Genomic DNA, 111,003 nt, shown 5'->3' on the forward strand with positions numbered 1-111,003 from the left:
GTTGATCCATCGCCGGGCGCCCTGGAAGACCAGAGAGGCGGTGGAGTTAGCGACCTTGGAGTGGGTGTCATGGTTCAACAACCATCGGCTGATGGCCCCGCTGGGCTACGTGCCGCCCGCCGAGTTCGAGACCACCTACTATCGCAATCTTGAGCAGCAGGCCACTCCGGCCTGACTCAAGCCAATCGGCCTCCGCGAAAGCCGGGGCGGTTCAGCCTGCTCACTCAAGAGAAGTTAAGACGCCGTCAAGCACGCCGACGGCCATATCAATGTGCTTAGCCTCTGAAACCAAGGCTGGTGCCAGGGCGATAGTGTCCCCGGTGGCCCTAACAAGCACCCCCTTGTTGAAGCATGCTTGCAAGACCTCCAAGCCCCTGCGTCCAGCTACCGCATCGGGAGTGAGTTCGACCGCACCCATAAGACCGAAATTGCGGATATCGTGGACCAAAGGATGCCCTCGCAACTTGTGAATCGATTGCTCTAGACAGTCCTCAAGTTTTTTTGCTCTCTCAAGAAGTTCCTCGTCCTCTATGGCATCGAGAACCACTGATGCTGCCGCACAAGCAACGGGATGGGCCGAAGCCGTATACCCGTGATAGAAGTCGATCTGGTCGGCCGGCGTGTTCTTGAATGTCTCTAGCATTTCTGAGTTGATGAGCACACCGCCCATCGGAATGGTCCCGTTTGTGATCGCTTTAGCAGTAACGATCATGTCTGGGACAACTCCCATACGGTCTGCGGCAAAGGAGCTTCCAAGCCGTCCAAATCCGGTGATGACTTCATCAAAGATCAGCAGAATGCCGTGCTTCTTTGTTATTTCTCTCAGGCGCTCAAGGTAGCCGACCGGAGGAACCAGGACCCCAGCGGATCCAGCCACCGGCTCCACAATCACTGCGGCTATGGTGGAAGCATCGTGCAGCTGAACGATCCTCTCGAGTGCGTCTGCAAGATATGCCCCGCCAGGCGGCTGGCCACGACTGAAAAGATTCTCCGATAGGCCGTGAGTGTGTGGAAGATGGTCAATGCCCGGCAGAAGGGGGCCGAAGTCTTTTCGATTTGCAGCCATGCCTCCTACTGAAATTCCACCAAAACCGACCCCGTGGTAGGAACGCTCGCGCCCAACGAGTCGCGACCTCTGTCCCTCGCCACGCATCTTGTGGAACTTCAAAGCCAGCTTCAACGCGGTATCCACCGCTTCAGAGCCGGAGTTCACCAGGAAGACGCGACCGAAGCCTTTCGGGGCGAACTCCAGCAGCCGGTCAGCATAGGCGAATCCAGTCGAGTGCCCCATTTGGAACATGGGTGCATAGTCAAGCGTTGAAACTTGGCGGGCGATCGCTTCAGCCATCATTGTTCGGCCGTGCCCGATATTCACGCACCACAATCCAGAAACTGCATCAAGAATGGATCGGCCATCCTGTGCCTGGTAGAACACGCCGGCCGCTCTTTCGAGCATCCGGGGAGAAGCCTTGAACTTGCCGTGCGCTGTGAACGGCATGAAGAGCGACGCGGTGCTCATCGGCCCCCCTGCGGCTCAATGGGCAGGGGCGATTGAAATGCTCGCTCAATTGCCTCGCCAGCTGCGAGACACAGATCTTCGCGAAACCGTCCCGCCACTACTTGGACGCCTGACGGGCGACCGCCCCGAATCCCAGTCGGGACAGATACAACAGGCAACCCCAGCGTGACGAGGCCGAGCAGGGGGCTTTGCGCCTCAAGAATCTCGCCCATCGTCTCGACGGTTCCCAAGTCCAGGTCCTGATCAAAGGGCTTCCACAAGGAAGCGGGCATCAACACGATCGGGTACTTTTCCATGAATCCGATCCAGTCGCGAAGGATCGCGCTTCTGCGGACAAGTGCCTTGGAAAAGGTTTGAAGATCGACGGGAGGCGTGAGCTGGTCAATCAGCTCTGCTGATCGTTGAATCCCTTTGTCCCCAAGCTTTCGGATGTCAGGGAACATGCTTAGTCGTACTTCGCCCACAACAATCGTCTGCCACAAGCGAGCCGCTTCCTCAAAGCTTGGTGGCGCGACTTCTTCAACGTCATAGCCTGCCGCAGTTAAAGCCGCGCCTGCGTCTTGAAGACTGGCCGCCACTTCCGGGTCACATTTGGCGTTGGTCGGGCAGTACAAGGCTACCCGCTTATCCCGTGGTGCAGCATCAAACGTCCATGGAGCAGGTGTCCAGAGCGGATCTCGGGGATCGCGCACGGCCATTGGGGCAAGGCCAAGCCGAACGTCCGCAATTGTTCTGGCGACAAGTCCCTGAACACCCATTAGCTGGGCAGTAAACGGGCGGTCGGCTGTAGCCGCAGGGTTATAGGCAGGCACTCTTCCAATCGTTGGCCGAATACCAGCAACGCCACAACAGTACGCCGGGTATCGGATCGAACCGCCAAGATCGTTGGCATGGCCGAGGAAGCCAAGGCCAGTGGCCACTGCGGCCGCGGCTCCACCGCTTGATCCGCCAGGAGTGATCGCGGGATCCCAAGGATTAAGGGTCCGACCGTGCAGGTCATTGTCCGTAAACCAGCGCCACGAGAAAGACGGGGTGTTCGTGCGACCAACGACTACAGCGCCAGCTTGCATCCAGTTCGCAACGACGGGACTGCTCTCATTTGCGATGTGATTCTTGTTCGCTACGATTCCGTTCGTCGTCGCGCATCCCTTTTGATCCACGTTGATCTTGGTGGTAACCGGGACGCCATGCAGAGGCCCAAGCTGTATGCCGCTCGATAGAAGAGAGTCCGCGCGATCCGCCGCCTCAAGCGCAGTTTCGCGAAGGACTTCGACAACTGCGTTCACTTTTCCGTTTACCGCAGCGATCCTGTCCAGGACAGAGATCGTGGCCTCTCTCGAACTCAGTTCACCGCCAGCAATTGCTTCGGCAACTTTGACTGCCGACCATCTCCAAACGTCTGACATATCCACCTTTCAATGAGTCGTACTTGCGCCGAGGAAGCGGTCCTTGATCTCCTGCTGCCCGGCAAACTCCTGACGGGATGCGGAGTGGACGATGCGGCCCTGCTCGATGATGTAAAAACGGTTTGCTAGCCGCTCGCAAACGCGAAGGTTCTGCTCGACAAGAAGAATTGGGATGCCGCTATCGCGGATTGCGCCCAACATCGAAACAATCTCCGCGACGATTACTGGGGCTAAGCCCTCAGTTGGTTCGTCAAGAAGCAAAATGGATGGCGCATTGACCAGTGCTCTGGCAATGGAGAGCATTTGCTGCTCTCCTCCGGAAAGCATTCCACCACCATTTTTTCGACGTTCTTTCAGCCGAGGGAAGATGCCGTAAACGTCGTCAATTGACCAGCGCGAATTTGCTCGCGATGCAATCTTCAAATTTTCGTCGACCGTCAGTCCAACGAAAATTCCTCGGTTCTCCGGGACCAGCGCAACGCCGCTGCGCGCAATTTCATGGGTGTGCCGTCCAACAAGGTTTTTGCCAAAGCACTCGATTTCACCCGAGGATGCTTGGACCAAGCCTGCAATCGTCTTTAAAGTAGTTGTCTTTCCCGCGCCGTTTCGCCCCAATAGCGCAACGAGCTCTCCCGGACCCACACTAAGTGAAACAGAGCTCAGCGCCTGGCTCTTGCCGTAGTAGGCATCAACTCTGTTCAGCTTCAGCATCAACTTCTCCCAAATAGACAGTCCGCACTCGTGGGTCTGCCTCGACCACCGACGGAGTGCCCGTGCACACGACTTTGCCCTGGGCCAGCACCGTAACCGCATCGCTCAGTCGCATTACGATTCCCATGTTGTGCTCGATAAGAATCACTGTGTGCGTTCCTCTCAAGGAGGCAATCAAGCCAGTCATCTCTGGGACGTCGTCAACACCCATTCCAGAAGTTGGCTCGTCCAACAGCAGCACCGAAGGCTTCGATGCCAAGGCCATGCCAACCTCAAGTCGTCTTTGCTGCGCGTGGGAAAGCTCGCAAGCCTTCGTCTCACGTTCGGCCTTCATCCCGACCTTCTGCAGTACTTCTTCAATGACTTGGATCGCCGCTTGGTCGACATTCGATCCACGCCAGAGAGCCAGAGCTCGGTTGCCAGACTTCCCTTGCGCCGCGATCAGAAGGTTTTCTTCCACAGTGAGGTCAGGAAAAAGCGACGTAATCTGGAATGAACGTCCGACGCCCACAGCGACTCGCTTATGCGAAGGCAACCTCGATATGTCATCGCGCCCGACAAAAACACTCCCCTTATCTGGGCGAAGCTCGCCTGACAAGCAATTGAAGAGCGTTGTCTTACCGGCACCGTTTGGGCCAATGATTGAGTGGATAGAACCTGCAGCAATATCAATGGAGACGTCACTAACAGCAGCAAAGTTGCCGAATGACTTCGATATCTTCTGCACTCGGACCGATGGACTCACTGGGCAACCTCCTTCGCGCCGAGGCTGCGTTCGGCGCGCCATTCTCGACCCCGCTTGAACAGGGTCCTTGCTGCTCCAGCAAGGCCACCCGGGAGGTACAGCACGAGCGCAATGAGCAACACCCCGAGAATCAGCAGCCACCGAGGCCACCAGGCCGAGAGCACGTTGCTCACGATGGTGAAGAATGCCGCTCCGACGAAAGCACCGTAGAGCGAGTGGGCGCCGCCAATGATGCTCATCATCAAGATTTCTTGGCTCATTAGGATTTCCACGTTGCTTATCGACGCGAGACCGAGAAAAAGTGCTTGGAGTGCACCAGCCAAGCCTGCCAATGCGCCAGAGATGCCGAACGCTGCAATCTTGAATAGTCTTGCGTCATAGCCACTCGCCACCGCGCGCTTTTCGTTTTCTCGGATTGCAACCAGCACTTTGCCAAACGGTGAGCGAGTAATATGAGTCAGGATGCACATCACCACGACGAAAAGCGTGGCGACCAAGATATAGAGAGATAGATTTGATGAAATGCTAAACCCGACCACACTCGGTCGAGCCACGCCTTGCAGGCCGTTCTCACCGCCTGTCAAGCCTGGGAAAGCAAAGACCAGAAAGTAGATGAGCTGTGCGAACGCCAGGGTAAGCATCACGAAGTAGATGCCATGTCGCCGAATGGCCACAAGCCCAACCAATATGGCAGCCAGAGCGCCAGCTATGGTCGGCAGCAACAGGGTGAGCGCTATGCCCGCATCGAGGTGGACTCTCAAAAGGCCGGCCACATACGCGCCGATGCCGAAGAACCCGCCTTGGGCAAAGGACATAAGCCCTGTGTATCCCAAGAGCAGGTTTGACCCGAGCACTGCGAGCGCGAGGACCAGGATCTCGATGGAGACTGACTGAGAGCCGACCAGAAACGGCAGCAAGACGACGAGCCCGCCGCTGATAGCGAATGTTCGGGTGATTGGGCCGATATGCATGGTTATGCCCGTCCAAGAAGCCCGTTCGGCCTCATAACGATGATCGCCGCCGCGGCCGCGAAGATCATGAGATTGGCACCGGGTGGCCACAAGCCGCTCATGACGCTTTGCGTCAGTCCAATGAGGAGAGCCGCCAGCAGTGCGCCGGAATAGCTTCCCATTCCACCAATGATCACGATGACAAAAGCGATTCCGAGCGCTTCTTGAGCGAGAAATGGCTCCACACCTCTCAACGGAGCGGCTAAGACGCCAGCAATCGCCGCCAAGCCAGCGCCGAGCGCAAATGCTGCAGCGAATAATCGCTTAACGTTGACACCAAGAAGAGCCACCATGTCTATGCTCTCGCTTCCGGCTCGAAGGAGCGCACCGAGTCGCGTGCGCTCAAGAGCCAGCCAGAGCGCCGCTGTGAGGACCCCAGTGAAGGCAATAACAAAGAGCCGATACGTGGGGTAAGCGAAGTCGCCGGCCCGAACGACACCGCTAAAGGCGCTGGGCGTTGCAACGTTCAGCCCTTCGGTGCCCCACACGACGATGCACAACTCTTGGATCACCAATGCCAGCCCCAATGTCAGCAAGATTTGGTACATATGCGGTAGTCGGTAGGCCCGCCGAATCAGGGTGTACTCGAGCACGAGGGCTGCGAGTCCGGCCATGACAGGGACCAGGAACAGGCATATCCAGAAGCTGATCTTTGCGTTTATGAGCGCAAAGCACGCGTAGGCAGCAGCCATGTAGAAGGCGCCGTGAGCGAAGTTCACGAAGTGCAGTAAGCCAAAGACAATGCTTAGGCCGGCTGCGATCAGGAAATAGATCATCCCCAAGCCCAATCCGTTCAGGGCTTGGAACAGGTAGAGCGTCATTTCGCGGCTTTACGTGCGCATCTTGCACGCTGAGCGCGCTTGGTCGGGAAACGACTTGCCGCCACTGAGAACTTCGACGAAGTCGTCTTTGTCCTTCATTTGGCTCTTCGGCTTCCCCTTGAGCAGGTAGTAGTTCTTGATGACCTGGTGGTCGAAGTCTCGCACCTGCTCTTCACCAGTCAGTCCTGCGTACTTGTAGCCCTCAAGCTTCTTTGCAATGGCAGTGGGGGAAGTCGACCCGGCAAGCGCGATGCCGTCAAGCATCAGCTTTGCGCACGAGTATCCGAGTGCCATCGAGTGGTCGGGCGTCTCGTTATAGAGCTCTTTGCACTGGCGCACGAACTTCTGGTTGGCCGGCGTATCCAGGGTGTGCCAGTACTGCGCGCCAGCGTAGACGCCCTCCATAAGATCAGCACCGAGCGCGTGATATTCGTGCAGTCCGGTGGTCCACGTGGCCAGAATCGTGGTCTTTCCAGTGAGGCCAAAGTTTGCTGCCTGGCGGATACTGGCCTGCAGTTGGCCAGCGTAGTTGAGCAGCAGCAGGACGTCTGGCTTGGCTGCAGCAGCTGCTGTCAGGTATCCGGAGAATTCTCGGTCTTGAAGTGAGTGGTAGGTGTTGCCCACGTGTTCAATGTTCAGTTCGCTGAACACGCGCTTGGCGTTGGCGAGCATCCCTTCACCGAACACCACTTGCGGAGTGATGGTGTACCAGCGCTTGGCGGCGGGAAGGAGTTTGGCTAGGGGCCTGACCGACTGTTCAACGGCGCCGAACGTGGGGACGGAATAGCGGAAGGTGGACGCGTTGCAGTCGGCTCCCGTGACTTCATCAGCCCCGACGGCAGTGATGTAGACGCCGCCGGCCTTAGCAACTTCTTTACTGATCGAAAGCGCAGCAGCAGATATCACTTCGCCTGTGAAGATCAAAGCCTTTCGCTGCTCCATCGCGTCGATGACCTTCCGAACGGCCTTTGCGGGGTTTGCCTCAGAGTCCAACACCATTCGCTCGACGGTGAGTCCGTTTACCTTTCCGCCGCGCTCGGCCAAGGCGGCTTTCGCGCCCAGGTCTGACAGGCGTCCGATGCCTGCTAGAGGGCCCGATAGCGGCAGGATGTCTACAAGCAACACCCCTTGACTTTGCGCCAGAGCATTGCCGGGCAGGCATGCGACAGCAGCAGATGATCCAGCGATTGCGATGAAGTCGCGCCTATTCATATCGGCTCCTTAGAACGTGTGGTTGGGTTGCAGAGTGAGGTTTCGCTTTACGGGGGTTTCCAGGGCGTGCCCGTGATGTTGGACATCACTCATGTGCTCCGCCATGATCTTTCGCGCTTTCTTCGCGTCAGCGCGTTGAATTGCGCGCACGAGAGCCACGTGGCTGTCGGTGATCGTTTCTTCCAGATCTACGTTGTGGCTTCTGGCGTACTTCGGGAGCACCATACTTCGCAGGACGTCATTTAGAAGTCTGCACATCATTCCAAGCAGAGGACTCGGACAAAGCTCCGCAAGACGATCGTGGAACGCGAGCTCGATGTTGCGCCGCGCTTCCCAATCCCCTCCCTCGTCCGGATGGCTGCGCTTGGCCAGCACGAGGAGTTCCTCGATCTCGTCTTCGCTTACTCGATTCACCAGTGAGGCGGCCAATTCAGGCTCGAGCACCTTGCGAAGCGCATAGACCTGCCCCGTGGAGATTTCACGGAAGTAAAGGTAGCTGTAGACGGACTCCAGGCACTGCTCGTAAGGGACCGCCATCAGCACGGCCCCACCGGCGGGTCCCGTTGTGATGCGGATCAGTCCATGAACCTCAAGAACCTTGAGCGCTTCGCGAATCGTCCCTTTCGATGCCGCGAATAGGGCCATAAGCTCATGCTCGCGCGGGAGTCGGTCGCCGGGCTTTTTGTCGTTCTTGACTATCCAATCCTTGATCTGGTCAGCAATAAGGTCCGACCGCTTGACCTTGCGTCTCACGGCGTCTGTCATGTTTATCATGATGAATAGGATAAATGTGCGTGAAGCCCCGCGGCTACTGGTGCTTACCCTTGATCAAGCGGTGGAGAGACGGAAACGAGCCTGGCGCGCGCAAAGCAACGGTCAAACTCCAGCGGCATAAGCGGAGCTAATTCAGCGGACGCCGCTTTCAGCCGACCAGTGCCGAGGGTCGTCAGGGCGCCGGACGAGCCCGGTGGGCTAGCTTCTGTCGAAGACTTCAAGGGGAACAGAGCGACTGACCACCTCGCGTAATGCGAAGCTCGACTCGATTCGAGCGACATTCGGCAGGCGGGACAACTGTGTTTTGTGGACTCGCCCGAAGTCCTGAAGGTCGCGAACCAGAAGGATCAGCAGATAGTCGTTCGATCCCGACATCAACATGCATCTCAGCACATTTCCGCATGCCTGAACCGCACGCTCGAACTCCTCCAGACCCGCCTCCTTCTGAGTACTCAGAGCGATCTGCACAACGACGGTAGTACAGAACCCAAACTGGGTAAGGTCCAATGACGCTCGGTACCCCTTGATGAGCCCCGCATCTTCGAGAGCTTTTTGCCGGCGTGCGACCGCACTTGTAGACAGGTGCACGGCATCAGCGAGCTCAACGCTGGTGGTCCGTCCTCGCAACGACAGCTCTCTCAAGAGTTGGAGGTCGATCTTGTCCACCGCAGTGGCGCACGGAAGGCAACGGCCCAACACCATGCCCAGGATTCGTGGTGCCGCCCGTGAAGAGCGTTGGGACATGGGACAAGTAAGCTCGCTTTTCGAAAATCCACCGTCGAGCATCGAGCCAAAGATCACACCCGCTAGGCGTAGGAATGCTTCGACAGCGAGACCCGCATAGCCTCGTCCGGCACCAGAGTAAGGGCGCCGGCAGTCGCAGTTTCCAGATCCAGCCTACGCACTGCCCGAACAGAAACGTGACGGTGCCGACCGGAACGACCATCGCCAGTTGACCATCCCTGCCGATCTTGAGGGAGGCAACACTCTAAACGTGGCGACGGTTTCACCGCGACGTCGCGAGGCTTCGGCGGCGGGCGACAACCAGACCCGCCATTCAACACGGCGGCGCAGACACCCGCGCGGCGTGTGTCCGGCGGCACCAACACGGCAAGGTTGTTCTACGGTGCCTGGCGGAGCAACGCTTCTAAATGGACCAGTGGCACCAAAACATGGCGGCGTCGCTTGATCACGACCGAAACCGCTGCGCGCTCGGGCTGCGTCGGGTGAAAAGCCGCCGCAATCGGTTCCGGTCGCTCCCTCGCTTTGCGCAGATGGGCGGACACCCGGCTCTTGTTCAACACTCTATGCACGTCGCCGTTGACTTGCAAGTAGCCCCCGGTTTCGTCCCTGGCCAGCGCGCCGATCTCCATCCCACGCCGAATCGTGCCCAGAAAGGCCAAGTCGCGGGTCGCAAATGCGAATCGTCGCCAGCCGTCGCCCAATGTGATCTGAAAGTCGTCGCCAGAGCGCGTTGTCTTCGAGGATGGCTTCATGCAATTTGCCGCGAGGTCAATGGAAAGGGCGCGGATTCCGGTCACGCTGTCACACGGCGTCGAGGCGCTGGCTCAGATCTTAGAAGCGATTGCGCATACTTCTCGACGCCGAAACTGAAAGTGCCGCGGAAGTTGATGTGACTGGAGTGAGCGGGTCCCATGCGCCGCAACCACGCATCGTCGATCTCCATGCCTCCCTTGCGCAGGCGCTCCACCACGTCATTCATACGGGTGGTGTTCCAGCCGATCACGATGTTGGTCAACAGGGCGTGAGACCCCGAGATCGCCTTCATCTCATCGCGCCGGCGTCCGCGCTCGGTAGGCAGCTTGCCGGTATAGACCACCCGCTGCAGCTGGTGAACAGATTCGCCTCGGTTGAGCAGCGTATGGACCTCGCGCCGAAAGTCATCGATGGTGATGTAGTCACACAAGAAGATGCTGCGAAGCAAGCGGCCCAGATGCTCAGCGGCCTGATAGGCAGGATCGCCTTGCGCGGCGCTGCTCAGAAAGCGCAGCGCCAGGTCGGCGCCGATTTTGCCCATACGGATCGAGGCGATTAGTCGGAGCAGTTCATCCCAGCCGTCGCGTATGGCCTTGCGTGAAAGTCGCTTGACCGTCACCCGCTCGATGTTCTCCGGCACAGCGAATCCGGCCGGCAGGTAGAGTTTCCTCTCGGCCAGGTCGCGCAGGCGGGGGCAAAGGTCGAATCCGAGCAACTTGGCTACGGCCATGGCCCCGTTGGTATAACCGTGCGTGTCGACGGCCAGTAGAGACAGGCGAATCCGGTCCTGGCTGCGGTTGTGCTGCTCCACGCCTTCGATCGCGACGCCTGCCTGGCGCTCATTGAGCACGATCGGCTGGTCGTAGACGATGCCCCATCGATCCAGCAGGTGCGTGTAGATGCCCGCGGCGTAGTTGCGCCGGCGCGGGTCAACGCGTGCGCTCCACAGATGCCGCGAAGCGTCCAGCGACATCATGTCGGCCGATGCCTTTTCGCCGCTGCCCCAATGCGCCGCCATTGGAACGCGACCCTGGAATGCAACAACCCGTTCGTTGGCGCGCCGCAACCGGCCATGAGTCTCCAATGCTCGCATGGCCACCGACACCTGCGCAGTGTCGACGCCCGGAATCATCGATGCTGCCGTCTTGGCGTCAATGTCGGTTCCGTGCGCGAGCAACGCCGCGTACAAAGCAAGCAGCTGTGCGGCGGTGTCAGCACGATGCCCGAGCAGCACCTCGCTGACGCCGCAAAGCGAGTCCATCTCCAGCAGAATGTCAGGGAATTGCACGTCGCCGATCAATTGATAGATCAGGTCGCGCATGCGGCGCGGCTCGCCGTCATCAGGCAAGGCGGTCACCGCCGGCAAATGCAGCATTCCGTCTGCGCCGATCTCGATCCTGCCCTTCTTGCAGGCCTCGGACACGGCGGCAACGCCAACATGCAGATTGTCCAGAGCGGGGCCGATGAATTCGTCGGCCGTGCGCGGCAAACCCAGCAGAGCGATGTACTTGTCACGTTCGAGCGCCCATTCGCGCGGAGAGATCAGCATCTGATCACGCTGGCGAAAACTCAGCGAATGATCGATCCAAACTTTGCCGCTGCGCAGACTCTTGCGCAGGGACATCATGGTGCACGCGGCAAAGGCCTGCAGGCCACTCTTGGGATCCGCGTCATGGACAAGGTCGTGCCAAGCAACGCCCACCTCGGGAAGTGTGAAGTCGGAGGGCAATTCTGTCGCCTTCATGCCCTGGAGATCGCGCCACGCAGTCCACTGCGCGAAACCCGCGTCGTCGGATTGCCCGGCGAATTCGAGGCCCTCCAAGCCACCAAGAAACGCCTTGACCCGCTGCTGGTCCGCCGCAAGCGCCCGGCGGACCTGGGACAGAAAGCTGCCCAGGGGCACATCCAACAGTTCCGACAAGAGTTGATCCGCCTCCAGACAACGCACGCGCCAGGGCTTGCTTTCGTCACGCAGAACCTCCCTGGCCTTCATCGCTTGCTGGCGGGCCGCGCCTTCTAACCGACCCTGGCTGGTCTGGGCTTTCTCCGCGGCGTCACGAAACAGTTTCTGGCTGCGCCGGCTGCCTTGCTGGATCGCCAGGTCTGTGAGTTCAAGCAGGGTCATGCGCAGGAAGCACACCAGCTCGATGGTCTGTGTCGCATCCTTGATTTCCTTGGACTTCGCGGGCCGGCGCGCTTGCATCTGCTGGGCGTAGGCGCGCTGTTTGGAAATGGCGATGCTGTCGAGCGGCCACTCGTGTGCCGTCAGGCCCTTGAGATACCGGATTTTCTCCAAGACTTCGGCCAGGCTGGACGGACCGTGGCGCCTTGACGGCGTCTTCAACCATTCGAGATGGGTGCCGGTGCCGTCTGGGCGCAGCCGGTATGCTGACTCGCGGCAATTCTTGAGGGTGGCCGCCGGAACGGCCTTGGTGATGGTCCGCAGGATCTCATCTTCGATCGCAGCAAACGCGGCGCGCGCCCAGTCCTGCACACGTCGCTGGCCGGGAATCAGGATGCGATGCTCGTAGAGCCAATGGCATGCCGCCGTCGCGAGATCGTCGGCGTGAGAGGCTTCGACGGCTTGCAGCTTGAGCAGGGCAACCAGCTTCGCCTCAGCTTGGTCATCGACGTCCTTGAGGCCCAGGTGGGTTTTGGCCCAGAGCTGGTGTTTGTACAGCGTCTGACTGCGCTTGTAGATCGAGCGCAGGCTGGCAATCGTGGGTGCTGCCGTTCTGAATGTCTCGCCGACGTAGCGCAGCAGGTTTCGGGGCAGTACCGTGGTGCTGTCCAACGGACGGCCCACGGCCCGCAAGTACAGCACCATCAACGCTGCCGACGCGCGGTGATCAGAGCGAAACTGCGCGCCTACGGCCTTGATGTCAGCTTCGGTGAGCTGGAAGAACTGATTCAGGTCGAAGTCCGACAGCCGGCTCGATAGGCCCTCCTGGCCAACGAAGCGAAGGGCGTAGGTTGACATAGCCGACGTCGAGCGGGGTGTGGTTGGCCAAGTGTACGACGCCTGTTGACGTGCCCAACCAAGCGCGTTTTCGAGTGATCAATCTGGCGGCAGGCCGCACCCGCAAAGGGATTGCGGGGTAAACGCACCAATTTGCACGAAAAGTACGATCACCCCGACACGGCCTGCAGCTGGCTGATCATGACGCCCACGCCTTTCTGGCCGCCCATGAACTCGGCGACCAGCGTGCCGAGCAGCGCATAGACGATGCCCAGGTTCAGGCCGGCGAAGATGAAGGGCAGGGCGCTGGGCAGCTTGATGCGCCAGAAGGTCTGGAACCGGCCCGCGCGCAGCGAGGCCATCAGGTCCAGCCGGTCGCGCTCGACCGAGGTGAATCCCTGGAACGAGTTCATGAGGATCGGGAAGACCGAGATCGTCGCGGCGATCGCGATCTTCGACTCGATCTGATAGCCGAACCAGATGATGAAGAGCGGCGCCACCGCCACCTTGGGCAGGCTTTGCAGGCCCACGATGTAGGGGAAGAGCCAGTACTCCACTGCCTTGAACTCGGCCATGGCGGCGGCGATCGCAACGCCCGCGATCGCGCTGATGGCGAAGCCGGCGAAGGCCGCCTGCAGCGTCGGGCTGAAGTGGAACCAGTAGCTGCCGCGGTTCGCGGGGTTCGCCCACAAGCCTTCCCACAAGGCGGCGCCCACGTCGCGGGGATGCGGAAGGATGTAGCTGGGGATGTCTGCGACGGCGAGGACGATGATCCACAGCGCGAAGCCGACGGCCACGCTGGCCACGCCCAGCGCGATGCGGCTGCGCAGGAGGAAGGAGAGGGAATCAGGCATGGGCGGTTGCTCCCAGCAGGCCGCGGATTTCCTGCACGATTTCGCCGAACTCTGGCGTGGTCGTGAGGTCGAAGCTGCGCGGGCGCGCGAACGGGATCGCGAGGTCGCGCACGATGCGCCCGGGTCGCTCCGACATCACGAGGACGCGATCCGACAGGAACACCGCCTCGAAGATGCTGTGCGTGATGAAGAGGACGGTCTTCTTGTGGGCGAGCCAGATCCGCTGCAGGTCCAGGCTCATGTTCTCGCGCGTCAGCGCGTCGAGGGCGCCGAACGGCTCATCCATCAGCAGCAGGCCCGGTTCGTGCACGAGGCTGCGGATGATGCTGACCCGCTGCTGCATGCCGCCGGACAGCTCGCCCGGGTACTTGTGCTCGAAGCCTTCCAGGCCCACGCTGCGCAGCAGTTCCAGCGCTCGGGTCCGGGCCTGCTGGCGGTCGAGCTTGAGGACCTTTGCCGGAAGCAGCGTGTTGTCGAGCACGGTGAGCCAAGGCAGCAGCACCGGGGACTGGAACACCACGCCCATGCCGGCCTGGCCGCCGCTCACCCGTTTTCCGTTGAGCCTCAACTCGCCGGCGCTCGGCGGCACGATGCCAGCGACCATCTTGAGCAGGGTGGACTTGCCGCAGCCCGAAGGACCGACCAGGCTCACGAACGCGCCGTCGTCCAGTGCGAGCGAGACTTCGCCCAGTGCGGCCACCTTCTCGCGGCTGCGGGTGGTGTAGGTCTTCGACACGCCCTGCGCTTCGAGCAGGGGAGCCTTGCGCGCTACGACGTTGATGCCCTGGTGGTTCGCCGCAGCGGCAGCGCGCGTGATCGGCTCCGGGTCGCGCAGGGTGGCTGCGAGCATGGGATGCCCCTTCAAGGAAGTTCGACGACGCCGGGCGACTTCGGGTCGAAGGAGGCCTGACGCGCCAGGAAGCGCCATGGCGCCGATGCGTTCTCGCGCAGCCAGACATTCATCGCCAGCACATGGAACTGGCGCTTGATGCCGTCGCGCCGGACCACGACGCGCTCGGCAACGCTGACGATGGCGGTGTTCCCCGCCAGTTGCACCGACAGGTCCGATGCTTCGACGCTCTGGTAGGCGATGTGGTCGAAATTGGCCATGAAGCTGGCCTTGTCGTCCACCCGCGAGTTGGCGTGCCGGTAGTAGAGCCGGTCGTCGTAGATGGCGTCGATTTCGCGCAGGTCGCCCGAGAGGAGCGCCTCGCGCCGCGCGCGCTCGCGGTCGACGAGCTCGTGTTCTCCCTGTAGCGGCTCGACTGTTGCTTCGGCTGCGGTCGGCATGGCTGAGCGCTCTCTCTCTGTTGAGTGGACGCCTCGACTATTCCAATGTCTGACAACCAAGTCAATCAAGCTCTGATGCGTACATACACTTAAGTTCCTGGCTTGTGTCTGACTGTTGAGTCAATGTATGGTTGGACTGATGGCGCGGATTGCGCAGCAGCGCGCCCCACTTCCACTTTCATGGGAACTTCGACGATGCTGACCCTCGACCAATACGCCGGGAAGTACGAATTCATCCGCTTCGAGCGCCGCGACGGCATCCTGCAGGTGACCTTCCACACCGAAGGCAACTCCATGCGCTGGAACCTGAAGACGCATGCGGAACTGCCCTCCGCGTTCGCCGACATTGCGCAGGACCGTGACAACCGCATCGTCATCCTGACCGGGACGGGCAGCGAATTCTCGGGTCCGCCCGCGGGAAGCCAGAGCCAGTTCTGGGAAACGTGCCCCACCATCAAGCACCTGGACAAGGTGCACTGGGAAGGCCGGGCGTTGCTCATGAACCTGCTGAGCATCGAGGTGCCGATGATCACCGCGCTCAACGGCCCGGCGTGGCGGCATGCGGAGTTCCCCCTGCTGTCCGACATCGTTCTTGCTTCGGACACGACGAAGATCCAGGACTCCGGCCATTTCATCAACAACATGGCGCCCGGCGACGGCATGCACGTCGTGTTTCCGATGCTCCTGGGCATGAATCGCGGGCGGTACTTCCTGCTCACCGGACAGGTTCTGGACGCCAGGCAGTCGCTCGAGCTGGGGCTGGTCAGCGAGGTACTCCCACAGGACAAGGTGCTGGACCGCGCCTGGGAGCTTGCCAGGGACATGGCCAAGCGGCCCACGCTGCTGCTTCGCTATTCCCGGCTGCTGCTGGTCGAGCACATGCGCAAGCGCATGCAGGAACTGCTCGGGTACGGCCTCGGCATGGAAAGCCTGGCTATCCTCGGCGCCTACGAAGAGCGCACGGGCAAGCCTGCCGTGCAGTAGGCCGACGCCCGCAGGGCGAACCCAAACCGAGTGACACCGATGAACGCCGGGTCTCCAGCTCGCCCCGCTAGACTTGCGTCGACGGGAACCGACCGATGGAATTGCGCCACCTGCGTTATTTCGTCGCCGCGGCGCAGGCCGGCAACCTGCACCACGCGGCGCTCAAGCTGCACATCGTGCAGCCGGCGCTGTCGCGCCAGATCCAGGCGCTCGAAGAGCAACTGGCCACGTCGCTGTTCGAGCGGCTTCCGCACGGTGTGCAGCTGACGGCCGCGGGCCAGGTGTTCTTCGAAGGCGCGGTGCGCATCCTCGACGAGGTGGAGCGCCTCGGCACGCGGACGCGGCGGGCGGCGCGCGGCCAGGTCGGCTCGCTCTCCATCGGCTTCAACGACGTCGGCATCCGCTGCCCCACGATCCCCGAATCGTTCCGACTCTTCCGGCTGGAATACCCCGAGGCCGAACTCAAGCTGACCCTGTCCAAGTCGCAGGCGCAGCTCGCGGGCCTGGAGGACGGCAGCCTCCATGCGGGGTTCGTGTTCGACCGGCCGCCGCACCTGCCGCAGTTCGACGCCTTCCCCGTGTTCCACGACAACCGCGCTCTGGTGCTGCCGGCCGGCCATCCGCTCGCGTCGCGCGACGACCTGCGGCTGCAGGACCTGCGCGGCGAAGACTTCATGCTGACCCGGCGCGACCAATTGGGCGCCGGCTGGGACCGCATGATGGCAGCCTGCCGCGAAGGCGGGTTGGAGCCGCGCGTGGTGCAGGAGATGGACAACGAGCAAGCCATCATCAGCCTGCTGATCGCCGGCATGGGCGTGGGCTTCCTTACGGAATCGGCGCGGCCGCTGCTGCCGCCCGGGCTGGTGATGAAACGGGTGCTCGACTTCTCGGTGCCGATGACGCTGGAATTGGTGTGGCTGCGCACCCAGCGCTCGCCGCTGCTGGCGAGCTTTATCGAGGTGGTACGCAGGGTGCATCTGCGGTCAGGCCGCGAAGTCAGTTCTGCAGCCGCAGCCCCCGCCGCGTCTAGCGCTGCCTGACTGGAGCCAGGCAGGACCTGGCTTTCAGCCGGCGCGAAACAGCTTTGCGCCGGCCGTGGCTGCGCTGCGGCGCCAGCGGACTTAGGATGGCGCCACTTTTTCTACCGGGGTTCTTCTATGTCCGCCCTTGCGCAGGTGGGTTTCATCGGGTTGGGCAACATGGGCGGCGCGATCGCCGAACGCCTCGCCCGCAGCGGCGCCGTCGCGCTGCACGTGTTCGACCGCGATCCGGCGGCGAGCGAACGCCTGGCCGCCCTCGGTGCAACGGCGCAGGCCAGCGCGCGCGCGGTGGCGGACACCGCCGCGCAGGTGTTCACCTGCCTGCCTTCGGTCGACGCCAGCCGTGCGGCACTGTTCGGGCCTGACGGTATCGCCGGCGGCAAGGCAGTGCGTCACTGCGTCGAGATGTCCACCATCGGCCCTGGCGCCATGCGCGAACTCGCCACGCGCCTGGAGGCCGCCGGCCTCGGAGCCCTGGATGCGCCGGTTTCCGGCGGCGCCGCCGGCGCGCTGAAGGGCACGCTGGCGATCATGGTCTCCGGCGCTCCGGCAGTGCGCGAAGCGGCGGCACCGGTGCTGGCCGCCATCAGCCCGAAGGTCTTCACCATCAGCGACCGTGCCGGCGACGCGCAGGTCATGAAGCTGGTCAACAACCTGCTGGCAGCGGCCAACATGGCGACATCCTTCGAAGCGCTGGTGCTGGGCGTCAAGCTGGGGCTGCAACCGGAAACCATCATCGAGGTCGTCAATGCCGGCAGCGGCCGCAACACCGGCATGGACGACCGCAAGACCGGCGCCATCCTGTCGCGCCGCTTCGAGGGCCTGGGCAAGATCGCGCTGCTCGAAAAGGACATCGCGCTGGCTTTCGAGGTCGCGCGCGAGGCCGGCTTCCCGCTCGAGGCCACGCCGACCATCGGCGGCATGGCGCAGCTCTGGGAGCGCGCCGTGCAGCAAGGCATGGCCGGCGAGGACGTGTCGGCGCTGGTCAAGGTGGTGGAGCGCCGGGCCGGCGTCGAGGTGCACGGCCGCGCCGGGTGATCAGGTGTGCGTCATGACGCGCATCGGGGTACCCGCGGCAAAGGCGAGGATGTTCTCCACGGCCTGCCCGAAGCACAGCGCATATTGCTCGTCGGTCACGTAGCCGGTGTGCGGGGTGAGGATCACGTTGTCCACCGCGCGCAGCGGATGCGGATCGGGCAGCGGCTCCTCTGCGAAGACGTCCAGTCCCGCGCCCGCGATGCGGCGTTCGCGCAATGCCTCCACCAGGGCCGCCTCGTCGACCAGTGCGCCGCGCGAGGTGTTGACCAGGTAAGCGGTGGGCTTCATCAGCGCCAGCTCACGCCTGCCGATCAGGCCGCGGGTGCTGTCGGCCAGCACCATGTGCAGGCTCACCACATCGGAGCCGGACAGCAGTTCTTCCTGCGAGGCGAGCCGGGTGCCCGCGGCCGCTGCGCGCGCCTGCGTCATGTGGGGGCTCCAGGCCACGGTCTTCATGCCGAAGGCATGCGCGAGCGTGACGACCTGCGAGCCGGTGACGCCCAGGCCGACGACGCCGAGCGTCTTGCCGCGCAGGCTGCGTCCCAGGCCGGTCTGCCAGCCGCCTGCGTGCATGGCGGTGTTGTCGACGGCGATGCGCCGCATCAGCGCGAGCATCAGGCCCATGGCGAGTTCCGGCGCGGCATGCAGGATCGCCTCGGTCTTGCACACCGTGATGCCCAGGCGGCCGGCGGCAGCGAAGTCGATGTAGCGGTTGTGCGTGCCGGTGGTCACCAGCAGCCGCAGCCGCGGCAGCCGCTCCAGCAGGGCGGCGGTGAAGTGCGTGCGCTCGCGCTCCGTCACCACCACGTCGTAGGAAACCAGCCGCTGGGCGGCCTTGTCCTCGGTGTCCAGGTGGTCGTGGAAGAATTCCACGGTGGCCGTGCCATCCAGGCGCGACCAGTCGGTGGCCGACTGGAAGACGTGCAGGAAGTCGTTGATGACCGCGGTGCGCAGCATGCGGGCCATGCCGGTCAGGGAGTCGCCGCGCGCCGGTCGATTTCCTCGTCGAGGATCGGCATGCCCAGCTCGAAGCTCTGCATGCCCAGCGTGGACGCGAGCTGCAGCACCTGGATGATCTCCGCCGGCGTCGCCCCGTGCCGCATTGCATTGCGCAGGTGCACCCGCAGCCCCTGCTCGTACAGATGCGTGGTATTGGAATCGATCGCGATGTAGATCAGCTCCTTGAGCTTGGGCGCCAGATGGCCCGCTTCCCAGGGTACGGCGGAGAAGCGCAGGTAGGCGCGGAAGAACTTCGGCGACAGCGCGAGCACCTGGTCCCAGAACTCGCCCCAATAGCCGCGGATGCGGATGAACTCCTCCTTCATCGCCGCACGCTCGCTGTCGCTGACCAGCGGGATGGGTGCACCGGCCGCCGCCGCTTCCTCGAACAGCACCGGCACGCCGAAGGTGCAGCTGTGCAGGCCGAGTGCGGAGACCAGCTGGAACACTTCGACGATCTCCTGCCGCGTCGCTCCTTGCGCGAGTGCGTCGCGGATGTTCGCCCGCAGCGCCGGGGCGAACAGGTTCGTCGGCGTGGCGGTGAGCGACACCGCGATCAGTGCCCGATCCTTCGGCGCCAGCGTTCCGTGCACCGTGCTGGCGGCGAGCAGGTCGTCGAAGGCGCCCAGGAATTCCGGTGCCACTTCCAGGATGGCTTGCAGCGCATCGTTCCAGCGGCCGTGGCGCGCAATGAATTCTTCGCGTTGGCGCAGGTGGGTCTCGGTGCCTGTCATGGCTCAGCTTCCCTTCACGCCCGCTGCCTTGATCAGGCGCGCCCAGCGTTCGCTGTCCTTCTCCAGGAACTGGCGGAACTCCGCCGGTGAGTTGGTTACCGTGATGGCGCCCAGTTCGCGCAGGCGGTCGCGCGTTTCCGGCTTGCTCAGCGACTGGTGGACGGCCGCGGCCAGCTTCTCCACGATCGGCGCGGGCGTGCCCGCCGGCGCCATCACGCCGAGCCACGGCACGGTGTCGACAAAGTTGGGGTAGCCTGATTCGGCCATGGTGGGCACGTCGGGGAAATCGGGAAGGCGGCGCGGTGTGCCGGCAGCCAGCACCTTCACCTGCTTCTGCTTCACCATGTCGGCGACGCCGATCATCGGATAGAACACCGAGCTGACCCGGCCCGCCATCACTTCGAGGATGGCGTTCGCATTGCCGCGGAAGGGCACGTGGGTCATCCTGGTCCCGGAGAGCATCTCGAACAGGGCGCCACCCAGATGCCCCGACGAGCCGACGCCGGCCGAGGCATACGACACATCACCGGGCGCCGCCTTGGCAGTGCGCACCAGGTCCTGCACGGAATTCACCGGCGAGGTGGGTGGCACCAGCAGCATCAGCGGCAGGATGCAGACCTCGGTGATCGGCGCGAAGTCCTTGATCGGGTCGAAGCGCAGCTTGTCCATCAACAACTGGTTGGTCAGGTGCGTATGGGCGGTGAACAGCAAGGTGTAGCCGTCCGGCGGCGCCTGGCCGACGAAATCGGTGGCGATGTTGCCGCTGGCGCCCGTCTTGTTCTCGATGACGACCGACTGCTTGAGGATCTCGCCCAGGTCCTTGGCCAGATGCCGCGCGATCACGTCGGTAGGTCCGCCGGCGGCGAAGCCGAGCACCATCTTGATCGGCCTGCCCGGATAGGCCTGGGCCATGGCCGTGGATGTCATCGCCAGTGCCAGGCCGGCGGCGAGCATGAGCGTGCGAAGGATAGGCATGGTGTCTCCTGCTTTTTGAAGGTCGCGAGCTCAGTACTGCGAAACGGGGATGCGGACCGTCAGCCCTTCGAGGCCGGGATGGATGCGGATCTGGCAGGTGAGCCGGCTGCAGGGCTCGACGTCGAGCGCGCCTTCGAGCAGGTGGCGTTCGTCGGCTTCGGGCGGCGAAACGCGCGCCAGGTGATCCGGGTCGATATAGGCGTGGCAGGTGGCGCAGCTGCAGCTGCCACCGCAGTCGCCGACGATGCCCGGAACCATGTTGTCCAGGGCCGTCTGCATGACGGAGGTGCCGTCCTCGGCGTTCACTTCGTGACGGGTGCCGTCGTGTTCGATGTAGGTGATGCGGGTCATTGCGGCAGCAGGGCTTTCAGCGGAATGGAAGGGTCGGCCAGGGTGGCGGCGGGCGCGCGCACGCGGGCCGCCACCAGGCGCCTGGCGAACATGAAATCGGGCGCGCGGTTGACGGCGTCGGCCGCGATCAGCACGCCGTCGCGCAGGTAGAAGGCGCAGAAGTGCCGGTCGGCCGGATTGCCGCGCAGCACCACGTTGTCGAAGCCGTCGCTGATGCCGGCCATCTGCAGCTTCAGCTCGTACTGGTCCGACCAGAACCAGGGCACCGGGTGGTAAGGCTGGGGCTTGCCGCAGATGCTCGCGGCCACCGTGCGCGCCTGCTCGGTCGCGTTCGGTACCGATTCCAGCCGCAGGCGGCGCCCCAGCAGATCGTTTGGATGATTGGCGCAGTCGCCCACCGCGTAGATGTCCGGGTCGGACGTAGCGGCGTGTTCGTCGACAAGGATGCCGTCGCCGACATCCAGCCCCGCGTCCTTGGCGATTTGCACGTTCGGAACGAGCCCGATGCCGACCAGCACGACGTCGGCCTCGATGCGCTCGCCGCCCGCGACGCGGATGGCGACCACCCGGCCGTCGCGCTGCTCCAGGGCCTCGACCGTGCAACCGGTGCGGACCGTCACGCCCGCCTCCCGGTGGACCTCTTCGTAGAACGCGGACATCTGCGGTGCGGCGACGCGCCCCAGCACCCGCTGCGCCGCTTCCACCACCGTCACGTCCAGCCCCTGGCCACGCGCCACGGCAGCGACTTCCAGGCCGATGTAGCCGCCGCCGATAACGATCAGCGTGCGGGCACGGCCGAACTCGGCGCGGATCGCGGCCACGTCGTCCAGCGTGCGCAGGTACAGCACGTTGGGCGCCGACGCGCCGGGCAGCGGCAGGCGCCGCGCCTCGCCGCCGGTGGCCAGCACCAGCTTGTCGTACCCGAGAAACTGGCCGTCAGCCAGTGCCAGCCGGCGCGCGGCGCGGTCGATGGCCGTGACCTGGCAGCCCAGCTTCAGTTCGATTGCTGCCTTTTCGTAGGTGGCGCGCGGCTTGATGTGCAAGCTGTCGGTGGTCGCCTGGCCGGCCAGGTAGGCCTTGGACAGCGGCGGGCGGCGGTAAGGCAGGTGCGCCTCGGTGCCGACCAGCACGATCCGTCCTTCGTAGCCCTGCTGGCGCAGTGCGCTAGCGACCTCGCTGCCGGCCTGGCCGGCGCCGACAATGACCGCGCCTTGCGTCGTATTCATGACCGTGGATGCTATGCAGGCGCATCCCCGGGTGCCACCCGTGCAGCCGGATAGAAGCTTTGCAAGTTGCGCAAGACGCGCCCTGCACCTGCTTGCGGCGCGTGCAAGGGTTCTTTGCATGAGCGCCGGTTGTGCGGGCACCGCCGCCCGTTTAGCCTCTCCAGCTTCGACCCCGTACCCCATGACCTACGCTGGAGACACCCGATGATGGAATCACGCACCGCCCCGTCGGCGGCCGAGGCACCCGCCTGGCTGCCGATCCGCCGCTACGACCTCGCGCTGCAGCGCGACGCGCGCTGGCAGGATGCCGGCGGCGGGGTCGAGCAGCGCGACCTCGGGCTCGGCGGCGCCAGCGAGGGCGCGATGCAGGGCCGGCAGCTACGGGCGGCCCGCCAGGCGGATCTGCCCGAAGCGCTGCGCCAGGCCGGGACCCATTTCCACCTGTTCTATGTTGTGCAGGGCCAGCTCACGCTGGAAGGCCCGGACGACGTCCGCACCGTGCTGCAAGCCGGCGACTGCATCCACCAACCCGCGTTGGGGCGGCAGCACCGCATCACCTTGTCCGAGGGCGCCGAGGTGCTGGAACTGGCGGTCCCGGCCAAGCCCACGCTGGCCGGCAAGGAGCTCGAACTCGAGAGCAGCCAGCAGGCCGCGCAGCCGGTCATCAACCGCGACCGGCCCGAAGCCTACATCCAGGGCGATGGTCCGCGGTCCTACTTCCTGTACCGGGACCTCGGCGTCGCCGCGGCCACCGGCCGGCGCGTTCACATCCACATCCTGAAGGCAACGGCGCCTTCCGCGCCCGGCGGGACCGGCGCGCACAAGCATTCGATGTGCCAGCTCTTCTATGTGTTCCGGGGCTGGGCCGACCTGGAAGTGGAAGGCCACGAAAGCGTGCGCATGCACGGCGGCGACGCCATGTGCATCTCCGCCGGGACCAGGCACAACGTCCCGGCGTTCTCGCCGGACTACGCGATCCTCGAACTCTGCATCCCGGCCGACTACGACACCGTGGGGACCTGAAGCATGAAGCTCGCAACCCTCAGGCGCCCGGGGCGGCGCGATGGTGAACTCGTGGTGGTCAGCCGCGACCTGAAGCGCTGCGCCAGCGCCGCCGCCGTGGCGCCCCACCTGCAGCGCGCGCTGGACGATTGGGACGTCATCGCACCGTCCTTGCAGCAGTTGTACGAACGCCTGAACGACGGCGCCATCGCCGATGCGATGGACCTTGATCCCGCCGCCTGCGAGTCGCCGCTGCCTCGCGCCTACCAGTGGCTGGACGGCTCGGCCTACCTGAATCACGTGGAGCTGGTGCGCAAAGCGCGCGGCGCACAGGTCCCCGCCTCGTTCTACGAAGACCCGTTGATGTACCAGGGCGGATCCGACAGCTTCATCGGCCCGCGCGGGAACATCGTCGCGGACGAGCCGTGGGGCATCGACTTCGAGGCCGAGGTGACGGTCGTCACCGGCGACGTGCCGCTCGGCGCCACGCCGGAGCAGGCGCACGCCGCGGTCCGGCTGGTGATGCTCGCGAACGACGTCTCGCTGCGGCACGTGCTGCGCACCGAGATCGCCAAGGAGCTGGGCTTCGTTCAATCCAAGCCGGCCACCGCGTTCACGCCGGTGGCGGTGACGCCCGACGAACTCGGCCCGGCCTGGGAAGGCGCCCGCGTCCACCTGCCGATGATGGTCCACCTCAACGGCAAGCTGTTCGGCAAGCCGCATGCCGGTGAAGGCATGACCTTCGACTTTTCGCGCCTGATCGCGCATGCAGCACGCACGCGCGACATCGAGGCGGGGTCGATCTTCGGCTCCGGAACGGTGTCGAACAAGCAGGGCAGCCTGTGGGGCTCGAGTGTCGAGAACGGCGGCGTCGGCTATTGCTGCATTGCCGAGGTGCGCATGTACGAGACGATCGAACGCGGGCAAGCGCAGACCGAATTCATGCGCCATGGCGATACCGTCCGCATCGAGATGTTCGATGCCGGCGGCCGTTCCGTGTTCGGTGCCATCGAGAACCGGGTAGTGCCGCTGCCCTGACGCAACGCCCCATGAAAAAGCGCCCGCTGCGTGCGGGCGTCCTGCCTTGGATTCACGCCCTCACTGCGTGTTGCCCAGCGACTTCAGCAACTTGTCCCACTTCTCGATCTCCGAGCGGAACACGCCGGCGAACTGCTCGGAACTGATTGTCGAGCGCTCCATGCCGAAGTCGGCCAGTTTCTCGGCCACCTCCGGCCGCCCGCTCCCTTCGCGAATGGCGCCCGCCAGCCTGGCCACCACGTCGCGCGGCGTGTTCACCGGCGCGAAGTAGCCGAGCCAGAAGCTCACGTCGTAGTCAGGCACGCCGCTCTCGTGCACCGTCGGCACGTCCGGCAACACCTTGCTGCGCTGCAGGGTGCTGACTGCCAGCGCGCGCAGCCGGCCGGCCTTCACCAGTTGCCCCGATCCCGGAATGGTGTCGAAACCCACCTGGATCTGGCCTCCGACCAGCGCGTTGACGGCCGGGCCTCCGCCCTGGAACGGCACGTGCACGATGTCGACGCCCGCCATGCGCTTGAACAGTTCGGCCGCGAGATGGTTCGACGAGCCGCGGCCCGACGATCCATAGTTCAGCTTGCCCGGGTTGGCCTTGGCGTAGGCGAGCAATTCACGGATGTTCTTTACCGGAACATCCGGGTTCACGACGATCAGGAAGGGCGCGGCGCCGAGCATCGCCACCGGCCTCAGCACCGATTGGATGTCGATCTTGGCGTTCTCGTTCTGCACCGTGGCCGAGGTCGTGATGGTGGAGGAGTGGAACAGCAGCGTGTGGCCGTCCGCCTTGGCCTGGGCCACGGTCGCGATGCCGATGGCGCCGGCGGCGCCCGGGCGGTTGTCGATCACCATGGGCTGGCCCAACGCGGCCGCCAGCGGCGCTGCCATCAGGCGGGCGGCGGGGTCCACCACGCCGCCGGGCGGGTAGGGCACCACGACGCGAATCGGCTGCGACGGAAAGTCCTGGGCGCGGGCGGCGCCCGCACTCGCCAGCATGGCTGCGGCGGCGGCGCGCAGGACGCTTCTTCGGTCTAGGGTTTGCAATGGGGTCTCCTGTTGTTGCTTCGTGGGATCAGTAAGCAATGCCGCGCGCCCGAAAGGTCTCTTCGGCGATGCGCGCGGCCTCGTTGGCCGCCGGGAAGCCGCAGTAGATGACCGCGTGCAGGATCACCTCCTTCAGCTGGGCCGGCGTGCAGCCGTTGTTGAGGGCGGCGTTCATGTGGATCGTGAGTTCGTGTTGGCGGCCCAGCGCGGTCAGCATGGCGACGGTCACCAGGCTGCGGGTGGCGCGGTCCATGTCGGGGCGCGCCCAGACGGAACCCATCGCCAGTTCCGACAGCGCGCGCAGTTCGCGGTTGAAATCGTTGGCGCTGGCTTCTCGCCTCGCCGCGTAGTCCTCGCCGGCGAATGAGCGCATCACCTCCAGGCCGCGGGCACGCAGTTGGTCGACGGTGGTGGTCATTCAGTCCCCGGCCTGCACGTGCAGCGGCCCGTAGGAACGCATCATGAAGCCATGGAATGCCGGCCGTTCGCCGGGCGCCAGGCGCAGCAGGGGAAAGCGTTCCAGCAGTTCCTGGATGCCCTCGACCAGTTCGGTGCGGGCCAGCGTCGCGCCCGGGCAGGTGCGCGGTCCGGTGAGAAACGCCAGGTGGTTGCGCGGCTGCTTGCGTTCCATGTCCACCGCGTGCGGGCAGCCGAAGGCCTGGGGATCGCGGTTGGCCGCCATCAGGATCACCACGACCATGTCGCCCTTGGCGATCTTCACACCCGCCAGCTCGGTGTCGGCAGTGACGCGGCGCGAGCGGAACTGCACGGTGCCATTCAGCCGCAGTGCCTCCTCGACGAAGCGCTCCACCGCCGGGCGGCCGCCGTCGCGCACCTTCTGCATGAGCGCGTCATCGGTCAGCAGCATGTGCAGCGCGTTGGCCAGGGCGTGGGTGGTGGTGTCGATGCCGGCGAACAGCAGGCGGCGGCAGGCGTCCAGCGTGTCAACCTCGTTCCAGTCCGGGAAGATGGCGGGTCCGCCCGCCCAGAGGCGGCTGATCATGTCCTCGCCGGCGCTGCCGCGGCGCTCGCGCACGATCGGACGCAGGATTTCGTCGAGTTCCTGGGCGGCCTGGACCGCGCGGTCGGTCAAGGCCTTCGTCTCCTCGGAGACTTCGCCTTCCAGCTTGAGCGCGCTGGCCAGGCTGGCGAAGGCGGCGATATCGTCGTTCAGCCGCTTCAGCTGCGTCAGGAAGGCCTCGTCCTTCCGTGGCAGGTCCAGAAGCCTCGCGAACACGCGCACCGGCAGGTGGACGATGTAGTCCTGCACCAGGTCGAATTCTGCGCGCCCTTCCAGCTGTGCCAGCAGTGCCTGGATCGCAGGCTCGACCGCCGTAGGCCGGTAGCGGCTGACCCATTGCGGCGACAGCAGGTCGCGAACCCACCAGCGGTGCATCTCGCGGTGCTTTTCGCCGTGCAGGAAGAAGAAGGAGCGCGGGTTCTCGCCACGGATCCTGGCGTAGGCGCTGCCCGCCTGCATGGTGGAGAAAGGATGCATGAACAGCGCATCGTCCTGCAGCACCTGGCGTGCGGCGTCGTTGCCGACGACGAGGTAGGCCTTCATGCGCGGGTCCCACACGACGTTGCCCTGCTCGCGCACCCGCTCGTAGAAGGAGTAGGGCTCCGTGTTTTCGGTGTCGAGGAAGGACTCGACGATGGTGGCGGTCATGGTGCTCTCCGCGCCGGGGCGGCGCCTTGCTGTCAAAGCGAGGCAGCTTAGGCCAGGCGAGCGCAAAGAACCATGGCAGGGGCCGATGAACATCGTTGCAGGCCGTGCAAAATGAGCCCCCCTCTCGCGAAACACCCATCCATGGACACTTTGCAGCAAATGCGCATCTTCGTTCTCTCGGTGCGCTCCGGCAGCTTCTCGGAAGCCGGAAGGCAGATGGACCTGTCGCCGGCCTCGGTGTCCCGCTACGTGCAGGCGCTGGAAGAGCGCTTCGGTGCACGCCTGCTCAATCGCTCCAGCCGCCGGCTGTCGCTGACGCATGCCGGAGAAGTGCTGCTGGAACGCGCCAGCCGCGTGCTGCAGGAGTACGACGAGATCGAGCCGGCCGTCGGCGACGTCGGCAAGGGCCTGCAGGGGCGGCTGCACGTGCACTCGCGCGAGTTCGTCGGCCACCACCTGATCGTGCCGCTGGTCAGCAAGTTCCTCGAGCAGCATCCGGACGTCGACCTGGTGCTCACGCTCGCCGACCGTCCGCTGGACCTGATCGAGAACAACATCGACGTTTCCATCCGCACGGAGCGCAGCGGCGAGATGGAGCACCTGTCGCTGGTGATGCGCAAGCTGGCGTCGTGGCGCCGCGTGCTGTGCGCCAGCCCCACGTACCTGGAGCGCAAGGGGGTGCCGGCGGCGCCGCAGGACCTGGAACACCACGACTGCCTCACCTACCAGTTCCACCAGGCGGCGCCGGTCTGGCATTTCCGGCGGGGCCGGGACGAGGAGCAGGTGAAGGTGCGCAGCCGCGTGCAGTCGTCCAGCGGCGAGGCGCTGCGGCAGCTGGCCCTGCAGGGCCACGGGGTGGTGCTGATGCCTCAGTGGTCGGTGGCCGCGGACATCGCGGCAGGCCGGCTGGCGGCGCTGATGGACGACTACGACACCACCCCCACCAACGCGCCTTTCCAGCACAACGTGTTCGCGGTCTACCAGCGGGCGCGGCATCAGTCGCCCAAGCTCAAGGCCTTCCTGCAGATCCTGGTGGCGGCGATGGCCGAGGCGGGCGGTCCACTCGCCTGAGGCAGCCGCCGAGCCGGCATCTTTGCTGGTTGCGCAAACCACCTGCTCGGGCCATGTTCTGGTCGCGCCCGGACGGCGCCACTACGATGCCACGGCAGGAGACAAGAAAACCATGAGACTGAAGTGCGTCGCTGCAGCGCTCGCGCTGCTGGCTTTGTGCTGTGGCGCATTCGCGCAGGGCGCCGCCGACAAGACCATCCGCATCATCGTCGGCTATCCGGCCGGCGGACCGGGCGACATCATGGCCCGGCAGGTTGCCGTGGACATGACGCAGATCCTCAAGCAGCCGGTGATCGTGGACAACAAGAGCGGCGCCAGCGGCAACATCGCCGCGGACTACGTTGCGCAGAGCGCGCCGGACGGCAACACGCTGCTGTTCGCGGCCCACACGCACCTGGTGAACCCGATCCTGATGGACAAGGTGCGCTACGACCCGATCAAGGACTTCACGCCCGTGAGCCTGGTCTCGAACTTCCCGGCTGTGCTGTTGACCGGTCCGCAATCCCCATACAGCTCGGTGGCGGACGTGGTGAAGGCGGCCAGGGAGTCGCCCGGCAAGCTGAGCTACGCGTCGGCCGGCATCGGCTCGTCGGGGCATCTGGGCGGCGCGCTCTTCGAGACGCTGTCGGGCACCCGCATGCAGCACGTGCCCTTCCGGGGCAACTCGCTGGCAATCGTCGACGTGATCGGCGGCCGGGTCGATTTCATGTTCATCCCCATGGCGGGCGTGGCGCAGATGGCGGCGCAGAAGCAGGTGAAGGTGCTGGCGGTGGGAATGGCCAGCCGCCATCCGGATTTCGTGGGCGTGCCGACCATGGTCGAGGCCGGCTATCCGGCTTTCGTCGACACCGTGGCGTGGATGGGCATCCTGGCGCCGGCGCACACGCCGCCGGCCATCGTGGAGCGGCTGCAGAATGCGATTCACCAGTCGCTCAACACGCCGCAGACGCGCGACCGCGTCCGCGAGCTCGGCGCGGTGGCCGTGCCGGACTCCTCGGCCGAGTTCCGCGAGTTCCTGGAAAAAGACACCCTCCGCTGGTCCCGCCTGATCGAGGTCGCCGGCGTCAAGAACAAGCAGTAGGAAAGGCGAAAGATGCACATCGGCGAAGCGATCGCGGACGCGCTGGCCACGGAGGCCGACGGGCCGATCTTCGGGCTCATGGGAGATGCCAACATGCCCGTGTGGGGCGCGCTGGTCAAGGCGGGGCGTTCGCGGCTGGTGCCGGCGCGACATGACGGCGCGGCCGTGCTGATGGCCGATGGCTATGCGAAGGCGTCCGGGAAGCTGGCCGTGGCCACCGTCACCTGCGGACCTGGACTCGCGAACTGCGCCAATGCGCTGCTCACCGCCGCGCGCGCGGAGACGCCCCTGGTGGTGTTCACCGGCGAAACCGAGCCGCACGGCAAGGGCGCCACGCAATACCTCGACCAGCGCCGCTTCGCGCAAGCCTGCGACGCGCACTACCATCCGCTCGACCGGCTCGACAGCCTGGCCGAGGACGTCGCCGAAGGCTTCTATCTGGCGCGCACCCGCTCGCAGCCGGTGATCCTCAACCTGCCGGCGCAGCACTGGGAGGCGACGCTGCAATTCCCCTGGGACTACCGGCCTTCGGGTGAATTCCTGCCTCCGCACGCGCCCGCGCCACGGCGGGAACTGCTGGAAGACCTGGCGCGGCAACTCGCCGCGGCGAAGCGTCCGGTGCTCGTTGCCGGCCGGGGCGCGCTGCAGGCCGGTGTGCGCGAACAGCTCGAGCGACTCGGCGACCAGGTCGGCGCGCTGCTCGCCACTTCGCTGCTGGCCAAGGGTTTCTTCGACGGTCATCCCTACGACGTGGGCATCGCCGGTTCCTTCAGCGGCGCACCGACGGAGCGCCTGCTGGCCGAGGCCGACTTCGTGCTCGGCGTCGGCGCCTCGCTCAACTTCTTCACCACCGAAGGAGGCCTGCTGTTCCCGCAGGCGCGCATCGCGCGCATCGACAGCAAGCCGCATCCCGCGGCGATCGGCGTTGCGCCGGGCTTTTACTTGCAGGGCGACGCGGCGCAGACCGTCGGTGAACTCGCAGGGGCGTTGGAGCGGCTGAAGGCCGGCAACACCGGGTTCCGCACGCCGGCGACGCAGGAGGTGCTGAAGTCCCCGCCGGCGCGCTTCGAGCGTCCGGACGATGGCCTCGATCCGCGCGCCTTGATGGATGCGCTGGGGCGGGGCCTGCCTGCGCAGGCGCAGGTGGTGATCGGCGCCGGGCACTTCTGGGCCTGGCCTTCTTCCTATCTCGCGCTGCCTCCCGGCGGGCGCTTCCATCACACGGCTGCCTTCGGCAGCATCGGTCTGGGCCTGGCGCAAGGCATCGGCGCCGCGATCGCCTGCCCCGAGCGCATGACGGTGGTCGTCGAAGGTGACGGCGGCCTGCTGCAGGCAATCCAGGAACTGCATGCGGCCGCGGAGCTCCAGCTGCCGATCGTCATCCTGGTGATGAACGACTCGGCCTTCGGCGCGGACGTGCTGAAGATGCGCTGGAAGGGCCGCGACCCGCAAGGGGCCAGCTGGCAATCGCCCGACTTCGTCGCGCTGGCGCGCGGCTTCGGCGGCGAGGGCGTGAGGCTGGACAAGGAAGAAGACCTGGTCGGCGCCCTGGCCCAGGCCAGCGCCCACCGGGGTCCTTTCGTCATCGACGCCCGCGTGTCGCCGACCACCGTCAACGACTCCTACGCTAAGCTCTACCAAGGCCGGGAGAACCGCGCGCCGCTGCTGCGCCCGCCGGCCGGCTCGGCCTGGAAACGCTAGTGCGCTTCGAGAACCATTTCGAGGTCGCCGGGCCACCGGCCGAAGTCATCGCGGTGTTCGCCGACGTTCCATTGGTCGCGAGCTTCCTGCCCGGCGCCGCGGTCGGCGAGCGCGCGGCCGATGGGAGCTATCCAGGAACGCTGACGGTCGCCTTCGGCCCCAAGCGGCTGGTGTTCAGGGGCACGCTGACCAACGAGGTCGATGCAGCCGCCTTTTCCGGCCAGCTGGGAGGGACCGCGGCTGCCGACGTTCGCGGCGCCCGTATGGCGGTCAAGATGGAATACCGCCTGAGTCCCCTCGAACGCGCCGGCGCTCCCGGCACCCGGGTGGATTTCATCTCGGAGGCGCAATTGACGGGAGTGCTGGCGGAATTCGCCAACACAGGAGGCGTCGCGGTCACGGACGCCATCCTGCAGGAATTCGCCCATCGCTTCAGCGCGCACGTCGCGGCGGACCAGCCGCAGGCCGTGGACGCGCAGCCGGCGGCGCTCTCGGTGGCGAAGCTCGGCTCGCACATCGCGTTGGCGAAGCTGCGCGGCATGGCCGCCCGGCTCGCGTGTGCGTGGCGCAAGCTGATGGCGCGGCGGTAGGCAGGAAGCCCCGCGCGCCCGGCCCTCCTGAACCGGGCGTCATGCCTTGTCGGAGAAGATCACCGTCGCGTGCCGCTTCCGGATGTACCAGCGGCCCTGCAGCCGCAGGTATTCGTCGCGGTAGTCCACCACCATCTCCGGCTGTGCCAGCGGCACCGGCAGCTTTCCCTGGAAGTTCCGCTCACGGTAGACCGTGGTGTAGCTCAGGCCGTGCGCGTGGTCGGCGTCGATCGGCTCGATGTAGATGGAGCCGACCACGTGGCGCGTGAACGCCTGCGCCGGCCGCGCGTCCATGAAGCTGAAGATCTCGTCGCGGCCCCGCATGTGCATGCCGGGACGGATCCATTCCCCGTCGGGCGCGAACAGTTCCGCGAACGCGCGGTGCTCCCGCTGGTCGGCCAGGTGCCCGTAGTGGGCCACCAGCATGGCGCAGGCGGTCTGGATGCGCACCTTCGCGTCTTCGTCGAGTACTGTCGTCATCACTGGATCTCCGTCTGAATGGCCTTGTTTGATTTCTCGCCGGCCCACCGGGATTCGTGCAGTTGCAGGCCGGGACGGGCCCATCGGCGCTTGACCAGCTTGCCGGTGTGGGAGCAGGTGATCCAGGCCGTCTGCAGGTCCGCGTCGCCGAAGCACAGGTTCGTGCAGTGGGTGTCGCCCACGTTCATTCGCGGCTGCTCCACCAGCTCTCCCTGCGGCGAGACCACGCTGATCGCGCCGATGTCCAGCGTGCCGATGCAGATGTTTCCGCCGGCCTCGATCTTCAGCGAGTCGAAGCGGGTGAACGAGGGCGCGGTGTAGACCAGCCGGCCGCCGTGCGGCGCCACGTGCCAGGGCAGCATCTCGAGATCGCCCGGCGCTTTCACCGGCCAGGCCCACAGGCGCGCGGTCTCCGTCTCCACCCCGTACAAGGTCTTGCCGTCGGGCGACAGGCCGATGCCGTTGGGGATCGACATCGGGTGGATGATCTCGCGGATCATGCTGCCGTCGGCCTTGGCGTAGAACACGCTGCCGCGGTCCATGGCGCGGCCGCGCAGCTTGCCCGGATCGGTGAAGTAGAAGCCGCCATGGGCGTCGAACACCAGGTCGTTGGGTCCGCGCAGGCCCTGGCCGTCGCAGCGGTCGTAGAGGGTTTCGAAGCGGCCCGTCGCCAAGTCCACGCGCTGGATCGAGCCGGTCACGTAGTCCTCGGCGGTGCCGGCGGTGATGAGCCGGCCGTCCCGCACCGCCCAGCCGAAGCCGCCGTTGTTGCAGACGTAGACGGCGCCGCCGGGGCCCAGCGCGGCGCCATTCGGGCCGCCGCCCAGCTGCGCCACGACACGCCGCTTGCCATCGCGCTCGATGGCGGTGAGCGTGCGCGCCTTGATCTCCACGCACAGCACCGTGCCATCCGGCAACCATACGGGGCCCTCGGGAAACTCGAGGCCCTCGGCGACGATTTCCGCCGGTTCCGTGGTCGGCGCGCTCATTCCGATTTCACCCCGCTGGCGGTGACCATCTCACCCCAGCGCTGAAGGTCGGCGGCGAGCTTCTCGCGCAGTTCGTCGGGCGTGCTCGTCACGACTTCCAGCGCCGCGCCCGAGAGGCTCTCGCGGATGGCGGGCTCTGCCGCGCTGTCGCGGCAGGCCTTGCCGATCTGCGCGACCACCGCCGGGTCCAACCCGGCAGGCCCGAACATCGCGAACCAGGAGCCCAGGTCGAAGCCGCGCGCGCCCTGTTCGATGAGCGTAGGCACTTGAGGGAACAGCGACAGGCGCTGCGCACCGGCCACGCCGATCAGCTTCAGCTTGCCCGCGCGCACGTGGGGGATCGCGTTGGCGACGCCCGTCAGCGCGAGCTGCGTGTCGCCCGCGAGCGCCGCCTGCGTCGCCGAAGCCGAGCCTTTGTAGGGGACGTGGGTCATGTTCACGCCGATCAGCTGCTTGAGGTACTCGCCGCCGATGTGCGGGATCGTCGCCTGGCCGTCGGTGGCGAAATTGAGCTTGCCCGGGTTCGCCTTGGACCAGTCGACCAGCTCGCTCAGGTTGTTGGCGGGCAGGTTGGCGTTGGCGAACAGCGCGACCGGCGCGAGCGCCATCATGCACACGGGCGCGAAACTCTTCTGCACGTCGTAGCGCACGTTCTTCATCAGGTGCGGATTGACGGCAAAGTTGCCGGCGGTGCCGACCACGAAGGTATAGCCGTCGGCGGGCGCGCTGGCCGCGGCCTCGAGGCCGATCGCGCCGCCGGCGCCGCCGCGGTTCTCCACCACGATCGCCTGGTTCAGGCGCTTGCCCATCGACTGCGCGAAGGCGCGGCTCGCCAGGTCGGTGGCGCCGCCTGCGGGGTAGGGCACGACGATCCGGATCGGCTTCGATGGCCACGCTTGCGCGCTCGCGCCTGCCGGCGCCAGCGCCGCAGCCAGCAGCAGCGCCGCGGACAGAAAAGTGTTCTTCATGCTTGTCTCCATGTGCTGTCTTTTCACCGCGGCAGGCGCGCGATGGCTTCGATCTCGATGCGGGCACCGGGCACCAGCAGGGCGGCGACCACCACCGCGGTCCCCGCGGGTGCCGGCTGCGCCACCCACGCGGCCTTCGCGGCCTGGTACTGCGGGAAGTCTCCAGCATGCACGAGGTAGGCCGTCAGCTTGACCACGTCGGCGCGCGTCGAACCGGCCGCCTCCAGCAGGCGGTCGATCTTCTCCAGGCAACGCGAGGCCTGCGTGCCGCAGTCGCCGTCGACACGCCCTTCGGCATCGCTCGCGATCTGGCCGGACACGTGCAACCAGCCGTCGGCTGCTACCGCCGCCGAGAAGGTCCGCGTGCGCGGCTCCAGGGCTCGTGGGGTGCTCATCGTGAGCAGGCCGCGAATGCCTCGACGAGCAGCGCCACGCCGCGCTCGATCTCTTCCTCCTCGACCTGCAGGAAGGACATCCGCAGGTAGCCGTTCTCCGCGGCGGCACCGGCGAAGCGCTCGCCGGGCCGGCAAGCCACGCCTTCGCGCAGCAGCGTCTCGCGCACCTTCTGCCCGTCGATGCCGGGCGCCAGCTCCAGCCAGAAGAAGATGCCGCCCTGGGGCACCGCGAACTTGACGAACCCGCCGCAATGGCGGCGCAGCGCATCGGCGGCGACATCGCGCTTGCGCCGATAGCGCGGGCGCACCTGCTGCAGGTGGGCGTCGAGCCGGCCTTCCGCCATCCAGGCGTTGATGACGTGGCTGGTGAACTGGCTCACGCCCAGGTCGGGGCGCATGCGGCCGATCATGCCCGCCACCTCCGGCGTGGCGACGACCCAGCCCGTGCGCAGCCCCGGCGCGAGCATCTTGCTGAAACTGTCGGACTGGATCACGCGGCCGCCCGGCTCCAGCGACAGCAGGGTCGGGGGCGTGGGCTGGTCGTACCAGAGCTCGTTGTAGCAGTTGTCCTCCACCACATACACATTCCAGCGCCGCGCCAGATCCAGCAACTGCTGCCGGCGCGCCAGCGGCATCAAAACGCCGGTGGGAACGTGGAAGGTCGGGATGGTGTAGATCAGCTTCGGCGTCAGGCCGCGCTCCTTCATCTCCTGCAGGCGGCGCTCGGCGTCGGCGATCACCATGCCTTCACCGTCGACCGCCGCGCGCAGCACGGTGGCGCCGGTGTTCTCGAGGAAGCTGGCCATGTAGGGGAAGGTGGTGGACTCGACGATGGCCCCGTCGCCAGGCCCGACCAGCGCGTTGGCGATCATGCTGAGCCCGGCTGCCGAGCCGTTCATCAGCATGATGTTGTTGCGGTCGAGGCTGATCTTGTCGCGCTTGCCGACCCACGCCGCGATGCTGTCGCGCAGGCCTGCATAGCCGTAGATCATTTCGGAGCGGCCGGCCGCTCCGAAGTAGCCGCAAGCGGCGATGCCTTGCTCCGCCAGCACCTTGTGCGCGCAGGCATCGAGGTCCTTCAGCGGATAGGTCGCCGGGTCCGGCATGCCCTGGTCGAAGTCGTAGCGTGGCGGCGCATCGTATTGGGGGAAGAAGACGGCGGGCGCGGCGAGTGCCTTGGCGGAGAAGGAGGGGAGCTGCGAAGTGGTCATGGAGGCTCTCTCGGAGAAGCCGCGAATATGCGGGAGAGGCGGCAATGCGTCCAATGCCGAATTCTGGTCTCGTCGATCACTTTCGGTGATCGCATCACGCTTCTGTGGATTTGCCATGGATGCGCGTTAACCCTGAGCAATGCTCAATCTTCGAGCTTGATGTTCGCCGCCTTGATGACATCCTGCCACTGCGCGATGTAGCGGCGCACGATCCGGTCCAGCTCCGCCTGCGTGGTGGGCGCGGCCTCCATGCCCGAGCCGCGCAGCTTGGTGATCACCTCCGGGTCCTTCAGCACCAGGTTGATGTGCTCATTGAGCTTCGCGGCGATCGGCGCGGGCACGCCGGCCGGGGCGAAGAACGAGAACCAGGTGGTGACATCGAAATCCTTCATCCCCAGTTCGATCATCGTCGGCACGTCCGGCAGGGCGGCGGCGCGCTTGACGCTGGTCACCGCGAGCGGGTTGAGCTTGCCGCTCTTCACGTGCGGCAACGGACCCGCGATGCCGCTCATCGACAGCTGGATGGTGTTGGCCAGCAGGTCGTTGGTGAGCTGCGCCGTGCCCCGGTACGGAATGTGCACCACGTGGATTCCCTGCTGGTGCTTGAACATCTCCATGGTGAGGTGCGTGAGCGAGGCTTGCCCGTCGGAGCCGTAGCTCATGCGGCCGGGATTGGCCTTTGCGTACTGGATGAATTCCTTCATGTTTTTCACCGGGACGGCCGGGTTCGCGACCAGCAGCAGCGGGATGTCGACGGCTTTCGACAGCGGGACCAGGTCCTTCAGCGGGTCGAACGGCACGTCCTTGCGAACGTACGGCGTGAGCGTCACCAGCCCGTTGCCGATCAGGCCGATGGTGTAGCCGTCCCCCTTCGACTGGGCCAGGGCGGTGGTGCCCAGCATGCCGGCGGCGCCACCGCGGTTGTCGACGACGACCGGTTGGCCCAGGCTCTTCGTCAGCTTTTCGGCGATCAGGCGCGCCGCGAAGTCCGTGGGGCCGCCTGCCGGGAAGGGCACGATCATCTTCACCGGTTGGGTGGGCCAGTTGGCCTGGGCGAACGCGAACGGGGCGGCAGCGACGCCGAGCGCGCCCGCGAGCAGCAGGCGGCGGGCGCGGGAAAGGTATGCGATTGCCATGAGTATGCGTGTCTCCTTTGGCGCGGATCCTAAGAGCCTGCGCGGTCCCTGGCACAGCCGCCGCCAAAGCATCACGGATGTGGAATTGCACGGCTGCACGCAAGCGGGAGGCCGTCCGGACTTACCCTTGGCGCCATGAGACCTCCCGGCATCTCAGATTCCGAGTGGCACCGATGAATGACCCGCAATCCGCCCGCACCGCAGACCTCCTGGCGATCCACGACACGCTCGCGCGCTACTCGCGCGCCATCGACCGGCAGGAACTCGCGCTGTTCCAAGAGAGCGCTGTTCAGCTCGCCGGGAAATGGGCGAGCAGCCGGTCTACCGTGAGCTTCGCGACGTCCCGGAACGCGTCGCGCGTCACGCCACCCCGGTGCGGCAGAAGCAGCACGCGGTCCGTTTCGCGCAGCGCGGCCGGCACCTGCGGCTCGTGCTCGAAGACGTCCAGCGCGGCGCCGGCGATCCGGCCCTGCTGCAACGCGGCGATCAGCGCCTTTTCATCTACGACACTGCCGCGTGCCACGTTGACGAGGTAGCCCTCGGGTCCGAGCGCATCGAGGATCGCGGCATCGACCAGGTGGCGGGTCGCGGGTCCGCCCGGCAAGGCGAGCACCAGGAAGTCCGCTTCGCGAGCGAGCTGCAGCAAATCGCCCACGAATCGCCAGTCGCCCGCGACCGGTCGACGCGCGTAGTAGGCAACATGCATGTCGAAGGCCTGCGCGCGCCGCGCGATCTCCTTGCCGATGGCGCCCATGCCGACGATGCCGAGCCGCCGGCCGGCGACGCGGCCGACCACCGGCGTGAGTCCGGGCCATTGCTCCTGCCGCACCTGACGGTCGCCGCGCAGCAGGTCGCGGCTGATCGCCAGCAGCATGCCGAAAGCCAGTTCGGCGACGTCGACGGCATTGGCGCCCGAGCCTGTCAGAAAAGGGATGCCGCGCGCGGCGAGCGCTTCGGCGTCGACGGCCTCGGCGCCGGCGCTGAGGTTCAGCACGAGTTCCAGCCGGGGCAACACCGGAAGCAGTCGATCGTCGACGGGCAGGCAGCGGGAGTGGGTGAGGATGGCGCGTACGTCGGCGCCATGCGCGGCGGCATACGCGAAAGGGTCGGGCTGCTGCCAGGCGGGCAGGAGGCGGAAGCGCGGCGGCAGGGCCTCGGCGAGTTCCGAGGCCAGCCAGCCGCCGAGTTGCAGGACGTCCACGGCCGCTCGATCGGCGAGTTGGGTGTTCATTTGCATGCCCCGAGGGTAGGCTCAAGGGCCACTCCGAGGCAAGCCGCCGCGCGTACCATCAAAGGCGTGTTGATCGTGCCGGGGCCGCAGTTCCTGCCATCGCGTGCTCAGCGGCGCGGGGCAAAGCATCACGGATGTGAAATTGCCGCGCAGTACGCGCGCGCGAGGTCGTCTCGGACTTAACCTCGCGGCCATGAAACCTTCCGGCATCTCCGACGCTGAGTGGCAGGCTCGCCAGGACCTGGCGGCCTGCTATCGCCTCATTGCGCACTACCGCATGACCGACATCATCTACACGCACGTGTCGGCGCGGATCCCGGGCGAGCACGAAGCGATCCTGATCAACCCCTACGGGATGATGTTCCACGAGATCCGCGCCAGCGACCTGGTGCGGGTGGACCTCTTCGGCAACCCGGTGCAGGAGAGCGATGCGCCGATCAACCGCGCGGGCTTCTTCATCCACAGCGCGGTGCACGAGGCGCGGCCCGATCTCGCCTGCGTGATCCACACCCACACCACGGCAGGCATCGCCGTTGCGGCGCAGCAGGCGGGCCTGCTGATGATCAGCCAGCATGCCGCGCGCTTCCACCGGCGCGTCTCGTACCACGACTATCTCGGCATCGCCGATGACGACGCGGAGCGCAAGCGGTTGGCGCGCGACCTCGGCGACAACGTCGTGATGCTGCTGCGCAATCATGGCATCCTGGCCTGCGGCCGCAGCATCCCCGAGGCATTCATCGACATGCACTACCTGGAGCGCGCCTGCCAAGCCCAGGTCGCCGCGATGGCGGGCGGCGCGCCGCTGCACATCCTGTCCGACGAAGTGGCAGCGCAGACCGCGCGCGGCTTCGACCGCGCGCGCGAGCGCCGCAAGACGGCGGACGGCCGCACCTACACGCTCGAATGGGCCGCGCTCACGCGCATGCTGGACCAGGCCGACACCTCCTGGCGCGACTGAGTTCTTCCGAATGACCCTTTCCTCCCTTCACCTGGAATTGCCCGCGCTCCCCGGCGAACTGGCCGGGCTGCGCCGGGAAGTGCGGCGATTCGTCGCCGCCGAACGCGCCGCCGGCACGCTCCCGTATCCCGACAAGGTCGGCCTCGGCTTCTCGCCCGACGTCAGCAAGCGCATCGCCGCGCAGGGCTGGATCGGCATGACGTGGCCGAAGAAGTACGGCGGCCACGAGCGCAGCGCGCTGGAGCGCTACGTCGTCACCGAGGAACTGCTCGCCGCCGGCGTGCCGGTCGGCGCCCACTGGATCACCGACCGCCAGAGCGGGCCCGTGCTGCTGAAGTTCGGCACGGAGGAGCAGCGGCAGGAATGGCTGCCGAAGATCGTGCGCGCCGAGGTCGCCTTCTGCATCGGCATGAGCGAGCCCGACTCGGGCTCGGACCTCGCCTCGCTGCGCACCAGCGGCACGAAGGTCGAAGGCGGCTGGCGCGTCAACGGCAGCAAGCTGTGGACCACCAACGCGCACCGCGTGCACTGCATGATCGCGCTGATCCGCACCGCGCCCGCCGAGGAAAAGAGCCGCCAGGCCGGCCTGACCCAGATCCTGATCCCGCTCGACGCGCCCGGCGTCGGCATCCGGCCGATCAAGAGCATGGTGGGCCTGGAGGACTTCAACGAGGTCCATTTCGAGAACGTCTTCATCCCGGACGGCAACGTCGTCGGCGCGCCCGGCAACGGCTGGAACCAGGTGAGCGCGGAGCTCGCCTACGAACGCAGCGGCCCTGAGCGCTGGCTCAGTTCATTCCGCCTGCTGGCCGAACTGGTCGAGGCGCTCGGTCCCGCCCCGTCGGATGCGGCGCAGGTCGAGATCGGCCGCCTCTTCGCCCAACTGATGGCGGTGCGGCAGATCTCGCTGTCGATCGCCAGCATGCTGGAAGCCGGCAAGACGCCCAACCTCGAGGCCTCCATCGCCAAGGACATCGGCACCCGGCTGGAGCAGGAGATCGTGCGCACGGTGCGCAACGTGGTGCAGCAGGAAGGCCTGCTCGCCAGCGCCGACCTGCCGGCCCTGCGTGCCTTGCTGGCGAGCGCCCAGCGCTATTCGCCGGCCTTCACCATCCGCGGCGGCACCGGCGAGATCCTGCGCGGCGTGATCGCGCGCGGGCTGGGCCTGAGGTAAGCAGCATGAACGACATGATCCAGGAATTCCGCGACACCGCCGCCCGCCTGTTCGGCGACTTCGCCACCCCCGCGGCGCTGGAAGCCGCAGAGGCCGGAACCTTCCCGCAGGCCGCCTGGGACGCCATCAACGAGTCCGGCTTCGGGCTGGTACTGGTACCGGAGACAAGCGGCGGCATCGGCGCCGGCCTGCCGGAAGCCGCGGCGATCCTGCTGGCCGCCGGCGAACACGCTGTCCCGGGCCCCTTGCTGGAACTGGTGCTCGGCAACCACCTGCTCGCCCTCGCCGGGCGCGAACCCTCGACGGCGCCGCTCGCGCTGGCCTTCGCCGAAGGGACGGTCGCCGCGGCCCAGCCACTCTCGCTGCGGAACGTGCCCTGGGCGCGGGCGGCGCAGCAGGTGCTGGTGGTGGCGCGCACCGCGGCCGGTGCCGGCCTGGCGGTCGTGCCCGCGCGCGAGCTGGAGCTGCACGCCGAGATCGGCGATGCCTCCGGCGAGCCGCTGGCGCGCTTCGAGCTGCCCACAAGCACCCCCTGGCAGCCGCTCGCCGGCCTGGACTTCGATGCCTGCCTGCGCCGTGCGGCGCTGCTGCGCGGTGCGCAGATGATGGGCGCGATGCGCTGGTGCCTCGAGCGCACCACCGCCTACACCCAGGAGCGCAAGCAGTTCGGCCGCGAGATCGGCAAGTTCCAGGTGGTGCAGCAGATGATGGCGGAGATGGCCTCGGCCGTCGTCGCTTCGCACGCGATCCTCGATGCCGCGATCGCCGATCCCGACAACCCTTCCATGGTCGCCGCCGCGCGCTCGCGGCTGGGCGACGCCGCCGACATCGTGTTCGCGCACGGCCACCAGGTGCACGGCGCCATCGGCTTCAGCTACGAGTACGTGCTGCACTTCCGCACCCGCCGCCTGATGGCCTGGCGCGACCAGTTCGGCACCGTCGCGTACTGGCGGCGCGTGCTGGCGGGCAGCTTCACCGGCCGCAAGGCCGACGAGGTGTGGCCGGTGATCGCGGGCTGATTCAGTTGCGCGCGCGTTTCGCCACGGCGCGCGCATAGGGCACGGGCCAGGCGGCGGGCTCCCCCAGTTCCTCGGCCGCGTGCAGCGCCCATTGCGGATCGCGCAGCATCGCGCGGGCGAGGAACACCAGGTCCGCGCCGCCGCCGGCCACGATCTCCTCGGCCTGCGACGCTTGCGTGATCTGGCCGACGGCGCCGGAAGCGAGCCGCGCCTCATCGCGCACGCGCCGCGCGAACGGGATCTGCATCGCCGGTCCTTGCGGCGGCTGCGATCCGGGCGCAATCGCGCCGCTGGAACACACCACCAGGTCGACCCCCAGGCCCTTCAGTTCGCCCGCGAGCCGCACCGCATCGTCGAGCGTCCAGCCGCCCTCCAGCCAGTCCGTCATCGACAGCCGCACCGCCAGCGGCAGCTCGTCGGGCCAGGCCGCGCGCACCGCGGCCGCGGTCTCGCGAACGAAGCGCGTGCGTCCTTCGAAGTCTCCGCCCCAGCCGTCGTCGCGCTGGTTGGTGAGCGGCGACAGGAACTGGTGGGCGAGATAGCCGTGGCCGAAGTGAAGCTCCACGTAGCGAAAGCCCGCCATCTGCGCGAGGCGCGCGGCAGCGGCGAACTCCGAGGTGGCCTGCGCGATTTCGGCCGCGCCCATCTGCCGCGGCAGCGCGCTGTGCTCGGAAAACAGCAGCGGGGAGGGCGCCTGCACTTCCCAGCCGCCTTCGTCCGGCGCCATCGCCTTGCGCCCGACCCAGGGCGCCCGCGTGCTGCCCTTGCGGCCAGCGTGGGCGAGCTGGATGCCGGGCACGCTGCCCTGGGCGGCGATGAATTCCGCCACCGGCCGCAGCGCCTGCGCATGCGCCGGAGACCAGAGGCCGAGGTCGGCGTCCGAGATGCGCGCGTGCGGCGCCACGGCGGTCGCCTCCGCCACCACGAGCCCGGCGCCGCCGGCCGCACGTGCGCCCAGGTGCACCAGGTGCCAGGCTGTCGCCAGGCCGTCGCTGCCGCAGGCGTACTGGCACATGGGCGACACGCCGATGCGGTTGCGAAGGCGCGTACCGCGCAGCGCCAGCGGCGAGAACAGGGCAGGGGACATGGGGTCCGCACGTTACCGCGCCCCGGCAGCGCTCGCAACGCTCGCAATCGCCGCGCGGCTAAGCATCACATCCATGCGGAAGTGCGACAGCCGCTCGACCCGCAAGGCACTGCTACCTAGACTTCGTCCAGGAGACAACACCCATGCTCAGGACTCGCATCACCGACCTGTTCGGAATCGAGGCGCCGATCTTTGCGTTCACTCACTGCCGTGAAACCGTGGCGGCGGTCAGCCGGGCGGGCGGCATGGGCATCTATGGCGCTTCGACCTTCGCCCCGGAGCGCGTCGACGCCGACCTGGCGTGGATCACGGCCAACGTTGAGGGCAAGCCTTTCGGTGTCGATCTCATGATGCCGCAGAAGTCCGAAGGCAAGGGCACGACGACGGACGCCCGCGAGTTGGAGGCCGCCCTGCAGATGGCCATTCCGCAGGCCCATCGCGAGTTCACCCGTACGTTGCTGGAGCAGTTCCAGGTTCCCGGCCTCGACACCGCGCCGCCCGTGGAGGACGACGGCCGCCCCGGCGGTCGCGGCTGGCGCCACTCCTGGTACGAGTTCAAGCTCGGCGCGGTCGAGACCGGCGCCCGGCTGCAGCTCGAGGCCGCCTTGCGGCACCCGATCGCCTTCCTGGTCACGGCGCTCGGCACGCCGCCGCCCGACGTCCGCGAGCTTGCACGATCCCGCGGCATGAAGCTCGGTGCGCTGGTCGGCAGCGCCAAGCATGCCCGTCAGCACATCGACGCCGGGGTCGACGTCATCATCGCGCAAGGCACCGAAGCGGCCGCGCATACCGGCGAGATCTCCACCCTGGTGCTGGTTCCGGAGATCGCGAAGGCGGTGGCACCCGTTCCCGTGCTCGCCGCGGGCGGCATCGGCACCGGCGAGCAGCTGGCGGCGGCGCTGGCGCTCGGCGCCGAAGGTGCGTGGACCGGCTCGATCTGGCTGGCATGCGCCGAAAGCGACGAGCCGCCGGAGGTCGTCGAGCGGATGCTCGCTGCACGCTCGTCGGACACGCTGCGCTCGCGCTGCCGCACCGGCAAGCCCCTGCGCCAGCTGAAGTCGCCGTGGAGCGCCGCCTGGGAGGAGCCCTCGTCGCCCGGCATGCTGGCGATGCCCACCCAGCACATCCTGACCGCGGAAGCGGAGGAGCGCATCCAGCGGCACCGGCGCGCCGACCTCACCACCATCCCGGTGGGGCAGATCGTGGGTGCCATGAACAGCGTGCGCCCCGCCGCCGAGATCGTGCGCGAGCTGGTGGCGGACTGCGAAGCAACGATAGCGGGCATGGGGCGATTCATGCCCCTCTCAACGAAGGAGCAAGGATGACATTGGAAAACAGGCGCCTGGTGGTGACGGGCGGCGCGCGTGGCATCGGCCGCGCCACGGTCGAGGCATTCCTGCGCCAGGGCGCGAAGGTTGCCGTTTTCGACATCGACGCCGAGGGCATGCGGGACCTCGCGAAACCGCAGCAGTGCTGGACGATGGAATGCGACGTGCGCGACGAGCAGCAGGTGCTGCAGCGCATGCGCGATGCGGCGGAGGCCATGGGCGGCGTCGACGGCGTCGTCAACTCCGCCGGCGTGGCGAACGGACTGCCCTTCGAGGACACGGACTATGCCTCGTGGAAGGCGCAGATCGAGACCAACCTGAACGGCACCTTCCTCGTCTGCAAGGCCGCGACGCCCTGGATGCGCCAGGCCGGCGGTGGATCCATCGTGAACATCGCCTCGGCGCAGGCCCTGCTGCCGACCGGCAGCAGTTGCAGCTACACCGCCTCCAAGGGCGGCGTGGTCGCCTTCACCAAGACGATCGCCTTCGAACTCGCCGCCAAGGGCATCCGCGCCAACGTGGTTTGCCCCGGGACCACCGACACGCCGATGGTGCGGGCCTTGCTGGAAAAGAGCCCGGACGCGGTGAACCGCAACCTCGCCGCCGTTCCCATGGGCCGGCTCGCGAAGGCGGAGGAGATCGCCGACATGATCGTGTTCCTCTCCGGGCCGGCTTCCGCGTTCGTCACCGGCACTTCCATTCCCGTCGATGGCGGCCGTACCCGGCACTGAGCCGCAGGGCGCGACGCGCGCGCCCCTGCGCTGGAAGGAAGGCGAAGCCATGACCGGCGGCGCCACGGGGCACGCCGTCAGCATTGGCGACCTGCGCGAGCTGGCGCGGCGTCGCCTGCCGCGCGTCATCTACGGCGTGCTGGAAGGCGCGAGCGAGGACGAGCGGCTGCTGGCGCTCACCTATGAGCGGCTGCGCGCGTGGTCGCTGGTGCCCCGGCGGCTGCGCGACGTCTCCGTGCGGACGCAAGCCACGGAGCTGTTCGGCCGCACCTGGTCGAGCTGCTTCGGCATCGCGCCCACCGGCACCATCGGCGTGCTGCGGCGCGACATCGAGTTTCACCTCGCCGATGCGGCGCGGCAGGCGAACATTCCCATCGGCGTCTCGGGCGCGAGCGCGCGCACCCACGAGGCGATCGCCGAACACGCGCCGGGGCAGGTCTGGTCGCAGCTCTATGCGGCGACGGACCCCGCCATCACCCGCAACCTGGTGGAGCGCGCCGAGGCCTTCGGTGCCGGCGCGCTGCTGTGGACGGTCGACCTCAATATCGCCGCCAAGAACGATCGCCTGATCCGCGCCGGCTTCGGTGTGCCGCCGCGGCTGAGCCTCGGCGCGAAAGTCGAGGCGCTGCGGCATCCGGGCTGGCTGCTGGAATACCTGCGCGGGGGGATGGCGCGGCTGGATCAGTGGGCGCAGTACGCGCCCGCGGATGCCGACCCGATGGCGGTGCACCGCTTCTACCTGTCGCAGCGCAACGCCTGCCAGTCCTGGCGCGAACTGGAGCTGCTGCGCAAGCTGTGGAAGGGGCCGCTGATCGTCAAGGGCATCCTGCATGCGGACGATGCGGTGCGCGCCGCCGAGCTCGGGGCAGACGGCGTGGTGGTGTCGAACCACGGCGGCTTCGGCCTCGACCACGGCCCCGCGCCGATCGACATGCTGCCCGGCGTGGTCTCCGCCGCGGGGGAGAAGACCGTCGTGATGTACGAGGGCGGCATCCTGCGTGGCTCCGACATCGTGCTGGCGCGCTGCCTCGGCGCGCGCTTCTGCTTCGTGGGCCGCGCGACGCTGTACGGCGCCAGCGCGGGCGGCGCGACGGGAGCGCTGCGCGCGATCGACATCCTGAAGGACGAGATCGATCGCACCATCGGCCACCTCGGCTGCCCCGATGCGCGCGACCTCGGCCCCGGCTACGTGCGGGCTCCGGCCTGAGATTTTCTTTTCGCAAATTGAAGGAGACAGCCATGCGTCCCCCTCCCGACGGCATCCGCCGCAAGCTGCTCGCCGCCGGCGCGGCCGTGCTGGCGCTTGCCGCAACCGCCGGCGGCCCGGCCCTGGCCCAGTCCGACTGGCCCAAGGCGAAGCACATCACCATGGTGATGCCGTATCCGCCCGGAGGCCCCTCGGACGGACTGGTGCGTGTCTACATCGAGAAGCTCAGTGCGCGCCTGGGCACGCCCGTCGTGGTCGACTACCGCTCCGGCGCCAACACGCTGGTGGCCAGCAAGTACGTGATGGGGCTGCCAGCCGACGGCTATACCTTCTACGTCACGTCCAATGCGATGCACCAGGGCCCGCTGTTCTTCCCGAAGCAGTTCAACTACGAGCCTTTCGACACGTTCACGCCCATCGGCATGATGAGCATGAATCCGCTGGTGCTGGTGGTGAACGCGAACGTGCCGGCGAAGAGCGTGGCCGAACTGGTCGCGTTCGCGAAGTCTCAACCCCAGCCGCTGAGTTTCGCCACCTCCGGCGTCGGATCGCCGGACCACCTGTCCGGGGAACTGCTCGCCTACCGGGCCGGGATCACGTTCAACTTCATCCCCTACAAGGGCGGCGCACCGGCCACGCAGGACGTGGTCGCGGGCCAGGTGCAGGTGCGCATCGACACGATCACCAACTCCAAGCCGTTCTTCGAGAGCGGCAAGCTGCGCCCCCTCGGTGTCATGAACGGTCCCACCCCGCTGCTGCCCGGCGTGCCGGGGGTGCCGGACACCGTTGCGGGGGTCCGCGGCGAAGGCTTCTTCTATCTCGTCGCGCCCAAGGGCCTGCCGGCGCCCATCGCGCAACGGATGGCGAACGAAACCCGCGAGATCCTTGCCATGCCCGACGTGCAGGCACGGGTCCGCGCCCTCGGTCTCGACCCCATGACGTCCAGTTCGCCGAAGGAACTCGTCGACTTCCTGCGCAAGGACTATGAAACCTGGAAGGAAGTCCTGCGGGTGACGGGCCTGAAGCTCGAGGAGTAGCGGGGGTGTCGCACGACGACGGCCATCCGGACATGCTGCCTGCTCACAGGAGGCTTCCGTGACGATCAAGACCCGCCGGCTCGCCAACGCACTGGGCGCGGCAGTCCTCGACGTGGATTTGTCGCAACCGATGGAGCCCGCCACCTTCCGCGCGATCCGGAAGGCGTGGGTCGAGCACCTGGTGCTCGTGTTCCCCGGCCAGCAGGACCTGACCCCCGAGCAGCACGTGGCCTTCTCGCGCCTGTTCGGGGAGCTCGATCGCAACGAGGCCACCCCGAGCTACCGCCTCTCCGGCTACGAGGAGGTCATCGCGATCACCAACCGGCCGGCCAGCGACGGCAAGCCATCGCCGTCGAAGGATGTCGGCCGCAAGTGGCACTCGGACCTCGACTTCACCCTCCGCCCGACGATGGGCTCGCTGCTGTGGTGCGGCCAATTGCCGGAAGTCGGCGGCGACACCATGTTCGCCAACATGTACCAGGCGCTGGAGACACTGTCACCGGGACTGCGGCGCACGCTCGAAGGCCTCGAGGCCGTGTATGACGTGATGGCCGGCGTGCGCGCCGAGGATGGCCGGGACGCGGCCGCGCTCGACGAGATGCGCGCCAACTCGCGGTCGGTGGCGCAGCCGGTGGTGCGCGTGCATCCCGAAAGCGGCCGGGCCTCGCTGTTCCTCAGCGAGCGCGCGGTGCGCTTCGAGGGCTGGACCGAGGAGGAGAGCCGGCCCCTGATCGAGCACTTGTGCCGGCACGCGACGCAGCCGGAACGGGTGTTTCGCAAGCAGTGGCAGCCCGGCGACCTCGTGATCTGGGACAACCGCTGCACCGTGCACCAGGCGCTGGCGGACTACGACCGGTCGCAGATCCGCTACATGCGCCGCACGGCGGTGCTCGGGGAACCGTCCGGCCGCCTCGTGCAAGAGTGAAACCACCAGCGAACCCCACAGGAGAATCGCCATGCTGCGCGTAGGTACGATCGAAGACGCCCTGGCCGGCAATCGCCGGCGCCATTTCGACGTGGAGGGCGGCAAGTTCCGTGGCTACACGGACTTCATGTTCGAGTCGGAGCCGGGCCAGCCGCTCGGGCCCCAGGCCTTCCTGGTGCACCAGGCGCCCGACTGGGAGCTGCCGGTGCACTTCCACATGCAGTACCAGATGCAGGTCATCGTCGGCGGCGGCGGCATGCTCGGCAGGCACGCCGTCGGCCCCGGCAGCGTCCACTACGCGACACCGCAGTCGGCCTACGGGCCGCTGAAGGCGGGGCCGGAAGGGGTGGAGTACTTCACCCTCCGCGTGCTGACCGACAAGGGCGCCTGGTACATGCCCGAGTCCCGCCCGATGATGGAAATGGGCAAGCCGAAGAGCCAGGCGACGGGCGACCTGTCCTTCGGTGCAACGCCGGTTGCCGCCGCCACGCTCATCGCCCTGCGCCCGGACGGCGCGGGAGCCTGGGCCTACCGCGCCGGAGCCGGCGAGACGGTGCGCTGCAGCGAGCCGACCAGTCCCGCGGGCCGCTTCCACGTCGTCCTGCGCGGGTCCTTCCGGCTCGGGGGCGATACGGTCCCTCGGCACGGCTGCGTGTACTGGAGCTTGCCGGACGAGCCGCCGGAGTTCGAGGCGGTGGAGGCCGGGAGCGAACTCGTCGTGGTCCAGTTCCCCGAGGTGGCGTTGCACAACGTGGTGGACCCGGAAGTGCTGGCGAAGGCGCCGCAGCAGGTGTCCGCAACCGCGTCCGCTGCCGGTAGATAGCCTGAGCGAGAAATCGATGATCACCGTGCAGTCCCTTGGCCGCACCTTCGTGGGGAGCGTCACCGGCGTGGCGCTGGAGACCATCACTCCCGAACAGTTCGCTCAGGTGGAAGCCGCGTTCCACCAGCATGCCGTGCTGGTGTTCCGGGGCCAGCGGCTGAGCGACGAGGGGCAGCTGCGATTCAGCCGCATGTTCGGTCCCCTGCAGAAGCGCTCGAACTACGCCCGCGACCGCGAGCGGTTGACGTCCGACGAGATGATGGACATTTCCAACATCGACGCCGACGGCAAGCTGTTCCCGCCCGACGCACGCCAAAGGGCGATGAACATGGGCGACCGGCTGTGGCATACCGACGGCACCTTCCAGCAGATCCCCTCGCTGATCTCGCTGCTCTACGCGCACGAAGTGGCGCCCGAGGGCGGCAACACCGAGTTCGCCGACATGCGCGCCGCCTACGATGCGCTCAGTCCCGAACGCAAGGCGGAGTACGAGCCGCTGGTGCTCGAGCACGACCTGTTCCGCTCGCGCGAGCAGGTGGGCTTCCAGGAATTCAATCCCGACGTTCGCGCCCTGAGGCCGCCCGCAAAGCAGGTCCTGGTGCGCAGGCACGAGCGCACCGGCCGCCGCTCGCTCTATCTCGCCTCCCATGCGACGCGCGTCGTCGGCCGCGGGCTCGAAGAAGGGCGCGCCCTGCTGCAGCAGCTGATCGAAGAGGCGACCCGCCCGGAGTTCGTGCATGCCCACCCGTGGCAGCCCGGCGACCTCGTCATGTGGGACAACCGCTGCACCATGCACCGCGCTCGCCCGTTCGACGACCTGCGGCACCGGCGGGTCATGCAGCGCACCACCGTGATCGACACCGAGAACTCGGTCGACCGCGCGCTGCGCGAGGGCCGTTCGCTGCTGCTCGAAGAGGAGCTCAGTCGAGTCTGACCTTCGAGGCGGCGAGGACCTCCGACCACTTGCGGAAGCTGGCGTCGGCCCGCGCCGCCGCCTGTGCCGGCGTGCCGGTGGCGACGACGAGCCCGCTCGCCGCCATCTTCTGCACCAGCTCGGGCGCGGCGGCCACCTTCCGGATCTGGCGGTTCAGGGCCGTCACGATGGCGGGGTCGGTGCCGGTGCGGACCGCGAACCCGTGCCAGGAGGTCAGGGTCAGGTCGGGGAATCCCTGCTGCGGCGCCGTTGCCACGTCGGGCAGCTGCCGCACGCGCTCGCTGCCGGCCACGGCGATCACTTTCATCTTGCCCTGGCGCGCGTAGTTCACACCGGCCTGCACGGCCAGGAACGCGAAGTGGATCTGGCCGGCGAGGATGCCCTGCGTCTGGTCGCCGGTGCCCTTGTACGGCACGTGCACCGCATCGAACCGGCCCGCCATCTTCAGCATCTCGCCGGCCAGGTGGGTGCTGCTGCCGACGCCGTCGGATGCGAAGTTCAGCGTCCCGGCGGGCTGGCTGCGCGCGTAGGCGATGAACGCCTGCAGGTTGGAAGCGGGAACGTCGCTGCGGACGATCAGCACGATCGGGATGTCGACGATCGTGGTGATCGGCGCGAACTCCTTGCGCATGTCCACGGTGACGGGCCGGTTGGCGTGCTGGTTGACGAGCTGGGTCAGCACATACATGGACTCGGTCACGTAGTAGATCGTGTGGCCGTCGGCCGGCTGCGACAGCACCGCCGTGGCGGCGATGACGCCGCCGGCGCCCGGCTTGTTGTCGACAACGACGGGCTGACCCATCTCGCGCGCCAGGCCGTCGGAGATCGAGCGGGCAAGCAGGTCGCTCGCACCGCCGGGGCCGTAGGGCACCACCATGCGCACGGGGCGTGCCGGATAGTCGGCGGCGATCGCCGGCCAGGAGGCGAGGGCGGGCATCGCCATGGCCAGCGCCGCGCGGGCAAGCGCGTGTCTGCGGGTGAGGGGGTCCACGACGTGTCTCCTTCAGTCGAGCGAGATGTTGGCGTTGCGGGAGACGGCCACCCAGCGCGTGGTCTCGCGCCGGACCAGGTCGTCCATCTCGCGTGGTGAAGAGCCGGACGGCAGCAGCACCATGTCGTTGAGCCGCTGCTGCACGTCCGGCAGGCGCAAGGCGCGCAACGTGTGATCGGCGAGCACGTCCACCATTGCCTGTGGCGTGCCGGCCGGGGCGAAGAAGCCCGACCAGCCGGCAACGACGAAGTCCTTGTAGCCCTCTTCCACCATCGTCGGCACATCGGGCAGCCAGTTGCCGCGCGTGCCCTGCGTGAAGGCCAGCGCGCGGAGCTTGCCGTCCTTGACGAACGGGATGACAGCGGTGGCGCCGATGATGGACATGTGGACTTGGCCACTCATGAGGTGTGGCACTGCGGGCTGCGTGGCGTAGGGGATGTGCACGACGTCCAGTCCGTGCTCCTGCTTGAACATCTCGAAGGCCACGTGCGTGAGCGTGGCGACGCCGTCCGACGAGTAGCTGTACTTGCCGGGATTCGCCTTCACCAGCGCCACCAGTTCGCGCACGTTGCTGACCGGCAGGGTGGGGCTCACCACCAGCAGCAGCGGGATGTCGATGATCTTGGCGATCGGGACGAAGTTCTTCTGCGGGTCCCAGCCGGGCTGGTGCTGCACGTTCTTGCGCATGTAGGGCGTGAGCGCCAGGGCGCCGACCCCGATCATGCCGATGGTGTAGCCGTCGGGCGCCGCGCGCGCCAGCTCCGCCGAGCCGATCATCCCGCCGGCGCCCGGCTTGTTGTCCACCACCACCGGCTGGCGCAGCGTCGCGCCCATTTTCTCGGCCAGCAGCCGGCAGGTGGGGTCGGCACTGCCCGCACCCGGCGGGAAGGGGCAGATCAGGCGGATCGGGCGCGTCGGGAACTCGGCGGCATGTGACGGCCATTCGGCCAGGGAGGATGCTGCGGCCGCAGCGGTGCGGGCAAGGATCTGGCGCCGGGTGAAGGCCATGGCATTCTCCTGTCGGCAAGGTTCAGGGTGCGGCTTCGCGGTGCTGCTCGCGCAGCGCCACCTTGCTCACCTTGCCGGTGGCAAGCCGCGGCAGCTCGGCCACGAAAGCGATCGCCTTGGGGCATTTGTATTTCGCGATCTGGGTGCGCGCGAATTCGACGAGTTCGTCGGCACTGGCGCCTGCACCCGTCTTGAGAACCACGAAAGCCTTGACGCTCTCGCCCCAGCGCTCGTCGGGGATGCCGATCACGGCGGACTCGGCGACGGCGGGATGGCGATGCAGCGCCTCCTCCACCTCGCGGCTGTAGATGTTTTCGCCGCCGGAGATGATCACGTCCTTCTTGCGATCCACGAGGTAAAGATAGCCGGCCGCATCGAGCACGCCGATGTCGCCGGTGCGCATCCAGCCGCCGGCCAGTGTCTCCAGCGTGGCCGCGGAGTTGTTCCAATAGCCCGCCATCACCGAATCGTTGCGGAACCAGACCTCGCCCGGTGCCTCGGGAGGGCAGTCCCTGCCGTCGTCGTCGACCACGCGCAGCTCGCCGCCCGGCAATGAATGGCCGACGGAGCCGATGCGGCGGATCTCCTCCGCAGTGCCGTCGGGCCGCAGCTCGTGCCGGTAGAGGCTCGCGATCTGTCCTTCGGTCATCCCGTACTGCACCATGATCGCGCGGCCGATGCGGCGGATCGCGCGCTCCAGCAGCGGCACCGGAATCGGCGCGCCGGCCATGCCCACCGTCACCAGGCTGGAGAGGTCGTAGTCATCGATGCCGGGCAGGTCCAGCACCATCTGCAACTGCGCGGCCACCAGGAACACCGTGTTGATCCGCTCGCGCTGCACCAGGCCTGGGAACGCGGCGGCGTCGAAGCCGCGGGCGATCACGCAGGCGCCGGCGCGCAGCATGTGCGCGAGCCGCACGTTGCGCGCGCCGACGTGGAACAGCGGCGTGGCCAGCAGCGCGCGGCCGTGCGCCGCGACGTCCATTTCCAGCGCCAGCATCTCGGCCGTGCGCACCTCGATGCGATGCGTCTTCAGCACGCCCTTGGGCCGGCCGGTGGTGCCGCTCGTGTAGATCAGCGAAATGCCGTCGCCCGCCTCCGGCACGCTGCTCGCCGCAGCGTCGCCGCAGGCGAGCAGGTCCTCGTAGGCCTCGGCCCAGGGCACCGCCGCGCCGATGCAAACCAGCTTCAACTGCGGGTGGCGCTCGCGCAGGCCGTCGACGAGGCCGGCGTACGGGTCTTCGAAGAACAGCACGCGCGCGCCGCTGTCGGCGAGTATCCAGTCCACCTCGGGTGGTGCGAGGCGGAAGTTGATGGTGGCCGCGATCGCACCCGACCACTCGCAGGCGCCGTACACCTCGCAATAGGCGATGCTGTTCATCGCGAGGATGGCCACCCGGTCTTGCCGGCGCACGCCTCGTGCCGCCAGGGCGCCGGCCAGCCGGCCGACACGGTCCGCATATCGGGCGTGCGTGAGGCTGTGGCCGCCCTCCACGTAGGCAGGGTGGTCCGGATACCACGCGGCATTGCGGGCAATGATGGAACGGAAGGTGAGCATGGGCGCCGCTACGCTATCCACACGTGCGCTCGCGCGCAAGGGCGGCCGCTGAATCAGCACATGCTTGCGGAACTGCGCCGTCGCCGCTGGTGGCGGCGGTGGCGCGCCTAGACTGCGCCACTCATGCCCGAAGAAGCCGTCCCGGACGCGTTGCCGCTGCGCCTGATCGCGGTGATGGTGCTTACCCACACCGCGTTCACCAGCATGCGGCTGGCGCTCACCCTGGCCGTGCTGCAGCAGGGCGGCTCGGCTCTGGCGGTCGGCGTGATCGTCAGCCTGCTGATGGTGGTGCCGGTGTTCAGCTCGATCGCGATCGGTCGCTGGACCGACCGCGCCGGTCACGTGCCGGCGGCGCTGGCAGGTCTGGCGCTGATCGTCGTTGGCGGGCTGGTCGCCACTCGGCAGGTGCTGCCCGCGCTGGCCTGCGGCGCCGTGCTGATCGGCTCCGGCCAGGCGATGGTGCAGGTGGCCATCATGGATGCCATCGGGCAGGGCGGCGGCGAGGGCGCCGCGCGGCGCTTCTCCGCGCTCTCGCTTGGCTTCTCGGTGTCCGGCTTTTTCGGCCCGATCCTCACCGGCCTCGCGATCGACCATGCAGGCCACGCGCTCGCCTTCTTCACCCTGTGCCTGCCGGCCTCGGCAGCATGGCTGCTGGCGCTGCGCTCCGCACCGGCCGCGGCACGGGCGCCGGCAACTGCGCCGCGCGGCACGGCGGGGGCCCTGTGGGCCGATCCGCGCCTGCGCGCCGTGCTGCTGGTGACCGCGCTGCTGGCGATGGCGTGGGACCTCTTCACCTTCGTGATGCCGGTGCATGGCACCCGCCTCGGCTTGTCCGCCACCGCGATCGGCACCGTCGCGGGCAGCTTCGCCGCCGGCTGCTTCTCCATTCGACTGGTGCTCGGTCGCCTTGCAGCGCGGCTTGGCGAGCGGCGCATCCTCTGGGGCGCGCTCACCGGCACAGCCATGTGCTACGCCCTGTTCCCGCTGGCGGGCGGCCTGCCGGCGATGGCCGTGCTGGCCTACGTGATCGGGCTGTTCCTCGGCAGCGGCCAGCCGATGGCCATGAGCCTCCTGCACCGCAGCGCGCCGGCAGGCCGCAGCGGCGAGGTCATGGGCGTGCGCACCGTGATCGTCAGCATCAGCCAGACGGCCCTGCCGCTGGTGTTCGGTGCGCTGGGTGCGGCGCTCGGCACCGGCCCGGTGTTCCTCGCGGTGGCGGCCGCGATGGGTAGCGGCATGGCGTGGGTGCGCCGCAGCAGCCCCCGGTAGACGCAGCCGCCTGCTGCAGCTGCATCCCCACGGCCTCGGCCGCGCTCTCTGTAGATCGACAGGCTGTCGCGTTGCCGGCTTGCGCTTCAGTGACCCCGGCAGAGGTGGCTCTGGCGTCGGTTCACCAACGCGACCTCCGTCACGTCCGGCACCCTATGCAGCGCGGCTGCGAATTTCGCGTCCGCGTCTCCGACGTACCCGATGGTCCTGTTGACGAGGGAAAGGATGTCGTCGCAGTCTTCCTTCAGGGCGATGCCGCGTCGGGTCAGCAGCACCTTGCGCGTGGTGCGCTGAAGCAAGGGCGTCTCGAGCATCGTCTCGAGCCTTGCAATGCTCCTGCTGACGCTGGACTTGTGAATCTGCAATGCATCGGCTGCCAAGGAGAAGCTCGCCAGGGAAGCGACATACGCAAAGACACGGAGATCGTTGAGGTCGATCAGCTTTTCCGCGGCAGGTCTGGATGAGATGCTGTTCTGCATGTGAGGCTCGTCCGGAAATCCTGGCTTCGCTCAGGCAGTCCCCTGGTCGCCGGTTGAGCGGAGATTGGCGTAGGGGGTCACAGATGTCGGCCGATTTCGCAACCGAAAGTGCGACTCTCTCGGCTCCTCGGCAGGCGAAAGACCACCCAGCCCGCGGCTGGGTGGCTTCCAAGGCCTCTCGGAGGCCTGGATCGCCGCGTCGGATCAGAAGGCGTGGCGAAGGCCGAAGTCGTAACCGGTCGAGGTCTTCGGCGTAAAGCTCTGGCCGCTGAAGCTGGTCACGAAAGCCGGGCCGCCCACGGTCTGTGCAGCGCCGTTCTTGTTGCGCACGCGAGCCACCGTGGCGTACAGGGCGGTACGCTTCGACAGGTTGTACACGTAGCCGATCGCGAACTTGTTGGCCTTCGGATCGTCGCCCGTGCCGAACAGGGTGGCCGGCGTGTTCAGGTCGTACTTGACGGCCGCGTAGGACGCGCGGATCAGGCCAGGGCCGACGGGCACGGTCACGCCCAGCAGGTAACCCTTCAGCGTGGTGTCGGGAATCGGGCCGAGCACGAAGCTGTCCTGATCGACCTCGTTCTTGAGCTTCGAGTATTCGCCGAAGAGCTTCACGACGCCGAAGTCGTAGGAAGCGCCGAGGTTGAAGCTCTTGACGTTGGTCGTCGTGCCATCGAAGAAGTCGTCGCCGGTGGTGCTCTGGCCGTAGGAGGCAGCCACATCCAGCGGGCCGTTGGCGTAGCCGAAGCGGCCGCCGACATAACGACCGGTGCGCTGGCTGTTCGCCACGTCCGGCGTCGCAACGCCCGGATCGTACTTGTTGCGCTCGTGGAAGCCGTACATCACCTGGCCATAGAAGCCGCCGAGGTTCGGGGGCAGGAAGTAGCCGATGGTGTTGCTGGCGCGAACATAGTTGCTGCCAGTCACGTTGGCGAAGACGGAGGGGATGCCCGTCGTCGCACCGCCGAGCCAGGTGTTGACGCCGCCGTTGGCCGTAAAGATCAGGCTCGCGCCTACGCCGAGGGTGCCGAACGGATCGAACACGGTGTCGTTCCAGAACGTCGGGGTGTAGTCACGGCCCAGACGAATTTCACCGAAGCCGCCCGACAGGCTCACGGTCGAGCGACGAGCAAAGGTCGCGATGCCTTGCTGGCCGTCGTCGTTGGAGATCGGGGCTTCGAGCCAGAAACTGGCAGCCATGCCACCGCCGAGATCTTCCGTGCCACGGAAGCCCAGACGGCTGGTGGTGTAGCCCGAGTGCGTCAGCACATTGCGCTTCACCGTGATGCTGTCGAGGTAGCCCAGCGGAGGGACCAGGAAGCCGTTCGAGTTGTCCGATTTGTTCGAGTAGCTGCTGATCGTAGCGTCGATCACGCCGAACAGCGTGATCGACGACTGATATGGCCCCTCTTTGTCAAGAGGCACAGAGTTGCCTGCCTCGTGAGAAGCACGAGATGAGGCCCACGACAGATCGGCACTCGATGGGCAGCGCGACGCACGAGCTTGAAGCGACGGTGGATCAGCCTGATATCCGCGGACTGGCTACCGCATGTCAACGATTCGTCGCGGGGCTGCCTCGATCTGATAGTCGGAGGCCGTCGCAAGGACGCTCACGTAGTCGAGACGAGGATTCCCCTGGCCGTGCTCGCCTGTCGCGCTGCCCATCGAGTGCGAACTCAGGTTGGGTGCTGCACCAGTCGTCCAGCCTCCCACAGGAAGGCAGCCAGTTCACGGGCCACCGCCACGCAAATCTTGTTGGAGTGCATGCCGCGTGCGCTCAGGCGCCGATATCGAGAACACAGCCGCAATTGAGCACGCCAGGCGATCTCGCACACGCTGCGAGGCTGGTCCTGCTGGCGCTCGGTGACGGGACGGCTCATACGCGCCGAATAGCGGTAGCACCAGGCGGCCTCGACCAGCACACGACGCACATGGGCATTGCCGGTCTTGGTGATGCTGCCCTGCGAGCGGGACTGGCCGCTGCTGAACTCGCTGGGCACCAGTCCCAGATAGGCCATCAATTGCTTGGGATGCTCGAAGCGGTGCAGATCGCCCAACTCGGACACCAGCGAAACGGCAGCGACGAAGTCGATGCCCTTGAAGCACATCAGGGCCCGCACGGCAGCGCCGAAGCGCCAGTGGGCGATCTGCTCGCGCAGCGCCGCCGTGATGCGCTCGACCCGCTGCCCGGCCTCCACAACAGCGCTGCGGTACTCGGCCCAGGCGATCTGCTGGGCCGGATGCTCGAAGGCGATGCGCGCCAGGAAGCGCTCATGGGTCGCTCCCCACGAGGTCTTGCCCGTGTAGGGCTTGCCATGTCGCAGCAGCATCGCCTTGAGCTGCTGGCGTGCCTTCAGCCGCGCCCGCACCGCGTCCTCGCGGGCACGCGAGAGGTCGCGGATCGCCTCGTCGCGCGCATCGGGCAGCGTCACCGGCGTGAGTTCGCCCGAGCGCAGATAGCTCGCCAGCGTCAGCGCATCGCGCCGATCAGTCTTGATGCGCTCGCCCGGCCGGCGTGGCATCTTGCTCACCGCGATCACTTGGCAGCGCCAGCCTTGGCGATGGAGTTCGCGCGCCAGCGCAAAGCCGCAGGGGCCGGCCTCGTAGGCCAGCAGCGTGTGTGCCGCCTCGCCCAGACGCGACAGCGTCTTGAGCAACTCGCCCACCTTCGCCCCGCAGGTGCCCACGAACCGGGGTGCAGCGCGGCCGGCATCGGCCACCGCCACCGCAATGGAGTCCTTGTGAACATCCAAGCCGACAAATACAGTGATATCGTCTTCCATGGTCTGCCTCCTGAATCGACGTACGCAGATCACGCCTTGCGGCGTTCTGCCTGTGGCTCTACGCACTGCCGTGCGCAGCCCACGATAAGCCCGGAGGCAGACCACCTCCAACTCCCCAACTTCAACCTATGTGGCCCCTCGCGACTCAACGCGGGCTGGGGCCATGTTGTCTGAGCCGAGGCAGCGCCGGCAACAGCCAGGGCAGCCAGGGCAACCAGATTCTTTTTCATGCAAGTGTCTCCAAGGTTGAACATAGGGCCCCGGCGCGAAGGGCTCACCCCGGGCCAACCTCCCTTTGGGAAGTTGTCGAGATTCCATCAGGACTGCGCCTCGAGAGCGGAGTCATTCATGCAAAGTCAGCCGATAACCATGCAAAGTCGACCTGGGAGATTGGCATTCGTGTTGCCGAATCACGACAACGCTCATGGCGATGCAACCCGCATGGCCTGCCGCATCTTGCTCGGGGCGACCAGGTACCAGTCCTTGAACTTGCGGGTGAAGTTCGTGGGATCGGCATAGCCCAGCTGCGCTGCGATGCCTTCGATCGACAGCTCGGTATGGCGCAGGTGCCAGGCGGCATGCGTCCTGCGCAGTTCGTCCTTGATCTCGGTGTAGGTCAAGCCGACCTCCGCGAGTCTTCGCACCAGCGCTCGCGCGGAGATGCCCAGCTCCCGGGCCAACTCGCCGGCATCCGGGTTGGCTGCGAGCCGCTCGAGGAGCGCACGCCGCACACGCTGCACGAACGCACCGTGCACCAGTTCCGATTCCATCTTCTGGCAGAGCTGCTCAGCTTCGGAAAACGCCTTTGCATCCGCCGCGATGCTGGGCGACCGAAGCAGCTCCACCGGCAGTTCGAGCGACAGGCAGTCCTGATCAAAGCTGACCTTGCGAACGTAACGCAGGCACGGAAGGTCGTTGCCCGCAGGGCGGGGGTAGGGCAGCCCCAAGGCAAGCTCGTCCGCGGGTCGCCCCAGGATCGCCTCCAGCAGCCGGCAATGCGCGCCGACGATCGTCTGCATGACGAAGACATGCGTCTCGCACAGCGGCACGATCGGCTTCACCGTGAGGGTGCTCCATCGCGGCCCGTTGTGCAGACTGAACTCCAGACGCCCGAAGATCAGCCGGGCATGCCGGCACAGGAAGCGCAGGCCATGCCCCAGGTTGTCGCTCGTCACTGCCCCGATCCCCACCGGCGTGTGATAGGGCTGGAGCATGGATCCGGCGATCAGGCCCAGGTCGGGCTCGCCGCTGCACCGGATGGCATAGGCGACGAATCGACGGAAGACCTCGAAGTCCACCATGTGCTGGCCGTCGCAGAGGTCCTGCCAGGCCAGGCCTGCATTGGACAGCACGGTCGACGGACGGATGCCGAGGCTGCTCAGGCAGTCCATCGTGCTTCGGATGTAGACCGGCGGCGCAAACGGGATGCGGGGCTGCTCTTCGGTCTTCATGGCTCGGTGCTGGCGGTGAACGCAGCCGCCTACTGCGGCTGCATCCCCACGGCCTCGGCCGCGCTCTTGTAGATCGACAGGCTGTCGCGCATCGTGGCGAGCAGTTCCTCGGGCCCGCCGGCCAGCGGCTCGACGCCCCATTCGTCGAGCCGCTTGCGCAGGTCCGGGTGGACCACGGCGGCGCGGCTGGCTTCGCTGAGGCGCTGCACGATGGTGGCCGGCATCCCTTTGGGACCGATCAGCCCGAACCATGTCGGCACCGTCCGGAAGCCCGGCACCGCCGACTTGCCGATCACCTCCAGGTGCGGCAGGGCGGCATAGGGCCGGCTGCTGGCGATGCCGATCGGGCGGATGCGGCCCGCATCGATGAAGGACTTGGTGGAGATCGTGGAGTCGAACAGCAGCTGGATCTCGTTGGTCATCAGCGCCTGCAGCGCGGGGCTGCTGCCCTTGTAGGGCACCTTCGCCACGTCGATGCCCGACAGCTTCGTCAGCAGGCCGATCGTCAGGTCGCCGGCCGCCTGCGACCCGTAGTTCGTCTTGCCGGGATTGGCGCGCGCGAATTCGACCAGTTCGCGAAAGCTGCGGATGCCCGACTGCGGGCTGGTGAAGGCGAGCGTCGGGCCCTCCACGAGGTAGCTCACGGGGCTGAAGTCCGACAGCATGTCGAAGGTGAAGGCCTTCGTGGTGTAGGGCTGGGCGAACATGCTGGTGGCCGCGATCGCGATCGTGTAGCCGTCGGCCGGCGCGCGCTGCAAAGCCTGCAGAGCGATGACGGTGTTGCCACCGGGACGGTTCTCCACCACCACCGGCTGACCGAGTTCTTCCTTCATCCGTTCGGCCAGCAGGCGCGCAAAGATGTCGGTCGGCCCGCCGGCCGCGTAAGCCACGATCAGGTGGATCGGCCGGCCAGGGAAGGGCGCCTGCGCCAGAGCGGCGGGGACCACAGCAAGCAGGAGCACAGCCGCGGTGAGGAAGCGGAACAAGGCAGTCATCGACAAACTCCAGGAAGGCAAGGAAAGGGATCAGGCCGCGGCCGTCAGAGCGGTGCGCCGCGCGCGGGCCCCGCTTTCGGAAACGGTGGTGCGACGCAGCTGGCGCCGGTGATGCTGGTCGTCGAAGGGCGTGCCGCGATGCATCGTGCAGAAGTTGTCCCACATCACCAGGTCGCCTTCGCGCCAGCGATGCTCCAGCACGAGCTCGGGCCGGGTTGCTGCCGCCATGAGGCGATCGATCTCGCGCCGCGCGTCGTCGTCGTTCCAGCCCTCGATGGCGCAGGCGTAGGAGGCGAGGTAGAGCGCGAGGCGGCCGTCGGCCGCGGCGTGGACCAGCGGGTGCCACACCGCCGGGAAGCGGTCTTCCTCCAGCGCGGCCAGCGCCGGCGTGCCCGCCAGCCGGCGCGATTGGGCCAGCGAGTGGCGCACGCGCAGCAGCAGGAGCCGGTTCTGTTCGCGCACCGGGAGCGCCGAGAAGGCCGCGCGCATGTCGACGAACTGGGTCGCCCCGCCCTCCGGCGGCACCACGTGCGCCGACAGGAAGGTGTAGCGGCCCCGGTCCACGGAGAACGCCTCGTCGGTGTGCCACAGCAGGTTGGACAGCTGCAGGATCCGCTGGCGCTCGCCCGCACCGACCGTGCGGCCGAGCGCGTCGACGTTGCCGATGCTGCCCACCTCGCGTGGACCCGCGGCGGCGGCGCCGTCGCGGCGGGCGGCCAGCGTCGGCTGCAGCTCGCCGAAGATCCGGCTGAAGCGCAGCTGGCCTTCGGTGTCCAGCCGCTGGCCGGGGAACACCAGCACCGCGTGGCGGTCGATCGCGTCCTGCAGGGCGGCCCGCAGGGATGCATCGGCCTCACGTGCGGGATCGATGCCCTGGATGGTGGCGCCGAAGCCGGCGCGCAGCGGTTCGATTCGCATGCCGACCTCTCAGCGCGGATTGAGGTGGTGCAGCGGCAGGCCCGCGCGCGGCCAGTCCAGCGCGGCCAGCCGGCCGGTGCTGGAGAGGGTGATGTAGGCGGTCCGCAGGCCCGGGCCGCCGAAGCAGATGTTCGTGGTGAACATGTCGGGCAGCGGCACGTTCTCCACCAACTGGCCGTCCGGCGCGATCACGTTGATGCCGGCCTTCTCCATCACGGTGGCCACGCAGATGTTGCCGTCCGCCTCGATCGCCATCGAGTCGAGGCGCTGGTAGCCCGGAAGGCCCGTCACCAGCTCGCCCCCGTAGGGAGATGGCCAGGGCTTGCGCGCGATCCGGCCCGGCTCCGCGAGGTCGAAGGCCCAGACCCGGCCCGCGTCGGTCTCCGCCACGTACAGGCGGCGGTCGTCGGGCGACAGGCCGATGCCGTTGGGGAAGGACATCGGGTGGATCACCTCGTCGATGCGGCTGCCGTCGCAGCGCGCGTAGTAGACGCCGCCACGGTCGACGTCCCGCGCGCGGGCCTTGCCGAGATCGGTGAACCAGAACCCGCCGTGGCGATCGAACACGATGTCGTTGGGCCCGCGCAGCGGACCCTTCGGCCCGTGCGTGTACAGCACTTCGACGCGGCCGGTGGCGAGGTCGACACGCTCGATGCGGCCGCCGCTGTAGTGGTCCGCCTGCCCGGTGGGCCGCAGGCCCTGCGCATCCTCGTGCCAGTTGAAGCCGCCGTTGTTGCACAGGTAGCAGTGGCCGTCCGGCCCGATTGCAGCGCCGTTGGGCCCGCCGCCCGGTGTGGCGACGGTCTCCTTGCCGCCGTCGGGGCGCACGCGGGTCAGGCGCCCCGCTTCGATCTCGACGACCAGCACGGAGCCGTCGTCCATCGCGATGGGCCCTTCGGGGAAGCGCAGGCCCTCGGTGACGATGCGCATCGGTCTGTCCATGGAATCACCTCTCTTTCGGAAGAACGGTCAGAAGTAGTCGAGCAGCACGCGCCGGTCGGCAAACGCGGCGGGGGCGCCGTCGTAGACCTTGCGGCCCTGCTTGAGGATGGCGACGCGATCGGCGAGCGGCAGCGACTGCTTCACGTTCTGCTCGACCAGCAGCACCGCGGTGCCGAGCGTGGCGCGGATCGCGGCGATGCTTTCCATCACCTTGTCGACCAGGATCGGCGCGAGGCCGATGGACGGTTCGTCGAGCAGCAGGATCCGCGGCGCATGCATCAGGGCCATGCCGATCGCCAGCATCTGCTGCTGCCCGCCGGAGAGCGTGCCTGCGACCTGCCCGGCGCGCTCGGCCAGGATCGGGAACATGGCGTGCACCCGTTCGAGGTGCTCGTCGCGCGCGCGCACGCCGCCGGGCAGCGAGATCGCGGCGAGTTCGAGATTGCGCCGCACGGTGAGGGTGCGGAACACGCCGTGGCCCTGCGGCACGAAGGCGAGGCCGCAGGCCACGTTCTGCGCCGGGGTCCGGCGGGTGGCGTCGGCCCGCTCCTGCCAGACCGCACCGGCCAGCGCCGGCAGCAGCCCGAACAGCGTGCGCAGCAGGGTGGTCTTGCCGGCGCCGTTGTGCCCCAGCAGCAGCAGGATCTCGCGCTCTCCGAGCGCGAGGTCCACCTCGTGCACCACCGGCTTGGCGCCGAAGCCGGCGCGCAGGCCGCGCGCCTCCAGCACGGGCGCGTTCACCGGAAGTACCTCTCGGCCAGCACCGGATTGCGCAGCAGTTCGCCCGGTTCGCCTTGCGCCATCGCCCGCCCTTCGTCGAAGAAGTAGGCGTGGCTGCACAGTCCCTTGATCACGTCCAGGTTGTGCTCGATGATGCAGACGGTGCGGCCCTCGTCGGCGAGGCGCCGCAGCAGCGGCATCACCTCGTCCATCGCGCGCCCGTCCAGGCCCGACAGCGGCTCGTCGAACAGCAGCACGCCGGCGCCCGTGGCGAGCAGGCGCGCCACGCTCAGCAGCTTTTCCTCGGCGTACGAAAGGTTGATCGCCAGTTCGTCCGCCATGCCGCGCAGGCCGACGTAGTCGAGGATGGCGAGCGCCCGCGCATGGTTGGCGCGTTCCTCCCGGGCCACCGCCGCCGGCCGGAAGAACACCGCGCGCAAGCGGTCGCCCGCCTGCCGCGGCAGCGCGACGACCACGTGCTCCAGCACCGTCATGCGCGGGAACAGCTTGAGGTCCTGGAACGACCGCGCGATGCCCTGCTGCACGATCTGGTGCGGCTTCATGCCGGCGAGCGGCCGGCCGTCGATCGTGACGACCCCCGCGGTGGGCTGGAGGAAGCCCGTCAGCAGGTTGAACGCCGTGGTCTTGCCGGCGCCGTTCGGACCGATGATGCCGGTGATGCGCCCGGGCGGCAGCACGATGTCGATGCCATCGACCGCGGTGATGCCGCCGAAGCGCTTGACCAGTCCGCGCCCCTGCAGGGTGGCTGCCGGCGCGGCGGGAACGCTGCCCTGTGCCGCGGGGGCGTCGCGGTGGCGCCCGGAGTGCGCAGAGGTGCGCTCGGGCAGCAGGCCTTCCGGGCGGTAGCGCATGACCAGGATCAGCAGCAGCCCGTAGATCACCTGCCGGCTCTTGTCGGGATCCACCGGCAGCTCCACGAATTTGAGCAGCTCGGGCAGCACCACCAGCACCGCCGCGCCGACCACGGAACCCGCGAGGTTGCCGCTGCCGCCGAAGATCATCATGGCCAGGATGGCGTTGACGACGTCGATGCCGAAGCTCGCCGGGTTCACCAGCGTCACGTAGTGCGCGAAGAGGTAGCCGCCGGCCGCCGCCAGCGCCGAGGCCACGGCGAAGGTGCGCATCTTCAGGCCCACGATGTTCTTGCCGATCGCCTGCGCGGCCTGCTCGTTCTCGCGCATGGCCTTGAGGGCGCGGCCGAAGGGCGAGTGCGCCACCCGCCAGGCGACGGACAGCGACAGCACGGCCAGCACCGTGGACAGGGGCAGCATGCGGGCGGCGCTGTCCACGCGCCAGGCGCCCAGGACGATGCGCGGGATGTTGTTGATGCCCTCGACGCCGCCGGTGAGCGGCTTGGCGTTCTCGATGACGGACAGCACCAGCACGTGCAGCGCGAGGCTGACGATCACCAGGTAGAAGCCGGCCACCCGCATCGCCGGCAGTGCCACCGCCGCCCCGACCAGCCCGCCGATGCCCGCGGCGGCCATCAGGGGCAGCGGGAACGGCAGGCCATAGCGCGTGGTGAGGATCGCGGTGACGTAGCCGCCGAGCGCGTAGAAGGCCGCGTGGCTGAGGGCGAACAGTCCGGCGTAGCCGATCAGGAGGTTGAGCGACGAGGCGAGGATCACGTAGATCGTGACCATCACGCAGATGTGCAGCAGGTAGTCCATGTCAGCTCCGCGCGCCGAACAGGCCGGTCGGCCGCACCAGCAGAATCGCGAACAGCAGCGCGAAGGAGATGCTGCCCTGCCATTCGGTGGGGATTCCCCACATGCCCACGTTCTCCACCAGGCCGAGCAGCATGCCGGCCAGCGCGGCACCGCGCAGGGACCCGACCCCGCCCACGAACACGCCGACGAAGGCGATGAAGACCGCCGGAAAGCCCATGTGCGGCACCGCGCCGTCGCGCAGCAGCATCTGGGTGGCGCAGACCGCGGAGATCGCGGTGCCGATGGCGAACACGAGGATCGACACGCGGAAGGTGTCGATGCCGATGATGCGGGCCATCTCCAGGTTGTCCGTCATTGCCACGATCGCCTGGCCGCTGCGGGCGCGGGCGAGGAACCACGCGAGCGCGCCCCCGACCACCGCGAGCGAGGCGACCTGCAGCAACTGCACCGACGTCACGAACACCGGGCCGAGCAGGAGGACCGGCAGCTGCAGCCCCTGCACCACCTTCGCGCTGGTGCCGAAGCCGATGGCGATCGCGTTCTCCAGCATCATGAACAGACCGAGCGAGACGATCATCACCACCACCGGCGGCGCGTTGCGCTTCTCGAAGGAGCGGTACAGCAGCAGGTAGCTGAGCACGCCGGCCAGCGCGGCGGCGGCGATGCCGAGCACCGCGGCCAGCGCGAGCGGCAGCTTCAGCGGCATGGCCGCCGACCAGACCAGGTAGGCGGCCAGCGTGTAGAACGGCCCGAAGGCGAAGTGCACCACGCGGGTCGTGCTGAAGATCAGCGCCCACGCGACCGCCAGCAGGGCGTAGGTGCTGCCATTGGCGATGCCGTTGACAGCCAGCTGGAGCAGCAGCTCCATGCCGTCAGCGGACTTCGAGGAAGCGCTGGAAGACCCCCTTGCCGGCCGCGTCCACCTTGAACAGGGCAGCGCGCTTGCGCACCAGCCCGCTCGGCAGGAACGTCATCTTGCCGCCGTAGACGCTGTCGAAAGTGGGGCTCTCCAGCAGCGCTGCCGCCAGCTTGTCGCCCATGAGGTAGTCGCCGCCCTTGGCGCGCGCCCGCTTGATCACCAGCGCGAGCACGTGCACCCACTCGTAGTAGTTGGCGGCGAACAGGTCCGGCTTCTCGCCGTAGCGCGCCTCGTACTTCCTCGCGAACTCGCCCGGCCAGCCTTCTCCGCCGGGCTGGTAGTAGTCCGCCACGTACTGGTAGCCCTCGGCATGCGCGCCCGCCACCTTGGCATCGTCACCGGTCCAGTCGAGGCCGATCAGCGGCGCGCGGATGCCGAACTCGCGGATGCGCTTGATGGCCAGCCCCGCGTCCGGCGCGGTGAGCCAGACGCCCACGACGTCGGGGTTGGCGGCCTTGATCTTGGCGATCTGGGTGTCGAGGTTGGTCGAGCCGGCAGGCACCAGTTCCTGGGCGACGATGCTGCCGCCCGCCTGCTTCCACAGCGGGGTGACCGCCTTCACCACGTCGTCGCCGGTGTCCACCTTGAACACCAGGATGCCGAGCTTCGACCCCAACTCGCGCGCCGGCCCGACGGAGGCCACGCCCAGCTCCGAATACATGGTCCGGTTGTGGAACAGGTATTTCGAGGCGCCGATCATCTTGGGCGAGGCGCCGCCGCCGTTGAGCAGCAGCACGTTCTTCTCGCTCGCGATCGGCGCCATCGCCAGTGTCGGCGCCGAGAACGAGGTCAGCACGATGTGGGTGTCGTGCAGCGACACCAGCCGGTTGATGGCCGCCACGCCTTCCTCCGCCTTGCCGCTCTTGTGGTCCTCGATGACCGCCTCGAGCTTGATGCCGTCGACGCCGCCGCGGGCGTTGACTTCCTCCAGCGCGAGGTTCATTCCCCGGCTCATCACCGTACCGTAGTAGTTGGCCGGCCCGCTCATCGCGTAGACGGCGCCGATCTTGATGGTGGGCGGGTCGGCGGCGAAGGCCCAACGCGCCGTGGGGCCGAGCGCGAGTGCCGCTGCCAGTCCAGTGACGCTGCGTCTCTTCATGATGTCTCCTCGGTCCGCGGCGGAGCCACGGTGAGGGTCACTCTATGGCCGGTGCCCGGCGGCCGCAATGCGGAGCTCCCGCGGGCCATTCAATTCAACACATACGTGCTCCGCTCAGGGTTGACCCGGATCTCCGCACCCCGCGCGCCAGGGAATTCAACACACTCATGCGATTCGCCGGGCCGCTGTAGCGCACGCACCGGGTGGCACCTAGACTGCGTGCCATCAATGCCTGTGGGCGCGGAGACATGCACTTGAAAGTGATGCTGGACGGATTGCGGTTCCCGGAAGGGCCGGCGGTGCTGCCGGACGGCGGCATCGCGTGCGTGGAAGTCGGCGGCGGAACGATCGTCGCGTGCGACGCCGCCGGCGGCCGCCGCGTGCTGGCCGAGACCGGCGCCGGTCCCAACGGCATGGCGCTCGGGCCCGGCGGCCTCTGCTACGTGTGCAACAACGGCGGACTGAATTGGGACCGCCGCGGCGACTGGCTGCTGCCGCATGGCACGCCCGCAGGCTACAGCGGCGGTTCGATCCAGACCGTCGACCTCGCCACCGGGCACGTCGAGACGCTCTACGACAGTTGCGACGGCGTGCGCCTCAAGGGGCCCAACGATCTCGTGTTCGACGCCCACGGCGGCTTCTGGTTCACCGACCATGGCAAGGGCCGGCCGCGCGAGCTCGACCGCAGCGCGATCTACTACGCCCGTGCCGACGGCAGCGCCATCCGCGAAGTCGTCTTTCCGGTCACGACGGCCAACGGCATCGGCCTGTCGCCCGATGGCCGCACGCTCTACGTGGCCGAGACCGAGACCGCCCGCCTGTGGGCCTGGAGCCTGAAGGGGCCCGGCGAGATCGATCCGCTGCCCTGGCCGGCCTCGCCGAACGGCGGACGACTCCTGCACGCCGCCTCCGAGTACATGCGCTTCGACTCGCTCGCGGTCGAGGCGAACGGCAACATCTGCATCGCCACGATCATCAAGGCGGGCATCACCGTGGTGTCGCCCACGGGTGAACTGGTCGAGCACGTGCCGATCGAGGGCGATCCGTACGTCACCAACATCTGCTTCGGCGGCGCCGGCCTGCGCACCGCCTACGTCACCCTTTCCGGAACGGGGCGGCTGGTCGCCCTCGACTGGCCACGCGCGGGACTCGAGCTCGCGCACTGAGTTTTCACCGCATTCCAAAAAGGAGACTCCATGACCCGCCTCACCTCCCTGGTCGCCGGCTGCGTCGGCCTTGCCTTCGCGCTCGGCGTCGTCGCGACGGCGCCTGCCTTCGCGCAAGCCAGCCCCTTCACCAAGCCCGTGCGGTTCATCATCCCGTATCCGCCCGGCGGTCCCACCGACCTGACCGGCCGCAGCTACGCCGACAAGCTGACGAAGTACCTCGGCCAGCCGGTGGTCGTGGAGAACAAGCCGGGCGCGCAGGGAGTCCCGGCCGTGCAGCAGTTGATGCAGCTGCCGGCCGACGGCCACACGATCTACTTCGGCACGCTGTCGACCCAGGTCGTTTCCCACGTGATCAACAGCTACCGCAAGCTGCCGGCGCCCTACGACGCGCGCAAGGACCTGGTGCCGGTGAATCTGTTGGGCGCTTCGCCGCTGGTGGTGGTGGCGAGCCTGAAGTCGGGCATCAACAGCTACAAGGAGCTCGCCGAGCGGCTGAAGGCAGAGCCCGGCAAGCTGAACTACGGCTCCGACGGCATGGCCAGCCTCACCCACCTGGGCGGCGAGATGCTCAACCAGACCTTCGGCACGCAGAGCGTGCACATTCCCTACAAGGGCACCGCAGAATTCAGCCAGGCCCTGATCGCGGGCGACAACGACTTCGCCGTGATGGGCATCGTCGGCGCCACCAATCTGCTGAAGCAGAACCGCATCAAGGTGCTCGCCGTCGCCGGGCCGAAGCGCAGCGGCCAGCTGCCCGGCGTTCCGACCACGGCCGAACTGGGGCATCCGGGCGTCGACCTCACCTCCTGGTTCGCCGCGTTCATGAAGGCAGGCACGCCGAAGCCCTTCGTCGACGCGATGGCGCAGGCGATCACCAGGGCTTCCACCGAACCCGACCTGATGGATCGGTTGAGCGCGACGGGCGTGGAATTGGGCGTCGCGACCACGCCGGAGAAGTTCTCCGCGCAGCTCGACGCGGAGTTCAAGCACTGGGCCGGGGTGGTCGAGAAAGCCGCGATCAAGTTCGACTGACCGTCCGCCTTTCAGCAGGAGCACACATGCAACCCGCTACCGAAATCAACGCTGCCACCGCGCGCGACGCCATCTTCTACGTGCCCGAGGGCGCCTTCGATCGCGGCCTGGCCAACGTGCCGCCGCACCTGTTCGCCGATGAGCAGGCCCGTGTCCTGGCGCCCGGCTGCCCCACGGGCCTGATCGCGATGGACCTTTCGGCGAAGCTCGGAACCGCCTTTGCTGCCACGACGCCGGCGATGCTGGCGCGCTACGTGGTGGTGCGCGCCGGCGAGAGCCTGGAGCATGCATTCGAGGCCACGGGCGAGATCTACTATGTGGCACGCGGCGAAGGCACCACCGCCGGGAGCGGAGCGACGCGCATCACATGGCGCGCCGGCGACGTCTTCGTGCTTCCAGGGGCGAGCCGCACTCGGCACGAAGCCGCGACCGACAGCCTGCTGGTGTGCTTCACCAACGAGCCCGAGCTCGCCTACGCGGGCGCGCGGGCCCCGGAGGCCGCGCGCAACACGGTGGTGAAAGCCGCCTGGTTCGACGGCCGCATCATCGACGAGAAACTGGGCCTGGTGCACCAGCGCACCGGCCCGCAGAAGACCGCCGGCAAGTCGGTGATCTTCGCCACCACACCGCTGGGCGGCATGCGCAGCATGCTGCCGTCGATGACCGCCGCGGTGAACACGCTGGAGCAGGACGGCAACCAGCGTCCCCATCGGCACAACGCCGCCGCCCTGACGCTGGCGATCGAGAGCGAGGGCATCTACTCGATGGTGGGCGACCAGAAGGTCGACTGGATCCCCTTCGGGCTGATGGTGACACCGCCGCAGGCCGGGCATTCGCACCACAACCGCGGCCCCCGCATGATGAAGTCCTTCGTCGTGCAGGACGGGGCGCTTTACTACCAGTTGCGCAACCCGGGCTTCGCCTGGACTGCCTGAAGGAGGAGAGAGGCATGAACCGCACGGCCGTTCCGAAGGCGAATAGCACCGCAGCCGCAGGCGAAGGTGCTCCAGTTCGCTTCCAGGTCAATCAATTGCACCCGCACTTCTTCGGCGAGGTGGTGGGACTGGACCTGCGCCAGCCGCTCGACACGGAGACCACCGCTGCGCTGACCGCGGCGATCGACCGCCACGGTGTGCTGGTGTTCCGCGACCAGCAGATCGACGACGAGCAGCAGCTGCGCTTCTCCAACATGTTCGGCGAGCCGCAGCGCTCGATCACCGTTCACCGGCAGGACATCGAGCGGCGCCTGCGCAAGGAGGAGCTCAGCGACATCTCCAACATCGACGAGCACGGATTCAAGCTGGGCATGGACCACCCGCGCCGCTTGTACCAGCTCACGACCAAGCTGTGGCACACCGACAACTCGTTTCGCAACCCGGCGGGCAAGTACACCTTCCTGTGCGCCAAGAAGCTGCCCGCCGAGGGCGGCAACACCGAGTTTGCCGACATGCGCGCGGCGTGGGACGCGCTGCCGGAAGAGCGCAGGGAGCAGCTGCGCAACCTGCAGGTCGAGCATTCGCTGGCCTACTCCCGCAGCCTGGTCCCCGGCTCGCCTCCGCTCGACGAGAACGAACGCCGCAGTCTGCCGCCCAGCGTGCACCCGCTGGTGCGCGTGCACCCCGGCTCCCGCCGCGAGGGGCTGTACCTCGCCTCGCACGCCGAGCGCATCGTCGGCATGCCGCATGCCGAAGGGCGCAAGCTGCTGGAGGCACTGACGGCCCATGCGACGCAGCCGCAGTTCGTCCACGCGCACGTGTGGAAGCCCGGCGACCTGGTGATGTGGGACAACCGCTGCACCATGCATCGCGCCATGCCCTTCGATGAGGAAAAGTACGTGCGGGAACTGCGCCGCACCACCGTCGCGGAAGACCGGCCTGCGCTGGCGGCGCAGGCGTGAGCCGGCGATGAGCGGCCTCACCACGGCGCAGCGCGCGGAGATCGAGGGTGCCTGCCGTCAACTGATGATGCGCTACGCCGCATCCTTGGATCTGAACGACATCGACGGCCTGGTGGACGTATTCGCTCCTGAACTGGTCTGGGAACGCCCGGGAATGGCGCCGATGCGCAGCCACGCCGAGATACGGACATTCTTCAGCCACTTGTGGGCACAGCGGCACGCGCAGAACCGCCACTGGTTCGACGTGCACATGCTCACCACCTGCTCGATCGAGGTGGAGAGCGACGAGCGCGCCCGCGGGTCCACCTGGTGCGTGATGTACAGCGCGCCCGACGCCGACGGCCAGCGTCCGGCGGTGATGCCGGAGCGGCCGGAACTGATCGTGCTGTATCGCGACGTCTTCGGCCCTGCGGCCGGGGGCTGGCGCATCCTCGAGCACCGCGCGACCCACCTGTTCCGCTCGCCGACTACAAGCCGCCCGAGATCCCCGCATCCCTGCGCAAGGAGCAACCGTGATCCTCCGCTTCCTGCCGGCCCTGCTGCTGCTGTTGGCTGGAGCCGCCGGTGCCCAGGAATTTCCCACCGGCACGGTGAAGATCGTCAGCCCGTACACCGCCGGCGGTTCCAACGATGCGGTGGCCAGGCTGCTTGCCGCCAAGCTCGCACAACGCTGGGGCAAGCCGGTGATCGTGGAGAACAAGCCGGGCGCAAATGCCATCACCGGGTCCGACTACGTGGCGAAGGCGAGGCCGGATGGCCGCACGTTGCTGGCCGTCCCGGCCGCGCACGTGACCAATCCGTTCCTGCAGCCGAAGATGCCGTTCAGCCCACTGGCCGACCTGACTGCAGTGAGCATCGTCGGCACCATTCCCTTCATGCTCGTGGTGAACCCGCAGGTGCCCGCGCGCACGCTGCAGGAACTGGTGGCGCAGGCCAGGACCGAGCCTGGCAAACTGAGCTTCGCCTCCAACGGGGAGGGCTCTGGCGCGCGCCTCGCGGGCGAGCTGTTCGCGCAGACTGCCGGCATTCGGATGCTGCACGTGCCTTATCGCGGCAGCAGCGCGGCCCTGCCGGACGTGCTGTCGGGACAGGTGTCGATGATCTTCGACGCCATCCAGCCGCTGGCGCCGCATCTGCGCACCGGCAAGCTGCGGGCGCTCGCGGTCAGCAGCACGAAGCGCTGGCCGACCGAAGCGGACGTGCCGACGGCGGTGGAGTCGGGTCAGCCCGCCTTCGTCGCCGAGACGTGGATCGCGCTGGTCACCACGGCCGGCACGCCGGCGCCAGTGACCGAGAAGATCGCGCGCGACGTGGCGGCGGTGCTGGAAATGCCGGACGTCCGCGAGAAGCTGAACGGCTTCGGCATCGCGCCGGTCGGCGGCACGCCGGCGAGCGCAAACCGTTTCATCGCCGACGAGTCCGCGAAGTGGGGCAAGGTCATCCAGTCGGCGAACATCAGGATCAACTAGGAGACAGCATGCACAACTGGGGCATCCCCGAACGCGGTGACGCCGCGGCCGACGCGGCGATCCGCGAAGTCGTCATCGGCTACTGCCGGTGCGTCGATACCTTCGACGACGATGTGCTGCTGGAGCTGTTCGCGCAGCAAGGCGAGTGGCACCGGCCCGGACAGGCGCCATTGAAAGGGCGAGCAGAAATCGCCGGCTTCCTGCGCGGCCGGGACCGGACGGTGACCATGCGCCATATCGCCAGCAACATCATCGTCGACGTGCAGGGTGCGGATCGGGCTCGGGCGATCAGCTACTGGACCGTGCTCAAGGCGGTAGCCGGCGCCCCGGAGGGCCAGGCCCTGCTGCCGTTCGCGATGGGCGAGTACCACGACGACTTCCTCCTGGAGCAAGGGCGCTGGCGCATTGCGCGCCGAGAGACGAAGTACGTGTTCCGTTGAGGTCTCGTCAAGCGGGGAAGTGCGCGGCGATCGTCTCGCGCATGGTCCCCACCAGCTCCGGACGCCGCTTCTTCAGCACCTCGCTGATGCCGGCCAGGCCCATCACCAGCGCCTGGCCTCCGTCCGTGACGGGCAGCGGCATCGCCAGCACCGCGCCGCCGGGCGTGACCAGGTCGGTGGTAAAGGCGTAGCCCAGCCGCCGCACTTCCGCCAGCGTCGGCAGCAGTGCCTCGGTGTCGATCGCCGCCGTCTTGCCGCTGCGCGTCTCGGCGTTGATGCGGTGCACGATCTTCTTCACTTCGGTGTCGGGCAAGATGGCAAGCAGTGCGTAGCCGGTGCCGGAAGCGGCGAGCGGCCGCAGCGCGCCGCGCGTGACCTGCAGCCGCGCCATGCTGGTGGCCTGCACCACGTGGATGTATTGCGCCCAGATGCCGTTGCGCAGCGCCAGCACCACCGCATCGCCGGTCTTCTGCTGCAGTTCTTCCATGCACTGCAGCGCCGAGCCACCCATGAACAGGGGATGGTTCACCCAGTTTCCGAGCAGCGCCACGCGGCAGCCCGGGATGTAGGTGCGGGCCGTGCGGTCGAAGTACAGGTAGCCCATCGCCACCAGGCTGCGCAACAGCGCCGAGGTGCTCGATTGCGGCAGCTTGAGCATCTCTGCGATCTCGACGACGTTGGCCGGCCGCTGGACCTCGTCGAAGTATTCGAGGATCTGCAGCACGCGCCCGGCGGACTTGACCACCCCTTCGGGCAGCTCCGGCCTCGCTCCAACAACGTGCTTCTTCTCGGGAACCCACTTCTTGCGCATGGCGGCGATGTTACCCACAGCGCCGCCGGACAACTCTCCACGGATGTGCGGATTACGCCCGGCGTCGCGTGCGCGCTTGTGGCGGGCAGGCGCGTTCTCTAGCATGGGCGCATGCCTCTGAATGCCGAAGCCATCCTCGCCCACCCGTTCGAAACCCGCGAACAGGTGATCACCGACAAGGACGCGATGCTGTTCGCGTTGTCGATCGGCATGGGCCGCGATCCCATGGACACCGAGGAACTGCGCTACGTCTACGAGGAGAGCCTGAAGGTCTTCCCGACCTTGCCCATCGTGCTGGGACATCCGGGCCCCTGGATGGCCGACCCGAAGCTCGGCATCAATCGACAGATGCTGGTGCACGGCACGCAGCACCTGGAACTGCTGGGCGAACTGCGCCCGGATGTGCCGTTCACGGCTTCCAACCGCATACTGGAGCTGGTGGACAAGGGCGCCGACAGCGGCGGCATCATCATCATGGAGCGCACGCTGCACGACAAGGCCACCGGCGAGCCGATCGCGCGCATCGAGTCCGGCACCTTCTGCCGCGCCGACGGCGGCTTCGGCGGCCAGCCGCAGCTCTCGCGCGATTTCCGCGCCGTGCCGGAACGCGCCGCCGACGCAGGCATCGAGATGCAGACCGAGCCCAACCAGGCTTTGTGGTATCGGCTCAACGGCGACCGCAACCCGCTGCACGCGAGCCCCGCCTTCGCCGCGAAAGCCGGCTTTCCGCGGCCGATCCTGCACGGCCTGTGTACTTACTCGGTGGCGGCGCACGGCTTGATGAAGCTCAACCCGGGCAAGTCGCTGCGCATGATCGAGTGCCGTTTCTCCAGGCCCGTGTATCCCGGCGAGACGGTCCGTCTCGAGGTGTGGAACGAGCCGGGTGGGGTGGCCTTCCGCGCGCGGGTCGACCAGCGCGAGGTGGTGGTGCTGGACCGCGGGTTCGCGCAGTTCGCCTGAGCTATTTCATTTCTTGGGACGCAAGGCGTCCCATTGCTCCTGCGACCAGCCGAACAGGTCCTCGATGCCGTTGGTGCGCAGGCCCTTGCCGCCGTCGATGGCGATGACCTCGCCACTGATGTAGGAGGCGAGGTCCGACATCAGGAAGGCATAGAGGTCGGCGAGTTCCTTGTGTTCGCCCACGCGGCCCAGCGGAATGTCCTTCGCAGGGTCCCCGGTGCGGCCGGTCTGCAGTTTCGCCGCCGCGCCTGGCGTGGGGAAGTTGCCCGGTGCCACGCCGACAGTGCGGATGCCGTGGCGGCCCCATTCCACCGCGAGGCTGCGCAGCAGCGTGACGAGGCCGCCCTTGGCGACCGTCAGCGGCACCATGAAGGGACGGCCGTCCTCGAACCCCGAGGCCAGCGTGTACATCAGCACGCCGCGATGCCCGCCGGCGATCCAGCGCCGGCCCGCCTCCAGCGTCGTGTAGATCGCGCCGTTGAGCGACACGCGCAGCACGGCCTCGACGGCGCGTGCCGACAGCGCCTCGGTCTTCGACAGCATGGTGCCGGCGGCGTTGTTCACGAGCACGTCGAGCGGGCCGTCGGCCCACACCTGCTCGATCATCTGCGCGACCTGTTCCGCTTCGCGGATGTCGCAGGCGATCGCGCGCGTCTTCTTCTTTCCGAGGGCGTCGAATTCTTCGGCCGCCTGCTGCAGCACTTCCTGGCGGCGCCCGCAGATGATGAGCTCGGCACCGAGCTCGACCGCACGGCGGCCGATCGACTTGCCGAGGCCTGTGCCGCCGCCGGTGATGAGCACCCGCTTGCCCGCCAACATCTCTTCGCTGAACATCGTTGTCTCCTTGGGGAATGGCCGTCAGCAGCCGCGGTATTGCGGCTTGCGCTTTTCGGCGAAAGCGGTGCGCGCCTCGCTGTAGTCGTGCGTCATCGCCAGCATCGGCTGAAGGCGCATCTCCTCGGCGAACGCGTCCTCCAAGGTCGCGCAGCCGCCGCTGCCCAAGGACTTGATGGCGGCGAACGCGAGCGGCGCGATGGACGCCATCTGCTGCGCCTCCGTGCACGCGCGCGACAGCAAGTCGGTGGCGGGGACGACGTGGTCGACGAGGCCGATCTCGCGCGCCTCGGGGGCCTCGACGCTGCGCGCGCTGAGCAGCAACTGCTGCGCGCGCGCCGCGCCCACCCGGCGGGGCAATGTGTAGAGGATGCCGGCGTCCGGCAGCAGGCCGACCCGGCCGAAGGCAGCGCAGAACTGCGCGGACTCCGAGGCGACCACCACGTCGCACGCGACCGCGAGCGACATCCCGGCGCCGAAGGTCTTGCCTTCCACCGCCGCGATCATCGGTTTGGGCGAGGACATGACCAGGCGGACCATTTCCTGCAGCCGGCCCAGCTTGTGGCGCATCGTGCGGGCCAGCGCCTCCGGCGCGGGGCGCGCGCCCTTGATGTCACCGCCGGAGCTGAAGTTGCCGCCCGCGCCGGTGAGCACGATGGCACTGCATTCGTCGTCCAGGAAGCGCCGCTGCAGCGCAACGATCAGCGCCTCGCGCATCTCCACGGAGATCGCATTCATCTTCTCCGGAGCGTCCAGCGTGAGGATCGCGACACGGCCTTCGAGTCGGTCGGCAACGAGTTCGTTCATGCGATTCATTGTAGGAATCCGTGCCCGCGCGCGTTCACGCGCGCACAAGACGGCATGTATGTGATGAATAGCCGCGCGGCTTGGGACGTGCGCAGGCGAGTGGTCTAATTTCGCTCGCCATGGACCTGAATTTCAGCCCCGAACACCAAGCCTTCCGCGCCGAGGTGAAGAGCTTCCTGACGCAGGCGCTGCCCGACGACATCCGGCAGCGCACACTGCGCGGCGAAAAGCTGTCGAAGGACGATCACATCCGCTGGCAGCGCATCCTGGCCGCCAAGGGCTGGCTGGGGCATTGCTGGAAGAAGGAATACGGCGGCACCGGCTGGGGGCCGATCGAGCGCTTCATCTGGGACGAGGAGGTGCATCTCGCCGGCGCGCCCCGTCGCAACATCCCGGCGATCGACCTGCTCGGGCCGCTGATCATCGAGTACGGCACCGAGGAACAGAAGCAGCGCTTCCTGCCGCCGATCCTGCGCAGCGAGCACTGGTGGTGCCAGGGCTTCTCGGAGCCGCAGGCGGGCTCGGACCTCGCGGCGCTGAAGATGCGCGCGGTGCGCGACGGCGACCACTACGTCGTCAACGGCACCAAGATGTGGACCAGCTATGCCCAGGAATCGAACTGGATCTTCTGCCTGGTGCGCACCTCGCAGGAGCAGAAGAAGCAGGCCGGCATCTCCTACCTGCTGATCCCGATGGACCAGCCCGGCGTGACGGTGTCGCCGATCATCACCGTGGGCGGCGTGCACGCCGTCAACCAGGTGACGATCGAGGACGTCCACGTGCCCGTGGAGAACCGCCTCGGGCCGGAAGGCGAGGCCTGGAGCATGACCCAGTTCCTGCTGAGCTACGAGCGCATCGTCGGCGCCGGCCTCGGCGCCTCCACCCGCTACCTCGCCGAGGCGCGCGCTTTCGCCCGGCGCACGGTGCGCGACGGCGTGCCGCTGGCGCGCACGCCGCGCTTGCGCGAGAAGCTCGCCGCACTCGAGGCCGACCTGATGGCCCTGAAGTACACCGCCTACCGCGTGCTCGCGGACGAAGTCGCCGGCAAGGCGGAAGCCTCGGTGGTCTCGGTGGTGAAGCTGCGCGGCGCGCAGCTGCAGCAGGCCATCACCGAACTGATGTCCGAGGAGGGCGGGCAGCTCTCCTGGCCCGACGTGCTGACGCTGCCCGAAGGAGAGCCGGTGGTGCCGGTGGACGACGAGTACCACGCGCAGCAGGCCTTCGACCGCCGCAAGCTCACGATCTACGGCGGCAGCGCCGAGATCCAGAAGAACATCATCGCGCGCCGCATCCTGCGCATCTAGGCCGACAGTGGATTTCGACTACTCCTCCGATCAGCAGATGCTGCGCGACTCCGCGCAGCGCTACCTCCAGCAGGAATACAGCTACCTGCAGCGCGAGAAGATCCTGCGCGACGGCGGCTTCAGCCGCACGGCGTGGCAGGACTTCGCCGGCTTCGGCTGGCTGGGCGCCGCGTTGCCGGAAGACGCCGGCGGCTTCGGCGGCGGCCCGGTGGAAGCGGGCATCCTGATGGAAGCCTTCGGCCGGCACGCCGTGCTGGAGCCCTTCCTGTCCACGGTGATCGTCGGCGGGCTGCTGCTGCAGCAGGGTCTGCACGGCACGCGGCGCAGCGAGCTGCTGGAGCGGATGATCGGCGGCGAGCTGCAGCTCGCACTGGCGGCGCTCGAGAACGACGTCGGCCAGGACTTCGCGCGCATCGAGACGCAGGCAAAGGCGACGGCCAAGGGCTGGACGCTGCGCGGCCGCAAGGCGGTGGTGGCCAACGGCGGCATTGCCGACAAGTTCTTCGTATCCGCACGCACGCCGGAAGGGCTGAGCCTGTTCCTGGTCGACCGCACCGCGCCGGGCATGAAGGTCCGCAGCTACCGCAGCAACGACGGGCAGACGGCGGCGGAGCTCACGCTGGACGGCGTCGACGTTGCGCGCGAGGACCTCGTCGGCCCGGCCGGCGGCGCGGCCGACCTGCTCACGCTGGCGGTGGACCATGCGAGTGCCGCGATCTGCGCCGAGGTGGTGGGCTCGTCGGCCTACCTGGTCGAGACCACGTGCGAGTACCTGAAGACGCGCGAGCAGTACGGTGCGCCGCTCGCCAAGTTCCAGGTGCTGCAGCACAAGCTGGCCGACATGTATGTGCAGGTGGAGCTGGCCCGCTCGATGGCGCACGTGGCCGCTGCCGCACTGGCCAAGCCCGCGCCCGAGCGCATGCGGGAAGTCTCCGCCGCGCGAGTCCAGGCGATCAAGTGCGCGCGGCTGGCCGGGCGCGAAGCGGTCCAGATGCACGGCGGCATGGGGATGAGCGAGGAGCTCGACGTCAGCGCGCATTTCAAGCGGCTGACCCTGACCACCCTGCAGTTCGGGGACGAGGCGTTTCACCTCGCGCGGATGGCCGCGTTGTCGGAGTGAGAGCCCAGGTGCGCTGACGCAATCCAGCCTGCCGTCCGGCGGCGTTCAGCGTTCCGCGTGCGCCTTGGCGATGTGGCGCGCCAGCGCCGGCAGCTTCGGGCTGCGCCGCAGGCGCGTCACGAAACTGCTTTCCGGCGTCCACGATGCGAGCCCCTGCGCGGGCGGCTGCTCGCCCCAGAACTCTCGCCAGCTGTCGAACGGGGCATGGAAGGGCGCCTGCGCAGCGTCGGCGCCGGGCCAGCGGTCCTTCAGCGGCCCCACCGGCGGATCGTCGAGCGCCGTGCCGTAGAGGCGGTTCTGCACTCGAGCGCGGAAGTACCAGTGGCCTTCGATGCGTTCGTAGCGGTCGTGATAGAGGTTCTGCACGATGACCCACTTCAGCCCGCCCGTCGTCTCTACCTCGTGCTCGCAACGGCAGGTCACCAGTCCCTGCGCATGGTCCGCGTCCTCGAAGTCGATCACGTGGTTCTGCACCTGATGCGAGGTGGTGGTGAAGCCGCGCAGCACGCGGTCGAACACCTCCTTCAGCGCGGCGCGCCCCTGTGCCTGCGGTCCCACCTTCACTTCGGGCACGTAGAGCGAGACCACGGCGTCGAGGTCGCGCACGTCGATGGCCAGCGCGTACTTGCTGGCGAGCTGCCGGATCGCGTCGAGCGATTCGAGCCGGTCGATCCGGGCGGGCAGGTCGGCGGGAAGGTAGGTCATCCAGGCATTGTGTCCGCGGCGGCCGCGGGCATTTCGACAAGCATGTGATGAGTTGGTTGAGCCTGGGCACCCGCCGGGAAAATCGCGGTCGCGACTGTTAGCCTCGACGGCGTCATGACCGATCCCGTTTCCCCCGATCCATTGGCGAGCCTCGACACGCTGCTCGCACCGCGCTCCATTGCCATCGTCGGCGCTTCCAACGACTGGCGCCGCTTCGGCGGGCGCCCGCTGCACTACATGCGCGAGTTCGGCTATCGCGGCGCGCTCTATCCGGTCAACCCCGGCCGCGCCGAAGTGCAGGGCATGAAGGCCTATCCCGACATCAAGGCGATCGGCGCACCGGTCGATTGCGCGCTGCTGTCGATCACCGCGGAGGACACGCTGCAGTCGATCCGCGACTGCGCCGAGGCCGGCGTTCGCTCCGCCGTGATCTTCGGCGCCGGCTTCGCCGAAGTCGGTGACGAAGGCGCGGCGCGCCAGCAGGAGGTGATGACGGTCGCGCGTGCCCACGGGATGCGCGTCCTCGGGCCGAACTGCATGGGCCTGGTGAATGCCCGCGCCGGCGTCTATTCGACCTTTGCCTCGGCCTATGAGGAAGGCCTGCCGCCCGCCGGCGGTGTCGGCGTGGCCACGCAGAGCGGCGGGTATGGCGGCTACCTGCTGAAGCACTGCTTCATGCGCGGCCTGGGCGTCTCGCACTTCGTCGCCACCGGCAACGAAGCCGACGTGGACGTCGGCGAGGTGCTGGCCTGGATGGCGCAGCAGGACGAGGTGCAGGTGCTGCTCGGCTACCTCGAAGGCGTGCGCTCGGCGCCCAATCTGGTACGCGCGCTCGAGACGGCGCGCCGCAACCGCAAGCCGGTGGTGATGATGAAGGTCGGCCGCACGCCGGAAGGCCGCGTCGCCGCCGCCTCGCACACCGCGTCGCTCACCGGCGAAGACGCCGTCTACGACGCCCTGTTCCGCGAATACGGCGTCTGGCGCGCCCGCACCACCGACGAACTGCTCGACGTGGCCTACGCAGTCAGCCGGGGCAAGCGTCCGAAAGGTCCCCGCACCGCCCTCATCAGCATCTCGGGCGGGGTCGGCGTGCAGATGGCCGACTTCATCTCCGATGCCGGACTTGAACTCGGCAAGGTGCCCGAGGCGACCAAGGCGCAGCTGCGCGAGATCGTTCCCTACTGCTCGCCGAGCAACCCGATCGACATGACGGGCCTGGTCACCGCCAACCACGAGCTGCTGGGCCTGGCGCTGGAGCGGGTGCTGGAGGGAGACGCGTTCGACGCCATCATCCTGTTCCTGGGCATCGTCGGCATGGCGCCGACGATGGCCGTCCCGCTCACGCGCATCCTCAGCGAGGTCTGCGCGCACCATCCCGACCGGCTGCTGATGCTGTCGGTCACCACGCCGCCAGACCTGCGCGCGACCTACGACCAGGCTGGCTTCCTGGTGTATGAAGACCCGTCGCGCGCGGTCTCGGCGCTGGCGGCGCTGCATCACTTCGAGCAGCTCTTTCGCCGGCCGCTCCCCAGCGTGCGGCAGCCGCCCGCCTTCCCGGCGGGTCTCGTGCCGGCCGGGGCCAGCTCGTTCAACGAGGTGGAGGCCAAGGGCATCCTCGCGGCCTGCGGCATCCGCACGCCAAAGGAAACCGTCACTCGAGCGCCCGACACCGCCGCCGCGGCGGCGCGCGAGATCGGCTTTCCCGTGGCGGTGAAGGTGGTATCGGCCGACATCCCGCACAAGACGGAGTACGGCGGCGTGGCGCTCGGCCTGGGGGACGGCGAGGCGGTGGCCGCCGCGGTGCGCCGCATGGACGAGCGCATCCGGCGCGAGCTGCCGGACGCCCGCATCGACGGCTATCTCGTCTCCGAGATGGTCAAAGGCGGCACCGAATGCATTCTCGGCGTCGCGCGCGACGCCACCTTCGGCCCGGTGGTCACCTTCGGCCTGGGCGGCGTCACCGTCGAACTGCTGCGCGACGTCGTGTCGCGGCTCGCGCCGGTGAGCGAGGAAGAGGCCCGTGAAATGGTGAGCGAACTGCGCACCTCGCCGCTGCTGTTCGGCTGGCGCGGCGCGCCCGCCGGCGACACCGATGCGCTGGCGCGCGCCATCTCGGCGCTGTCGCATCTGGCGGTGGCCGAACAGGGCCGCATCGCCGAGATCGAGGTCAATCCGCTCGTGGTGTTGCCGCAAGGGCAGGGCGTGGTCGCCCTCGACGCCGTGATCCATCCCGTGAAGAAGGAGTTTGTGCAATGAGCGACACACCCGTGCTCACCTGGGAGCGCGAGGGGCCCGTCGTGGTCCTCGCCCTCAACCGCCCCGAGACGCGCAACATGATCAGCGTGGAGCTGACCGACGCGATCGTCCAGGCCTGCGGGAGGATCCAGGCCGATGTCTCCATCAAGTGCGCCATCCTCACGGCCAACGGCGACGTGTTCTGCGCCGGGGGCAACCTCAAGGCGATGCACAACCGCGAGCATCACTTCGCGGGCAACCCTGCCGAGAACCGTGCCTACTACGACACCGGCGTGCAGCGGCTGGCGCGCTCCTTCTTCGCGCTGGATGTGCCGGTGGTGGCCGCCGTCAATGGGCCGGCGGTGGGCGCGGGCCTCGACCTGGCCCTGCTGTGCGACGTGCGCATCTGCTCCGACACCGCGCTGTTCGCGGAGAGCTTCGTGCGGCTCGGACTGGTGTCCGCGGCCGGTGGCGCCTGGCTGCTGCAGCGCCTCGTCGGCCCCGCGGTGGCTGCCGAGCTGACCTTGACCGGCGAAGACTTCGATGCGCAGCGCGCCCTCGCGCTGGGCATCGTGTCGCAGGTGCTGCCGCCGGCAGAGGTGCTGCCGAGGGCGCGCGAGATCGCGAAGCGGATCGCACGCCACCCGTCGCACGCGCTGCGCATGAACAAACGGCTGCTGCGCGATTCACTGGGCGGCTCGCTCGAATCCTCGCTGTCCCTCGCGTCCAGCATGCAGGGCCTGGCCCAGCACACCGAGGACCACCGCGAAGCCGTGGCCGCCGCGCTGGAAAAGCGCAAGCCGAACTACACCGACAAGTGACCACAAGTGACCGAACGAGAGGAACTGCAATGATCAATCTGATGGACATGACCGGGCGCAACGTGATGGTCACGGGCGCGGCCCAGGGCATCGGCCTGAACGCGGCGAAGCTGCTGTACCAGCTGGGCGCCAGCCTGACGCTGGTGGATGCCAACCAGGAGAAGCTCGCCGCCGCGACGGAAGGGCTGGACGCGCAGCGCGTGCTCGCGCTCGCCGGCAGCGTGACCGACCGCGCCTTCCTCGGCGCTCTGGTGGAGCAGGCCGCGAAGCGCTTCGGCGGCGTTCATGGCCTCGTCAACAACGCCGGCATCACGCGCACCGCGATGATCGACAAGATGAGCGTCGAGCAGTGGCAGCAGGTCATCGACGTCAACCTCACCGGCGTCTTCAACTGCCTGCAGATCGCCGGCATAGAGATGAAGCGCCGCGCCGAAGCCGGCGACAAGAACCCGGGCGTCATCGTCAACGTGTCGTCGGATGCCGGCCGCAAGGGCACCATCGGCCAGATCAACTACGGCGCCGCCAAGTCGGGCGTGCTCGGCATCACCATGAGCGCGGCGCGCGAGTGGGGCCGCTACGGCATCCGCGTCAACAGTGTCGCCTACGGCGTGGTCGCCACGGAGATGACCGAAGTGGTGCGCAGCGAGAAGTTCCGCGACAAGTACCTGGCCAACATCCCGCTGGGCCGCTTCGTGGAGCCGGACGAGGCGGTGAAGTCGATCGCGTTCCTGGTCTCGGAGGCCAGCAGCTTCATCACCGGCCAGCACCTGTCGGTCAACGGCGGCTCGCACATCACGGCCTGAAATCGCGATGACTGTGAATCCCCGGCTGCTGCAGCCGCGAAGCATCGCGGTCGTCGGCGCTTCCGAAGACACGGGCAAGACGCGCGGCAAGATCCTGCGCTGCCTGAAGAACGCCGGTTTCCCCGGCCCGATCTACCCGGTCAACCCGGGCGGCTACGAGACGATCCAGGGCCTGAAGGCCTACGCGTCCCTGGCCGACCTGCCCGAGGTGCCCGACCTGCTGCTGGTGGGCATCCCGGGCGCCGGCGTGCCGGCCCTCATCGAGGATGCGGCCGCGCGCGGTTGCGCCGGTGCCGTGGTGTTTTCCTCCGATGTCGTTCCCGCCGACATGGAGCGCGCGGTCGCGGTGGCGCGCCGCCATGGCATGAACGTCCTCGGCCCGAACACGGAAGGCTTCTACCTGCCCAAGACGAAGCTCGCCGCCACCTTCGCCCACGTGGTGGAGGAGTGCACCGCGCACCCGCTGCCGCCGCGCCGTGCGAAGCGGCCCGTGGCCGTGGTGTCGCAGAGCGGCGGCATCGGCTTCGCGCTGTTCGGCCGGGCCGTGCACGCGCACCTGGACCTGCACAGCGTGGTCACCACCGGCAACGAGGCCGACCTGGAAGTGCTCGACTTCGTCGAGCGGCTGGTCGAGGGCGGCGAGGCCGGCGTGATCCTGCTGTTCATCGAGGGCCTGAAGGACGCCCGCCGCTTCGCAGCGGTGGCGCAGAAGGCGGCGGCGAAGCAGGTGCCGATCGTGGTGATGAAGGTCGGCCGTTCCGAGGCCGGCCAGCGCGCGGCGATCTCGCATACCGCTCACCTCGCCGGCGCCGACACCGCGTACGACGCGGCCTTCGAGCGCCACGGCGTGCTCCGCGTGTTCGACGCGGAGGAGATGCTGGCGGCGGGCGCGGCGCTGTCGCTGATGCCCTTCATGCAAGGTGGCCGCACCGCGGTGGTCACCACCTCCGGTGGCGCCGGCGGCTGGGCTGCCGACCTGCTGTCCGCGCAGGGGCTCGAACTGCCCGCGTTGAGCGAGACGCTGCAGCGGCGCATCATGGAATTCGTGCCGCCCTATGCGTCGGCCGGCAACCCGGTGGACACCACGGTCGCCGCCACCGACGACAAGGGCAAGGGCATGCTCGGCGTGATCGATGCGCTGGCCCGCTCCGGCGAAGTCGACGCGGTCGTGGTCAACATGGGCCTCTCGGCCAAGGGCCGCATCGCGGGGATGGCGGCGGAACTGAAGCCGCTGCTGGAGCGCAGCAGCGTGCCGGTGCTGTTCCACTCGCACATCGCGCCTTCGCAGGAGAACCTGTCGGCGCTGGCGGACATCGGCGCGCACGGCTTCCCCTCGTTTCGGGCCTGCGCGGCAGCCCTCGACGCGCTGAAGCGCTACGGCCGGTTCCAGCAGCGCCATGTGGAGGCCGAGGTGCCCACGCGGCGGGTCGCGCAGCCTTCGCCGCTGTTGGCCAAAGGCCGGCTCGCCACCGGCGTGCTGGGCGAGGCCGACACGACGGCACTGCTCGCGCACTATCGCATCCCGGTGCCGCCGAGCGTGATCGTGCCGGACGCGGCCGCGGCCATGCGGGCGGCGCACGGCATGGGCTTCCCGGTGGTGCTCAAGATCCAGTCGCCCGATATCGCGCACAAGACCGAGGCCGGCGGCGTCGAGCTGCAGGTGCAGGCCGACACGCTGCCCGCCGCCTTCGAGCGGCTGATGGCGAACGTGAAGCGCCATGCGCCCACCGCTCGCCTGGAAGGCGTGCAGGTGCAGAAGATGATGCCCCCCGGCCACGAGCTGGTGGTGGGCGTGGTCAACGACATCGACTTCGGGCCGCTGGTCATGCTCGGCATGGGCGGCATCTACGTCGAGGTGCTGAAGGACGTGGTGTTCGCGCCGCCGCCGATCGCGCGTGGGGAAGCGCTTCGCATGATCGGCTCGCTCAAGGCGGCCGCGATCCTCAAGGGCGCGCGCGGCCGGCCCGAAGCCGACGTGGAGGCGCTGGCCGACTTCCTCGTCGCGGTGGCGGAGCTCGCCGCCGACGGCGACGGCGTGGTGGACCAGATCGATTTCAATCCCGTGCTCGTCTACCCCAAGGGGCAGGGCGTGGTCGCGGTCGACGCGCTGGTGGCCGCGGCCGCTGCGCAACAGGAGGGCCAGCATGGCTGAAGAACAGGACAAGCCGTTGGGCATCGACGCCCGCTTCCAGCGTTTCCTCGACGAGGGCCGCTTCATGATCCAGCGCAGCCGCAAGACCGGCCGCGCCTTCTACTACCCGCGCCTGGCGGAGCCGGGCACCGGCGACACCGAGCTCGAGTGGTTCGAGCCCAGCGGCCTGGGCGTGGTGTATTCGACCACCGTGGTGCGCACCAAGCCGCCGGCGGAGCCTTACAACGTCGCGCTGGTGGACCTGGAGGAGGGCCCGCGGGTGACCACGCGGGTGGTCGGCGTGCAGGCTACCGACGTGAAGATCGGCATGAAGGTGCGGGCGAGGATCGAGCAGGCGGACGGCAAGGCGCTGCTGGTGTTCGTGCCGGAAGGGAGCGCGCAATGACGCAGATGAAATTTCCACGCGGCAAGACCGCGGTGGTCGGGGCCGCCACTTTCGGGATGGGCGCCGCTCCCGGCTACGAGGCCATCGACCTGGCGGTGCAGGCCGGGCTGAAGGCGCTGGCCGATGCCGGCCTGAAGCCGTCGGACGTCGATGGCCTGTTCACCACGCTGCCGCAGGACCCGTTCTCCTCGCTGACGATCGCCGAGTACTACGGCATCCATCCGAAGGTGACGGACAACCTGCGCACCGGCGGCTCCTCGTTCCAGGTCCAGGCGATGTGGGCCGCGCTGGCGCTCGAGGCGGGCCTGTGCGATGTGGCGCTGATCACCTACGGCAGCAACCAGCGCTCGGCCACCGGCGGCCTGGTCTCCACCGCCGGCGCCACGCCCGTCGTGTACGAGCACCGCTACAAGCCGATGAACCCGCCCTCGTCCTACGCGATGGCAGCGGCCCGCCACATGCACCAGTACGGCACCACGCGCAAGCAGCTGGCGGAAGTGGCGGTCGCTGCGCGCAAGTGGGCGCAGCTCAATCCGGAGGCCTTCATGCGCGACGAGCTCAGCGTCGAGGACGTGCTGGCGTCACGCCTGGTGTCGGACCCGCTGACGGTGCGCGACTGCTGCCTCGTCACCGACGGCGCCGCCGCGGTGGTCATGGTCCGCGCCGACCGGGCGAAGGACTTCCCGAAGAAGCCGGCCTACCTGCTCGGCTCGGCGTCGGCCACCTGGCACCGCTCGATCGCCAACATGCCCGACCTCACCGTGACGGCGGCGAAGGAAAGCGGCGAGCGTGCCTATGCGCAGGCGGGGCTGTCGGCCAGGGACATCGACGTCGCGATCCTCTACGACGCCTTCACCATCAACACCATCCTGTTCCTCGAAGACCTCGGCTTCTGCGCCAAGGGCGAGGGCGGCGCCTTCGTCGACAACGGCGGCATCGCTCCCGGTGGCCGGCTGGCAGTCAATACCAACGGCGGCGGCCTGTCCTGCGTGCATCCCGGCATGTATGGCCTGTTCACCATGGTCGAGGCGGTCGAGCAGGTGCGCGGCAGCGCCGGCGCGCGCCAGGTGAAGGATGCGAAGCTGGCCATCGCGCACGGCAACGGAGGCGTGCTCTCCTCGCAGGCCACGGCCATCTTCGGATCGGAAGCAACGCTGTGATGCCAACGAAGCTCACCCGCCGCCAGGCGCTGGCCCTGGCGCTCGGCGCCTGCTCCGCGCCGCTGCCCGCGTTCGCTGCGGGCTATCCCGACAAGCCGATCCGCATGATGGTGGCGTTCCCTGCCGGCGGCGGCCCCGACCTGCTGGCCCGCACGCTTGCGGAGGCGCTGCGCACCACCAAGGGCTGGAACGTGGTGATCATGAACAAGCCGGGCGCGGGCGGCAACCTCGGCACCGGCGAGGTGGCGAACGCGGCGCCCGACGGCTACACCGTGCTGTTCGGGCACGTCGGCGCGCTCGCGGTGAACCCGACGCTTTTCAAGCAGCTGCCGTTCGACCCGCTGAAGGACTTCGCGCCGGTCGGCATGATCGCCACCTCGCCGCTGGTGGCGGTGACCGGCGCCGGCAAGCCCTACCAGTCGCTGCGCGATGTGCTCGCCGAGGCGAAGAAGCGCCCGGGCGAGATCTCGGTCGGCTTCTCCGGCAGCGGCACCATCTCGCACCTGAGCATGACGCAGCTCGCCTCGCTGGCCGGCGTCAAACTGAGCTTCGTGCCGTACAAGGGCGCCTCGCAGGGCATCGTCGATGTGGTCGCGGGCAACGTGGACGTCTACGTGTCCTCGATGGGCTCGCTGGTCCAGCACGTGCGCGGCGGCAAGGCACGGGCGCTGGCCATCACCAGCGCGGCGCGCTCGCCGGAGCTGCCCGAGGTGGCCACGGTGGCGGAGCAGGGCTTTCCCGGCTTCGAGGCCGCCACCTGGTTCGGCATGGTGGCGCCCAAGGGCACGCCCGCCGCCGTGGTCGCCGAACTGAACGCCGCGCTGCAGGCCGCGCTGAACAGTCCCGCGGTGGCCGAGAAGTACCGCACCGACGGCTCGGTGCCCGTGGCCAGCACGCCGGACGAGTTCGGCCGCCTCCTGCGCTCGGAGACCACGCGCTGGGGCAAGGTGGTTCGCGACGCCGGGGTCGAACTGCAGTGAACGCGGGCGCGGCGGGGATGCCGATGCCGCCGGGAGCCTGCGACTGCCACATGCACGTCTACGACCGCCGCTACCCGGCGGTCGCCGGTGCGCGCCTGCTGCCGCCGGACGCCCCGGTTGCGCAATACCTTGCGCTGCGCACTGCGCTCGGCCTGCAGCGCACCGTCTGCGTGACGCCTTCGACCTATGGCACCGACAACCGCAGCATGCTGGCCGCAGTCGCCGAGCTGGGTGACAGCGCGCGCGGCGTGGCTGTGGTCGACGCCTCCGTGCCCGACGAGGAACTGCGCCGGCTGCATGCCCTGGGCGTGCGCGGCATCCGCCTGAACCTGTCGATGGGCGTCTCGGCGACGCCCGCCATGCTGCGCCCGCTCGCGAAGCGCATTGCGCCGCTCGGATGGCACGTGCAGCTGATCGTGCCCGCCGACCGGCTGTCTGCGCTGGCACCCGACCTCGACGCGCTGCCGGTGGATTTCGTGCTGGACCACTTCGCCAAGATCGCGCCTTCCGGCCTCGGCGGCGAGGCGCACAAGCGCGTGCTGCGGTGGCTGGAACACGGGCGCGGCTGGGTCAAGCTGTCCGGCGCGTACCTCGTGAGCGAGGCGGAGAACCACGACGGCCGCGACGCCGGTGCGCTGGCGCGCAGCTTCCTCGCGGCGGCACCCGAGCGGGTGGTGTGGGGCACCAACTGGCCCCATGCCACTGCCTCGGCGGGCTTGCATCCATGGCCGGATGATGCGGCGCTGCTGGGACTGCTGGCGCGCTGGTGCGGTGACACCGCGGCGCTGCAACGGGTCCTGGTCGACAACCCGGCACGGCTGTACGGCTTCGCAGCATGAGCGCGCCGGGCCGCTCCCAAGCGCTCATCCCGGAGCGCGAAGCGCGGAGGGTAGTCCAATGAGCGTCGCCCGGCCGAAGGTGCTCGAATGAGCGCACGCATCGTGCTGACCCTGCCTGCGCTGCCGGCAGCCGCGCAGACGCTGCTCGCCCGCCACGAGCTGCACTTCGCCGACCCGCGCGAGGCAGCGCCCGGCCAACTCGCCGACTTCGTCCGCGCCCGCGACCCGCACGCCCTGTTCGTCCGCTTCGGCCGCATCGATGCGCAGGTGCTGGAAGCCGCGCCGTCCCTGCGGGTGATCGCCCGCCACGGGAGCGGCCTGGACACCATCGACCTGGAATGCGCCCGCGCGCGCGGCATCGCGGTGAGCGCCACGCCAGGTGCCAATGCGGTGGCGGTGGCGGAGCACGCACTCGCGCTGCTCCTCGCCTGTGCCAAGGGCGTCGCGCGGCTCGATGCGCGCATGCACGCCGGCCACTGGGACAAGGCCGCCCACCAGGGCATGCAGCTCGCCAGCCGCACGCTCGGCATCATCGGTCTCGGCCCGGTCGGGTTGCGGATGGCGCGGCTCGCCGGCGCGATCGGGATGCGCGTGATCGCCGCGACGCGCACGCCGCGCGCCGTGCCGCGTCACGTGCGCCTCGTGGCGCTGGACGACCTCTGGCCGGCGTGCGATGCGATCTCCCTGCATTGCGCCCTGAACGCGGCAACGCAGGGGATCGTGAACGCAGGCATGCTGGCGCGCTGCCGGCACGGCGTGCTGCTCGTGAACACGGGCCGCGGCGGCCTGATCGATGATGCAGCGCTGGTGGCGGCGCTCCGCTCGGGCCAGGTGTGCGCCGCCGGACTCGACACATTCACCCGCGAGCCCGCCGGCCCGGACAATCCCTACGCAGGGCTGGCCAACGCGGTGCTCACGCCGCACGTCGGCGCGGCGACACCGCAGGCGTTCGAATCGGCCGCAGTGCAGGCCGCCCGGCAACTGCTGGCGGGCCTGCGTGTCACAGGCAAGAAGACTGCCTTATGAGGGTGTACCTCAGCGAGGATGCGCAGGAAGGCCCGCGCGCGTTTGCCGAGAAGCGGCCGCCGCTGTGGCGGGGGCGCTGACCGGCCCCGGCGCGCTGGCCGCCCCGAGCACTGCCCTGAAGTCCTGCCGCATGCATCGGACATCGCCGATGCGCAAGGTCACGCCGAGCCGGTCCAGCGCCTCGAGGACCCGGATCGCGAGCTGGCGCCCGAGCCCCGTCCGGTCACGGTAGTCGGCGGCTCCGAAGTGGCCGGCGGGCAGCGTCTGCACCAGTTCGTGCGCGACGGCTGCGAAAACGGCCATGGTGCTGCGCAGGTAGTAGCGATCGTCGGTCACCCGGACCACCTCGCCGCCGGCGGCCTGGCGGCGCAGCAGGTCGTGCAGCAGCATTTCCTTCAGGCCGGTGTCGGCGGCGAGCTGTGCGACGGTGAGGCCGCGCAGGCCAGCGGCTGCCAGTGCGGGCGACGCGATTTGCCACATGCGCTGGTCGGCCGGGTTGCGGGTGCTCACGTGGCCTGGGCGGCGGACCCGGCCGGAGGCCACCTCGACGCGCTGCACGGCGGCCAATGCGCGCAGCACGGCGTCGAATACCCGCGGGGGCAGGCTCTCGCCGCACGCCCGGCGCAGGGCGTGCGCCTCCATGCCGGCGGCTTGGGGCTGCTCGCGGTGGCAGCGGTCGACGGCCGCTTCGATGGCGGCGTGCAGCCGCTCGACGCGTTCGCGCGGGAGGGCAAGGGTGGGCCCCAACGCAACCAGCCCCGCGTCCGCCAACAGGGCCGGCAGGCTCCCGGGATCGAGGTTGTGGGCGCGCTGCCAGCGGTCGAGGTCCACGCCTTCCGGGGTACATTCGGCGAGGGCGGCCAGGGACGCCGCCGCGCCGGGCTTTTCCATCGCGGCGAGTTGCTGTGCGCGCTGCGCCGGCGGCTGCCGCCGTGCGGGCGGCCACGGGTCGATCACGACGCCGCCGCCCAGCGTCCGGCGCGCCGACGCGTCCCGCAGGATGAACCGGTCGCCATGCAGCGCCGCCACGGGCTGCTCCAGCACGAGGCGCGCATGCGCGGTTGCGCCGGGGCCGAGCGCGGCCCCGCGCTGCAGGGCGACGCGGGCCGGCACGTGGGCGGTGCCGATGTGGACGTGCACCGGCGTCCAATGCGCAGCTTCCTCTTCCGGCAACAGTCGCAGCCGGATGTCCAGGCGCTGCGTCGGCGCATGCAACGCGGAATCCAGCAGCCACCCGCCCCGACCTGCTTCGCCGACTTCGATGCCGGCAAGGTTGAGTGCACAGCGTTCGCCGGCGGCCGCCCGAGGCACCGACCGCCGGTCACGCTGTACCGCGCGTACCCGCGTGACGACACCGGACGGCGACAGTTGCAGGCGATCGCCCTCGGCGATCGCGCCGTCGAGCACCGTGCCCGTCACCACCGTGCCGCTGCCCGGCACGGTGAAGGCGCGGTCGATGACGTAGCGCGCACGGCGGCCGCCGGTGTGCTGCCGCTGCAGGGTGGCGGCGCGCGCCGCGAGGGCCTCACGGAACTCCGCGAGCCCGTCACCCGCAGGTGCGGCCACGGGGAACACGGCCGCCCGCGCGAACCCGGTGGGCGCGAGCAGCGCTTCCACCTCTGCCATCACCTCGCGCAGGCGTGCCGGGGCCACGCGGTCGATCTTGGTGAGTGCGACGCTGGCGCTCGCGACACCGAGCAGGTCGACGATGGCCAGATGCTCGCGCGTCTGCGGCATCACGCCGTCGTCCGCGGCCACCACCAGCAACACATGGTCGACGGCGCACACGCCGGCCAGCATGTTGCGCACGAAGCGTTCGTGACCGGGCACGTCGACGAAGCCGATGGTCGCGCCTTCGGCCGTGCGCCAATAGGCGAAACCGAGGTCGATCGAGATCCCGCGGCGCTTCTCTTCGGGGAGCCGGTCGGTATCCACGCCGGTGAGCGCTTTCACCAGCGTGGTCTTGCCGTGGTCGATGTGGCCGGCCGTGGCGACGATCATGGTGCGGGCACCTGCGCGAGCTGGGCGAGGAACTCCGCCTCGCGCACCGGCTCGAGGCAACGCAGGTCGAGCAGCAGCGCGTTGTCGTGCAGCCGTCCGAGGACCGGGACCGGCAACGCGCGCAGCGAGTCGGCCAGGGCGTTCAGCGACCCGCCCGCTCGCGGCACGAGCCGCAGTGCCGCGCTCGGCAGGGACTCCACCGGCAGCGCGCCGCTGCCCACCTGGCTGGCGCAGTCGGCAGCCGCTGCGTCGGCGCCCTGCAGCAAGGAAGCGGGCAGGGCCGCAAGCAGCCGTTCGGCCTGCATGCGGATCTCGTCGCGCGTGCGCGTGAGCAGCCGCAGGGTGGGCAGCGCCTGCGGCAGCCGCTGTGGATCGGCGTAGAGGCGCAGCACCGCCTCCAGCGCCGCCAGCCGGACCTTGTCCAGCCGCAGCGCCCGTTTCATCGGGTGGTTGCGCAGACGGTCGATCCATTCGCGCCGGCCGACGACGATGCCGCACTGCGGGCCGCCCAGCAGCTTGTCGCCGCTGAAGGTGACCAGATCGGCGCCGGCCGCGACAGCCTCGGCCGCGGTAGGTTCATGGGCGACGCCGTACGCCTCCAGGTCCACCAGGGTTCCGCAACCCAGGTCCTCCACCAGCGGCACGCCGCGGGCGTGCGCCAGCGCCGCCAGTTCGCGCGGCGGGACCGCGCAGGTGAAGCCCTGGATGGCGTAGTTGCTGGCATGCACCTTCATCACGGCGGCGGTGCGCTCGCCGATGGCGCCCTCGTAGTCGCGCGGATGGGTGCGGTTGGTGGTGCCGACCTCGCGCAGCGTGCAGCCTGCGCTGGCCATGATGTCGGGGATGCGGAAGGAGCCGCCGATCTCGATCAGCTCGCCGCGCGAGACGACCACCTCGCGGCCTGCGGCGAGCGCGTTGAGCGCCAGGTAGACCGCGGCGGCGTTGTTGTTCACGACCAGCGCCGCTTCGGCGCCGGTGAGGCGCACCAGCCATGCTTCGACGTGCACGTCGCGTTCGCCCCGGCGACCCTCGCCGAGGTCGTATTCGAGGTTGACCGGCCGCGCCATGGCCGCCGTGGCCGCGGCGATCGCCGCCTCGGGGTACAGCGCGCGTCCGAGGTTGGTGTGCAGGACCGTTCCGGTGAGATTGAACACCGGCCGCAGGGAAGGGCGCATGCGTGCCTGCAGCCGCTCGCGGGCGGCCTCGGCGAGCGTTCCTTCGTCGGGGACCGGAGCGCCTGGCACGAGCGCCGCCCGGTACTCGGCGAGCAGGTTGCGCAAGGTCTCCAGCAGCGAGGCGCGGCCGAATTCATCGGCGAGCGCCGCGAAGGCGGGTTGGCGAAGCAGGCGATCGAGGGAAGGCAGCGCGCGCCAGCGCGGCGGCGGGCTCAGCACATGCGGCCTCTCGGAGGAGGGCGGAAGAGAGTGGGAGTCGAACCCACACAGGACCGCGGGCGGCCCACTCCGGGTTTGAAGTCCGGCCACTCCACCGGGAGCGCGTCCCTTCCTTTGTTCATGAATTCTGGGTGCAAGCGAGCCGGGAGCGTGCCATCCATGGGTGACCCTGTCCACCACGCTGCCGTTTCCATCACGCATGTGCTGCTTTGCGCCGAAAGGGCCACCAGCGGCCGGGCACTGCTACGCTGCCCGCGACAAGGAGACGAGCTCATGGCGAAACTTCTGGCGCTGGCATGCACGTGGCTGTTGGCGGCGGCATCGGCGTTGGCGCAAGGCGCCTACCCTTCGCGTCCCGTGAAGCTGCTGGTCGGCTTCGCGCCCGGCGGCTCGGTGGATATCGCCGCGCGCATTGTGGCGGAGGGTCTCGGGCCTCGGCTGGGCCAGCAGGTGGTGGTGGAGAACCGGGCCGGCGGCAGCGGGGTGCTCGCTTCCCAGGCGGTCGCCAAAGCCGACCCCGACGGCCATACGCTCCTGTTCGCGAGCAACGGCGCGCTCACCATCAACCCGCACCTGGCGCCCGGGCAGGGCGATCCGATGGCAGACTTCCTGCCTGTGGCGCGCATCGCCCGGGTGGATGCGCTGCTGGTGGTGCATCCGCAGGTACCCGCGGCCAGCTTCGGCGAGTTCATCGCGCTGCTCAAGCGCGAGCCCGGCAAGTATTCGTTCTCGAGCTCGCCCTATGGCCCGACCCACCTCGCCGGGGAGCTGCTGAAGAAGCGCGCCGACGTGAACATGCTGCACATCCCGTACAAGGGCGATGCCCCGGCGCTGGTGGACACCATGAGCGGGGTCGTGCCCGCCAACATCTCCGTCGTGCCCTCGGTCTCGAAGTTCATCCACGCCGGCAAGGTGCGGGCGCTGGCGTCGTTCGGCGAGAAGCGGCTGGCGGAGTTCCCCGACCTGCCTACGGTGAGCGAGCTCGGCTATCCGGGCGTGACCGCCGGCGCCTGGTATGCGGTGCTGGCGCCGAAGGGCACGCCCTCCGCGATCGTGCAGCAGCTGCAGCGCGAACTGCAGACGGCGCTGAAGGACCCGCAGGTGATCGCACGGATGAGCGCCGCCGGGATGGAGTCCTTCCCCAGCGCCGGGCCGCAGGAGACCGGCGAGTACATCCAGCAGGAATACCGCAAATGGGGCGCGCTGATCCGCGAGGCGAATATCCGGATGACCAACAACTAGGGCCTGTTCGCGCTATGCAACTCAGCTCTCAGCTCTTCCGGGTCGAGGCCGGCACGCCGGCCGCACTCTTCGACGACATGCTGCGCCGTGGCTTTTCCGACGGCCTGCCGATGCTGCCGCCGACCGTGCAGGCCGTCGAAGCGATGCTGGCCGCGAGCGGCCTCGCGCCCGACGCCGTGCTCGCAGTCGTGGCCCCCGACAACATCGGCGTGACCGCCGAGAAGGCCGCGATCAATGCCGTCATGGCCGGCTGCCTGCCCGAACACTTCCCGATCGTGGTCGCCGCGCTGCAGGCCGTGGCCGTGCCGGAATACAACCTGCTCGGCGTGCAGACCACCACCAACCCGGCGACGCCCGTGCTGGTCGTCAACGGTCCGGTGCGCGAGCGCGCGCAGGTCAACAGCCGGCGCGGCTGCATGGGCCCGGGCTGGCGCGCCAACGCCACCATCGGCCGCGCGCTGCGGCTGATCCTGGTGAACTGCGGCGGCTGCGCGCCGGGTGACGTCGACAAGGCCACGCACGGCATGCCCGCCAAGTTCAGCTTCTGCTTCGCCGAGGCGGAGGAAGACAGCCCGTGGGCGCCGCTGCACGTGGAGCATGGCTTCGCCCCGGAGCAGAGCACGGTGGCGGCTTTCGCAGGCACCGGCACCACCAACATCCTGGCGTTCTACCGTTCGCCCGAGGCGATCCTGCACGTGACGGCCGATGCGATGCGCTGCTACGGCAGCAACGGCTACCTGCGCGAACTGGGCAACCCGCTGATCGTGATGACGCCCGGCCACGCGCGGATCTTCGCCGAACACGGCTTCGACAAGGCGCGGGTGCAGCGCGAGCTGTTCGAGCGCGCGCAGATCCCGCGCTCGCAGGTGCCGGTGGATTCCTTCGAGCTCACGCCGGCGTACCAGGACTATCCGCCCGAACGCATGATCAAGCCCTGCGCACGGCCGGAGGACCTCAAGATCGTCGTCGCCGGCGGCGACGAGGCCTACCATATTGTCTACATCCCGCCGTTCGCGATCACGACCTTCCAGATCGCCGCGGTCGCCCATCCTCCAAGGAGCACAGCATGAACCTGCACCCCATCGAGTACCTCGACCCGGTCCCGCGCATGGGCGCCGGAGAATCCGTCGCGGCTGCCGCCACCGAGCTGCAAGGCAAGGTGGTGGCCTTCCTCGACAACGGCTGGAGCAGCTTCGGCAAGATCGGCAAGCGGCTGGGCGAGGTGCTGGTGGCGCAGCACGGCGTGCGCGAAGTGCGCTTCTACACGATCCCTGCCGCCTCGCCGCCGCCCAAGGGCTTCCTCGAGGGCGTCGCCGCCGACTGCAGTGCCGCCGTCGTCGGCTTGGCGAACTGAGGTTCGTGCACGTCGTGGAGTCTCCACGACACCGCACAGTTGATCAAGCTCGGCGTGCCCGCGGTGGGTGTCGCCTCCGAGCAGTTCATCAAGCTTGCCAGGACCGTGCTGCGTTCGCAGAAGGTTCCGGAGGAGGTCGCCATCGAGGTCAAGGGCAACCCGGAATTCGTCAGCGACGAGGAGCTCGCGCGCATTGCGGAGGCCATCGCGGCCGAAGCAGTGTCACGCTTCCGGGGCCTGGAGGCGAAGCCCGCCTCCTAGGGCGCCCGACCCAGGAGCTCGCGCAGGACCTGCTCGGTGTGCTCCCCGAGCAGCGGCGGCGGGCTCGGCTCGACCACCGGCGTGCCGCTCATGCGGATCGGCGAGGCCACCAGCTTGAGTGATCCCACCTTCGGGTGCTGCACCGTGGCGACCATGTCGCGCGCCGCTGCTTCCGGCGATGCAAGTGCGGCGCCGACCGTGCGGACGGTCCCGGTGGGGATGCCGGTGCTGGCGAGCCGCCGCTGCCATTCGTCGGCGTCGCGCGTGCGCAGCACGTCCTTCAGCAGCGGGATCAGCGTGTCGCGGTGGTCCAGCCGGGCGCGGTTGGTGGTGTAGCGCGCATCGGCCGCGATTTCAGGGCGCTCCAGCACCTCATCGCAGAGCAGTTTGAACTGGCGGTCGTTGCCGACGGCGAGCACGATCTCGGAATCGCGGGTCGGCAGCACCTGATAGGGCACCACGGACGCATGCGCGTTGCCGAAGCGCTGCGGCTCCTGGCCACTGACGAGGGTGGCGCTGGCGACGTTGGCGAGCATGGCGAGCTGGCAGTCGAACAGCGCGAGGTCGATCAGCTGGCCCTGGCCATCGTTGTTGCGCGCGATGATCGCGGCGAGGATCGCCTGCACGGCGTACATGCCGGTGAACAGATCGGCCACGGCCACGCCCACCTTCATCGGTTCGCCGTCCGGTTCGCCGGTGATCGACATCAGGCCGGCTTCCGCCTGCACGACGTAGTCGTACCCGGCGCGGTCGGCCAGCGGCGAGGTGCGGCCGTAGCCCGAGATCGAGCAGTAGATCAGGTCGGGCTTCACCTTGCGCAGCGACTCGTAGTCGAGCCCGTAGCGCTGCAGCGCGCCGGCCTTGAAGTTCTCCACCACCACATCGCACCGCGCCGCGAGTTCGCGGATCGTGCGCTGGCCTTCGGGGCTGGCGAGGTCGATCGCGACGCTGCGCTTGTTGCGGTTGGCGCAGAGGTAGTAGGCGGACTCGCCCTCGACGAAGGTGGGACCCCAGTTGCGGGTGTCGTCGCCGCCCTTCGGGTTCTCGATCTTGATCACGTCGGCGCCGAGGTCGCCGAGCGTCATGGTGCACCAGGGACCGGCGAGCACCCGCGACAGGTCGAGGATGCGGATGCCGTGCAGGGCCGGCTTGCGCGGGGTGGGCGTCATGCGGGTGCGCCTTCCCACACGGTGCGCACGAAGTCGACGGCGAGCGGCTGCGGACTGTCCAGAAAGAGCCGTCCCAGTACGCGGTGCCAGTGTGCCTCGGAGCCGTGCGCCATGCGCCATTCGTGCAGGCGGCGCGTGAAGAGCTGGAGGTCGTATTCCTCGGTCACGCCGATCGCGCCGTGCACGGCGTGAGCGGTGGAGGCGACGAGCTGGGCGGCCTCGCTGGTGCGCGCCTTCGCCACCGCGCAGGCGGGGAGGGCGGGCAGGCGGGCATCGGTGCCGAAAGCCGCTTCCGCGGCCATGCGGCCGGCCGCGACGTGTTCTGCCATCACGCTCAGCTGATGCTGGATCGCCTGGAACTTGCCGATCGGCTTGCCGAACTGGACGCGTTCGTTGGCGTAGGCCATCGTCAGGTCGAAGCAGCGCTTCATCGCGCCGGCCAGCAGGCCGGCGTGGAGCAGCGCGGCCAGCGGCGCCAGGTCGGCGGCGCGGGCGCCACCCTGCAGCACGCGGCCGGCAGCGGCCGGCCAGCGCAAGGACGCGCCCAGGCTGCCGTGGACGCCGCTGGGCAGCTGGTGTGCCTCCGCGACCGGCAGCAGCAGGAGGACATCGCCCAGGGCGCCGATCACGTGCGACGCGGTGCGCGCGCACGGCACATGCAGCGCCTGCAGCGAGCCGTCGACGCCGCGGGCGAGCGACGGGGCGAAGGCGATGAAGCCGGCCGGCAGCGATGGCGCGTCGGCGACGAGCAGGCGCGCCGCCATGGTCTGCGCCAGCGGCAGCGGCACGGCGGAGGCGCCGCAGAGCAGGACCACCTCGAAGAAGTCGGGCCAGCCGGCGCCGCCGCCGCCCCGTTCTTCCGGTGCGAGCAGTTCGAGGAACCCGGCTTCGACGATGGCGGCAGCGAGCGGCTGCGCGCTGGCGCCGGCTTCGATGGCGCGCACGCCGGCCGGGGTGCAGTGGTGGTCGAGGATGGATGCGATGGCTTCGGCGAACATGTCTGTCGTGCTCCTTCAGCGCAGGCCGAGGCCGCGCGCGATCATGCCTCGCAGGATTTCGCGGGTGCCGCCGCGCAGCGAGAAAGTGGGGGCCATGTGGCTCACGTAGGCGAGGGTGCGCAGCAGCTCCGCGCCGGGCGGGTCGGCGGGGTCGGCGCCGAGGGCCGCCTCGATGATGGCGGGCACGGCCTGCTCGAATTCGGTCCCGAGGTCCTTCACCAGCGCCGCCTCGACCACCGGGCTTTCGCCGGCGGCCAGCTTGGCGGTGAGGGCGATGGACATCTGGCGCAGCGTGGCGAGATGGGCGGCAAAGCGGCCCACCGTTTCCAGCTGGTGCTCGGCGCGGCCGGTCTCGCGCAGCCAGGCGAGCCAGCAGTCGAGCAGCACGATGCTCGAATAGAGCCGCTCGGGTCCGCTGCGCTCGAAGGCGAGCTCCGCATTCACCTGCTTCCAGCCGTCGCCCTCGTTGCCGACGAGGGCGTCTTCGGCGAGTTCCACGTCGTCGAAGAACATCTCGCTGAAGTGGGCATCGCCGGTGAGGTCCACGATCGGCCGCACCGTGATGCCGGGCAGCTTGAGGTCGACAACGAACTGCGAGAGGCCGGCCTGGCGATCGGCGGGATTGCCCGAGGTGCGCACCAGGGCGATCGTGTAGTCGCACTTGTGGCCGTTGGTCGTCCAGATCTTGCGGCCGTTGAGGCGCCAGCCCTTGTCGGTGCGCACGGCGCGGGTGCCGACGCTCGCGAGGTCGGAGCCGGAGTTCGGCTCGCTCATGCCGATGCAGAAGAAGGTCTCGCCGCGGCAGATGCCCGGCAGGTAGCGCGCCTTTTGCGCATCGGAGCCGAACTTCAGGATCAGCGGGCCGCTCTGGCGATCGGCGATCCAGTGGGCGCCGACCGGCGCGCCGACGGCGAGCAGTTCCTCCACCAGCACGAAGCGGCTGAAGGCGTCGAGCTCGGCACCGCCGTACTGCTTCGGCAGCGTGACGCCGACCCAGCCGCGGGCGGCGAGCTTGCGGCTGAACTCGGCATCGAAGGCCAGCCAGGAACGAGAGCGCACGTGGGCGGGAGTGGGCGGCAGTTCTTGCGCAAGGAAGTGCTTGACTTCGCCGCGAAAGGCCTCGGCATGCGGCGGCAGCGCCGCCAGCCGCAAGTGGTCCAGGAGATCGGCCATGGCAATGAGGGGCAGTGAATCCGCGAGGTTAGGGCGCGCCGTCCCGGGCGTCCAATACCGAAACCGCCGCGGGCCATATGGAAAACGGATAGCGCCGGCGCGATTCGGTATTGGACGCGCCCGCGCGGCCGCTTTAGCCTTGCGGCACTTCCGAGGAGCACCATGTCCGACTTCCTGATCTACGAGCAGCAGGGCCCGCTTGTCACCCTGACCATGAACCAGCCGGAGCAGCGCAATCCGCTGACCGGCAATACCGCCGTCGCCGAGTTCCTGGCAGCCATCGATCGCATCGACGGCGACAACACCGTGCGCTGCGTGATCCTCACGGCCAACGGCCCGTCGTTCTCGGCGGGCGGCGACATCCGCGAGATGAAGCGCCAGGCCACGCCCGCCGTGACCGAGATGGACATCCGCCAGGAATACCGGCGCGGCATCCAGCGGTTGCCGCTGGCGCTGTTCAACCTGGAGGTGCCGGTGATCGCCGCGATCAACGGCCACGCGATCGGCGCCGGCCTGGACCTGGCGTGCATGTGCGACCTGCGCATTGCCTCCGAGAAGGCGAAGTTCGCCGAGAGCTTCGTCAAGATCGGGATCATCCCGGGCGACGGCGGGGCCTGGCTGCTGCCGCGCATCATCGGCCTGTCGCGCGCTTCGGAACTGGCGTTCACCGGCGACACCATCGACGCCCGGCAGGCGCTCGAGTGGAACCTGGTGTCGCGCGTGGTGCCGCACGAGCAGCTGATGGAGGCGGCGCGCGAGCTCGCCGGCCGCATCACGGCCAACGCTGCGCACGGCCTGCGCCTCACCAAGCGCCTGATCCGCGAGGGCCTGCATTCGCGGCTCGATACCGTGCTGGAGCTCTCCTCGGTGTTCCAGGCCGTGTCGCACAAGACCGCCGACCACAGCGAGGCGGTGAATGCCTTTCTCGAGAAGCGGCCGCCGAAGTTCGGCGGCTGATCCCCTTTCCCTTTTCCAATACAAGCAGCCGAAATTCATGCAGCAATCGAGCATCTTCCGCCGCCTCGCCGCGATCGTTCTCGCCGCGGTGGCCGTCCTGCCGCTGGCCGAGGCCATCGCGCAGGAATTTCCTAGCCGTCCCGTCAAGTTCGTCGTCCCCTTTCCGCCTGGCAGCGGCACCGACACCTCGGCGCGCTATTTCGGCCGGAAGTTCACCGAACTCACGGGTCAGCCCGTGGTGGTGGAGAACAAGCCTGGTGCGAATGGCTTCATCGCAGTGCAGCAGGTGCTGGCCGCGCCTGCCGACGGCTACACCGTCTTCGTCGGCAGCAATTCGACGCTCGCCGTGAACGTGGCGCTGTTCCGCAAGCTTCCATACAACCCGCAGGTCGACATGGCGCCGCTCAGCATGATGATGCGGGCGCCCGCCGTGGTGGTGGTGCCGCCTGCGTCGCCATACAAGACGCTGCAGGAGCTGGTGGCGGCCGCCAAGGCCAGCCCCGGCAAGCTGAACCACGGCGGCGGCTCGGCGGGCTACCAGCTGATGAACGAAGCCCTGAACGATCGTGCGGGTGTCGAGATCGTGAACGTGCCGTTCAAGGGCGCCTCCGAAGCGCTCACCGCCGTGGCCTCCGGCACGGTGGACCTCGCCTTCGCCGACATCACCGCCTCCACCGAGCTGATCAAGTCCGGCAAGCTGCGCGCGCTGGCCGTGGCCTCCGACCGTCGCGCCGTCGCCTTGCCCGCGGTGCCGCACATGGGCGAGGCGGGTCTGCCCGGCTACGGCGCCTACGTCTGGGTCGGCGCCATGGTGTCGGCGAAGACGCCGAAAGCGGAGACGGACAAGCTCGCCGCGCTGTTCGCGCAGATCGAGCGCATGCCGGAAACGCGCGAGTTCTACGAGAAGCTCGGGGCCGAGACCATGCAGGGTGGCGCCGAGGAGATGCGCCGCTTCCAGGCTTCAGAGATCGAGCTGTGGAAGCGGCTCGCCGTCAAGGCCAAGGTCCAACAGGAGTGAGCTTGGGCGGGCGGGTATGCTCGACGCAGCCTTCCGCCCGACTCCATGGACCTGCGACGCCTGCGCCACTTCAACGTCCTTGCCGAAACGCTGAACTTCAGCCGGGCGGCCGAGCGCCTGCACATCGCGCAGCCCGCGCTGTCGGTCTCCATCCAGAAGCTGGAAAACGAACTTGGCACCAAGCTGTTCGAGCGCACCCCGGGCGGCGTGCTGCTGACGATGGCCGGCCAGGCCGCGCTGGTCGAGGCGCGGCGGCTTCTGTACCACGGCGAGCAGCTGCAGCGCACGGTACGCGCGGCCGCCGACGGCACCGGCGGACGGCTGCGCATCGGCTTCGTGGGCTCCGCCATTTACCGTCTTGTCCCCACGCTGGTCCCCAGCTTCCGCGCGCAGTATCCGGACGTCCAGCTCGTTTTGCGGGAGGCGACTTCGGCCGCCATCATCGCGATGCTGAGCGAGGAGACGCTGGATCTCGGGATCGTCCGCACGCCGCTGCTGCAGGCGCACGGCGCCACGCTGCAGACCTTGCAGCGCGACCGGCTGCTGCTGGCGCTGCCCGCGGACCACCCCCTGGCCGCCCGTGAGCCGCTCGCGCTGGCGGATCTTGCGCGGGAGCCCTTCATCATGTACTCGGCGACCGACGCGGCGGGCCTCCATGCCCACGCGATGTCGGCTTGCGAAGCCGCGGGCTTCGCGCCCGATGTCACCCAGGAGGCCACGCAGGTTCCCACGGTGCTGGCGCTCGTCGAAAGCGGGCTGGGCGTGGCCCTCGTGCCAGAGGTGATGCGCGGCCACCGCGCGCCGAGAATCGTCTACCGCGACCTGCACGACGCGGCCTATGCGGAAACGACCCTCGCACTTGCCTGCATCGCAGGAAGCGAGAGCCCTGCGGCGCAGAGGTTCATCGAAGTGGCGATGATGCTGCGCGTTACCCCTTGACTCGCCGAGGTCCGCGGTGCGCAACTCAATCGACTTCACTTCCTGGTCCGGCCTGCTGTCGACACTCGCTGGCTTGGCGGTAGTGTCGCTGGTCGCAATCGGCATTCGGCTGGTGTTCATGCAGACGGTCCAGCGCCGCCGTGAGCGCGAGAATCGTCAGATCAACGAGCGGCTGAAAACGTTGATTGCAGCCTACAAGGTGTTGGGCGGGTCCTTTACCGGCAACCTCAGCGTGGACCCGACCCACTTGCGCGATCATCGCCAGCGACAGGCGGAAGGCGTGGACGATGCACCCGAATCCGCTTCGGAGCGGCGGCGGCGCATTCGGGACGCGGTGGAAGCCGCGTTGTCGGACGTGATCCTGCTCGGCACGGAAGAGCAGGTACGTCTGGCGGCACAGGGGGCCGCTGACATGGTCGCCGGACGATCCGTCGAGGTCAGCCAGTTGGTTTCGTCACTTCGGAGCTTCATCCGTCATGCGCTCGACCTGGATCCGATTCCAGCCGACCTGCCGATTCCTGCCCAAGGGCCGCTGCGCGCAGCCGGTGGAACGCAGGCGCGCCGTGGCGGGAACAGTGGCCGCGAGGGCGCAGGCGGCCTGGCCGGCCGAGGAGGAGGGAGCGGCGACGCTTCCGGCGGTGGCGGTGGCCTCGGGCTGATCGGCAGTCGCCCGGTCGAGACTGCGGAACCGCCTGCACGATGAGGCCCGGCGCGCGGTCGCCGATACGCGAGAGCTTTGCGGAAGGGGGCGACTGAATTGCAGCTCGGCTTTGCAGCTCAGTTCTTCTGATCCTTACTCCTCGTGCTTCATGGTTGATTTAACATAAGGCAAACTGATCCTTCTCCGGGCGCTCAAGGCTAACCCGAGTTCAACTCGGCTTGCCGGCACTCCGCGTCCACGCATCACTGCTTTCGTCGGAAACAGCGCGTCCGCCCAGCCGAGTGAATGAGTGGGGGGCTTCTTAGAAGCTGGGTCGCCTGACGATCAAACAATACGGGTACGCTGCTCGCGGCACCGCCCCGTCCTCACGACCTGATTCGGTCCGCAGCAAGCTTCAGGCGGTTTGGCGTCCTTCGAGCCCCACACTGTGCGGGGCTTCGTCCCGCTCTCGCCGGGTGAATCGACTATTTCTTCCAGTGGCCGTCCAGATACAGATTCAGGTCGGGGCCATCGGCACCTCCGACTTCGCGGGACGATGTCATTCGTCGTCATCGAGCATCCGACCCAGCCTGCCACCCAACGCACTTTCCGCCCTGAAATACCCCACCACGGTGGCCACGCTCTGATGCCCCGTCATGGCCATGGTCTCGGGCAGGGGCATGTTCTGGCGGCCGGCCTCGGTGACGAAGCCCGCGCGCAGGGAGTGCGCTGAAAAACTTCCTTCCACGCCGGCCAGGGCGCAGCGCGCCTTCACGATGTCGCGCACGGCCGCCGGCGCCAGCGGCTCGGCCAGGTGCCCGCCGCGGCGGATGCGCCGGAAGATCGCGCCTTCGCGGATGCCGTGCGCCTGCAGCACCGCGAGCCACTCGCGCATGGCCGCCGCGGCGCTGCCCACCAGCGGCTTCACATCCTCGGGCCGCAGGTCGCCGCGCTGGTTCGTCTTGGAGTGGGCGAGGGTGTAGACGAAGGCCTCGGCATCCACGCGCTGGAGGTTCTCCAGCGTGGCCGAGGCGACCTCCGAGCGCCGGCGCCCGCCGGTGGCCCAGGCGAACAGGAGCAGGGCGCGGTCGCGCCGGCCCTTCAGGCTGTCGTCGCAGGTGGCCAGCAGCTGCTGCAGCGGGTCCTTGGTCAGGGCCCGCTGGCGCTTTGCGCGCGCGCCGCGCTGGGCATAGGCGCGGCGCGTGCGCGCGAGCAGCTCGCGCACCAGCGGGTCGGCGCAGGGGTTCGCGATGTCCGCGCCGGCCGTGTTCGCGCCGGCCATCTGGTGCGCCTTGGACAGCACGGCGATGCGATGCACGAGGGTGTTGAGCGCCGGCGGCCCCGGCTTGCCCTTGTAGCCGCTGCTCACCAGCGCCTCGTCCACGTCGGGCGGCAGTTCGGTCACGAGCGCTGCCGGCCGCTTCTTCCTGCCCGGCGTGCCCTGTGGGTCCTGCTCCCCCTCGTCGGGCCGGCGTGCCGCGTGGTCCACGATGAACTGGACCACCACCGGCACGGGCACGGGCACGGCGAGCGCGCCGCCGTAGCGCGCGGCATACCAGGCGCACCAGTAGCGCATCGCCGAACCGTAGGAAAGCCGCGTGTTGGTGGATTCGCCCTGGCGCAGCAGCGCGCGGGCGGCGGCCTCGGCGGTGGAACCCAGCCGGGCCGGATCGAGCACCGCGCGGCGCTCGGCCAGCGTCGCGAGCGGATGCTGCGCTGGCGCCGCGGCGTGCGCCCGAACTTCTTCGGCGCGGGTTCGGAGGTTTTCGTCAGCGTTCTTGCGCATGGGTGGCAGGCCAGATGAATTCATACAGAATTAATTACATATGACGTATGATTTACTACATTATATCTATATAGATCATGATAAACTTCACTTATCGTTGGTAAAAGAGGGCACCCGGAGATTACCTGAAATCAGGAAGTTCGAGGGCGAAGTTCAAGCAGTTTGTGAGGTCCGGGCGCTGTGGACCTGAAAGGATCGGCATGAGCGAGGTGATGGAATTCAGGGGCCGCGGCATCCAGGAAAGCGACGTCTTCGCGGCCGCCGACGCGCTGCTGGCCGAGGGCAAGCGGCCCACCATCGAGCGCGTGCGCCTGAAGATCGGGCGCGGCTCGCCCAACACGGTCAGCCCTATGCTCGAGCGCTGGTTCGCCACGCTGGGCGAGCGCCTGGTAGGTACGCGAGCCAGGTCGGGGGCCGCGGCCGGCAACGATGCCGGCGGGATGCTGGACGTGATGCCCGTGGGCGTGCGCAACGCCGCGAAGCTGCTGTGGGAGACGGCGCGGCGCGAGGCCGAGGAAATCCAGCGTGGCGAACTGGTATCGGCGCGCGAGGCACTGCAGACCCAGCAGGATGCACTGGCCGAGGCCCAGGCGGCCCTGGCGCAGCGCGAGGACGCCTTCGCGCAGGCGCGCGTGAGCCTGGATGCGGCGCTGGCCTCCTCGCAGCAGGCGCGCGAGGCCCTGGAGCGCCAGATCAAGGAGCACGCCATCGAGGCGCACCGCGTGCGCACGGGCCTGGAGGACGAGATCCGGCGGCTCGCTGCCCTCCTCGCCCAAGCGGCGGAGCTCCAGGAGCGTATGCGCCGCGAGCACGCCGACACCCTGGCGGCGAAGGACCAGGACCTGCGCCAGGCCGAGGCGCGGCACGACGCGCACGAAAAGCGCCTGCTGGCCGAGGTCGACCGGACGCGGCAGGCCGCCAAGGCGCTGGAGGCGGACCTGGCCAGGGAACGGCAACGGCGCATCCAGAGCGAAGAAGCTGCGGCGCAGACCCTGGAAGTCGGGCGTCGGACGCTGCGCGAGACGCAGCAGATCGCCCAGCAAGTGGAGCGCGAGCTTCGAGAGCGAATTGCCCAGCAAGCAGGCTTGCTTGCTCAAGCCCGGGCCGAAAGCTCTGCGGTGCAGCAGCAATTGGAACACATCGATCGGGAGCTTGGCGAGGAAAGGAAATCGCATGAGGAGACACGGAGGCTGCTTGCCGGCGCCTTATCGGCGGTGCGCGGTGCAGATAAGCCGCAGCGCAAGCCGACTGTTCGACGGGGCAAGCCGGCCGCGCCCTGAAACCTTGCTGTGCCTACCCTTTTCGTACGACCCTCGAGGGATGGCGCCCGCTGGGCGCCTCTGCAGGCGTAGTACACGCTCGCTATGTAGCCTTGATGTGTGTAACCGCGCACCATCCTTGTCGTGCTCCGAACTCGTACTACTGCTTCAGCTTGGGCGCCGCCTCGGTGACTTGGCACTGGTCAATCTGACCGCCGTGCCACTGCACCGCAATGATCAGACAACCTAGTCGCCTGGCGACCCGTTGATCGATCCGGACCCGTCGCCGGGCACAAATGTTGCCGACATGCGGCAGGCTCGATACGATAGGTAACCCACGAAGGAGATTTTCTATGTTTTCGCGTTCTGGTCAGCAACCTCAGCAAGATGAGTTCGAAGGCAAGAGTGAGATTCGCGACGCCGTTGCGCGTGGTAAGCCTGTCAATCCGGCGCTGCAGCGTCTCCAGGCCCGTGTGTTGAGGAGCACCGACGCGAGCGAGGTCATCACGAGCTATGACCGCATGCATCATCGCCACAACCGCTCATAGTGGAGGCTGTTGAGGGCGAGGCGAGGCTCACCTCTTTTCTCGTCAAAATCGCGTCCCGGTGTAACCTGGACTGCGACTACTGCTACGTCTATCACCATGCAGACCAGAGCTGGCGTTCGATGCCGCCGGTCCTGCACCAAAGCGACCGTGATGCGTTTGCTGCTCGGTTGTCAGCGTACGTCGCTTACGCGGGCCTCCGACGTTGCGTTGTCGTCTTCCACGGCGGTGAGCCGCTGCTGATGGGGAGTGGCGAAATTGCAGCGTTCGCTCGTCAGCTGAGGTCCGCTGTGGGCGAGAAGGTCCAGATCGATATCAGCCTGCAGACTAACGGGATACTGCTCACGAAGGAGTCGCTCGCTGAACTTGCCGAAGCCGATATCGGCGTTTCGCTCAGTTTGGATGGCCCGGAAGAGATCAATGATCTCCATCGCGTCTCCCGCCGAGGTCGATCCAGCTTCGACAAAACCTTGCGTGGGCTTGAACTGCTCAAGACGGACCCGAACGTTTTCGCTGGCGTCATCGCGGTCATCGATCCTCGATCTTCTCCGCGCGATCTTCTAGATTTCTTTGACGCGCACGGGGTGCCTCGCCTGGACTTCCTGCTGCCAGACGCCCACCATCTGCGTCCGCCCCCGGGGCGCGACACGCAACCGGATGTCTACGAGCGCTGGTTGATAGAGGCTTTCGACGCCTGGTTTGACGACTTTCCTCACATCCAACTACGAACGTTCGAGGCCCTCCTTGATGCCGTGGCCGGAATGCCGTCGCAAACTGACGCATTCGGCTATGGGGACGTGAGCCTTATCACCATCGAGACCGACGGGAGTTACCACGACCTAGATGTCCTCAAAGTAGTCGCACATGGCGCCACCCGTCTTGCTGGTACTGTCCAGGATACCGCCATAGCGGACGTTGCACAGTCTCCCGCTCTTGGCGCGCATCGTGTGCTGCTTCGCAAAGACGGACTGTCCCCGATCTGCCACCAGTGCGCCGTCATAGATATTTGTGGCGGTGGTGCCGTGCCGCATCGCTATAACGCTGACGGATTCCGTAATCCAACAGTGTACTGCAGGGAGATGCGCACCCTCATCGAACATGTGCGATCTCGGGTGGCGGCCGCGCTGGCGATCTCCAAAGCTTCGATCCCCGCGGTCGGACCGATTCTGAACGAGGATCATCTGGCGGCTTTCGAGCGGGCAGAAACGTCCGCTGACATCTCGCGCCACCTTTTGGCAGATGCCACAGTGCAGTATGCATCCGACCTGAAGCAAGCGTTGCTTCTCTTTGCCACCCAAGCGGACACAGCGGCCGGTGCGCGGGCGGCAAAGGCGTTGCTTGGCGACGCGTCGGCCTTACGGCGACTTGCACGGCGACCCGGTACGGTGGCCTGGAGCCGCGCGATGCTTGCCCTGGGCAGTGGCCGATCTGTTCTCGCCGTCGACGGTACTGTGCAGCAACCGGACACCGGCTACATCGGCGCGATGTTGGGGATGGCTGCGGCCGCCGAGGTTGCTGGCATCGAGGTGCATGCCTCCGACACCTGGCTGCGCAAGCCATTTGGCGAAGCGATCTACTTCGAAGACTCAAAGGTGGCGTGGGCAGCGACTGCGCGCGTGCACGAAGCCCTATCCATCATCGAGGCATGGCGACCTGCGGTCGCTCGAGAACTGCGTTCTCTTTGTCATGCCATCCAGTTCATTCGCGATCCAGGCGCAGACCCGGACAAGATCGTCTCGTTCAGCGACAACGCGGTCCCGGGCGCCTTGTACGTTTCGGTGATGCAGCGCGAGCAACTTGTGGACGCCTACGATCTGGCGGACTCGTTGATCCATGAGTACCGGCACCAGAAGCTTTACCTGCTGGAACGCGTTTCTCCGATGGTGGAGCGGACATCGAAGAAAGTGATTTCACCGTGGCGCGATGACCGTCGCCCGCCATCTGGCTTGTTCCACGCCATCTTTGTGTTTGTCGAGCTGCGCAGGTTCTGGATGTACGTCCAAAGTAGCGCGGATGCTGCCATCCGTCGGCGCGCCGATAACCAACTTGCCGAGACGAACGCGAATTTGAGCGCTGCGTTCAGAACGCTGGAGGAATGTCCGCTCACGCCCACGGGCAGATCTTTGGCTGTCGTACTCAGAAACGCGTCAACGGAATAGCCGATGCAGGTTGCACGAAGTCTCCTTCCTCAGGACGCTGCCAAATGGCACGGATTCCTGCGCGACTACTTCTGCGACAAAGACGCCACCGCAGCCCCATCGCTTGCGGACGATACGATCGATCTGGAGTTGGCGTGGCCTGCCGACGCACAACGCCATGTTGATCCCGCCCTGCCCATAGGTCTTGCGTGGTGGGCGCGAGGCGTGACATTGGGTTCGATGTGGTCCTCGCATTGGCGAGAAGGTCGCATCATGACCGCGCTTTTCGACACGTGGACACTCCTAAGCTGGAGTGAATGGCTGCATCGCGTGGAGCGGAAAGTTGCCGAAGATGTCGTCGTCTTGCACGTTGACGACCATCGCGACCTGGGCCCACCACGGTTGATTGTGCGTAACGATTCGCTCATCGATGCGATCACCGATGCCGCGGTCAATGTCCGCGACTCCGCCTCAATACGACCGGCCATCGAGAGCGGAGCCATTGGCATGGGAAGCTTCATGACACCGTTCGTGCACGAATTTCCCAACCTGCAGGTGCGTCACCTTTGCCAGCCGCCGAAAGTCGTGGAAGATGCCCGATACGCCGTTGGCATCGTGTATGACAAAGACGTCCTTCTCCGTCCCGGAGAGGACCGCCTAGCCATCAAGATGACTCGTGCGGCATTGTCGGATGCCAGTGCCAACTATCTAGTGACAGACGACGCAAAGAGGTGGGGAAGCGGCATCGAAGGTCGTCCCGTTCTGGTTCATATCGACATGGACTACTTCAACAACCGCTACGACGGTGACTCTGACTGGCGCCATCGCACTCCAGCCTTGGATCCGGACCTACCGACCATGCAACGCAAGGTGGATGAGTTGGTCGACGCACTGGCTGAGTCGAAGGCGAGGATTGAGGATGTAGTGATCGCCTATTCGCCTGGTTTCTTCCCTGCGGAATACTGGGAGCCGCTGGATCAGCGGTTGCGTGACGGACTGAGGCACATCTTGTGACTGGACGCAAAACTCCCCGGGTCAAGCGTAGACCTCCGGCGCGGGAAACACCCAAGCCACGACCTGTCATGCCCAAACCTGACGAGCAGCGAGTGAGCGCTAACGAGGTTGCGTTGGTAGCAATGCAAGGCACCGAAGGGAAGGGTAAAGGTCCCGGTGGCGAAAAATGGCGCATCGAAGTCGCCGATGTTCGAGCCGGAGAGGTCTACATCAACGTTATACAAGAACCGCCACTGGGTCTGCACGCGTCGCTGCAGATTTACCTCAACATCAAGAGCCAGGGTCGCGGCATCGGCCGGATTGCGTATGCAAAAGCGTGTGAAGCCAGTCAGCACTCAACGATCTACGCGCATATGCGGCGCTCCAACATTGCATCGCGCCGGGCCGCCGAAGCGGCCGGCTTCGTGGATGCCACGCCAGCCGGATTCACTCAGCTGATTCTGCGGTGGGATCGATCGGCCGCGAGCGAGTCCATTGCGTGACTACGACGACATGGAGACATTCATAGTTGTCCCATGTCTGAACGAAAAGGCGAGTCTGGCGGCGACTTGCGCTTCACTGGGCTTCGGCCGCGGCATGGATCCGATCGGCCGCTTGGTGCTAGTTGACAACGGCTCCACAGACGGAACCCCCGCTGTGATGGAGCAGGTACAGATCGATTCAGCCAAGGGAACTGTTCTTCTCGCCGCCGAACCTCGCCGCGGGTACGTGCCAGCTAGGCGTGCGGGCATCACCGCCGTGCTTGCCTGCGCGAGGATGGAGCAGACACCGTTGAACCAGGTGTTGGTCCTTCAAGCGGATGCCGACACGATCTATCTGAAGGGCTACGTCGATGCAATGCGTAGCGCTTTCTCGGGCATGCCCGGTCAGATGCTCGAAGGATGCGCGGTGACGAACCGAGATTTCAACACACAGTATCCCGAGTTCACACGTCTTTGCCGCATGGTCGACGAGAAAATGGAGCCGCTGTTGGCGCCAGAGGAAGACCAGATCGTCATTGACGACAAGGTGAGCGCCTTCTCGCTGTCCGACTATCTTTCATGGGGCGAGCATCAGGAAGAAATTGACGCCTTCGGCCAACAGGTCCACGCCGAGACCACGCGTCTGTTCCTCCGAGCCCTTCGCGCTGGTGGCGCTCAACACGTCAAGGTGCCAGACGCCTGCGCACTGCCGTCCAGACGGAAGGTTTTCTCCCAAGCGCCAGCCTATTTCGCTTCGTCTGGATTTCCCAGAGACCCAGCGTGGGCGATGGCCTGGATGCGTCTCGAGGACTCGGCCAAATTTCTCAGATCACCTTTTACCTCGCCCATGACCACGCGTTTGATTCGTTCACGGCAGAGACATCAGTTGGCACTATTCGCCCTGTTGCCTTCCATCTTGCGCGGTGCTACGCCCAGTGAGTTCGCGCTGTCCGAAGTCATTTGCGAAGCGCGCCTCCTCTTTGCTCAAAATCCCCCGGGCCAGATACTTGGGAAGATGCTGTCGCTAGCAGATCAAGAGGGTGGAGCTCTTGATGCTGCGATCATGAGCTATGGTCACTGCATGTGACCCCGCTACCTATTCCGGATGTCCCCGGCCCTCGACACTGGTCATGTGGCCGGCGTACGCCAACCGCCGATGGGTGACCTGCAGCCTTCAGTCTTCTACGTAAGCAACCCCTTCTCAGCCGCCCACGCAACCCAATCGATCGCTTCGCTGCTCACTATCTCCAACGTAGCATCCACGCCCATCCGGTCGGGAAAGAGCATGAGATTGTCACAAGCCCATCTGGCGCATGGCGCGATTAAGCCGTCGCAGCCCAGGAATTCGACGGCCGCACCGATTTCCTGTGTGCGCGGAATGTTGACGCCGGTATATGCGCTTTCCGACACGCCCAACTGCGACAGGTCGGCCCGCACCAGCCTCAAGGTCCGATGCGCCACAACGCGTAGCCTGTGAAGTACGACTGGCTTGGTCGGTCGTGGGTTGAGTTGCCCCCAGTGAAAAGATATCTCGGCCAGTGCCCCCTCGCGTGCCAGGCTGGTGTAGAGCACCCCAGCGCCGTCGCGTTGCATCCATCGGCCGCCGCTGTACGGTAAGCGGGCAATTAACCACGTCCTTCTCGCCAGCCCGCTGACCTGAGAGCCTACGTGCCCACGTACATGTAGATGGGAACGTAATGTCAGAGTGGGTTTCGGAGTTGGCCGGGCGGCTGATCGTTGGCCGCAAGCGCGATGGCCGGTGTGTCTATGACGCGCAGGCCAAGCAGGAACTGATCGAGGCCTGCGGTCGGCCAGGCATCTCGATGGCCAAGCTGGCGCGCGACTGCGGCATCAACGCCAACCTGCTGAACACCTGGGTGCGCAAGCACGAACGCAAGACGGTAGTGCTGGCCGCGC

At 67.7% G+C, this 111,003-nt stretch carries 108 protein-coding genes, 1 tRNA gene and 1 pseudogene; 54 read left to right on the plus strand and 56 right to left on the minus strand.

All coding sequences use genetic code 11. The features are described 5' to 3' along the window. A partial coding sequence (locus tag Q392_RS11975; protein WP_038207094.1) for an IS3 family transposase occupies nt 1–175 on the plus strand: 175 nt, incomplete at its 5' end. Nucleotides 176–220: 45 nt separating this feature from the next. Here Q392_RS11975 and aptA read toward each other — a convergent pair. From aptA to Q392_RS12025, 14 genes are all read right to left on the minus strand, one after another. Then, complete coding sequence (gene aptA, locus Q392_RS31975) at nt 221–1,519, minus strand: omega-aminotransferase AptA (protein ID WP_084217011.1); 1,299 nt, start codon at nt 1,517–1,519, stop codon at nt 221–223. After that, on the minus strand, nt 1,516–2,925 hold the full coding sequence (locus Q392_RS31980) for an amidase family protein (protein ID WP_084217012.1): 1,410 nt from the start codon (nt 2,923–2,925) through the stop codon (nt 1,516–1,518). Before Q392_RS31980 ends, aptA begins: the two co-directional genes overlap by 4 nt. Before the next feature lie 9 nt (nt 2,926–2,934). Continuing rightward, nucleotides 2,935–3,639 (minus strand): ABC transporter ATP-binding protein, encoded by a 705-nt coding sequence (locus Q392_RS11980; protein WP_038207097.1) that lies wholly within the window; start codon nt 3,637–3,639, stop codon nt 2,935–2,937. Continuing rightward, nucleotides 3,614–4,381, minus strand: a complete 768-nt coding sequence (locus Q392_RS31985; RefSeq protein WP_245610703.1) for an ABC transporter ATP-binding protein — start codon at nt 4,379–4,381, stop codon at nt 3,614–3,616. The genes Q392_RS11980 and Q392_RS31985 overlap by 26 nt, the downstream gene beginning before the upstream one ends. Then, complete coding sequence (locus Q392_RS11985; protein ID WP_038207103.1) at nt 4,378–5,352, minus strand: branched-chain amino acid ABC transporter permease; 975 nt, start codon at nt 5,350–5,352, stop codon at nt 4,378–4,380. Before Q392_RS11985 ends, Q392_RS31985 begins: the two co-directional genes overlap by 4 nt. Nucleotides 5,353–5,354: 2 nt before the next feature. After that, the gene (locus tag Q392_RS11990; RefSeq protein WP_038207109.1) at nt 5,355–6,212 is read right to left on the minus strand and encodes a branched-chain amino acid ABC transporter permease; all 858 of its coding nucleotides are present in this window, start codon (nt 6,210–6,212) and stop codon (nt 5,355–5,357) included. A gap of 9 nt (nt 6,213–6,221) precedes the next feature. Next, nucleotides 6,222–7,424, minus strand: a complete 1,203-nt coding sequence (locus Q392_RS11995; protein WP_038207115.1) for an ABC transporter substrate-binding protein — start codon at nt 7,422–7,424, stop codon at nt 6,222–6,224. A 9-nt stretch (nt 7,425–7,433) separates the two neighbouring features. Beyond that, the gene (locus tag Q392_RS12000) at nt 7,434–8,189 is read right to left on the minus strand and encodes a FadR/GntR family transcriptional regulator (RefSeq protein WP_038207121.1); all 756 of its coding nucleotides are present in this window, start codon (nt 8,187–8,189) and stop codon (nt 7,434–7,436) included. 207 nt (nt 8,190–8,396) lie between these two features. Beyond that, complete coding sequence (locus tag Q392_RS12005; RefSeq protein WP_211260232.1) at nt 8,397–8,864, minus strand: Lrp/AsnC family transcriptional regulator; 468 nt, start codon at nt 8,862–8,864, stop codon at nt 8,397–8,399. Nucleotides 8,865–9,319: 455 nt separating this feature from the next. Next, nucleotides 9,320–9,694, minus strand: coding sequence for a hypothetical protein (locus tag Q392_RS32775; RefSeq protein WP_211260233.1), 375 nt, complete (start codon nt 9,692–9,694; stop codon nt 9,320–9,322). A gap of 41 nt (nt 9,695–9,735) precedes the next feature. Continuing rightward, nucleotides 9,736–12,675 (minus strand): Tn3 family transposase, encoded by a 2,940-nt coding sequence (locus Q392_RS12010; RefSeq protein ID WP_038207129.1) that lies wholly within the window; start codon nt 12,673–12,675, stop codon nt 9,736–9,738. Between the two features lie 149 nt (nt 12,676–12,824). Next, nucleotides 12,825–13,508 (minus strand): ABC transporter permease, encoded by a 684-nt coding sequence (locus Q392_RS12015; protein WP_051953321.1) that lies wholly within the window; start codon nt 13,506–13,508, stop codon nt 12,825–12,827. Beyond that, nucleotides 13,501–14,358 carry an ABC transporter ATP-binding protein gene (locus Q392_RS12020; protein ID WP_084217016.1) on the minus strand — a complete coding sequence of 286 codons (858 nt, stop codon included), beginning with the start codon at nt 14,356–14,358 and terminating at the stop codon, nt 13,501–13,503. Before Q392_RS12020 ends, Q392_RS12015 begins: the two co-directional genes overlap by 8 nt. 11 nt (nt 14,359–14,369) lie before the next feature. Continuing rightward, entirely contained in the window at nt 14,370–14,798 is a 429-nt protein-coding gene (locus tag Q392_RS12025; RefSeq protein WP_038207132.1) for a nuclear transport factor 2 family protein, read from the minus strand. Nucleotides 14,799–14,993: 195 nt separating this feature from the next. On the opposite strand from Q392_RS12025, the gene Q392_RS12030 reads away from it, so the two are divergent. The 3 genes from Q392_RS12030 to Q392_RS12040 all read left to right on the plus strand — a co-directional run bounded on the left by Q392_RS12030 (nt 14,994) and on the right by Q392_RS12040 (nt 17,860). Then, nucleotides 14,994–15,782 carry an enoyl-CoA hydratase/isomerase family protein gene (locus tag Q392_RS12030; RefSeq protein WP_038207135.1) on the plus strand — a complete coding sequence of 263 codons (789 nt, stop codon included), beginning with the start codon at nt 14,994–14,996 and terminating at the stop codon, nt 15,780–15,782. A 95-nt stretch (nt 15,783–15,877) separates the two neighbouring features. Beyond that, nucleotides 15,878–16,822, plus strand: coding sequence for a LysR family transcriptional regulator (locus Q392_RS12035; protein ID WP_051953323.1), 945 nt, complete (start codon nt 15,878–15,880; stop codon nt 16,820–16,822). Nucleotides 16,823–16,939: 117 nt separating this feature from the next. Continuing rightward, nucleotides 16,940–17,860 (plus strand): NAD(P)-dependent oxidoreductase, encoded by a 921-nt coding sequence (locus tag Q392_RS12040; protein ID WP_038207138.1) that lies wholly within the window; start codon nt 16,940–16,942, stop codon nt 17,858–17,860. On the opposite strand, the gene Q392_RS12045 is transcribed toward Q392_RS12040, so the two are convergent. Genes Q392_RS12045 through Q392_RS12065 form a run of 5 tightly spaced genes read right to left on the minus strand, consistent with a single transcriptional unit; the run spans nt 17,861 to nt 22,145 of the window. Continuing rightward, nucleotides 17,861–18,817 (minus strand): D-2-hydroxyacid dehydrogenase family protein, encoded by a 957-nt coding sequence (locus Q392_RS12045; protein ID WP_038207372.1) that lies wholly within the window; start codon nt 18,815–18,817, stop codon nt 17,861–17,863. Between the two features lie 14 nt (nt 18,818–18,831). Next, nucleotides 18,832–19,593 (minus strand): carboxymuconolactone decarboxylase family protein, encoded by a 762-nt coding sequence (locus tag Q392_RS12050; protein ID WP_038207141.1) that lies wholly within the window; start codon nt 19,591–19,593, stop codon nt 18,832–18,834. A gap of 3 nt (nt 19,594–19,596) precedes the next feature. Beyond that, entirely contained in the window at nt 19,597–20,568 is a 972-nt protein-coding gene (locus Q392_RS12055; RefSeq protein WP_038207144.1) for a Bug family tripartite tricarboxylate transporter substrate binding protein, read from the minus strand. A 30-nt stretch (nt 20,569–20,598) separates the two neighbouring features. Beyond that, nucleotides 20,599–20,919: a 2Fe-2S iron-sulfur cluster-binding protein gene (locus tag Q392_RS12060; RefSeq protein WP_038207147.1), complete on the minus strand. Its 321-nt coding sequence runs from the start codon at nt 20,917–20,919 to the stop codon at nt 20,599–20,601. Beyond that, on the minus strand, nt 20,916–22,145 hold the full coding sequence (locus Q392_RS12065) for an NAD(P)/FAD-dependent oxidoreductase (RefSeq protein ID WP_038207163.1): 1,230 nt from the start codon (nt 22,143–22,145) through the stop codon (nt 20,916–20,918). The genes Q392_RS12060 and Q392_RS12065 overlap by 4 nt, the downstream gene beginning before the upstream one ends. A 204-nt stretch (nt 22,146–22,349) precedes the next feature. Here Q392_RS12065 and Q392_RS31990 point away from each other — a divergent pair, with 204 nt between their 5' ends. Further along, complete coding sequence (locus Q392_RS31990) at nt 22,350–23,168, plus strand: cupin domain-containing protein (protein ID WP_084217017.1); 819 nt, start codon at nt 22,350–22,352, stop codon at nt 23,166–23,168. A 3-nt stretch (nt 23,169–23,171) separates the two neighbouring features. Beyond that, the gene (locus tag Q392_RS12075) at nt 23,172–24,185 is read left to right on the plus strand and encodes a fumarylacetoacetate hydrolase family protein (protein ID WP_038207166.1); all 1,014 of its coding nucleotides are present in this window, start codon (nt 23,172–23,174) and stop codon (nt 24,183–24,185) included. A gap of 60 nt (nt 24,186–24,245) precedes the next feature. Here the strand turns inward: Q392_RS12075 and Q392_RS12080 are convergent, their stop codons facing one another. From Q392_RS12080 to Q392_RS31295, 3 genes are read right to left on the minus strand one after another with little or no spacing between them, the layout of a single operon-like run. Beyond that, nucleotides 24,246–25,223, minus strand: coding sequence for a Bug family tripartite tricarboxylate transporter substrate binding protein (locus Q392_RS12080; RefSeq protein ID WP_157007948.1), 978 nt, complete (start codon nt 25,221–25,223; stop codon nt 24,246–24,248). 28 nt (nt 25,224–25,251) lie between these two features. Continuing rightward, nucleotides 25,252–25,641 (minus strand): carboxymuconolactone decarboxylase family protein, encoded by a 390-nt coding sequence (locus Q392_RS12085; RefSeq protein ID WP_038207169.1) that lies wholly within the window; start codon nt 25,639–25,641, stop codon nt 25,252–25,254. Beyond that, nucleotides 25,642–26,892: a cytochrome P450 gene (locus tag Q392_RS31295; protein WP_051953328.1), complete on the minus strand. Its 1,251-nt coding sequence runs from the start codon at nt 26,890–26,892 to the stop codon at nt 25,642–25,644. Nucleotides 26,893–27,051: 159 nt separating this feature from the next. On the opposite strand from Q392_RS31295, the gene Q392_RS12095 reads away from it, so the two are divergent. From Q392_RS12095 to Q392_RS12110, 4 genes are all read left to right on the plus strand, one after another. Continuing rightward, on the plus strand, nt 27,052–27,963 hold the full coding sequence (locus Q392_RS12095; RefSeq protein WP_051953329.1) for a LysR family transcriptional regulator: 912 nt from the start codon (nt 27,052–27,054) through the stop codon (nt 27,961–27,963). A gap of 112 nt (nt 27,964–28,075) precedes the next feature. Beyond that, nucleotides 28,076–29,044: a tripartite tricarboxylate transporter substrate binding protein gene (locus Q392_RS12100; protein WP_038207175.1), complete on the plus strand. Its 969-nt coding sequence runs from the start codon at nt 28,076–28,078 to the stop codon at nt 29,042–29,044. A gap of 12 nt (nt 29,045–29,056) precedes the next feature. Beyond that, the gene (locus Q392_RS12105; RefSeq protein WP_051953330.1) at nt 29,057–30,745 is read left to right on the plus strand and encodes a thiamine pyrophosphate-binding protein; all 1,689 of its coding nucleotides are present in this window, start codon (nt 29,057–29,059) and stop codon (nt 30,743–30,745) included. Then, the gene (locus Q392_RS12110) at nt 30,745–31,335 is read left to right on the plus strand and encodes an SRPBCC family protein (protein ID WP_038207178.1); all 591 of its coding nucleotides are present in this window, start codon (nt 30,745–30,747) and stop codon (nt 31,333–31,335) included. The genes Q392_RS12105 and Q392_RS12110 overlap by 1 nt, the downstream gene beginning before the upstream one ends. 39 nt (nt 31,336–31,374) lie before the next feature. Here Q392_RS12110 and Q392_RS12115 read toward each other — a convergent pair whose 3' ends face one another. From Q392_RS12115 to Q392_RS12145, 7 genes are all read right to left on the minus strand, one after another. Then, nucleotides 31,375–31,815 carry a nuclear transport factor 2 family protein gene (locus Q392_RS12115; protein WP_038207181.1) on the minus strand — a complete coding sequence of 147 codons (441 nt, stop codon included), beginning with the start codon at nt 31,813–31,815 and terminating at the stop codon, nt 31,375–31,377. After that, nucleotides 31,815–32,804, minus strand: coding sequence for an SMP-30/gluconolactonase/LRE family protein (locus Q392_RS12120; protein ID WP_051953331.1), 990 nt, complete (start codon nt 32,802–32,804; stop codon nt 31,815–31,817). The genes Q392_RS12115 and Q392_RS12120 overlap by 1 nt, the downstream gene beginning before the upstream one ends. Further along, on the minus strand, nt 32,801–33,772 hold the full coding sequence (locus Q392_RS12125) for a Bug family tripartite tricarboxylate transporter substrate binding protein (protein ID WP_051953332.1): 972 nt from the start codon (nt 33,770–33,772) through the stop codon (nt 32,801–32,803). Before Q392_RS12125 ends, Q392_RS12120 begins: the two co-directional genes overlap by 4 nt. Before the next feature lie 23 nt (nt 33,773–33,795). Next, nucleotides 33,796–34,167 carry a RidA family protein gene (locus tag Q392_RS12130; RefSeq protein WP_084217021.1) on the minus strand — a complete coding sequence of 124 codons (372 nt, stop codon included), beginning with the start codon at nt 34,165–34,167 and terminating at the stop codon, nt 33,796–33,798. Next, the gene (locus tag Q392_RS12135) at nt 34,164–35,378 is read right to left on the minus strand and encodes an aminotransferase-like domain-containing protein (protein WP_038207184.1); all 1,215 of its coding nucleotides are present in this window, start codon (nt 35,376–35,378) and stop codon (nt 34,164–34,166) included. Before Q392_RS12135 ends, Q392_RS12130 begins: the two co-directional genes overlap by 4 nt. 143 nt (nt 35,379–35,521) lie before the next feature. Continuing rightward, complete coding sequence (locus Q392_RS12140; RefSeq protein ID WP_038207187.1) at nt 35,522–36,514, minus strand: Bug family tripartite tricarboxylate transporter substrate binding protein; 993 nt, start codon at nt 36,512–36,514, stop codon at nt 35,522–35,524. A gap of 289 nt (nt 36,515–36,803) precedes the next feature. After that, a complete protein-coding gene (locus Q392_RS12145) occupies nt 36,804–37,745 on the minus strand; it encodes a 2-hydroxyacid dehydrogenase (protein ID WP_169748304.1) in 942 nt (313 codons plus the stop codon). A gap of 193 nt (nt 37,746–37,938) precedes the next feature. Here Q392_RS12145 and Q392_RS12150 point away from each other — a divergent pair, with 193 nt between their 5' ends. The 3 genes from Q392_RS12150 to Q392_RS31300 are packed head-to-tail and all read left to right on the plus strand — an operon-like array spanning nt 37,939 to nt 40,896. Continuing rightward, nucleotides 37,939–38,703 carry a class II aldolase/adducin family protein gene (locus Q392_RS12150; protein ID WP_038207190.1) on the plus strand — a complete coding sequence of 255 codons (765 nt, stop codon included), beginning with the start codon at nt 37,939–37,941 and terminating at the stop codon, nt 38,701–38,703. Nucleotides 38,704–38,713: 10 nt separating this feature from the next. Then, entirely contained in the window at nt 38,714–39,877 is a 1,164-nt protein-coding gene (locus Q392_RS12155) for an acyl-CoA dehydrogenase family protein (RefSeq protein ID WP_038207192.1), read from the plus strand. Nucleotides 39,878–39,882: 5 nt separating this feature from the next. Then, on the plus strand, nt 39,883–40,896 hold the full coding sequence (locus Q392_RS31300) for an acyl-CoA dehydrogenase family protein (protein ID WP_051953338.1): 1,014 nt from the start codon (nt 39,883–39,885) through the stop codon (nt 40,894–40,896). A gap of 1 nt (nt 40,897) precedes the next feature. Here the strand turns inward: Q392_RS31300 and Q392_RS12165 are convergent, their stop codons facing one another. Next, on the minus strand, nt 40,898–41,983 hold the full coding sequence (locus Q392_RS12165) for an NADH:flavin oxidoreductase/NADH oxidase (protein ID WP_038207195.1): 1,086 nt from the start codon (nt 41,981–41,983) through the stop codon (nt 40,898–40,900). A gap of 143 nt (nt 41,984–42,126) precedes the next feature. On the opposite strand from Q392_RS12165, the gene Q392_RS12170 reads away from it, so the two are divergent. The 7 genes from Q392_RS12170 to Q392_RS12200 are packed head-to-tail and all read left to right on the plus strand — an operon-like array spanning nt 42,127 to nt 48,968. Further along, nucleotides 42,127–43,308, plus strand: coding sequence for an NAD(P)H-dependent flavin oxidoreductase (locus Q392_RS12170; RefSeq protein ID WP_038207197.1), 1,182 nt, complete (start codon nt 42,127–42,129; stop codon nt 43,306–43,308). A 23-nt stretch (nt 43,309–43,331) separates the two neighbouring features. Continuing rightward, nucleotides 43,332–44,042 carry an SDR family NAD(P)-dependent oxidoreductase gene (locus Q392_RS12175; RefSeq protein WP_169748305.1) on the plus strand — a complete coding sequence of 237 codons (711 nt, stop codon included), beginning with the start codon at nt 43,332–43,334 and terminating at the stop codon, nt 44,040–44,042. Next, nucleotides 44,020–45,249: an alpha-hydroxy acid oxidase gene (locus Q392_RS12180; protein WP_051953342.1), complete on the plus strand. Its 1,230-nt coding sequence runs from the start codon at nt 44,020–44,022 to the stop codon at nt 45,247–45,249. The genes Q392_RS12175 and Q392_RS12180 overlap by 23 nt, the downstream gene beginning before the upstream one ends. Before the next feature lie 32 nt (nt 45,250–45,281). Then, nucleotides 45,282–46,286, plus strand: coding sequence for a Bug family tripartite tricarboxylate transporter substrate binding protein (locus Q392_RS12185; RefSeq protein ID WP_051953344.1), 1,005 nt, complete (start codon nt 45,282–45,284; stop codon nt 46,284–46,286). A gap of 58 nt (nt 46,287–46,344) precedes the next feature. Continuing rightward, nucleotides 46,345–47,211 carry a TauD/TfdA dioxygenase family protein gene (locus tag Q392_RS12190; protein WP_038207199.1) on the plus strand — a complete coding sequence of 289 codons (867 nt, stop codon included), beginning with the start codon at nt 46,345–46,347 and terminating at the stop codon, nt 47,209–47,211. 31 nt (nt 47,212–47,242) lie between these two features. Beyond that, a complete protein-coding gene (locus Q392_RS31305; RefSeq protein WP_051953346.1) occupies nt 47,243–48,034 on the plus strand; it encodes a hypothetical protein in 792 nt (263 codons plus the stop codon). A 16-nt stretch (nt 48,035–48,050) separates the two neighbouring features. Beyond that, nucleotides 48,051–48,968: a TauD/TfdA dioxygenase family protein gene (locus tag Q392_RS12200; RefSeq protein WP_051953348.1), complete on the plus strand. Its 918-nt coding sequence runs from the start codon at nt 48,051–48,053 to the stop codon at nt 48,966–48,968. On the opposite strand, the gene Q392_RS12205 is transcribed toward Q392_RS12200, so the two are convergent. The 3 genes from Q392_RS12205 to Q392_RS12215 are packed head-to-tail and all read right to left on the minus strand — an operon-like array spanning nt 48,955 to nt 52,525. Then, entirely contained in the window at nt 48,955–49,959 is a 1,005-nt protein-coding gene (locus Q392_RS12205; protein WP_051953350.1) for a Bug family tripartite tricarboxylate transporter substrate binding protein, read from the minus strand. The two genes, Q392_RS12200 and Q392_RS12205, sit on opposite strands and share 14 nt — an antisense overlap. A 12-nt stretch (nt 49,960–49,971) precedes the next feature. Further along, entirely contained in the window at nt 49,972–50,967 is a 996-nt protein-coding gene (locus Q392_RS12210) for a Bug family tripartite tricarboxylate transporter substrate binding protein (RefSeq protein WP_038207201.1), read from the minus strand. A 22-nt stretch (nt 50,968–50,989) separates the two neighbouring features. Further along, entirely contained in the window at nt 50,990–52,525 is a 1,536-nt protein-coding gene (locus Q392_RS12215; RefSeq protein WP_038207203.1) for a class I adenylate-forming enzyme family protein, read from the minus strand. Nucleotides 52,526–52,648: 123 nt separating this feature from the next. On the opposite strand from Q392_RS12215, the gene Q392_RS12220 reads away from it, so the two are divergent. Next, nucleotides 52,649–53,794 carry an MFS transporter gene (locus tag Q392_RS12220; protein ID WP_038207208.1) on the plus strand — a complete coding sequence of 382 codons (1,146 nt, stop codon included), beginning with the start codon at nt 52,649–52,651 and terminating at the stop codon, nt 53,792–53,794. A gap of 86 nt (nt 53,795–53,880) precedes the next feature. Here Q392_RS12220 and Q392_RS12225 read toward each other — a convergent pair whose 3' ends face one another. From Q392_RS12225 to Q392_RS12275, 11 genes are all read right to left on the minus strand, one after another. Then, entirely contained in the window at nt 53,881–54,273 is a 393-nt protein-coding gene (locus Q392_RS12225; protein ID WP_038207214.1) for a helix-turn-helix domain-containing protein, read from the minus strand. Nucleotides 54,274–54,477: 204 nt separating this feature from the next. Further along, entirely contained in the window at nt 54,478–55,695 is a 1,218-nt protein-coding gene (locus Q392_RS12230) for a porin (RefSeq protein ID WP_038207219.1), read from the minus strand. Between the two features lie 251 nt (nt 55,696–55,946). After that, the gene (locus Q392_RS12235; RefSeq protein WP_038207225.1) at nt 55,947–57,053 is read right to left on the minus strand and encodes an IS110 family RNA-guided transposase; all 1,107 of its coding nucleotides are present in this window, start codon (nt 57,051–57,053) and stop codon (nt 55,947–55,949) included. A 422-nt stretch (nt 57,054–57,475) separates the two neighbouring features. Further along, nucleotides 57,476–58,504 carry a helix-turn-helix domain-containing protein gene (locus Q392_RS12240; protein ID WP_038207230.1) on the minus strand — a complete coding sequence of 343 codons (1,029 nt, stop codon included), beginning with the start codon at nt 58,502–58,504 and terminating at the stop codon, nt 57,476–57,478. Between the two features lie 29 nt (nt 58,505–58,533). Further along, complete coding sequence (locus tag Q392_RS12245) at nt 58,534–59,499, minus strand: Bug family tripartite tricarboxylate transporter substrate binding protein (protein ID WP_038207235.1); 966 nt, start codon at nt 59,497–59,499, stop codon at nt 58,534–58,536. Between the two features lie 30 nt (nt 59,500–59,529). Next, nucleotides 59,530–60,417 (minus strand): TauD/TfdA dioxygenase family protein, encoded by an 888-nt coding sequence (locus Q392_RS12250; protein WP_038207241.1) that lies wholly within the window; start codon nt 60,415–60,417, stop codon nt 59,530–59,532. 9 nt (nt 60,418–60,426) lie between these two features. Further along, nucleotides 60,427–61,359 (minus strand): SMP-30/gluconolactonase/LRE family protein, encoded by a 933-nt coding sequence (locus tag Q392_RS12255; protein WP_038207245.1) that lies wholly within the window; start codon nt 61,357–61,359, stop codon nt 60,427–60,429. 27 nt (nt 61,360–61,386) lie between these two features. Beyond that, nucleotides 61,387–62,100, minus strand: coding sequence for an ABC transporter ATP-binding protein (locus tag Q392_RS12260; protein ID WP_051953352.1), 714 nt, complete (start codon nt 62,098–62,100; stop codon nt 61,387–61,389). Next, complete coding sequence (locus tag Q392_RS12265; RefSeq protein WP_038207261.1) at nt 62,097–63,770, minus strand: branched-chain amino acid ABC transporter ATP-binding protein/permease; 1,674 nt, start codon at nt 63,768–63,770, stop codon at nt 62,097–62,099. Before Q392_RS12265 ends, Q392_RS12260 begins: the two co-directional genes overlap by 4 nt. Nucleotide 63,771: 1 nt before the next feature. Then, nucleotides 63,772–64,638: a branched-chain amino acid ABC transporter permease gene (locus tag Q392_RS12270; RefSeq protein WP_038207264.1), complete on the minus strand. Its 867-nt coding sequence runs from the start codon at nt 64,636–64,638 to the stop codon at nt 63,772–63,774. Between the two features lie 4 nt (nt 64,639–64,642). Beyond that, a complete protein-coding gene (locus Q392_RS12275) occupies nt 64,643–65,788 on the minus strand; it encodes an ABC transporter substrate-binding protein (RefSeq protein WP_038207267.1) in 1,146 nt (381 codons plus the stop codon). Nucleotides 65,789–66,036: 248 nt separating this feature from the next. Between Q392_RS12275 and Q392_RS12280 the strand changes: the two genes are divergently transcribed. The 7 genes and pseudogenes from Q392_RS12280 to Q392_RS12310 all read left to right on the plus strand — a co-directional run bounded on the left by Q392_RS12280 (nt 66,037) and on the right by Q392_RS12310 (nt 71,795). Beyond that, on the plus strand, nt 66,037–66,954 hold the full coding sequence (locus Q392_RS12280) for an SMP-30/gluconolactonase/LRE family protein (RefSeq protein WP_038207270.1): 918 nt from the start codon (nt 66,037–66,039) through the stop codon (nt 66,952–66,954). A 30-nt stretch (nt 66,955–66,984) separates the two neighbouring features. After that, complete coding sequence (locus Q392_RS12285; protein WP_051953355.1) at nt 66,985–67,989, plus strand: Bug family tripartite tricarboxylate transporter substrate binding protein; 1,005 nt, start codon at nt 66,985–66,987, stop codon at nt 67,987–67,989. Between the two features lie 26 nt (nt 67,990–68,015). After that, nucleotides 68,016–68,924 carry a cupin domain-containing protein gene (locus Q392_RS33405; RefSeq protein WP_038207273.1) on the plus strand — a complete coding sequence of 303 codons (909 nt, stop codon included), beginning with the start codon at nt 68,016–68,018 and terminating at the stop codon, nt 68,922–68,924. A 14-nt stretch (nt 68,925–68,938) separates the two neighbouring features. Next, entirely contained in the window at nt 68,939–69,886 is a 948-nt protein-coding gene (locus tag Q392_RS33410) for a TauD/TfdA dioxygenase family protein (protein ID WP_084217026.1), read from the plus strand. 67 nt (nt 69,887–69,953) lie between these two features. Then, nucleotides 69,954–70,262 (plus strand): annotated as a pseudogene (locus tag Q392_RS34190) (nuclear transport factor 2 family protein); the annotation flags it as partial. Between the two features lie 136 nt (nt 70,263–70,398). After that, on the plus strand, nt 70,399–71,355 hold the full coding sequence (locus Q392_RS12305) for a tripartite tricarboxylate transporter substrate binding protein (protein ID WP_051953357.1): 957 nt from the start codon (nt 70,399–70,401) through the stop codon (nt 71,353–71,355). Between the two features lie 8 nt (nt 71,356–71,363). After that, the gene (locus Q392_RS12310) at nt 71,364–71,795 is read left to right on the plus strand and encodes a nuclear transport factor 2 family protein (protein WP_038207285.1); all 432 of its coding nucleotides are present in this window, start codon (nt 71,364–71,366) and stop codon (nt 71,793–71,795) included. 7 nt (nt 71,796–71,802) lie between these two features. Here Q392_RS12310 and Q392_RS12315 read toward each other — a convergent pair whose 3' ends face one another. After that, on the minus strand, nt 71,803–72,606 hold the full coding sequence (locus Q392_RS12315; protein WP_169748306.1) for an IclR family transcriptional regulator: 804 nt from the start codon (nt 72,604–72,606) through the stop codon (nt 71,803–71,805). A 111-nt stretch (nt 72,607–72,717) separates the two neighbouring features. Here Q392_RS12315 and Q392_RS12320 point away from each other — a divergent pair, with 111 nt between their 5' ends. Further along, nucleotides 72,718–73,566, plus strand: coding sequence for a MaoC/PaaZ C-terminal domain-containing protein (locus tag Q392_RS12320; protein ID WP_038207291.1), 849 nt, complete (start codon nt 72,718–72,720; stop codon nt 73,564–73,566). Between the two features lie 6 nt (nt 73,567–73,572). On the opposite strand, the gene Q392_RS12325 is transcribed toward Q392_RS12320, so the two are convergent. Together Q392_RS12325 and Q392_RS12330 are read right to left on the minus strand one after the other, a co-directional pair. Further along, nucleotides 73,573–74,400 carry an SDR family oxidoreductase gene (locus tag Q392_RS12325; protein ID WP_038207294.1) on the minus strand — a complete coding sequence of 276 codons (828 nt, stop codon included), beginning with the start codon at nt 74,398–74,400 and terminating at the stop codon, nt 73,573–73,575. Nucleotides 74,401–74,424: 24 nt separating this feature from the next. Continuing rightward, nucleotides 74,425–75,207, minus strand: coding sequence for an enoyl-CoA hydratase/isomerase family protein (locus tag Q392_RS12330; RefSeq protein WP_051953358.1), 783 nt, complete (start codon nt 75,205–75,207; stop codon nt 74,425–74,427). 119 nt (nt 75,208–75,326) lie between these two features. Here Q392_RS12330 and Q392_RS12335 point away from each other — a divergent pair, with 119 nt between their 5' ends. Continuing rightward, nucleotides 75,327–76,511 (plus strand): acyl-CoA dehydrogenase family protein, encoded by a 1,185-nt coding sequence (locus Q392_RS12335; protein WP_038207300.1) that lies wholly within the window; start codon nt 75,327–75,329, stop codon nt 76,509–76,511. Nucleotides 76,512–76,548: 37 nt separating this feature from the next. After that, complete coding sequence (locus Q392_RS12340; RefSeq protein ID WP_211260234.1) at nt 76,549–77,631, plus strand: acyl-CoA dehydrogenase family protein; 1,083 nt, start codon at nt 76,549–76,551, stop codon at nt 77,629–77,631. A gap of 45 nt (nt 77,632–77,676) precedes the next feature. Here the strand turns inward: Q392_RS12340 and Q392_RS12345 are convergent, their stop codons facing one another. Further along, nucleotides 77,677–78,336, minus strand: a complete 660-nt coding sequence (locus tag Q392_RS12345; protein ID WP_051953360.1) for a nuclear transport factor 2 family protein — start codon at nt 78,334–78,336, stop codon at nt 77,677–77,679. 114 nt (nt 78,337–78,450) lie between these two features. Here Q392_RS12345 and Q392_RS12350 point away from each other — a divergent pair, with 114 nt between their 5' ends. The 9 genes from Q392_RS12350 (at nt 78,451) to Q392_RS12390 (ending at nt 88,737) form a co-directional block, all read left to right on the plus strand. Then, nucleotides 78,451–80,592, plus strand: coding sequence for an acetate--CoA ligase family protein (locus Q392_RS12350; RefSeq protein ID WP_084217029.1), 2,142 nt, complete (start codon nt 78,451–78,453; stop codon nt 80,590–80,592). After that, a complete protein-coding gene (locus Q392_RS12355) occupies nt 80,589–81,392 on the plus strand; it encodes an enoyl-CoA hydratase-related protein (RefSeq protein WP_038207310.1) in 804 nt (267 codons plus the stop codon). The genes Q392_RS12350 and Q392_RS12355 overlap by 4 nt, the downstream gene beginning before the upstream one ends. A gap of 29 nt (nt 81,393–81,421) precedes the next feature. Further along, the gene (locus Q392_RS12360; protein WP_038207313.1) at nt 81,422–82,195 is read left to right on the plus strand and encodes an SDR family NAD(P)-dependent oxidoreductase; all 774 of its coding nucleotides are present in this window, start codon (nt 81,422–81,424) and stop codon (nt 82,193–82,195) included. 7 nt (nt 82,196–82,202) lie between these two features. Further along, nucleotides 82,203–84,347 (plus strand): acetate--CoA ligase family protein, encoded by a 2,145-nt coding sequence (locus Q392_RS12365; protein ID WP_051953362.1) that lies wholly within the window; start codon nt 82,203–82,205, stop codon nt 84,345–84,347. Beyond that, nucleotides 84,340–84,732, plus strand: coding sequence for a Zn-ribbon domain-containing OB-fold protein (locus Q392_RS12370; RefSeq protein WP_038207316.1), 393 nt, complete (start codon nt 84,340–84,342; stop codon nt 84,730–84,732). Before Q392_RS12365 ends, Q392_RS12370 begins: the two co-directional genes overlap by 8 nt. Continuing rightward, entirely contained in the window at nt 84,729–85,892 is a 1,164-nt protein-coding gene (locus Q392_RS12375; protein WP_157007958.1) for a thiolase, read from the plus strand. The genes Q392_RS12370 and Q392_RS12375 overlap by 4 nt, the downstream gene beginning before the upstream one ends. Then, nucleotides 85,892–86,872 carry a Bug family tripartite tricarboxylate transporter substrate binding protein gene (locus tag Q392_RS12380; RefSeq protein WP_038207319.1) on the plus strand — a complete coding sequence of 327 codons (981 nt, stop codon included), beginning with the start codon at nt 85,892–85,894 and terminating at the stop codon, nt 86,870–86,872. Before Q392_RS12375 ends, Q392_RS12380 begins: the two co-directional genes overlap by 1 nt. Before the next feature lie 50 nt (nt 86,873–86,922). Continuing rightward, the gene (locus tag Q392_RS12385; protein WP_245610706.1) at nt 86,923–87,711 is read left to right on the plus strand and encodes an amidohydrolase family protein; all 789 of its coding nucleotides are present in this window, start codon (nt 86,923–86,925) and stop codon (nt 87,709–87,711) included. An 87-nt stretch (nt 87,712–87,798) separates the two neighbouring features. Further along, nucleotides 87,799–88,737 (plus strand): NAD(P)-dependent oxidoreductase, encoded by a 939-nt coding sequence (locus tag Q392_RS12390; RefSeq protein WP_038207325.1) that lies wholly within the window; start codon nt 87,799–87,801, stop codon nt 88,735–88,737. Nucleotides 88,738–88,746: 9 nt separating this feature from the next. Here Q392_RS12390 and selB read toward each other — a convergent pair whose 3' ends face one another. The 3 genes from selB to Q392_RS32785 all read right to left on the minus strand — a co-directional run bounded on the left by selB (nt 88,747) and on the right by Q392_RS32785 (nt 92,245). Continuing rightward, the gene (gene selB, locus Q392_RS12395) at nt 88,747–90,738 is read right to left on the minus strand and encodes a selenocysteine-specific translation elongation factor (RefSeq protein WP_051953367.1); all 1,992 of its coding nucleotides are present in this window, start codon (nt 90,736–90,738) and stop codon (nt 88,747–88,749) included. Continuing rightward, nucleotides 90,735–92,132, minus strand: a complete 1,398-nt coding sequence (gene selA / locus Q392_RS12400) for an L-seryl-tRNA(Sec) selenium transferase (RefSeq protein WP_038207327.1) — start codon at nt 92,130–92,132, stop codon at nt 90,735–90,737. Before selA ends, selB begins: the two co-directional genes overlap by 4 nt. Before the next feature lie 21 nt (nt 92,133–92,153). Next, nucleotides 92,154–92,245: transfer RNA gene (locus Q392_RS32785), tRNA-Sec, on the minus strand. Between the two features lie 160 nt (nt 92,246–92,405). Between Q392_RS32785 and Q392_RS12405 the strand changes: the two genes are divergently transcribed. Genes Q392_RS12405 through Q392_RS34195 form a run of 3 tightly spaced genes read left to right on the plus strand, consistent with a single transcriptional unit; the run spans nt 92,406 to nt 94,989 of the window. Next, nucleotides 92,406–93,374, plus strand: a complete 969-nt coding sequence (locus Q392_RS12405; protein ID WP_038207330.1) for a Bug family tripartite tricarboxylate transporter substrate binding protein — start codon at nt 92,406–92,408, stop codon at nt 93,372–93,374. Between the two features lie 14 nt (nt 93,375–93,388). Next, the gene (locus tag Q392_RS12410; RefSeq protein ID WP_038207332.1) at nt 93,389–94,444 is read left to right on the plus strand and encodes a hypothetical protein; all 1,056 of its coding nucleotides are present in this window, start codon (nt 93,389–93,391) and stop codon (nt 94,442–94,444) included. After that, complete coding sequence (locus tag Q392_RS34195) at nt 94,441–94,989, plus strand: UGSC family (seleno)protein (RefSeq protein ID WP_425425181.1); 549 nt, start codon at nt 94,441–94,443, stop codon at nt 94,987–94,989. The genes Q392_RS12410 and Q392_RS34195 overlap by 4 nt, the downstream gene beginning before the upstream one ends. Here Q392_RS34195 and Q392_RS12425 read toward each other — a convergent pair. The 3 genes from Q392_RS12425 to Q392_RS12435 are packed head-to-tail and all read right to left on the minus strand — an operon-like array spanning nt 94,986 to nt 98,329. Continuing rightward, entirely contained in the window at nt 94,986–96,158 is a 1,173-nt protein-coding gene (locus tag Q392_RS12425; RefSeq protein WP_051953371.1) for a CaiB/BaiF CoA transferase family protein, read from the minus strand. The two genes, Q392_RS34195 and Q392_RS12425, sit on opposite strands and share 4 nt — an antisense overlap. After that, the gene (locus tag Q392_RS12430) at nt 96,155–97,156 is read right to left on the minus strand and encodes an acyl-CoA dehydrogenase family protein (RefSeq protein WP_038207339.1); all 1,002 of its coding nucleotides are present in this window, start codon (nt 97,154–97,156) and stop codon (nt 96,155–96,157) included. The genes Q392_RS12425 and Q392_RS12430 overlap by 4 nt, the downstream gene beginning before the upstream one ends. A gap of 15 nt (nt 97,157–97,171) precedes the next feature. Then, complete coding sequence (locus tag Q392_RS12435) at nt 97,172–98,329, minus strand: acyl-CoA dehydrogenase family protein (RefSeq protein WP_038207343.1); 1,158 nt, start codon at nt 98,327–98,329, stop codon at nt 97,172–97,174. A 162-nt stretch (nt 98,330–98,491) separates the two neighbouring features. Between Q392_RS12435 and Q392_RS12440 the strand changes: the two genes are divergently transcribed. The 4 genes from Q392_RS12440 to Q392_RS32000 are packed head-to-tail and all read left to right on the plus strand — an operon-like array spanning nt 98,492 to nt 101,946. After that, complete coding sequence (locus tag Q392_RS12440) at nt 98,492–99,286, plus strand: crotonase/enoyl-CoA hydratase family protein (protein ID WP_038207346.1); 795 nt, start codon at nt 98,492–98,494, stop codon at nt 99,284–99,286. Between the two features lie 37 nt (nt 99,287–99,323). Then, nucleotides 99,324–100,304 (plus strand): Bug family tripartite tricarboxylate transporter substrate binding protein, encoded by a 981-nt coding sequence (locus tag Q392_RS12445; RefSeq protein ID WP_038207349.1) that lies wholly within the window; start codon nt 99,324–99,326, stop codon nt 100,302–100,304. Nucleotides 100,305–100,349: 45 nt separating this feature from the next. Continuing rightward, nucleotides 100,350–101,243 (plus strand): LysR family transcriptional regulator, encoded by an 894-nt coding sequence (locus Q392_RS12450; protein ID WP_038207351.1) that lies wholly within the window; start codon nt 100,350–100,352, stop codon nt 101,241–101,243. A 16-nt stretch (nt 101,244–101,259) separates the two neighbouring features. After that, nucleotides 101,260–101,946, plus strand: coding sequence for a hypothetical protein (locus Q392_RS32000; protein WP_084217031.1), 687 nt, complete (start codon nt 101,260–101,262; stop codon nt 101,944–101,946). A gap of 496 nt (nt 101,947–102,442) precedes the next feature. Here the strand turns inward: Q392_RS32000 and Q392_RS12455 are convergent, their stop codons facing one another. Then, the gene (locus Q392_RS12455) at nt 102,443–103,669 is read right to left on the minus strand and encodes a site-specific integrase (protein ID WP_084217032.1); all 1,227 of its coding nucleotides are present in this window, start codon (nt 103,667–103,669) and stop codon (nt 102,443–102,445) included. A 200-nt stretch (nt 103,670–103,869) separates the two neighbouring features. Between Q392_RS12455 and Q392_RS12460 the strand changes: the two genes are divergently transcribed. The 6 genes from Q392_RS12460 (at nt 103,870) to Q392_RS12480 (ending at nt 110,173) form a co-directional block, all read left to right on the plus strand. Beyond that, complete coding sequence (locus Q392_RS12460; protein ID WP_051953372.1) at nt 103,870–104,949, plus strand: DNA-binding protein; 1,080 nt, start codon at nt 103,870–103,872, stop codon at nt 104,947–104,949. Nucleotides 104,950–105,281: 332 nt separating this feature from the next. Next, nucleotides 105,282–105,476 carry a YhhA family cyclophane-containing RiPP gene (yhhA, locus tag Q392_RS12465; protein WP_038207354.1) on the plus strand — a complete coding sequence of 65 codons (195 nt, stop codon included), beginning with the start codon at nt 105,282–105,284 and terminating at the stop codon, nt 105,474–105,476. Beyond that, nucleotides 105,476–107,632, plus strand: a complete 2,157-nt coding sequence (gene yhhB, locus Q392_RS12470; protein ID WP_051953373.1) for a cyclophane-forming radical SAM/SPASM peptide maturase YhhB — start codon at nt 105,476–105,478, stop codon at nt 107,630–107,632. Before yhhA ends, yhhB begins: the two co-directional genes overlap by 1 nt. Before the next feature lie 3 nt (nt 107,633–107,635). Beyond that, nucleotides 107,636–108,625, plus strand: a complete 990-nt coding sequence (locus tag Q392_RS12475) for a hypothetical protein (RefSeq protein WP_038207357.1) — start codon at nt 107,636–107,638, stop codon at nt 108,623–108,625. Between the two features lie 68 nt (nt 108,626–108,693). Next, nucleotides 108,694–109,107: a GNAT family N-acetyltransferase gene (locus Q392_RS32790; protein WP_157007962.1), complete on the plus strand. Its 414-nt coding sequence runs from the start codon at nt 108,694–108,696 to the stop codon at nt 109,105–109,107. Continuing rightward, nucleotides 109,100–110,173: a glycosyltransferase family 2 protein gene (locus tag Q392_RS12480; RefSeq protein ID WP_157007964.1), complete on the plus strand. Its 1,074-nt coding sequence runs from the start codon at nt 109,100–109,102 to the stop codon at nt 110,171–110,173. The genes Q392_RS32790 and Q392_RS12480 overlap by 8 nt, the downstream gene beginning before the upstream one ends. Before the next feature lie 95 nt (nt 110,174–110,268). Here the strand turns inward: Q392_RS12480 and Q392_RS12485 are convergent, their stop codons facing one another. Continuing rightward, nucleotides 110,269–110,790 carry an RES family NAD+ phosphorylase gene (locus Q392_RS12485; RefSeq protein WP_342665600.1) on the minus strand — a complete coding sequence of 174 codons (522 nt, stop codon included), beginning with the start codon at nt 110,788–110,790 and terminating at the stop codon, nt 110,269–110,271. Here Q392_RS12485 and Q392_RS12490 point away from each other — a divergent pair. Then, nucleotides 110,784–111,003 (plus strand): transposase (locus Q392_RS12490; RefSeq protein WP_038207442.1); only part of this gene is annotated, 220 nt, incomplete at its 3' end. The genes Q392_RS12485 and Q392_RS12490 overlap by 7 nt on opposite strands.

Source organism: Xenophilus azovorans DSM 13620 (assembly GCF_000745855.1).
Classification (GTDB): domain Bacteria; phylum Pseudomonadota; class Gammaproteobacteria; order Burkholderiales; family Burkholderiaceae_C; genus Xenophilus; species Xenophilus azovorans.

What these genes read in the sequence shown, in the direction of transcription:
- aptA (WP_084217011.1), bottom strand. Translation starts at nt 1,519, where the DNA reads ATGAGCACCGCGTCGCTCTTCATGCCGTTCACAGCGCACGGCAAGTTC.
- Q392_RS31980 (WP_084217012.1), bottom strand. Translation starts at nt 2,925, where the DNA reads ATGTCAGACGTTTGGAGATGGTCGGCAGTCAAAGTTGCCGAAGCAATT.
- Q392_RS11985 (WP_038207103.1), bottom strand. Translation starts at nt 5,352, where the DNA reads ATGCATATCGGCCCAATCACCCGAACATTCGCTATCAGCGGCGGGCTC.
- Q392_RS11990 (WP_038207109.1), bottom strand. Translation starts at nt 6,212, where the DNA reads ATGACGCTCTACCTGTTCCAAGCCCTGAACGGATTGGGCTTGGGGATG.
- Q392_RS11995 (WP_038207115.1), bottom strand. Translation starts at nt 7,424, where the DNA reads ATGAATAGGCGCGACTTCATCGCAATCGCTGGATCATCTGCTGCTGTC.
- Q392_RS12000 (WP_038207121.1), bottom strand. Translation starts at nt 8,189, where the DNA reads ATGACAGACGCCGTGAGACGCAAGGTCAAGCGGTCGGACCTTATTGCT.
- Q392_RS32775 (WP_211260233.1), bottom strand. Translation starts at nt 9,694, where the DNA reads ATGAAGCCATCCTCGAAGACAACGCGCTCTGGCGACGACTTTCAGATC.
- Q392_RS12010 (WP_038207129.1), bottom strand. Translation starts at nt 12,675, where the DNA reads ATGTCAACCTACGCCCTTCGCTTCGTTGGCCAGGAGGGCCTATCGAGC.
- Q392_RS12015 (WP_051953321.1), bottom strand. Translation starts at nt 13,508, where the DNA reads ATGCCTGATTCCCTCTCCTTCCTCCTGCGCAGCCGCATCGCGCTGGGC.
- Q392_RS12020 (WP_084217016.1), bottom strand. Translation starts at nt 14,358, where the DNA reads ATGCTCGCAGCCACCCTGCGCGACCCGGAGCCGATCACGCGCGCTGCC.
- Q392_RS12025 (WP_038207132.1), bottom strand. Translation starts at nt 14,798, where the DNA reads ATGCCGACCGCAGCCGAAGCAACAGTCGAGCCGCTACAGGGAGAACAC.
- Q392_RS12030 (WP_038207135.1), top strand. Translation starts at nt 14,994, where the DNA reads ATGCTGACCCTCGACCAATACGCCGGGAAGTACGAATTCATCCGCTTC.
- Q392_RS12035 (WP_051953323.1), top strand. Translation starts at nt 15,878, where the DNA reads ATGGAATTGCGCCACCTGCGTTATTTCGTCGCCGCGGCGCAGGCCGGC.
- Q392_RS12040 (WP_038207138.1), top strand. Translation starts at nt 16,940, where the DNA reads ATGTCCGCCCTTGCGCAGGTGGGTTTCATCGGGTTGGGCAACATGGGC.
- Q392_RS12045 (WP_038207372.1), bottom strand. Translation starts at nt 18,817, where the DNA reads ATGCTGCGCACCGCGGTCATCAACGACTTCCTGCACGTCTTCCAGTCG.
- Q392_RS12050 (WP_038207141.1), bottom strand. Translation starts at nt 19,593, where the DNA reads ATGACAGGCACCGAGACCCACCTGCGCCAACGCGAAGAATTCATTGCG.
- Q392_RS12055 (WP_038207144.1), bottom strand. Translation starts at nt 20,568, where the DNA reads ATGCCTATCCTTCGCACGCTCATGCTCGCCGCCGGCCTGGCACTGGCG.
- Q392_RS12060 (WP_038207147.1), bottom strand. Translation starts at nt 20,919, where the DNA reads ATGACCCGCATCACCTACATCGAACACGACGGCACCCGTCACGAAGTG.
- Q392_RS12065 (WP_038207163.1), bottom strand. Translation starts at nt 22,145, where the DNA reads ATGAATACGACGCAAGGCGCGGTCATTGTCGGCGCCGGCCAGGCCGGC.
- Q392_RS31990 (WP_084217017.1), top strand. Translation starts at nt 22,350, where the DNA reads ATGATGGAATCACGCACCGCCCCGTCGGCGGCCGAGGCACCCGCCTGG.
- Q392_RS12075 (WP_038207166.1), top strand. Translation starts at nt 23,172, where the DNA reads ATGAAGCTCGCAACCCTCAGGCGCCCGGGGCGGCGCGATGGTGAACTC.
- Q392_RS12085 (WP_038207169.1), bottom strand. Translation starts at nt 25,641, where the DNA reads ATGACCACCACCGTCGACCAACTGCGTGCCCGCGGCCTGGAGGTGATG.
- Q392_RS31295 (WP_051953328.1), bottom strand. Translation starts at nt 26,892, where the DNA reads ATGACCGCCACCATCGTCGAGTCCTTCCTCGACACCGAAAACACGGAG.
- Q392_RS12095 (WP_051953329.1), top strand. Translation starts at nt 27,052, where the DNA reads ATGCGCATCTTCGTTCTCTCGGTGCGCTCCGGCAGCTTCTCGGAAGCC.
- Q392_RS12100 (WP_038207175.1), top strand. Translation starts at nt 28,076, where the DNA reads ATGAGACTGAAGTGCGTCGCTGCAGCGCTCGCGCTGCTGGCTTTGTGC.
- Q392_RS12105 (WP_051953330.1), top strand. Translation starts at nt 29,057, where the DNA reads ATGCACATCGGCGAAGCGATCGCGGACGCGCTGGCCACGGAGGCCGAC.
- Q392_RS12115 (WP_038207181.1), bottom strand. Translation starts at nt 31,815, where the DNA reads ATGACGACAGTACTCGACGAAGACGCGAAGGTGCGCATCCAGACCGCC.
- Q392_RS12120 (WP_051953331.1), bottom strand. Translation starts at nt 32,804, where the DNA reads ATGAGCGCGCCGACCACGGAACCGGCGGAAATCGTCGCCGAGGGCCTC.
- Q392_RS12125 (WP_051953332.1), bottom strand. Translation starts at nt 33,772, where the DNA reads ATGAAGAACACTTTTCTGTCCGCGGCGCTGCTGCTGGCTGCGGCGCTG.
- Q392_RS12130 (WP_084217021.1), bottom strand. Translation starts at nt 34,167, where the DNA reads ATGAGCACCCCACGAGCCCTGGAGCCGCGCACGCGGACCTTCTCGGCG.
- Q392_RS12135 (WP_038207184.1), bottom strand. Translation starts at nt 35,378, where the DNA reads ATGACCACTTCGCAGCTCCCCTCCTTCTCCGCCAAGGCACTCGCCGCG.
- Q392_RS12140 (WP_038207187.1), bottom strand. Translation starts at nt 36,514, where the DNA reads ATGGCAATCGCATACCTTTCCCGCGCCCGCCGCCTGCTGCTCGCGGGC.
- Q392_RS12145 (WP_169748304.1), bottom strand. Translation starts at nt 37,745, where the DNA reads ATGAACACCCAACTCGCCGATCGAGCGGCCGTGGACGTCCTGCAACTC.
- Q392_RS12150 (WP_038207190.1), top strand. Translation starts at nt 37,939, where the DNA reads ATGAAACCTTCCGGCATCTCCGACGCTGAGTGGCAGGCTCGCCAGGAC.
- Q392_RS12155 (WP_038207192.1), top strand. Translation starts at nt 38,714, where the DNA reads ATGACCCTTTCCTCCCTTCACCTGGAATTGCCCGCGCTCCCCGGCGAA.
- Q392_RS31300 (WP_051953338.1), top strand. Translation starts at nt 39,883, where the DNA reads ATGAACGACATGATCCAGGAATTCCGCGACACCGCCGCCCGCCTGTTC.
- Q392_RS12165 (WP_038207195.1), bottom strand. Translation starts at nt 41,983, where the DNA reads ATGTCCCCTGCCCTGTTCTCGCCGCTGGCGCTGCGCGGTACGCGCCTT.
- Q392_RS12170 (WP_038207197.1), top strand. Translation starts at nt 42,127, where the DNA reads ATGCTCAGGACTCGCATCACCGACCTGTTCGGAATCGAGGCGCCGATC.
- Q392_RS12180 (WP_051953342.1), top strand. Translation starts at nt 44,020, where the DNA reads ATGGCGGCCGTACCCGGCACTGAGCCGCAGGGCGCGACGCGCGCGCCC.
- Q392_RS12185 (WP_051953344.1), top strand. Translation starts at nt 45,282, where the DNA reads ATGCGTCCCCCTCCCGACGGCATCCGCCGCAAGCTGCTCGCCGCCGGC.
- Q392_RS31305 (WP_051953346.1), top strand. Translation starts at nt 47,243, where the DNA reads ATGCTGCGCGTAGGTACGATCGAAGACGCCCTGGCCGGCAATCGCCGG.
- Q392_RS12200 (WP_051953348.1), top strand. Translation starts at nt 48,051, where the DNA reads ATGATCACCGTGCAGTCCCTTGGCCGCACCTTCGTGGGGAGCGTCACC.
- Q392_RS12210 (WP_038207201.1), bottom strand. Translation starts at nt 50,967, where the DNA reads ATGGCCTTCACCCGGCGCCAGATCCTTGCCCGCACCGCTGCGGCCGCA.
- Q392_RS12215 (WP_038207203.1), bottom strand. Translation starts at nt 52,525, where the DNA reads ATGCTCACCTTCCGTTCCATCATTGCCCGCAATGCCGCGTGGTATCCG.
- Q392_RS12220 (WP_038207208.1), top strand. Translation starts at nt 52,649, where the DNA reads ATGCCCGAAGAAGCCGTCCCGGACGCGTTGCCGCTGCGCCTGATCGCG.
- Q392_RS12225 (WP_038207214.1), bottom strand. Translation starts at nt 54,273, where the DNA reads ATGCAGAACAGCATCTCATCCAGACCTGCCGCGGAAAAGCTGATCGAC.
- Q392_RS12235 (WP_038207225.1), bottom strand. Translation starts at nt 57,053, where the DNA reads ATGGAAGACGATATCACTGTATTTGTCGGCTTGGATGTTCACAAGGAC.
- Q392_RS12240 (WP_038207230.1), bottom strand. Translation starts at nt 58,504, where the DNA reads ATGAAGACCGAAGAGCAGCCCCGCATCCCGTTTGCGCCGCCGGTCTAC.
- Q392_RS12245 (WP_038207235.1), bottom strand. Translation starts at nt 59,499, where the DNA reads ATGACTGCCTTGTTCCGCTTCCTCACCGCGGCTGTGCTCCTGCTTGCT.
- Q392_RS12250 (WP_038207241.1), bottom strand. Translation starts at nt 60,417, where the DNA reads ATGCGAATCGAACCGCTGCGCGCCGGCTTCGGCGCCACCATCCAGGGC.
- Q392_RS12255 (WP_038207245.1), bottom strand. Translation starts at nt 61,359, where the DNA reads ATGGACAGACCGATGCGCATCGTCACCGAGGGCCTGCGCTTCCCCGAA.
- Q392_RS12265 (WP_038207261.1), bottom strand. Translation starts at nt 63,770, where the DNA reads ATGGACTACCTGCTGCACATCTGCGTGATGGTCACGATCTACGTGATC.
- Q392_RS12270 (WP_038207264.1), bottom strand. Translation starts at nt 64,638, where the DNA reads ATGGAGCTGCTGCTCCAGCTGGCTGTCAACGGCATCGCCAATGGCAGC.
- Q392_RS12275 (WP_038207267.1), bottom strand. Translation starts at nt 65,788, where the DNA reads ATGAAGAGACGCAGCGTCACTGGACTGGCAGCGGCACTCGCGCTCGGC.
- Q392_RS12280 (WP_038207270.1), top strand. Translation starts at nt 66,037, where the DNA reads ATGCACTTGAAAGTGATGCTGGACGGATTGCGGTTCCCGGAAGGGCCG.
- Q392_RS12285 (WP_051953355.1), top strand. Translation starts at nt 66,985, where the DNA reads ATGACCCGCCTCACCTCCCTGGTCGCCGGCTGCGTCGGCCTTGCCTTC.
- Q392_RS33405 (WP_038207273.1), top strand. Translation starts at nt 68,016, where the DNA reads ATGCAACCCGCTACCGAAATCAACGCTGCCACCGCGCGCGACGCCATC.
- Q392_RS33410 (WP_084217026.1), top strand. Translation starts at nt 68,939, where the DNA reads ATGAACCGCACGGCCGTTCCGAAGGCGAATAGCACCGCAGCCGCAGGC.
- Q392_RS12310 (WP_038207285.1), top strand. Translation starts at nt 71,364, where the DNA reads ATGCACAACTGGGGCATCCCCGAACGCGGTGACGCCGCGGCCGACGCG.
- Q392_RS12315 (WP_169748306.1), bottom strand. Translation starts at nt 72,606, where the DNA reads ATGCGCAAGAAGTGGGTTCCCGAGAAGAAGCACGTTGTTGGAGCGAGG.
- Q392_RS12320 (WP_038207291.1), top strand. Translation starts at nt 72,718, where the DNA reads ATGCCTCTGAATGCCGAAGCCATCCTCGCCCACCCGTTCGAAACCCGC.
- Q392_RS12325 (WP_038207294.1), bottom strand. Translation starts at nt 74,400, where the DNA reads ATGTTCAGCGAAGAGATGTTGGCGGGCAAGCGGGTGCTCATCACCGGC.
- Q392_RS12330 (WP_051953358.1), bottom strand. Translation starts at nt 75,207, where the DNA reads ATGAACGAACTCGTTGCCGACCGACTCGAAGGCCGTGTCGCGATCCTC.
- Q392_RS12335 (WP_038207300.1), top strand. Translation starts at nt 75,327, where the DNA reads ATGGACCTGAATTTCAGCCCCGAACACCAAGCCTTCCGCGCCGAGGTG.
- Q392_RS12340 (WP_211260234.1), top strand. Translation starts at nt 76,549, where the DNA reads ATGCTGCGCGACTCCGCGCAGCGCTACCTCCAGCAGGAATACAGCTAC.
- Q392_RS12345 (WP_051953360.1), bottom strand. Translation starts at nt 78,336, where the DNA reads ATGACCTACCTTCCCGCCGACCTGCCCGCCCGGATCGACCGGCTCGAA.
- Q392_RS12350 (WP_084217029.1), top strand. Translation starts at nt 78,451, where the DNA reads ATGACCGATCCCGTTTCCCCCGATCCATTGGCGAGCCTCGACACGCTG.
- Q392_RS12355 (WP_038207310.1), top strand. Translation starts at nt 80,589, where the DNA reads ATGAGCGACACACCCGTGCTCACCTGGGAGCGCGAGGGGCCCGTCGTG.
- Q392_RS12360 (WP_038207313.1), top strand. Translation starts at nt 81,422, where the DNA reads ATGATCAATCTGATGGACATGACCGGGCGCAACGTGATGGTCACGGGC.
- Q392_RS12365 (WP_051953362.1), top strand. Translation starts at nt 82,203, where the DNA reads ATGACTGTGAATCCCCGGCTGCTGCAGCCGCGAAGCATCGCGGTCGTC.
- Q392_RS12370 (WP_038207316.1), top strand. Translation starts at nt 84,340, where the DNA reads ATGGCTGAAGAACAGGACAAGCCGTTGGGCATCGACGCCCGCTTCCAG.
- Q392_RS12375 (WP_157007958.1), top strand. Translation starts at nt 84,729, where the DNA reads ATGACGCAGATGAAATTTCCACGCGGCAAGACCGCGGTGGTCGGGGCC.
- Q392_RS12380 (WP_038207319.1), top strand. Translation starts at nt 85,892, where the DNA reads ATGCCAACGAAGCTCACCCGCCGCCAGGCGCTGGCCCTGGCGCTCGGC.
- Q392_RS12385 (WP_245610706.1), top strand. Translation starts at nt 86,923, where the DNA reads ATGCACGTCTACGACCGCCGCTACCCGGCGGTCGCCGGTGCGCGCCTG.
- Q392_RS12390 (WP_038207325.1), top strand. Translation starts at nt 87,799, where the DNA reads ATGAGCGCACGCATCGTGCTGACCCTGCCTGCGCTGCCGGCAGCCGCG.
- selB (WP_051953367.1), bottom strand. Translation starts at nt 90,738, where the DNA reads ATGATCGTCGCCACGGCCGGCCACATCGACCACGGCAAGACCACGCTG.
- Q392_RS12405 (WP_038207330.1), top strand. Translation starts at nt 92,406, where the DNA reads ATGGCGAAACTTCTGGCGCTGGCATGCACGTGGCTGTTGGCGGCGGCA.
- Q392_RS12410 (WP_038207332.1), top strand. Translation starts at nt 93,389, where the DNA reads ATGCAACTCAGCTCTCAGCTCTTCCGGGTCGAGGCCGGCACGCCGGCC.
- Q392_RS12425 (WP_051953371.1), bottom strand. Translation starts at nt 96,158, where the DNA reads ATGACGCCCACCCCGCGCAAGCCGGCCCTGCACGGCATCCGCATCCTC.
- Q392_RS12430 (WP_038207339.1), bottom strand. Translation starts at nt 97,156, where the DNA reads ATGTTCGCCGAAGCCATCGCATCCATCCTCGACCACCACTGCACCCCG.
- Q392_RS12435 (WP_038207343.1), bottom strand. Translation starts at nt 98,329, where the DNA reads ATGGCCGATCTCCTGGACCACTTGCGGCTGGCGGCGCTGCCGCCGCAT.
- Q392_RS12440 (WP_038207346.1), top strand. Translation starts at nt 98,492, where the DNA reads ATGTCCGACTTCCTGATCTACGAGCAGCAGGGCCCGCTTGTCACCCTG.
- Q392_RS12445 (WP_038207349.1), top strand. Translation starts at nt 99,324, where the DNA reads ATGCAGCAATCGAGCATCTTCCGCCGCCTCGCCGCGATCGTTCTCGCC.
- Q392_RS12450 (WP_038207351.1), top strand. Translation starts at nt 100,350, where the DNA reads ATGGACCTGCGACGCCTGCGCCACTTCAACGTCCTTGCCGAAACGCTG.
- Q392_RS12455 (WP_084217032.1), bottom strand. Translation starts at nt 103,669, where the DNA reads ATGCGCAAGAACGCTGACGAAAACCTCCGAACCCGCGCCGAAGAAGTT.
- Q392_RS12460 (WP_051953372.1), top strand. Translation starts at nt 103,870, where the DNA reads ATGAGCGAGGTGATGGAATTCAGGGGCCGCGGCATCCAGGAAAGCGAC.
- yhhA (WP_038207354.1), top strand. Translation starts at nt 105,282, where the DNA reads ATGTTTTCGCGTTCTGGTCAGCAACCTCAGCAAGATGAGTTCGAAGGC.
- Q392_RS12475 (WP_038207357.1), top strand. Translation starts at nt 107,636, where the DNA reads ATGCAGGTTGCACGAAGTCTCCTTCCTCAGGACGCTGCCAAATGGCAC.
- Q392_RS32790 (WP_157007962.1), top strand. Translation starts at nt 108,694, where the DNA reads ATGCCCAAACCTGACGAGCAGCGAGTGAGCGCTAACGAGGTTGCGTTG.